We start from the raw sequence: 111471 nt of genomic DNA on the forward strand, positions 1-111471 counted from the left end.
CGCTGTAAGGCGGCTTCTGGGGCCTCTACGGGGATGCTGTGCGCTGGGCTTGCGGATCGCGGGCAGAACATCGGGGTCACCCAATCCTGAAAGGTGCGGGCCTAAGGCTTGTCGATCATCACCACACGGTCACAAGGCGACGAAGCAAAAAAGCCCCAACGCCTGTGGAGGGCGCTGAGGCTAGGGCAGACAAGGATGGGAAGCTGACCAGTTCGACCAACAGGGACCGACTGACCACGACCACCAGCAACGGTGATTGGGGATGACCATCATCAAGGACAGAGCCTAGGAGCCATCATGTGCTTCTCCTCATGCTTCCCGTGGGAGAAGACACTGGAAGCATGAGGGGATCACATGGTCATCCTAGGTCATGACCTAAGAGTACTCTTATTGATGATGATTATGGTAGGTATGGCTTAGGGGAGGTCAGAGATCATCCAGATCATCCCCTGTGGTCATCACAGGTCATCATCTGATCATCCTCTGGGCCTCTCTCCCCCTATCAACTTATTGGGGGTAAATGTGGGTCTGGTCCGCACATGCCCGACCAAGGCTTTACACTGCTGGGCGCTGGGCATGGAAAAGGGGGGTACCAGATCAAACCTGACACCGCCCCATCTCACGCCCTGGGGCTTGCCTCAGGTGTGCTTTGTGACCTGCCAAGGATCGACCACAAGACCACACGCACGGGACAGGCAAAGCTCGCCAAGCAGGGGCAAGCGGACATAAAGCCCACCCTCCAGCGCCACCGTCACCCGATACCGACCACGACCGACATTCAACAGCATCCCTGTCCCTCCTGAGTTGGATGGAAGCAAAAGACACTATCCCGTCCATCAGGACAAATAACGAATAATTTCAATTACTTGTGGGTAAATTGCACATGTGGCGCTGGGCGGGCGAGTCGGCCTAAGGGCGATCAGTCTTGCCACACATTTTGCCACACATTTTGCCTTGAAACGTGACGGCGCTCGGAGGCTAAGGTATTGATTTCACGGTAAAAATAAATTGTGGTAGGCCCGGAGGGACTCGAACCCCCAACCAAGGCGTTATGAGCGCCCTGCTCTAACCGTTGAGCTACAGGCCCACGCAGGATTGGTTACGCAAGAGCGGCGGCAGGGTCAAGCCTCGTGCCCGCTTGCGAAGAGGGACGGATTGCGAAGAAGGGCGCAATGGTCTAAGCGGCCCCCCATCAGCGTGCATCCTGCAAGGAGTGATCCATGACGAACGGCCTTACCTATGCTCAGGCAGGTGTGGACATCGACGCAGGCAACGCGCTGGTCGAACGGATCAAACCGGCGGCCAAGCGCACGGCGCGGTCGGGCAGCATGTCGGGCCTTGGCGGGTTCGGCGCGCTTTTCGACCTTAGGGCCGCCGGCTACAGCGATCCGATCCTTGTCGCGGCAACCGACGGGGTGGGCACCAAACTGCGCATCGCCATAGACACCGGCAATGTCGACACGATCGGCATCGACCTTGTGGCGATGTGCGTGAACGATCTGGTCTGCCAAGGGGCCGAGCCGCTGCTCTTTCTCGACTATTTCGCCACCGGCAAGCTCGATGTCGATCAGGCCACCCGCATCATCAACGGCATCGCTGCGGGCTGCGAGGCATCGGGCTGCGCCTTGATCGGCGGCGAGACCGCCGAAATGCCGGGCATGTATCACAAGGGCGACTTCGACCTTGCCGGTTTCGCCGTCGGCGCGATGGAGCGCGGCGCCGACCTGCCTGCAGGGGTTGTCGAAGGTGACGTGCTGCTGGGCCTTGCTTCGGACGGGGTGCATTCCAACGGTTACAGCTTCGTCCGCAAGGTCGTCGAACTGTCGGGCCTGTCATGGGATGCGGCATCCCCCTTTGGTGACGGCACCCTGGGCGAGGCACTGCTTGCCCCGACCCGCCTTTACGTCAAACAGGCGCTTGCCGCGATCAGGGCAGGCGGCGTGCATGCGCTGGCCCATATCACCGGCGGCGGGCTGACCGAAAACCCGCCCCGCGTGCTGCCTGATGGCCTCGCCTGCGAGATCGACCTGACGGCTTGGACCCTGCCGCCTGTGTTCCGCTGGCTCGCTACCACTGCGAATATCGCGGAATCAGAGATGCTCAAATCCTTCAACTGCGGCATCGGCATGATGCTGGTGGTTTCTGCCGACCGCGCCGAAGACCTGACCGCGCTGCTGCGTGACGCGGGCGAGACCGTCGTCACCCTCGGTCGCGTGGTCGAAGGCGAAGGCGTGATTTACAAAGGCCAGCTGGTGTGAAAGCCCGCGTCGCCATCCTGATTTCCGGTGGCGGCTCGAACATGCTGGCGCTGCTGGCCGACATGGCGCAGGGCGACCATCCCGCCACGCCGGTTCTGGTGGCCTCGAACGACCCGCTGGCGGGCGGTCTGGCAAAGGCTGCAAGCCTCGGCGTGCCGACCGCCGCTGTCAGCCACCGCGGGCTTGCGCGTGATGCGTTCGAGGCGTCCCTGCTTGAGCCGATCCTCGCCGCCAAACCCGACATCCTGCTGCTCGCCGGTTTCATGCGCGTCCTGACCCCCGGTTTCGTTCACCGCTTCGCAGGCCGGATGCTGAACATCCACCCCTCGCTCTTGCCGAAATACCCCGGCTTGCACACCCATCAACGCGCCATCGATGCAGGTGACACCCAAGCGGGCTGCACCGTGCACCTCGTCACCCCCGTGCTCGACGATGGCCCGATCCTCGGTCAGGCCTGCGTCCCCATCCTTGCGGGCGACACCGCAGGCACCCTCGCCGCCCGCGTTCTGGTGCAGGAACACCGCCTTTACCCCGCCGTCCTGCGCCGCTTTGCCACGGGCGACCGGACCCCGCTCCTTGCCTGAGCCCCGTTCACCCTTGGCTGAAATACTCCACGGGGGTGCGGGGGTGTGAAACCCCCGCTTCGCGCGATCAGCCTTCGGCCCGACCCCGCACAGACCAAACCCTTTTAATTTCCCCACGAATCGTTATAGCGGAACCTGCGGGATGACCCCGTGCCCCCTTTGGCCCGATCGGAAGGCATATGCGCACCATCACCACGACCGAAGACCTCGCCGCCTTCTGCGAAGCTGCGAAGACGCAGCCCTACGTCACCATCGACACAGAGTTCCTGCGCGAGCGGACCTATTGGTCCAAGCTGTGCCTGATCCAGATGGCGCTTCCGGGCAAGGACGGCGATGCCGTGCTGGTCGACCCGATCGAGGGCGACAAGATGTCGATGGAACCGCTTTACGACCTGTTTCGTCACCGCGCGACGGTCAAGGTGTTCCACGCCGCACGGCAAGACCTCGAAATCTTCTTCGTCGAAGGCAATGTCTTTCCCGAACCGCTGTTCGACACGCAGGTCGCTGCGATGGTCTGCGGTTTCGGCGAACAGGTCGGCTACGAGACCTTGGTTAAGAAAATCGCCCGCGAAAACCTCGACAAGACCTCGCGCTTTACCGATTGGTCGCGCCGCCCGCTGACCACGGCGCAGGCAGAATATGCGCTGGCCGACGTGACCCACCTGCGCGAAATCTACGAATGGCTTTCCGCCCAGTTGGCCAAGAACGGCCGCACCAAATGGGTCGACGAGGAATTGGGCATCCTGACCGATCCCGCCACCTATACCGTCCACCCCGAAGAGGCATGGCTGCGCGTGAAAACCCGCACCACCTCGGGCCGCTTCCTTGCCATCGTCAAGGCGCTTGCCCGTTTCCGCGAGGATTACGCCCAGAAACACAACGTCCCGCGCAGCCGCGTGATGAAGGATGACGCGCTTCTGGAACTCGCCTCGACCCGGCCCACGACAACCGAAGAACTCGGCCGCTCGCGGCTTTTGCTGCGCGAAGGCAGGAAGCCCGAAATCGCCGACGGTATACTTGCCGCCGTGAAAGAGGGACTCGAGATGAAGCCCGAAGACATGCCCAAACCAGATCTCAGCCGCGACCAGTTGCAGGTCAATCCCGCTTTGGCCGACCTGTTGCGCGTGCTTTTGAAGGCGAAATCCGAACAGCTTGGCGTCGCGGCAAAGCTGATCGCCAACGCGTCGGACCTCGATGCCATTGCGGCGGGCGAACGTCAGGTCGAAGCGCTTTCGGGCTGGCGGGCCGAGGCGTTCGGCGATGACGCGATGCGACTTTGCCGTGGTGAAATCGCACTGTCTGCCAAAGGCACCGAAGTCAGGGTCGTCCGGCTTTAGCGCCGTGACGACCGCGCATTCGTGGCACCTTGCACCACGATCTCGCGCACGCCGTCCAGTTTTTGCGGTGAAATCGACACAGCAACGGTCACTTCGCGTGATTGCGGCGTGCCGACCGGCGTGTCGGTGACCGGCGCGAAGACGCGGAAATCATAGACCAGAACCCCGTTCTCGTCCAAAGGCCGCGCCACCAGTTCCGCGTTCCACCAGCCTTGGGTCGGCATCCGCCCCGTGGCGCGGATCAAGGCCCCCGCCGAATAGGGCAAAACCTGCATATCGATCACTTCCGCCGCCAGATCGCGGGTTTCGGCCTTTTCGGCCGTCAGCACGATGGATTCGCGCGGTTCCGACTTTGTGAACCAGTTGAACGGGTTCAACTTCGATTTCGCGACAAAGCCGCATCCGGTCAGCGAAAGCGCCAGCATCGCGGCAAGCAAAACTCGTGTCATCGCGCATCCCCTGTTCGTTGCCCATTGGGTAGCCCATTGGCGGCGCTTTGAAAAGCACCTCAAGCGGCCTTGCCCAAAAGCAGAACGACAGGGCAGGGCGCAGGGCTGGACCTTTGCCCCCCCGAAGACTAGGTAAAGCGCCGTATCAAAGGGATCTGCCATGGCAACCGAAGCCTTCAACGACCTTGCCGAAACCTTCGAATTCCTCGACGACTGGGAAGACCGTTACCGCCATGTCATCGAACTGGGCAAAGCCTTTCCCCCGATGGAAGACGCGCTGAAGGTGCCCGCAACCAAGGTGCAGGGCTGCGCCAGCCAAGTCTGGATCCAGCCGATGATCGACGGCGGTCGCTACGATTTTCAGGGCGACAGCGACGCGATGATTGTCAAGGGCCTGATCGCGGTGCTTCACACCCTTTATGCAGGCGTTCCGGTGGCCGATATCGCCCGCATCGACGCCCCCGCCGAACTCGCCCGACTGGGGCTGACCGACCATCTGTCGGCGCAACGCTCGAACGGCCTGCGGTCGATGGTCGAACGCATCCAGAAAACCGCCGCCGAAGCGCAGGCCCGCTAGACCCGCTGCACCATCACATCGGGATAAAAGGCGAGATATCCCTTTATCCCCTCGGCCCCGGGTTTGGGGTTTTCGTAAGACCAGACCACGTCTTGCAGCCGCCCCTCGGGGGTTGCGACCGAATAATAGCTGGCCACCCCCTTGTGCGGGCAAGTGGTCTGCCGGTCGCTCGGGTCCAGAAAGGCCATCGCCATATCCTCGCGCGGGACATAGATCACCGGCGCGCGGCCGCCTTCGAGCAATTCGACCGCCCGCGACGTCTCGCCAAGGATCGCACCCTTGGCCCGTATCGTATAGCTGCCCGCTGCCGGACGGATCGTGATCGTGGTCATGGCAGGCCCCCCCGTTGGCCACCCCGTTGGCCCAAGCCACCAGTCTGCGGACGCATCCCCCGTCTGGCAAGCCCTAGATCGGCGCGCAGGCTGCCTTGAGCCACTCCAGCGCGGCTGGACTTACCCTCGGCCCGATTTTGGCCAGAACCTCGGCGTGATAGGCGTTCAGCCAGTCACGGTCGCCCCGCGACAATTCGCCCACCACGATCAACCGCCGGTCCAGCGGCGCAAAGGTCAGCGTCTCGAAGCACAACTGATCGCGCATGTCGCCGAAAGGCGGCGCCGTGTCGACCACCACCAGGTTCTCCAGCCGGATGCCGAAAGCCCCCTCGCGGTAATAGCCCGGCTCGTTCGACAGGATCATGCCCACTTCAAGCGGCACCTCGGAAATCCGGCTCAGGCGCTGCGGGCCTTCATGCACCGACAGGAACGCGCCCACACCATGCCCCGTGCCATGGTCGAAATCCTGCCCGGCCAGCCACAGGTGATAGCGCGCGAACCCGTCCAGATCGCGCCCCGCCAGCCCCTTGGGCCAACGCGCCCGCGAAATCGCGATCATCCCCTGCAAGACGCGGGTATAGCACTCCTGCGCCTCGGCTCCCGGGTCGCCCACCGCAACCGTGCGGGTGATGTCGGTCGTTCCGTCGGGGAATTGCGCGCCCGAATCGACCAGCAGCAACTCGTCGCGCCTGACCGGACGGTTGGTCTCGGAGGTCACGCGGTAATGCATGATCGCGCCGTTCGGCCCCGCCCCGCAGATCGTGTCGAAGCTGATGTCATGCAGCGCGTTTGTCGCGCGGCGATAGCCTTCGAGCGCGGTCACGACGTCGATCTCGGTCAGCCGGCCCTTTGGCGCCTCATGGTCGAGCCAGGCCAGAAACTCGACCACCGCTGCCCCGTCGCGCAGATGCGCCTCGCGCATTCCCGAAATCTCGGCGGCGTTCTTGCGCGCCTTTGGCCAGCGGCAGGGATCGTCGCCCCAGACCACCCGCGCCCCCGTCAAAAGCTGCGACACCGCCAAGGGGGCGGTCGCCTTGTCCACCCGCACCGCGCCTGTCAGATCGGCCAGCGTCGCTTTGAACGCTTCGGGCGGCAGGATCGTCACCGCCGCATCCAGCGCCGCCGCTGCCGCCGGGGTGATCTTGGCCGGATCGGTGAACAGCCGCACCCCGCCATCCGCATCCAGAAGCGCAAATCCCTGCAGCACCGGATTGCGCGGCACATCCGCGCCCCGCAGGTTCAACAGCCAGCAAATCGAGTCCGGCAGCGTGATCACCGCAAAATCCTGCCCCGCCTCGCGCAGCATCGCCCCGAGCCGCGCGCGCTTGGCAACACTTGTCTCGCCCGCCAGACCTATCGGATGGGCAAAGGCCTTGCCGACCGGTGCTGCGGGTTGGTCAGGCCAGATCGCATCGACGAAATTCGCGACAGGACGCAGGGTTACGCCATGATCCTGCAATGCTGTCTCAAGCCGCTCCACCTCGTCGGCGGTATGCAGCCACGGGTCGAACCCGATCACGCCAGATGCCAGATGCGCCTTGATCCAGTCGCCGGGCTTCACCTCGGGCCATGGCACAGGAGTGAACACCGACACATCCACCTGCGCCTTGACCTGCACGCGGTACCGCCCGTCGATGAACACCCCCGCCACGTCGGGCAGCACCACGGCAAAGCCCGCAGATCCGGTAAACCCCGTCAGCCAAGACAATCGCTCGTCCCGCGGCGCTACATATTCGCCCTGATGCGCGTCGGCCCGTGGCACCAGAAACCCCGCCACCCCGGCCTCGGCCAGCACATCGCGCAAAGCCGCCAGCCGCGCCAGGCCCTTCGACGGGTCAGAGGTCGTCTCGAAGCTCTGGAACATCCCGTACCCTCATTTTCTGTCTGAAAAATATCCTCAGGGGGTGAGCCGAAGGCGAGGGGGCGGAACGCCCCCTATCCCGCCCGCCGCTGCGGCGCGTTGCCCGCCTTGGCGCGCTTTTTCGGGTCGCTCTCGAACAGGCTGGCAAGCTGCTCGGTCATCGCGCCTGCCAATTGCTCGACATCGGTGATCGTCACCGCCCGCTGGTAATAGCGCGTCACGTCATGCCCGATGCCGATGGCGATCAACTCCACCTGCCGCCGCCGTTCCACCATCGCGATCACGTCACGCAGGTGCTTTTCCAGAAAATTCGCGGCATTGACCGACAGCGTGCTGTCATCGACCGGCGCGCCGTCGGAAATCACCATCAGGATCTTGCGCGCCTCGGGCCGGTTCGCCATGCGGCGATGCGCCCATTCCAGCGCCTCGCCGTCGATGTTCTCTTTCAGCAGCCCCTCTTTCATCATCAGCCCGAGGTTCGGCCTTGCCCGCCGCCACGGCGCATCGGCGCTCTTGTAGATGATATGGCGCAGATCGTTCAGCCGCCCCGGCCCCTGCGGCCGCCCCTGCGCCAGCCACCGCTCGCGCGACTGCCCGCCCTTCCACGCCCGCGTGGTGAAGCCGAGGATTTCCACCTTGACCGAACACCGCTCAAGCGTGCGTGCCAGCACATCGGCACAGATCGCGGCAATGCTGATCGGCCGCCCGCGCATCGAGCCGGAATTGTCCAGAAGCAGCGTCACGCAAGTGTCGCGGAATTCGGTATCCTTTTCCTGCTTGAAGCTCAGCGGCGTCGTCGGGTTCGCCACCACCCGCGCCAGACGCCCGGCATCCAGCGTGCCCTCTTCCAGATCGAACAACCAAGACCGATTCTGCTGGGCCTGCAAACGGCGCTGCAACTTGTTGGCCAAGCGCGAAACCGCGCCCTTCAAAGGCTCCAACTGCTGGTCAAGATAGGCCCGCAACCGTTCAAGCTCCGCCGGTTCCGCCAATTCCTCGGCGCGGATTTCCTCATCGAAATCTGTAGTATAGACGCTGTAGTTCGGGTCGGCATCGGAATAGGGCGCAGGCGGTGGTGGCTCGAGCGGGGCTTCGCCTTCGGGCAATTCCGCCTCGTCGCCTTGTTCCATATCGGCGCTGTCTTCCATCGTGACTTGCGCTTGGCTTTGGTCCTGCTGCTCTTCCTGCGACCGCTCGGGCGCGGCCTCGGACTCGTCGCTTTCCTGCTCTTCCTCACCCGCCGAGTCCGGCGCGTCCTGATCCTCTTCGGCCTCGCCTTCCTGATCGTCGGGATCGTTTTGATCGGGGTCGTCGCCCAACTGGTCTCCATAGCCGAGGTCGGAGATCACCTGCCGCGCCAGCCGCGCAAAGGCCGCCTGATCGTTCAGCACATGGTCGATGTTCTCCAGCGTGCCGCTTGCCTGTTCCTCGATGAAGCCACGCCACAGGTCCATCACATTGGACGCACCCTTGGGCAGGTCGCGCCCCGTCGCCAGATGCCGCACCAGATAGCCCGCAGCAACGGGCAAGGGCGCATCCTGTGCCGATGTGATCTGTGAATACCCCTTGCGATCCGCCTCGTGTGCGATCTTGGCGTCGATGTTCACCGCCGTGCCGGGCATGGCCCGCGCGCCCACTGCCTCGCAGCGCGCCGTCTCCATCGCGTCGTAGATTTCGCGCGCAAGGTTCCCTGTCGGCGCGTAGCGGTTCGACACCGCGTCGTTGTGATATTTCCGGCGCAGCGCAAATGCATCGGCGGTGCCCCGCGCAAGCATCACCTCGTCACGGGTCATCCGGCGGCTCACCTGCGGCAGGCGCACGCCTTCGGCGTTCATCCCCGGAGGGTCGACCGAGTAGCTGACCGTCATGTCGGGATCATCCGCCATGGTCTTGGTCGCCTCGGCCAAGGCTTTTTTGAACGGATCGGCGGGGTTGTTGTCTTGCGGCTTCATGGGTTCACATTTGCACCGCGACAGGGTGGCGGCAAGAGGGACAGGGGCGTCATCCCCGCGTCAGCGGGGATCTCCTCGGGCGCAGTCGAACGGTCCCCGCCTGCGCGGGAAGGCCGCCTTACTTCATCGCCATGCTGGCCGCACTCTCGGGCAATTCCTCGCCAAAGCAGCGCTGGAAGAATTCGGCCACGGTCTGGCGCTCAAGCTCGTCGCATTTGTTCAGGAACGAAAGCCGGAAGGCATAGCCCACATTGCGGAAGATCTCGGCGTTCTGCGCCCAGTTCAGCACCGTGCGCGGGCTCATCACCGTGGACAGATCGCCGTTCATAAAGGCCGTGCGCGTCAGGTCGGCCACCGTGACCATCTGGTTTATGATCTTGCGGCCCTTGTCGGTGTTGTAATGCGCGTTCTTGGCCAGCACGATCGCGGCTTCGGCATCATGGCTCAGATAGTTCAGCGTGGCGACCAAGGACCAGCGGTCCATCTGCGCCTGGTTGATCTGCTGGGTGCCATGGTAAAGCCCCGTGGTATCGCCCAAGCCAACCGTGTTCGCCGTCGCAAACAGCCGGAACGACGGATGCGGTGTGATGATCTCGTTCTGGTCCAGAAGCGTCAGCTTGCCATCATGTTCCAGCACGCGCTGGATCACGAACATCACATCCGCGCGGCCCGCATCATATTCGTCGAACACGATGGCCACGGGGTTACGCAGCGCCCAGGGCAAGATGCCTTCGTGGAATTCCGTCACCTGCTTGCCGTCGCGCAGCTTGATCGCATCCTTGCCGATCAGGTCGATGCGGCTGATATGGCTGTCGAGGTTGACCCGCACGCAGGGCCAGTTCAGCCGCGCCGCGACCTGTTCGATATGGGTCGATTTGCCCGTGCCGTGATAGCCCTGGATCATCACGCGGCGGTTGTAGGCAAAACCCGCAAGGATCGCCAACGTCGTATCCGGATCGAATTTATAGGTCGTGTCGATTTCCGGCACACGGTCGGTGCGGTCGGCAAAGCCCTTCACCTTCATATCGGTGTCGATGCCGAACACATCGCGGACAGAGATTTCTTCGGTGGGTCTAAGCACAGTGTCGAGCATTCCGTCCGCCATCACATCCATTGGGAAACCCCGTCGGGGCCTTTCGACTTGTGTGGAACATAAAGCGGGGGCTGCAAGGGGAAGGGCGTCCTGCAAATCGACGCAAGCGACATGTGGCAAAGCCGCAGGCGCCGCGCTATCACCCGAGGATGGACCTGAAACACCGCCTGATTTCCGCATTTCTACTGGCAGCCCTTGTCGCTTCGGCCTTCGGTCGGGCCGAACTGGGGGCCGATACCGAGGCGTCGGTGCTGTGGTCGCCCGCCTTTCGCGCGGCGTTTCTGCCTGCGCTGGCGCTTGGCTGGCTGGCAGCACCCTGGTTCGGGCGGGCAGGGGCCATGGGCTGGGCGGTCGCGGGGGCGCTGGTGCTGGGCATCACCCTTGGGACGGGGGGCGTGCTTGCGCTGTTGCCGGGGATGGGGCTTTTGCCCGACCTGCCGCGCCAGCCCCTTTCCCTTGCGGCGCTGGCTTTCGCGGCGGGCGCGGTGCAGGTGCTGGGGCTTCGCCGTCAGTCGCGGAAGTAGCGGCTGTCCTTGATCTGGTCCCAGGCCCAGACCACCTCTTGCAAACGGTCCTCGTCGCTGCGGTCGCCGCCGTTCATATCTGGGTGAAGGTCTTTCACCAGGCTCTTGTATTGCTTGCGGATGTCCGCCTTGGTCCAGGTATCCCGCGCGTCGAGGATCTCGATCGCTTTCCGTTCGGTCGCGGGCAGTTTGCGGGTCGCGTTGCTGGTGGCCTTGGGCGGGTTGATCGTGGACTTGTCGCCGAGGATGGCCATCGGGTCGTCTACCCCCAGACGCTGCCACGCCCGCCCCTCGTCGGGCCGCTTGGCAAAGGGCTGGGTCTCGCGCCCCCAAAGCCGGTCTTTGTCGAGGAATTTCTGGAACTCCTCATCCGTGGTTCCCTGAAAGAAATTCCACTTCAGATTGTATTCGCGCACATGGTCTTTGCAGAACCAGAAGAACTCGTCCAGCAGATCGGGCGATTTCGGGGCGCGGTAGGCGCCCTGTTCCTTGCAATCGGGAAACTCGCACATCTTCTGCGACGTCTCGAAGGCGCCCGACATGCCGCGCCGCGTCGTCTTGCGCCGCTTCTTGTCGGACGAGACGCGGATATCGAATTCAAAGGGGGGACGCGTGGTCATCTGTCTGGCTGGCCTTTCCGACTCGGAGGCGAGAGTTTAAGGCTTTACGCGCCGGATTGAAGGGGGGCGGGGCGGAAAAACCCCGCTATGACGTAAATGACAGCCAGAGACGAGATTACTGCCCGCCTGACACAGGCATTTTCGCCAAGCCTGCTTGACGTGGTGAACGAAAGCCACCGCCATGCGGGACATTCCGGCGATGATGGCAGCGGGGAAAGCCACTTCAAGGTGACGATCCGCGCCGCCGCATTGGCCGCGATGGGCCGGGTTGACCGGCACCGCGCCGTGCAGCGCGCCTTGGGCGATCTGAACACCCGCGTGCACGCTATCGCCCTCGACATCGGCTAGGGTCTTGCGGCGCGCCCTTGCAGGCGCGCCGTGGCGGGGTGTTACTCGATATATTCCTCGCCACCGTCGCCGCCGCCCGTATCTTCATAGGCCGGCTCTTCGACCGCGGGCTCCTCGTAAGCCGGTTCTTCGTAAGCCGGTTCTTCGTAAGCCGGTTCTTCGTAAGCGGGTTCTTCGACGGCTGCTTCGGTGCAGGAGCCATCGACAATCTCGCCCGCGCAGTATTCTTCGGCAGGGGCTTCTTCCTCGATGGCCGGTTCTTCGGCAGGGGCCTCGTCGGTATAGCCTTCGTCGGTTGTCGCCTCGTCGGTGGCTTCGCCGTCCGTCGCTGTCTCGTCGGTGTAGCCTTCGTCGGTGGTCGCCTCGTCGGTGGCTTCGCCGTCCGTCGCTGTCTCGTCGGTATAGCCTTCGTCGGTGTAGCCTTCGTCGGTGGTCGCCTCGTCGGTTGTCGCTCCGTCGGTGGCTTCGCCGTCCGTCGCTGTCTCGTCGCTATAGCCTTCGTCGGTTGTCGCCTCGTCGGTGGCTTCGCCGTCTGTCGCTGTCTCGTCGGCATAGCCTTCGTCGGTGGCCGCGCCGTCCGCAACCGTCCCGTCAGAGGAGACTTCGTCAACGCCGGACGCGTCCTCGTTGTCACTCTCTGCCGGAGCGTCTTCGACAAAGGCGGTGTCTTCGGGGGCGTCGGCAAAGGCAGGCTCGGCCGGGTCGTCGGCCGCGCTATAGGCGACCACGCCTTCGTTTCCACTCCAGACTTCGCCGGTCCCGCCCGAAACATAGCTTCCCTCGACGATCTCCTCGTCATAGGACATGGAGCTTTCCTCGACCGTGGTTTCCATCGACGACACGAAGCTGGTCTCGCTGATCCGTTCCTCGATCAGTGTCTCGGAATACTCGTAGCTCGAGATGATCGTCTCGGAATAATACGAATAATATTCGGTGTAGCTGTAGCTGGAATAGCTGAAGCTCGTCCATTCATAGACCGAATAGACATCGATCGGCAGGTAATAGTAATCCCATGTGATCGGCGTCACGGCGCGGTAGGTCCGCCCGTTCTTGCGTGCGCCGACCAGCGCGTAATCGGTCACGCCATTGGTCAGGTAATAGGCGATGATCGTGTCGACATCGATCGGCTGACGCACCTTGTAGCCAAGGATCGAGCTGATCACATCGCCGGGTTTCAGCCCTGCCATCTTGGCGATGCCGTCGGGCTGGACCGAGACGACCATCACCCCCTTCGCGCCTTTGGCAAGGCGGAACTTCTTGGCCACCGATTTCGTCACCGGCATCAGCACGGCTTTCAGCGCACGGCTGACATAGGGCTTGGGCAGGGTCGATTTCTTGACGGTCTTCGCCTCGACCTGCGTCGGGTATACCGTAACGGCCAGGCCCATGGGCGCTGCAAGGGACAGGGTCACGCACAGGCTGCGCAAGACCGGCTTGAGGAAGATATTCACGCGCGTAATTCCTTACTGGTAAACGGGCAGCACCATCGCCACCCACACTGGGAAAAAACGGCCACCCCATCGGGCGACCGCATCAGACCGGATTATTCGACGATCTCTTCTTCGCCGCCCTCGTCGCCCCCGGCGTCGCCGCTGTCGTCGCCTGCGCCGTCGTCAGCCGCGCCTTCGTCAGCCGCGCTTTCGTCGCCAGCATCAGCCGCGCCTTCGTCGGCTGCTGCATCGGCGCAGTCGGGGTTGACCGCCGGATCGCAAACCTCGTCTTCGGCTACAGCCTCGTCGCCCGCCATGTCCCCGTCGACGGCCTCGCCCTCGACCTCGGCATAGCCTTCGTCTTCGGCCTGCATGTCGGTCTCGAACTCTTCCGACGTGACCGATTCCTCGATCATTGTCTCGGAGGCTTCGTAGCTTTCGGTGATTTCTTCGGAATACTCGGCGTAATATTCGCTGTAGCTGAAACTTTCATAGGAATAGCTCGACCAGCTCGACACGGTGGTGATGTCGATCACGCTTTCCCACGATTCCAGCGTGATCGTCGTCGTGGCCTTGTAAGGCTTGCCCCCGCGCAGCGCGTTCATTTCGAAATCGAAGGCACCCTGCAGGATCCAGTAATAGACCACCTCGTCCAGATCGGCGGGGCTCAGGATCGCCTCGCCCTTCACGAAATCGATCACGTCGCCCGGTTCGATGCCAGCGGCATCGGCCAGACCGTCGGGTTCGGTCGCAAGGACCAGAACGCCTGTAGAGCCAGCCGCCAGACCGAATGCCGACACCACCGAGGCATCGACCGGCATCAGCACCGCATCGAGCGCGCGCGAAACAGAGGGTGCCGGCAGGGTGCCGGCCGCCAGCGCAGGCACCGGTGCAAGCAGCACGTAGCCCGCTGCCGGAACCGTTACGGTCAAAGCGAGAGCAGCCATTTTCAGGAAGGTCGTCTTGGGTCGCGACATGGATATACACCGTTAACGAATACAGAAGACGACACCCCGCCGCCCCCTTGTCCATACATGGGACGGCTTTTCTTACCCGCTCCTTATCCCTGATGCAGCGAAAATCTACACCAGATGCAAACGATCCTTCGCCTTGCGCTCAAGCCTGCGGCGATGCAGCACCGGCTCGGTATATCCCGAAGGCTGTTCGCGCCCGCGCAGGACCAGATCGCAGGCCGCCTTGAAGGCGATACCGTCGAACCCCGGCGCCATGGGCCGGTAAGCCGGATCGCCTGCGTTCTGCCGGTCGACCACGGCCGCCATCTTGCGAAGAGCGGCCATCACCCGCGCCTCGTCGATCACGCCGTGATGCAGCCAGTTTGCCAGCGCCTGACTGGAAATCCGGCAGGTGGCGCGGTCCTCCATCAGGCCGACATCATGAATGTCGGGCACCTTGGAACAGCCCACGCCCTGATCGATCCAGCGCACCACATAGCCAAGGATGCCTTGCGCGTTGTTCTCGACCTCGGCCTGCACCTCGGCCTCGGACCAGTTCACGCCCGCAGCCAGCGGCAGGGTCAGCAAATCGTCCAGCCGACCGCGTGGCCCGCCTGCGGCAATCTCGTCCTGCCGCGCCAGCACATCGACGCGGTGGTAATGCGTGGCATGCAGCGTGGCCGCGGTGGGCGATGGTACCCAGGCGCAGGTCGCCCCCGCGCGCGGATGGGCGATCTTTTGCTCCAGCATCGCGGCCATCAGGTCGGGCATCGCCCACATCCCCTTGCCGATCTGCGCCCGCCCCTTTAGCCCGCAGCCAAGGCCGATATCGACGTTGCGATCTTCATACGCCCTGATCCAGGCGGCGTTCTTCATTTCGCCCTTCCGGACCATCGGCCCCGCTTCCATGCCGGTGTGGATCTCGTCCCCCGTCCGGTCGAGGAAGCCGGTATTGATGAACGCCACCCGCGATTTCGCCGCGCGGATACATTCCTTGAGGTTGGCCGATGTGCGCCGCTCCTCGTCCATGATCCCCAGCTTGACGGTGTGGCGGGGCAGGCCAAGCGTATCTTCCACCGCGTCAAAGATGCGGCAGGCAAAAGCCACCTCGTCCGGCCCGTGCATCTTGGGTTTGACCACATAGACCGACCCGTGCAGCGAATTGCGCGGCCCTTCGGTCTTTCCCAGATCATGCAGCGCGCAAAGCGTGGTCACGAAAGCATCCATGATCCCTTCGCCCACCTCGCGCCCCCCGGCATCGAGGATGGCGGGGTTGGTCATCAGGTGCCCCACATTCCGCACCAGCATCAGCGCGCGGCCCTTAAGCGTCAGGGGTGTGCTGTCGGGGGCAGTAAAGGCGTAATCGTCGCGCAGACGCCGCTCGATGGTCTGCCCACCCTTGGCCACCATCTCGACCAGATCGCCCCGCATCAGGCCCAGCCAGTTGGCATAGGCCAGAACCTTGTCCTCGGCATCGACGGCGGCGACCGAATCCTCGCAATCCATGATTGCCGACATCGCCGATTCCATCCGCAGATCGGCCATGCCCGCCTTGTCGACCGCCCCGATCCGGTGCAGGGGATCGATGCGAAGAACCAGATGCAAGCCGTTGTTCTTGAGCAATATCGCCGAAGGCGCACCCGCCTCGCCGCGATAGCCCGCGAATTGTGCGGGGTCTTTCAGCGCAGGCAAAAGCGCCCCGCCCACGACACGATAGGTCGTTACATCGGCATGGCTTCCCTTGGCCAGCGGGGCGACATCGTCCAGAAACGCCTTGGCCCAGGCGATCACCCGGCTTCCCCGCGCCGGATCATAATCCTTGCCCTGCGGCGCATCCCCCAGCGCGTCGGTCCCGTAAAGCGCGTCGTATAGCGACCCCCAGCGCGCATTGGCGGCGTTGAGCGCATAGCGCGCATTCATCACCGGCACGACCAGCTGCGGCCCCGGAACCAGCGACATCTCGGGGTCGACGCCCGCGGTCTCGATTTGGAAATCCGGCCCCTCGGGCACCAGATAGCCGATCTCTGCCAGAAACGCACGGTAAGCCACCGCGTCGAACGCCTGACCGCGCCGCGCCACATGCCATGCGTCGATTTCGGCCTGCATCCGCGCCCGCACCGCCAGCAGGTCGCGGTTCACCGGCCCCAGTTCGGCAATCGCCGCCGCAAATCCGGCCCAGAACCGCCCCGCATCGACCCCGCTGCCGGGCAGCGCCGCCCCTTCGACAAAGTCGACCAGACGACGGTCCACCGAAAGCCCCTGTCTCTCGATCCGCTCCATGCCTCGTCTCCTCCGTTCCGGTATGCCACGGCACACAATACACGGGGCGCAACGCCATCACAATCAAACCGCCCGCAGTATTTCCCTGCAAAGCCGAACATCACCTTTCGGGAATTCCTGCCAATCGCCCGCCTTCCGACCACGCAAAACCTCGCCTCGCGGCAAGGTTTTGCGCCCGCTCGCCTGCGTCGCGCAGCCCTTCCATTCACGCTGGTGCAAATATCCTCGGGTGAGGTCCGGAGAGGGCAGACAGCCCTCTCCGGGGCCAGCCGCGGGCACGACACCAGACCGAAGGGCGCGATTTTTCGCAGAAAAATCGGGGCAGGGACAAGGCGCGCTAACCGTCCTTGCGCTTGGCCCTGTCCATGCGGCAGCGGTCCGAGCAGTATTTCACCTCGTCCCAGACCTTCTCCCATGCCTTGCGCCACACAAAGGGCCGCCCGCAGGTGGCGCAGGTCTTCGACGGCAGGTCGGACTTTTTACGCATCTTCGCCATCAGAGGTCAAAGCTCATCTGTGCCACATCCCCCTTGCGCCGCGCCATGCGGCTGCGGTCATTGACGAAGCGGCGGTCATTGCCGGGGCTGGCGTGGCGTTCGACCACCTCGAAGGCTGCGGCGCGGAACCCCGGCTCTTTGCGTAATCCCCAGCACAGCTCGCGCGCCGCCCGCGCGCTTGCGGCCACATCCACCACGGGTTCGGGATACATCCGACCCAAGAGCGACCCCGCCCCGCTCCACTTCCACGGCTCTTGCAAATACGCATCGGGCACGGCGGCGAGTTCGGGCACCCAGCGGCGGGTAAAAGCGCCGCTTGGGTCCTGGTCCTGCCCCTGTTTGACGGGGTTATAGATCCGCAACGTGTTTATCCCCGTCACCCCGGCCTGCATCTGCATCTGCGGCCAATGTATGCCGGGTTCGTAATCGGTAAAGCGCCGCGCCAGAACCGCCCCCGTCGCCCGCCAATCAAGCCACAGGTGATAGGACGCCACCGAAACCACCATGCCCCGCATGCGGAAATTCAGCCAGCCCGTCGCCCGCAGATAGCGCATGCAGGCATCCAGAAACGGCAGCCCCGTCTCGCCCTTTTCCCATGCCGCCAGCCGCAGGGCATCGGGTTCGCGCGGCCGCAGGGCATCGGCGGCGCGGTGCAGGGCGCGCATCTCGATCGCGGGTTCGGTTTCCAGCTTTTGCATGAAATGGTCGCGCCACGCGATGCGCGACTGGAACGACGACAGCGACCCGCCCCAGCGCCCGCCCGCCCGTTCGGCCCGCACCTCGGCCTGCCGCGCCGCCGTGGCCTGCACCACCTCGCGCGGCGAGATCGACCCAAGCGCCAGATGCGGTGACAGCCGCGAACAGGCCCGCTCGCCGGTCAGGGGCGAGGACATGGCGGCACGGTAAGTCTCGCCCCGCTGGCCAAGGAACGTGTCGAGCATGAGCAACCCCTGCGCCCGCCCGCCCGCCTGACGGTGCGCGCAGGGGTCATCGGCCAGCCGCAGGGCGCGGGCGGGCGGGATCGCCCCCGGTTCCACCCCCGCGATGGCCCGCAGGGCAGGGGGCGCGTCAATTACCGCCTCGCGCAGCACCGCATCCCTGCGCCCGGCCCAGCCGTCACGCCGGGCAAGGCGCCGGATAACGCCCTGCTGTGGCAGCTCGCGCCATTCCACCCCCGCGCCCCGTGCCCATTCCGCAACCCGACGGTCGCGGCCATAGGTCCACAGGTTCCCCGTCTCCTCATGGCTGATCACGCGGGCCACATCGTTCTGGCGGCACAGCCGGTCGAGCACCTCGACCGCCTCGCCCACCCGCACGATCAGCGGCGCACCAAGCCGCGCCAGATCCTCGCGCAGACCGGCCAGCGCCTCGGCGGTAAAGGCCCATTGCCGCGCCGATGTGTCGGGCAGGCGCCAATAGTCAGGCTCGACGATGTACAGCGGCAAGACCGCGCCCATCGCGGCGGCCTGCACCAGCGCGGGGTTGTCTTCGATGCGCAGATCGCGCTTGAACCAAACGAGAACATTCATGGAACATTTATCTAACCATGCCCGCAGATTCGTAAAGTCCCCATCTTGCCATCGTCGCGCTTTGCTGGCCCTATCCGGCCATGATCGATGCCAACCCCGCCGCCTTCTTGCGAAGCCTGTTCGACCGCGCCGTCGCCGTGGCCGATCCGATGCAATCGCTTGCCGGTTTCCTGCCACCCAGACCCGCAGGCCGCGTGGTCGTCGTCGGCGCAGGCAAAGCCAGCGCCCGCATGGCCGAAGCGGTCGAGGCGGTCTGGGGCCAGTGCGAGGGACTGGTCATCACGCGCTACGGCTATGCCCGCCCCTGTGCAGGGATAGAGATAATCGAAGCCGCGCATCCCGTGCCCGACCAATCGGGCGCAAAGGCCACAGCGCGCATGCTCTCGCTGCTCGAAAGCCTCGGTGAGGGCGATTTCGTCCTCGCCCTGATCTCGGGCGGGGCCTCCGCGCTGCTGGTCGCGCCAAGCGAAGGCGTGACGCTGGCCCAAAAGCAACAGGTCAATGCGGCCCTTCTTGCCAGCGGCGCGCCGATCGACCGGATGAACACGGTCCGCAAACACCTGAGCCGCGTCAAGGGCGGCCAACTCGCCGCCGCCGCCTATCCGGCGCGGATGCTTGCGCTGATGATTTCCGATGTGCCCCGCGACGATCCGGCCTTCATCGGCTCTGGCCCCACCGTGGGCGATGCCTCGACCCCCGCCAATGCCTTGGCCATCTTGCGCGACTGGTCCGTGCCCGCGCCTGCATCCGTCACCGCCGCCCTGTCGCGGCCTTCGGGCGTGGTCGTGCCCGACGACCCGCGCCTGTCGCGCACCACCAACATCATATATGCCGCCCCCGCCCAATCGCTGCATGCCGCAGCCGAACTTGCACGGGCAGGGGGGGCCGAAGTCCGCATCCTCGGTGATGCAATCGAAGGCGAAGCCCGCGACGTGGCGGCATCGATGGCGGCCGAGGCGCTCCGCCTGCAAAGCGTCCGCAAGCCTGCCGATCCGCCGCTTGTTCTGCTGTCGGGCGGCGAACTTACCGTCACCCGCCGTGGCGCAGGCATCGGCGGGCCGAATGCCGAATTCTGCCTTGGGCTGGTCCTCGCGCTGAAAGGCGCAGCCGGTATCCACGCCATCGCCTGCGACACGGACGGAATCGATGGCGCGGCGGAGGTGGCGGGCGCGATCATCGGCCCCGACACGCTGGCAAAAGCCGCAGCCCTTGGGCTCGACCCCGCCGCAGCCCTTGCCGCCAATGATGCCCACAGCTTTTTCGGCAAGATCGGCGCGCAGGTCGTCACCGGCCCCACCCTGACCAATGTCAACGATTTCCGCGCAATCCTGATCGTCTGATCACTGCGTCAATCGCCGGAACGCCTGTTCCCCCTCGACCACGAAGCGCAGCATCCGGTCGGAGGCCCCCACCACATCGCCCGCGGCAAAGGCCGCCAGCAACTCGCGCTGGCCTGCAATCACAACGGCATGCGACACCGGATCGCGCATCGTCGTCAGCCGCACGCGCTGCACCTGCGCCATGTAGCGGCGGATCGTGTCCAGAAGTGCGCGGTTCGGCACCATCGACAGCCAGCCGCTGCGAAACCGTTCCGACGCGCGGAAGAACAGCGGAATATCGCCGCTGAGCAGCGTGCTTTGCACCTGTTCCACCGCCTCGGCCAGCAGGGCAATCTGCGCCCCGGTCATCGCTTGCGCCGCCATCGCCGCCGCCCGCGGTTCGAGCAGACGCCGCAGTTCGAACACCTCCAGCACCTCGGCATCGGTCAGGTTGGGCAGGGTAAAGCCCCGCGTGGTGGGCACCAGATAGCCCTCTGCCGCCAGTTGCAGCAACGCATCGCGCACCGGCATGCGCGACACGCCCATATCGCTGGCCAGCGTGGTGTCGACCAGACGGTCCTGCCAGCCCAGCTCGCCATTCTGGATGCGGGTCAGCAGCAGGTCGTAAATGCGGTCACGGTGGCTTTGACGGGACATGAATTGAATACTCTTTGCACGCCCTTTCTGCCCCGGCATAGCGGAAAAAGCAACCTTCTGCGGCTCAAGATTAATTTCAAGCCTAAAACATCACTTGAAATGGATACGGAATCTGCAAGGCTTTCTTGAGGTCCGGCCCGACGCGAATCCTTCGTGCCCGAGGATCGCCAGCAACACCGCAGCCCAACAAGGAGGAACCCATGACCATCACCAGACGCCGGACATTCACCCTCGCAGCCGTTTTCGCCTTTGGCCTCGGCATCGGAGCGCAAGCGCAAGAGGCGCTGAAAGTCGGTTCCTACCCCGCCAATCCGCCGTGGGAGAACAAGACCGAAGCTGGCACCTTCGAAGGCTTCGAAGTCGACATCGTGAATGAAATCGCCAAGCGCATGGGCACCACCGCCGAAATCGCGGGCCTCGATTTCAAGGCGCTTTTCGTCGCCACCGCGTCGAACCGCGTCGACATGGTGATCTCGTCGCTGACCATCACCAACGAGCGTCTGGAAAGCCAGTCCTTCACCCAGCCTTACGTCGAAGGCGCGCTTGGCATCGGCGTCAAGGAAGGGTCGGACATCACATCCACAGCCGACCTCGAGGGCAAGATCGTCGGCTCCATCGCCACCTCCTTCCCCGAAAGCTGGCTGAAAGAGCGCGAGGCCGAACTGGGTTACGCCGAATACAAATCGTATGACACCACGTCGAACATGCTGTCCGATCTTGCCAATGGCCGGATCGACGCTGCGGTGAACGATGTCGTGGGCCTGCGCTATGCTTTCGCCCAGATGACCGGCCTTGCCGTGGCCGAAGAGATCACTACGGGCGAGAAGTTTGCGATCATGATGCCCAAAGGGTCCGACAAGCTGGAAGCGGTCAACCAGATCATTTCCGACATGAAGACCGATGGCACCATGGCCGCGATCTATGAAAAATGGCTTGGCGTGGCGCCTGCTGCGGGCAGCTTTACCGTCACCCCGATGCCGGTCCCGACCTCGGCCGACTGACCCCTGCACCACGGGGGGCCACGGCCCCCCGAACCCCCCAAGGCCCGCTAAATGACAGCCCATCTCGCATCCGTCCGCATCGATGCGCCCTTCGACACCGTCTTCGACGCGCTTGCCGACGGGCATCGCCTTGGCCGCTGGGCGCTTGGCTCTATGGACCTGCAGCCTTTGGCCGAAGCCGGTCTGTGGCGCGGCACCTCGCTTTTCGACGGCACCACGGCCGAGGTCGAAATCCGGCCGCACCGCGCGCTTGGCCTGATCGATTTCCACCTTGGCCCCGCAGGCGCCCGCGTTCCACGCGTGTCGATCCGCGTGACGCGCGGCGCCGACTGGGGCCAGCCCGAAGGCACCGCCATGGTGGCCATGACAACATGGCGGGCTGCGTGGATGGATGACGCCCGCTGGGCCCGCACCTGCAAGACGCACGAGCTGGAGGTATTGCTCTTCAAGGCCCAGATCGAAACGGCTTTCAGCGCCGCGCGGACCAAGCCATGATCGATTTGGGCGATACGCCCGCCGCATGGCGCGCCCGCTTCCGCGATGGCGAGGTGCGCCAGACCTCGGCCCTGTGCGACGGTTACGGGCAAGCCAATCTTGCCGTCATTCCCGAAGCCTGGGCCGACGATTTCGAGTGCTTCCTGCGCGCCAACCCCGCCGCCTGCCCGCTGCTGGCGCGGGGCAGGGCGGGGGAATGGGGCCTGCCCGCGCTTGGCGATTTCGACCTGCGCCGCGACCTGCCGCTGTACCGGCTGTTCCGCCATGGCAAGGCCGCTGCCCACACCGCCGATGTCTCGGGCTACTGGACGCCCGACCTCGTGGCCTTTGCCATCGGCTGCTCGCTCAGCTTCGAGGCCGATCTGGTCGCGGCCGGCGTGACCCTGCGCTGCCACGGGGCAGGGCGCAGCTGTTCGGCCTTTGACACCACGATCCCCAACCGCGCTGCGGGCGGGTTCGGCGGCAATCTGGTGGTGTCGATGCGGGCGATCCCTGCCGATCAGGTGGGCCTTGCCACAAGTGTCACCAGACAGCACCCCCGGTCGCACGGCGCGCCTGTCCACATCGGCGACCCCAAAGCCATCGGAGTCGATCTGGCCAAACCCGTCGACGGCATCGGCCTGACCGACATAGGCCCCGGCGAGGTGCCGGTGTTCTGGGCCTGCGGTGTCACGATGGAGCGCGCCATCGCCTCGGCCCGCGTCCCCTTTGCGATCACCCATGCCCCCGGTCATATGCTGATCACCGACACCCGCGTGAAAGGCCAGCCATGAGCGCCGTAGACATCTTCTTCAACACCGACGTGCTGTGGCGATCGATCCCCATCCTGATGCGGGGGCTTGCCAACACCGTCCTTCTGGGCCTGACCGCCATCATCCTCGGCACGCTGGCAGGCCTTGGTGTCGCCATGGTCCGGCTTTACGCGCCGCGCCCGCTGCAACTGCTGGCCATCGGCTATACCGACCTGATGCGCGCCATGCCGGTGCTGGTGGTGCTGATACTGATCTATTACGCGCTGCCCTTTGCGGGCATCGTGCTTTCGTCCTTCACCGCCGCCGCCGTGGCCCTGTCGATGGTCTTTGCCGCCTATGCCGCCGAGGTGATGCGCGCAGGCATCCAGTCGGTGCCAAAGGGCCAATTCGAAGCGGCCTCGGCGCTTGGCCTCGGCTTCTGGCTGACCATGCGAAAGGTGGTCTACCCGCAGGCGATGCGGATCGTCATCCCGCCCCATGCCTCGAACTGCGTGTCGATCATCAAGGACACCTCGCTCGCCTCGGTGGTCGCCATGTCGGACCTCTTGAAACAGGCCACCGACGCGCAGGCGCTTTTCGCCAACCCGACCCCGCTGATCGGGGCCGCGATCCTTTATGTCGCCATGCTCTGGCCGCTGGTGCGGCTGACAGGATGGCTCGAACACCGTTTCCAGCGCGCCTACGTCCGCTGACACGCAAGACCCCAAGGAATACCATGGAAGACGCCTATTTCCTCTACCACTCGATCGGCCAATACCCCGGCAAGGCCGATGATCTTGCCCGCGCTATGGCCGAATTCGCAGGCGTCTGGGGGGCCGCCAATGACGCGCAATGGGGCTATCTGCTCGGCGGTCGCGCCCGTTTCATCGACCGTTGGCGCAGCATCATAGGCGCCCCCGAGGCCACGCTGACCACATCAGAGTCGGTCACCCAAAGCCTGCACATGCTGGTGACAGCGCTGCCGCCCGAAACCCTGCGCGGCAAGCGCGTGCTGGTGGGGGCCGATTGCTTCCCGTCGAACCATTTCCTCTTGACGAAACTGGCCGACCGCATGGGCTTCACCCTCCACACCGTGCCTTTCCACCAAGGGGCCGCTCATGTCGAGGATGAAGACTTTACCGCCGCATGGGGCCCTGACGTGGGCCTCGCCCTGCTCACATGGGTGTCATCGACCACCTCGCACCGCATCGATCTGGACGCGCTCGTCACCCATGGCCGCCAGATGGGCAGCCTGATCGGCGTCGACATCACCCAAGCCGCGGGATTGCTGCCCTTTGACGTCACCGCTCCGGCGGTCGATTTCACCGTCTCGACCAGTCTGAAATGGATGTGCGGCACGCCGGGGGCAGGCATCCTGCACGTTGCGCCTGAACTCATCGCCCGATGCCAGCCCGAACTCCGCGGCTGGTTCAGCCAGGACAACCCCTTCAACTGGGGCTTGGACACCTTCGAATACGCCCCCGACATCCGCCGCTTCGACAATGGCACACCGGGATGCATGGCCGCACTGGCCTCGCTTCCCGCGCTTGACTGGCACGCGCAGGCCGACCGCCCCGCCATCGCGGCGCAAAACCGCCGCCAGACCGCCCGCATCATCGAGGCTGCGGACGAGATGGGCCTGACACTCGTCACCCCCCGAGCAGAGGCGAAACGCGGCGGCTCGGTCATGCTGAGGATCGATCCGCCCGCCGCACAGGTCGTGGCGGCCTTGCGCGAAGAGGGCATCGCAACCGACGCACGCGGCCAGACCTTGCGCCTGTCGCCCGGAATCGTGACCACCGACGATGGCGTGGAACGGTTGATCACGGCGCTTGGCCATCTTTTGCGCGCCTGACCGCAGCACCCTGCATCCTGCCCGGAAAGAGGGGGGCTTTCCGCCCCCCTCGGCACGTCCCGTGCCTCACCCCCCGAGGATATTTGTCGCCGAGAAGAAACGGACCGCATCCTTGCCCTTCTTCTCGGCCCAAATATCCTCGGGGGGAGGCGAGGCTGGCCGAGCCACGGGGGGCAGAAGGCCCCCCGCCTTGATGCCCCCGATGCGCCTTGCCGGAAAGCCTCTTGACGCCCCCGCCGCCCGCGTCCCCAATGCGGGACGGAGGGACCCGTCATGACCAGCTTCACCACCGACCGCATGCTCAACTTCGGCGATTGCGATATTTCCGGCACCGCCTATTACCCCGCCTACCTCAACATCCTGAACGGCGTGGTCGAGGAATTCTGGACCCATATCGGCTATCCGTGGCACGAGATCATCTGGAAGGAACGCTGGGGCACCCCCACCGTCCACCTGTCGTGCGACTTCTCGCGCCCTTCGTTTTTCGGCGACAGGCTGACCTTCCGCTTAAGCGTGCTCAAGGTCGGCAAATCCTCGGTCCGCATCCGCCACACCGTCCATTGCGGGGCCGAAGACCGCTGGTCGGGCGAACAGGTGCTTGCGGCAAGCTGGCTTGACAAACACACCTCGATGCCATGGCCTGACGATGTGAAAGCCAAGCTCGAAAGCTTCCTTGCCCCCGCCGACCCCGTCCCGCACATTCCGGTTCAGGCCCAGACGTAAGCTAGGCCCAAACCTGATCGGGGTCGGGCAGGGGGATCGCATCCAGCAATTCGCGCGTATAGGCGGCCTGCGGGTCTGCGAACAAATCCGCCGTAATGCGGTCTTCCACGATAACGCCCTGATGCAACACGATGGTCCGCTGGCACAGCCTGCGGATCACGCTCAGATCATGGCTGATAAAGGCCAGCGTCAGCCCCAGATCGGCCACCAGCCGTTCCAGCAGGTTCAACACCTGCGCCTGTGACGACACGTCCAGCCCCGACACGATTTCATCGGCCAGAATGAAGTCCGGCTCCAGCGCAATCGCCCGCGCGATCCCCACCCGCTGCCGCTGCCCGCCCGAAAGTTCATGCGGATAGCGCGCAGCAAACCCCTGCGGCAGCCCCACATGGTCCAACGCCCGCGCAACGCGGCCCGCCACATCGTCGAACTGATGCAGCCGCAACGGCTCGGCGATGATCGTGCCGACCCCGTGGCGCGGGTTCAAACTGCTCATCGGGTCTTGGAATATCATCTGGAACCGCCGCCGCAGCGGGCGCAAAGCCGACTCGTCCAGATGGGTAATATCCACCCCGTCGAACGAAACCCGCCCGCCCGAAGGCTCCAAAAGCCTGACCAGCACCCGCCCCAGCGTCGATTTCCCCGACCCCGACCCGCCGACGATCCCGACCACGGCACCCTTCGGGATCGTGAAACTCAACCCCTTCAGAATCTCCAAGCGCGGCGCTGCCCCCAGCAAGGGCTTGCGCGTCATATCCGCCAGCGACAGACGCAGGTTCTCGACCGTGTAAAGATCAGCCATGCGACCCCCCGTCAAAATCGGCCACTTCCGCCCGCACCGCCGCGATGACCGCGTCAGGCACCGGCGTCAGGCTCGCCAAGGGATCGGTATATTTCGGTGTCGCAGCCAGCAGCGCCGCCGAATAGGCATGGCGCGGGGCGGCAAAGAAATCGCGCACCCTTGCGTCCTCGACGACCATCCCGCCGTAAAGCACGCTCAAGCTCTGGCACACCTTGCTCACCACCCCCAGATCATGCGTCACGAACAACAGCGCCGTGCCGTGCCGCGCCTGCATCCCCGCGATCAGCTTCAGGATCTGCTTTTGCACCGTCACATCCAGCGCGGTGGTGGGTTCATCCGCCACTATCAGCTTCGGCTCGGCCGCAAATGCGCTCGCGATCAAGATCCGCTGCCGCATTCCGCCCGAAAGCTCGTGCGGATAGCACCGCAACACCCGCTCCGGCTCGGCAATCTGCACCTCGGCCAGCAACTCCAGCGCCCGCGCCTCGGCCCGCCCGCGCTCCCAGCCCAGAATATCCACCAGCCGGTCGGTGATCTGCCCCCCGATCCGGCGCGAAGGGTTCAGCGCGGTCAACGGGTCTTGCGGGATCAGCGCCGCCGTCGCCCCGATCCGCCGCCGCCGTTCCGCGACCGGCAGCGCCAGCAAATCCACCCCGTCGAGCCAGATTTCCCCGCCCGTCACCTGTACCGACTGCGGCAATATCCCCAAGACCGCCTTGCCGATCATCGACTTGCCGGCCCCGCTTTCGCCCACCAGCCCCCGCACCTCGCCCGCCGCAACGTCGAGTGACACCGCCCGCAACAGCGCAGGCCCGCCCTTGACCCGCGCCGACAACCCGCGCACCGAAAGAAAGCTCATCGCAGCACCGGATCGAAGCGGTCCTTCAACCCCTCGCCTAGTTGGGAAAACGCCAGCACCGTCAGGAACAAGGCGACCAGCGGGAACACCAGCACCCACCATGCCTGATAGACCGATGTGCGCCCTTCGGAAATCATCCCCCCCCAGGTCGGGAAATCGGTGGAAATCGACAGGTTCACAAAGGACAGAATGGCCTCGACGATCACGGCAATCCCCATCTCCAGCGTCAGCAGAACCACCACAGTCGGCAGCACATTGGGCACGATCTCGCGCCACATCACACCCAGCCGCCCCCGCCCCGCCACACGCGCCGAGGCCACATAATCCATCGCCCCTTGCGTCATCGCCTCGGCCCGCACCACCCGCGCAAAGCGCGTCCAGTCGATCACCACGATGGCAAGGATGATCGACCAAAGCCCCGGCCCCAGCACCGCAATCAGCAGGATCGAAAACAGCACCGGCGGAAAGGCCATCCAGATGTCGATCAGACGCGAAATCACCAGATCCACCCAGCCGCGCAGAAAACCCGCCATGACCCCCAGCACAGCCCCGATCAGACACGTCACCGTTCCTGCCACCAGCGCCACCCCCAGCGCAATCCGCGCGCCAAAGATGATGCGCGACAGCACATCGCGCCCCAGACTGTCGGTTCCCAGCAGGTACCCCGGTTCCGCCCCCGCCGCCCAGAACGGCGGCAAGCGGCCCAGAAACAGATCCTGCGCCAAGGGGTCTTTCGGTGCCACCCATGGCGCAAAGACCGCCACCAGCACCAAAAGCCCCAGCCACCCCGCCGAAAGCCACAGGCGAACCCCCGCCCGCCGCTTCACCGCGCCCTTCCCGTCAAGCATGGCGCAACCTCGGGTTCAGTGCGGCATAAAGCAGGTCGACCACCAGATTGACGCCGGTAAAGATCACCGCAAACAGGATGACGATCCCCTGTATCAACGGCAAATCGCGGTTGATCACGGCATCGATCGCCATATTCCCCAACCCTTCATAGGAAAACAGCCGCTCGATGATCACAGTGCCCCCGATCAGAAAGGTGAACTGCACCCCCACCAGCGTCAGCGTGGGCAGCACGGCGTTGCGTAGCGCCTCGCGCAAGATGACATGGGTCTCGCCATAGCCCTTTGTGCGCGCAAGCGTCACGTAATCCAGATGCATCGTCTCTTTCAGGCTTTGCTTGAGCAATTGCCCGATGATCGCAGCCAGCGGAATGGCCAGCGCCAAAGCGGGCATCAACATATGGCTCACGATATCCAGCCACAGATCGAAGCGCAGCCGCAGCAGACTCTCGAACAGGTAGAAGTTGGTGCTGAACGGCAATTCCAGCGAAGGCGTCACCCGGCCCGAAATATGAAACACCGGCACCAGCACGCCAAACAGCAAGATCAGAACCAGCCCCCACAGGAAATCCGGCACCGATAGCGCCATGCCATTGGCGACATCGATCGCCCCCTCCACCCGCGTCCCGCGCCGCTTGGTCCCCACCAGCGCCGCAAAACCGCCAATGATCACCGCCATCACCAGCGCCATGATCGAAAGCTCCAGCGTCGCAGGCAACCGCCCGAGAACCAGCCCCAGCACCGGCTGCCGCGTGGTGATCGAGGTGCCGAAATCCCCCTGCACCACCCCCGAAACCCAGATCAGGAATTGCTGCCAGATCGGCTTGTCCAACCCGTAAAGCGCGGTCAGTTGTGCTATATCCGCCTCCGTCGCCCCCGGAGGCAGCATCATGGCAATCGGATTGCCCGGCACCACGCGGATCACGAAGAACACGATGACCGCCACCCCCGCCAGCGTCACCGCCGTCGTCGCCAGCCGCAAAAGAAGAACCCGAAAGACCTGCATCCACCCCATCCCCCCGCGCCAAGGCACAGGGCAGGGGCCTCGCCCCCTCATTTTCTGTCCTACAAATATCCCACGGGGGTGCGGGGGTGTGAAACCCCCGCTCCGCCGCCGACACAGGGCACCCCGCGTCACCCACGTTTCGGTCCCCATCGGGGGGTCCGGGGGGACGCAAGTCCCCCGGACGTCTGCAAAAGGAACCGACCCGTCAGGCCCGCTTCATCAGATGCGGCAACAGGGCCCCGCTTGCATGGGGCGTCACCACAACCCCCGGCGCGTGCAGGATCGGCTGGACGTATTGCAGCAGCGGAATGACCAGCGCGTTCTCGGCGATGAACTTGTCCACGGCCTTCCAGCCCTCGATCCGCTTGGCCTCGTCGGCCTCGCCCCACAAAGGCCCGATCATGCCGATCAGATCCTCGCCGTCCCAGACCGAATGGGGCGACGGCCCGAACATCGCAAAGCCGGTCGAAGTGGTCGGATCGCCCACCGAATTGCCCCAGTTGTAGAACGCCGCAGGCGCCAACTGGTCCGCCGCGCGCAGCTCGTAGTGCTTGGCGATCTCGTAAACCTCGATCTCCGCCTCGATCCCGACCTTGCGCCACAGGCCCACAATGGCCTGCACCATCTCGTAATCCTTGGGCTTGAAACCCTTGGTGGTCTGGATCTTGAACTTTACCGGCTTGTCGACGCTGTAGCCCGAAGCCGCCAGCAACTCGACCGCCTTCTCGGGGGAATATTCCACAGTGATCGACGCATCATAGGCGTCGTATTCCGGCGTCTCGAGAGTGTCGATCTTGACGCCATAGCCCGACAGCAGCCGGTCGATGATCGTCTGCTTGTCCACCGCATGGGCTGCGGCTTTCCGGACGTTCGGGTCCAGCATCACGTCGATATCGTTCAGGAAAATCATCCCGATATCGGAAATGGGTGCTGCCACACCGGCCAAGGGGCCGCCCTTCAGGCGGTCATATTCCTCATAGGGCATTTCCAGCGTGACATGGCTGTTGCCGCTTTCCACCTCGGCCACGCGCGCCGCCGCATCGGGCACGAACTTGATCGTCACCGTGTCGAAATCGGGCTTGCCACCCCAGTAATTCGCGTTCGCCTTCAACCGCACGAATGCGTTGCGCTCGAACTTTTCCACCATATAGGGGCCGGTCCCGATGGGGGCAGCCTCGAAGCCCTCGGCCCCGACCTTTTCGTAATAGGCTTTGGGCAGAACGTATCCGGTCAGGAAATACATCCACTTGAAGATGGTGGGATCGAACTGCTTCACATCGGCCGTGACCGTGTTGCCTTCGACCACGAAATTGGTCAGCGATCCCCAGACAAAGTTGATCGGGTTCCCCGTTTCGGGGTTCGCCGCCCGTTCCAGCGACCAAGCCACATCTTCCGCCGTAAAGGGCGACCCGTCGTGCCAGGTCACGCCTTCGCGCACGGTCATCTTCACCTTGGTCCGGTCCTCGTTCCAGCCCCATTCGGTCAGCAACCCCGGCGCAGGCTTGAGGTCAGGCTGCTGCAAGATGAACTGGTCGAACACCGACTGGTAAAGCCCTTGGATCGTCGGGTTCACCGCACTCGGCCCCACGGTCGGGTCCCATGACGGGAGCGTAACGTTATAGGCGATCACCAATTCCTCGATGGCCTGCGCGCTTGCGGGCAGGCCAACCGCCCCCGCGGCCACACCCGCCGCCGAGATCTTGATCAGGCTTCTTCTGCTGAGTTTCATCGTTGTTTTCCCTGTTGTCGTCTTTGTTGTTGGTCTTGGTATATCACGCACCGGCCAGACGTTGCGCCAAAAGATAACCCGGATTGGCCCCGGTTCCGGCCCCCGGCCAGACGGCGGCCCCCGTCATGTGCAGTCCCGCCAGCGGGGTCGATCCATCGGCATGGCCGCGCATCGGGCGAAACAGGAAATGCTGGCCCAGATGGTGGCTGCCGCAAACCTGATCGCCACCGACAAGGTTCGGGTTCTCGGCCTGCAATTGCACAGGGGTAACAACACTTTGCCCGATGATCTTCGCGCGGGTTCCGGGCGCATGGGCTTCCAGAATATCCAAGACCCGCTCCGCAAACGGCCCCGCCGCCCCGTCCCAATCGCGCGCCCCGATCTGACCCTTGGCATCGCCCGCGATCACGCCCGGCGCCATCCGCACCTGCACCCACAGCGTGTGCTTGCCCGCAGGCGCACGGGTGGCATCGACCACCGTCGGCTGCCCGACCACCAGTATCGGCTCGTCCGGCAACAGCCCCGCGCTGGCTTGGCTGTAGGTCCGCGCCATCTTGTCCAAACTCGGCGCGATATGCACGTAAGCATAGCCCCGCAGTGCCGCCCCGGCCCGCCATTCCGGCAGGTCCGACAGCGCAAGATGGATCATCATCGTCCCCGGCGCATGCCGGAACGCCGCCAACCCCTTGTCGAAAGCGGGCGTCACCGCCCCCGTCAGCCGCGACAGGTTCTGCGGCGCGACCCCTGCGATCACGGCGCGTCCTGCCATCACCCGCCGCCCGTCCGCCAGTTCCACACCCGTGACCCGATCCCCCTCGCGCAGCACCCGTGCCACCGGCGCATCGCACTCGACCACGCCGCCCCGCGCCCGGATCGCCGCCACCAGCGCGTTGATGATCGTATCCGCGCCGCCCTGGCCCAGCACCATGCCGAAGGCCTGACCCGCCATGCCTTCCAGATAGGGAAAAATCGCACCCCCCGCGATGTCGGGCGCATAATCCAGATGCATCCCCCATGCGCCCAGCATCGCCTTGGTGCGGGGGGAGGCAAAGGTTTCGTCCAGCCATGCCCGGGGCGAGGCGAGCAGGAAGCGGCCCATGTCCAGCGTTCCCGCCACACCCTTGGCGCGAAGCATTTTGAATATGAAATATCCAAGCGCACGCATCCGCATCGGGCTTCCGAGCAGGCCGAACAGATGCGGCGCCTCGTCCCCGAACCCGTCGCAAAGCCGCGCCCAGGTCGCCGCGTCATCCTGCGAAAGGCGGGCAAGGTTGGCCATCGTCTCGGCGCGGTCGGTCGAAACCCCGCACCACGACCCGTCCGGAAAACTCGACGCAAAGGGCCGCGCCACCGGCACGAAGGCGCAGCCGTGCCGCTGCAATTCGGCCCCGTATTGCTTGAAAAACGCGCTTCCTGCGAACAGTGACAGGTTCATCGCCGCCCAGTCGTGGCGAAAGCCGGGCAGGGTGTATTCGCCGGTCTTGACCGCACCGCCCGCCGTTGCCGCCCCCTCGAACACGCCCACGCGCCAGCCTTTGGCCGACAGGTGCAGGGCAGCGGCCAACGTGTTGTGGCCCGCCCCGATCATCACCGCGTCAAAGCTCGATTTCATGCAGCGCCTCGTCTGGTTGCCGAAGGATATTTGCAAATGCATTTAAATCTGTCTAGCATGATTCATCAGCCCCGAACGCAGCGGCCCGCAGTCTAAGCCGGCAGCCAAACCCGTCAGGGCGCGATGCATAACAGAATGCACGGGTGATGCAGACAGATGCCTCACACCGCGACCTAGAGGGAGATGGAAATGACTTCTGCAAACGTGCTGACCCAGTTGGCGGGCCTGCTCGCCTCGGGCGGGATCGAGGTGGTGGATTGCTCGGGCACGCTCGGCCCCGAAACGCCGCTTCTCAAACTGCCGCCGGATTTCGCCAAGGACACGCCGCCGATCAAGATCCACCGCATCAGCGAATACGATCAGAACGGCCCGTTCTGGGCGTGGAACTGGCTTGAACTGGGCGAACATTCCGGCACCCATTTCGACGCCCCGCACCACTGGATCACCGGCAAGGATTACCCCGACGGCTATACCGACACGCTGAACGTCCAACGCCTTGTCGCCCCCGTCAACGTTCTGGACTTCAGTGCCGAATGCAACGCCAACCCCGATTTCCTGCTGACCATCGATCATGTGAAGGCGTGGGAGGCCAAGCACGGCGCCATCAACGCGGGTGAATGGGTGGTGCTGCGGTCGGACTGGGACGCCCGCGCCCATGACGAGAACCTGTTCCTGAACGCCGATGCCACCGGCCCCCACACGCCGGGCCCGACCGCCGAGGTGATCGAATACCTCATCGCCAAGGGCATCGTCGGCTGGGGCAGCCAGTGCATCGGCACCGATGCAGGCCAAGCGGGCGGCATGACCCCGCCATTCCCGGCGCATAACCTTTTGCACAAGAACAACTGCTTCGGTCTGGCCTCGCTTGCCAACCTGTCGAAACTGCCGGCCAAGGGCGCGATCCTGATCGCGGCACCCTTGAAGATCAAGGAAGGCACGGGTTCCCCGATCCGCGCCTTGGCACTGGTTCCCAAGGGCTGAACGATGCAGTCCCCCGACCACATCATCATCGGCTCCGGCATCAACGCGCTTGTGGCGGGGGCTTTGCTCTCGCTCAAGGGAAAGCGCGTCTTGATGCTGGAACGCAGCGATGTGGCGGGGGGCTGCCTGCGAACCGAGGAAATCACCCTGCCGGGCTTCCACCATGATGTGATGGCCGCCACCTGGGTGCTGTTCATGACCTCGCCCGCAGGCGCGGCACTCAGCCCGCATCTGGCGAAACACGGGTTCGACTATTGCCACACCGTCCATCCCACCGCCGTGCTGCGCCCTGACGGGTCGTCGCTGGTGCTTACCACCGACCGCGCCAAGAACGTTGCCACCTTCGACGCCCTCGCAACGGGCGATGGCACCCAGCACGCCGCCGACGTGGGCGGGATCGAAGCCGACGCGCCTTTCCTCTTCTCGCTGCTCGGCGGCGACCTCTGGTCTTGGCCCACGCTGAAACTGCTGATCGGACAGGCCCGCAAACGCGGCCCGCGCGGGCTTGCCGCATGGTTCGGAACTGCCCTTACCCCCGCACGCGGCTGGCTCGAGTCGGGCTACCAAAGCCCGCTCGTCCAAGCCCTTTTCGCCCCGTGGGTGCTGCATTGCGGGTTGACCCCCGAAAGCACCTATTCCGGCAAGATGGGCCAGGTCGTCGCCTTTGCTCTCGAAGCCGCAGGCGCGCCCGTGGTCAAGGGCGGCTCGGGTCAAGCCGTCAAAGCCTTCTGCGCCCTGATCGAGGCGAACGGCGGCGCACTCCGCACCAATGCCGATGTCGCCGAAATCCTGACCGCGAACGACCGCACCACAGGCGTGCGCCTTGCCACCGGCGAAACCATCGCCTGCGCTTCCGTCCTCGCCTCGGTCACGCCAAGCCAACTGACCACCCGCCTTTTGCCCAACGCCGTCCCCGCCACGCAAGCGGCGGCGAAATCCTTCCGCCACGGGCGCGGCAATTTCCAACTGCACTACGCGCTCGACCGCCCGCCCGAATGGCTGGCCAAGGGCCTTGACGATGTCGCGCTGATCCATCTGACCGACGGCATCGACGCCGTCTCGAAATCCGCGAACGAGGCGGAACGCGGCCTTCTGCCCGCCACCCCCACGATCTGCGTGGGCCAACCCCACCGGCTCGACCCCACGCGCTGCCCTGACGGCAAGGCCATCCTCTGGCTGCAAATCCCCGACGCGCCGCGCCACGTCAAAGGGGATGCCGCAGGCGAGATCGCCACGAACGGCTGGGACGAGGCCACCCGCGAAGCCTTTGCCGACCGCATCGAAGCGATCCTTTCCCGCCACATCAAGGATTTCGCCGCAATCAAACTGGCCCGCACCGCCCATTCCCCCGCCGACCTGAACGCGCTCAACATCAACCTCGTCGGCGGCGACCCTTACGGCGGGCTGTGCTCGATCGACCAGTTCTTCCTGTTCCGCCCCTTTGCCGCAGCCCCCGACCTGCCAAAGGGCCTGACGCTCATCGGCGCCTCCACCCATCCCGGCCCCGGCCTTGGCGGCGGGTCCGGCTTCATCGCGGCCAACCGGCTTGCCAAACGGGGGCGCGCATGAACGACGAAGCGCCCCGCAAACCCCGCCTTGGTGAAATCGGCCTGTCGAATTACGCGCCTTACCTGATGAACCGCATCATGGGCCGCTACAACGCGTCCTTGCGCGACGAAATGGCCGACCTTGGCCTGACCACGCCAAAGATGCGTGTCCTTGCCGTGCTGTCGGTGATCGAGGCCCCGCTGATCCGCGATCTTGCGGTCCTGACCGTCATCGAACAATCCACGCTTTCGCGCGCGCTCGACCAGCTTGCCACTGATGGCATGGTCCGGCGCGAGGCTGATCCCGCCGACAGCCGCGCCACCCGCATCCATCTGACGAAAGCGGGCCGCACCACCTTCGAATCGCTCTGGCCCCGCATGGCCGATGCCCACGCCCGCATGTTCAAAGGCATAGACGAAGCCGAGCGCCGCGCCTTTGTCGGCACCTTGCAAAAGATGCTGGCCAATATCCGCAAGCACGAGATCTAGGGAAAAGCCCATGGCCGAACGGTCGTTCAAAGCCGAAGTCGAAGACCTGCGGTTGGGGCAGGGCGAAACCTTCACGGGCGAGGGGATTCTTGCGATCACCAAGGCGCTTCTGGAAAACGGCGTCGGGTACGTCGGCGGCTATCAGGGTGCCCCGATTTCCCACCTGATGGACGTGTTGGCCGATGCCGAAGACCTGCTCACCGAACTTGGCGTGCGGTACGAGGCCAACGCGAACGAGGCCGCCGCCGCCGCCATGCTTGCCGCTTCCGTCCATTACCCGATCCGCGGCGCCGTCACCTTCAAAGGGTCGGTCGGTGTCAACGTGGCCAGTGACGCGCTGGCCAACCTCGCCTCTTCGGGCGTGAACGGCGGCGCGCTTATCATCGTGGGCGAAGATTACGGCGAAGGCTCCAGCATCATGCAGGAACGCAGCCACGCCTTTGCGATGAAATCGCAGTTCTGGCTGCTAGATCCGCGCCCGAACCTGCCCTGCATCACCAAGGCGGTCAAGGACGGGTTCGAGCTTTCGGAAGCCTCCAACACCCCCGTCATGCTGATGGTCCGCATCCGGTCGTGCCATGTCACAGGGTCGTTCACCACCCGCGACAACCAGCGCCCGCCGCTGACCGTGCGCGACGCGCTGTCGAACCCGCAATCCGATTTCGCCCGCGTCGTGCTGCCGCCGATGTCGTTCTCCCATGAACAGGACAAGATCAAGAACCGCTGGCCCGCCGCCGAACGCTTTGTCGTCGACAACGGCCTGAACGAGGTTTTCGGCCCCGCAAACGCCCCTGTCGGCATCGTCCTGCAAGGCGGCATGTACAACGGAGTCATCCGCGCCCTGCAACGCCTCGGCCTCGCTGACCTTTACGGCAACTCCCAAGTCCCGCTCTACGTCCTCAACGTCACCTATCCCCTTGTATCGGAAGAATTCCACCGCTTCTGCGAAGACAAGCGCCACATCCTCGTGGTCGAGGAAGGCCAGCCCGAATTCATCGAACAGCAGCTTTCCACCTTCCTCTACCGCAAGGGCAGCAGCGTCATGCTGCATGGGAAAGACATCTTCCCCATGGCGGGCGAATACACCGGCCAAGTCATGCTCGACAGCCTCTCTGCCTTCCTCAAACAGGCCGCCCCCGACATGCTGCCCGCCCTCGTCCGCGCCCCGAACGAGGAACGCCCCGAAATCCCCGACCTCACGAAAACCGTCCCCATCCGCCCGCCCGGTTTCTGCACCGGCTGCCCCGAACGCCCGATCTTCGCCGCGATGAAGCTGGTGCAGCAGGAAACCGGCAAGTTGCAGATCACCGCCGATATCGGCTGCCACCTCTTCGGCTCGCTGCCGCCGTTCGAGGTGGGGGGCGCCACCATGGGTTACGGCCTCGGCCCCGCCGCCAACGCCGCCTTCGACGGCGGCGGCGAGCGCCGCGCCATCTCGATCATCGGCGACGGCGGCTTTTGGCACAACGGGCTGTCGTCCTCCTTCACCAACATGGCCTTCAACAAATCCGATAGCGTCGCGGTGATCGTCGACAACTACTATTCCGCCGCCACCGGCGGGCAAGACATCATGTCGTCACGTGCCGACAATCCCACCAAAGCGACCAAACACCCCATCTCCAAGGCCTTGCGCGGCATCGGCATCGACTATGTGGTCGAGGTCGACCGCACCTATGACGTGGGCCGCATGCGCGACGTGCTGCGCGAGGCGCTGACGACCGACACGCCGGGGCCAAAGGTCATCGTCGCCTCGTCCGAATGCATGCTGAACAAACAGCGCCGCGAAAAACCCCTCGCCGCGAAAGCCATCCGCGAAGGCCGCCGCGTCGAAGCCCCCCGCTTCGGCATCGACGAAGACATCTGCACCGGCGACCACGCCTGCATCCGCCTGTCGGGCTGCCCCTCGCTGTCCCTGAAACGCCTTGACGACCCCTTGCGCGACGACCCCGTCGCTTCCATCGACCAATCCTGCGTCGGCTGCGGCAACTGCGGCGAGGTGGCTGATGCCGCCGTCCTCTGCCCCAGTTTCTACCGCGCCGATGTGGTGCATAACCCGACGAAACGGGAGGCCCGCCTTGCCGCCTTTTCCGCCCGCGTCACCACATGGCTGCAAGCCCGCCGCGCCGCCAAACGGCTGACATTCGAGGTGCCAGCATGACCCTGCAAGACAGCTTTACCCCGAAACCCGACCCCGCCTTGGGCGGCATCATCAAACTTGCCATCCTCGCCGTCGGCGGGCAGGGCGGGGGCGTGCTGACCGGCTGGATCGAAGCCGTCGCCCGCTCTTCCGGCTACGCGGCGCAGGCCACCTCCGTCGCGGGTGTGTCGCAGCGCACGGGGGCCACGGTCTATTACGTCGAAATGGCGCCGATGCTCGCCACCGGAGCCATGCCCGTCTTCTCGCTGCAACCCGCCGCAGGCGACGTCGACATCATGATCACCGCCGAAATGATGGAGGCGGGGCGTTCGATCATCCGCGGCTTCGTCACTCCCGACCGCACCACGCTCATCACCTCGACCCACCGCGCCCTCGCGGTCTCGGAAAAGATGGTCCCCGGCGACGGCATCGCCGACAGCGCCGAAGTCCTCGCCGCCGCCGAAATCGCCGCCCGCCGCGTCATCGCCGCCGATTTCGACGCGCTTGCCATCGCCCAAGGCTCCGTCATCTCCGCCTCCCTCCTCGGCGCACTCGCCGCCTCCGCAACGCTGCCCTTCCCGCGCGGGGCCTTCGAGGCCGCGATCCGCGCAGGCGGCAAAGGCCTTGAGGCCTCGCTCCGCGCCTTTGCCGCAGGCTTTGACGCCGCCACCACACCGCAGGCCCAAAACGCCGAAGCCGCCGCCAAACCCGCTCCCGAACCCCGAGGCCCCGCAAACCTTCTGGCCGAATGGCAACGGCTCGAGTCCCGCGCCAAAGCCATGCCCGCCCCCGTCGCCGAACTCGCCCTTCCGGGCCTGCAAAAGGTCGTGGGCTTCCAATCCCTCGCATATGGCGCCGACTACCTGACGCGGCTGGAAACGGTCCTCGCCACCGACACCCCCGCCAAATCCTTCGCCCTGTCGCGTGAAGCCGCCAAATACATCGCCAACGCCATGGCTTACGACGATGTGATCCGCGTGGCCGACCTGAAAACACGTGGCACCCGTTTCGACCGCATCACCCGCGAGATGGGCGTCAAGGACCGGAACGTCATGCACCTTACCGAATTCTTCCACCCTAGGGCCGAGGAAATCGCCGGAATGCTTCCCGCCCGCCTTGGTGCCCGAATCCAGTCCAGCCCCAAAGCCATGGCCCGCCTGACAAGGTGGTTCGACAAGGGCCGTCGCCTGCGTACCGACAGCCTGCCCGCCTTCCTGACGCTCTACCTGATCGGCGGCTTGCGCTTCTGGCGCCCCCGCACGCTGCGCCACGCGCAGGAAATGGCCCATCTCGAAAACTGGCTCGCCCTCGCCCTGACCACGGCCGCCCGAAACTACGACCTTGCCGTCGAAATCGTCAAATGCCGCCGCCTTGTGAAAGGCTACTCCGACACCCACGCGCGCGGCCTGTCGAAATTCGACCGCGTGCTCGATGCCATCGCCCTGATCGCCCACCGCGACGACGCCCCCGACTGGGCCCGCCGCCTGCGCGAAGCCGCCCTGAAAGACGAAGAAGGCAAGGCCCTGAACGGCGCAATCGCAACGATCAAATCCTTCGCCTGACGGGCGTTCCGGCTTCATCCTTGCCCAAATACTCGCCAGGGTGAGCCGCAAAGCGGCGAGGGGGCGGCAGCCCCCTTTCCCCCGCCATCCCCCGCGACTGCCTGTCACGGAATAAATTTTAAACTTGAAATTGTTTTCCGCCAATGCCAGCCTAAAACCAGCACAGCAGCCATTCCGCTGCCCGCAAAAGGATACAGGGCCATGAAGATTCTCTGCCTCGGCGGCGGCCCCGCCGGACTTTACTTCGCCATCTCGATGAAACTGCGCGATCCCTCGCATCAGATCACCGTTCTGGAACGCAACCGCGCCAACGACACCTTCGGCTGGGGCGTGGTGCTGTCGGACGATGCCTTGGGCCGGATGCAAAAGAACGATCCCGTTTCCACCCAGTCCATCCGCGACCACTTCGCCTATTGGGACGACATCGCCGTTGTGCATGACGGCGTGCGCAACGTCTCGGGCGGGCATGGCTTTGCGGGCATCGGGCGCAAGCAAATGCTGATCCTGTTGCAAGCCCGCGCCCGCGAACTCGGCGTCGATCTGCAATTCGAGACCGAATTCAAGACCGCCGAGGAATACCGCCGCGTCTATGACATCGTGGTCGCCTGCGACGGCATCAACTCTGCCGTCCGCCGCGAATATGAAAGCACCTTCCAGCCCGACATCGACATGCGCCTGTGCAAATTCGTCTGGCTCGGCACGCAAGCGAAATTCGACGACGCCTTCACCTTCATCTTCGAGAACACCGAACACGGCTGGGTCTGGGCGCACGCCTACCAGTTCGACGCCACCACTGCGACCTTCATCGTCGAATGCACGCAGGAAACGTGGGATCGCTGGGGCTTCGACGCCATGTCCAAGGAAGACACGGTCGAGACCTGCCGCAAGATCTTCGCCAGCCACCTTGGCGGGCATGACCTCATTTCGAACGCCGCCCACCTGCGCGGATCGGCGGTCTGGATGAACTTCCCCCGCGTTGTCTGCAACACGTGGTTCCATGAAAACGTCGTCCTGATGGGTGACGCCGCCGCAACGGGCCACTTCTCGATCGGTTCCGGCACCCGCCTCGCGCTCGACAGTGCCATCGCACTTGCCGAATACCTCCACTCCGAACCGACGATCCAAACCGCCTTCCGGCGCTATCAGGACGAACGCCGTGTCGAAGTGCTGCGCCTGCAATCGGCCGCCCGCAATTCGCTCGAATGGTTCGAACAGGTCGAACGCTACCTCGACATGCCGCCCACGCAATTCGCCTATTCGCTGCTCACCCGCAGCCAGCGCATTTCCCACGAAAACCTGCGCCTGCGCGACCCTGCATGGCTGCGTCAGGCCGAGGATTGGTTCGCCGAGCAAGCGGGTGGCCCGAAAGGCCGCGCGCCGATGTTCGCGCCCTTCACCTTGCGCGACATGGCCTTGCAAAACCGCATCGTCGTCTCGCCCATGGCGCAATACAAGGCGGTCGACGGCTGCCCGACCGACTGGCACTTCGTCCATTACGCCGAACGCGCCAAGGGCGGTGCTGGCCTCGTCTATACCGAAATGACCTGCACCAGCGCGCAGGGCCGCATCACCCCCGGCTGCCCCGGCCTTTACGCGCCCGAACACGAAGCCGCATGGAAACGCCTGACCGATTTCGTCCATACTGAGACCCCTGCAAAAATCTGCTGCCAGATCGGCCACGCAGGCCGCAAGGCCAGCACCCAAGTGGGATGGGAGGAAGGCGACGCCCCCCTGACATCCGGCAACTGGGAGATCATCGCGCCGTCCGCGATTCCGTGGTCGCCCAAAAACGCCACCCCGCGCGAGATGACCCGTGCCGATATGGAGGCCGTCACGCTCGAATTCGTGGCCGCCACCGAAATGGCCAAGCGGGCAGGCTTTGACATGGTCGAGTTGCATGCCGCCCACGGTTACCTCGTGTCGTCCTTCATCTCGCCCGTCTCGAACCACCGCACCGACGCCTACGGCGGCAGCCTCGAGAACCGCATGCGCTGGCCGCTCGAAGTCCTTCGCGCAATGCGCTCGGCATGGGGAAGTGAAAAACCCCTGTCTGTCCGCATCTCGGCGACCGACTGGATGGGCGACGAAGGCGTCACCCCCGCCGAAGCCGTCGAAATCGCCAAGATGTTCGCCGCCAACGGTGCCGATATCATCGACGTCTCGGCTGGCCAGACCAGCACCGATGCCAAACCCGTCTACGGCCGCATGTTCCAGACCCCGTTTTCCGACCGCATCCGAAATGAGGCCGGCATCGCCACCATGGCCGTCGGCAACATCACCGAACCTGACCATGTGAACTCCATCCTCCTCGCAGGGCGGGCCGATCTGGTTTGCCTCGCGCGGCCCCATCTTGCCGATCCCTACTGGACGCTTCACGCCGCCGCCCGTATGGGCGATACCGGAACCGACTGGCCGCTGCCCTACCTTGCCGGGCGCGACCAGCTTTACCGGTTGCAGGCAAAAACGACCGAGGTGCTGCGGGCATGACCGATCTGGCAGGCAAACGCGTGTTGGTGACGGGCGGAGGCTCCGGTGTCGGGGCCGACCTCGCCCGTGGCTTCGCCGCAAAAGGGGCCGAAGTGGTGATCTGCGGCCGCCGCATGGCCGCGTTGGAAGCGGTAGCCACCAGCGTCGGCGGCATCCGCGCCTTGCCCTGTGATGTGACGGATGAGGCCTCGGTCAACGCCCTGTTCAAGGCAGCTGGCCCGCTCGACATCGTCATCGCCAATGCGGGCCAAGCCGACAGCGCCACGCTGGCCAAGACCACGCTCGACCAATGGAACGCCATGATCGCGGCCAACCTGACAGGGGTCTTCCTGACCTTCCGCGCCGGATTGCAGCAATTCAACGGTTGGGGGAGGCTCATTGCGGTCGCCTCGACCGCGGGCGTCAAGGGGTATGCGAAAGTCGCCCCCTATGCCGCCGCCAAACATGGCGTCATCGGCCTGACCCGCTCCGTCGCCCTCGAAATCGCCCGCAAACCGATCACTGCCAACGCGATCTGCCCCGGTTTCCTCGACACCGAAATGACCGACCACTCCATCCGCGTCATTTCCGAAAAGACCGGACGCACCGAAGCCGAGGCCCGCGCCGCCCTCGAATCGCTCAACCCGCAAAACCGCCTGTTCCGCCCTGACGAGGTCACCGCCACCGCGCTCTGGCTTTGCGGTGCAGGCTCGGACGGGGTGAACGGCCAAGCCATTACCCTGTCGGGGGGCGAGGTATGACCGCATCCGACCCCCAAGCGCATGACCCGCTGTCGAAACGCCGCCTGAAACTGTGGATCCGGCTTTTGGGTGTCACCCGCCAAGCCGAAGGGTCTTTGCGCGAGTTCCTCCGCCTGCGCCATGAGACGACCCTGCCGCGCTTCGATGTCATGGCCGCGCTCTACCGCCGCCGCGACGGGGTGACGATGTCCGAACTCAGCCGCATGCTTCTGGTGTCGAACGGCAATGCAACCACCGTGGTGGACCGGCTGGAAAAAGACGGCCTCGTGCGCCGCACGCAATCGGAAACCGACCGCCGCACCGTTTTTGTCGCCCTGACCCCGGAGGGGCTGGCGAGTTTCGAGACGCTGGCGACAGGCCACGAGGCCGAGGTGAACCAGCTTTTCGCCAGCCTGACCGAAAGCGACCTCGACACGCTGACCGATATCTTCAAACGCATGGGAAGCCCGAAATGACCGCGCTTGCGACCCTGAAACCGCAGCATTTCCTGTGGGAGGTGGCAGATCGCATCGGCACGGTGCGGCTGAACCGCCCCGACCGCAAGAATCCGCTGACCTTTGAATCCTACGCCGAACTGCGCGACCTGTTCCGCGATCTGGTCTATGCGTCCGATGTCGATGTGGTGGTCTTTGCCTCGAACGGGGGTAATTTCTGCTCGGGCGGCGATGTGCATGACATCATCGGCCCGCTGATCGGGCTGCCGATGAAGGAGTTGCTCGCCTTTACCCGCATGACCGGCGATCTGGTCAAAGCCATGATCGGCTGCGGCAAACCCATCATCGCCGCCGTCGACGGCGTGGCGGTGGGGGCAGGGGCGATCATCGCCATGGCATCCGACCTGCGCCTTGCCACGCCCGCCGCCAAATGCGCCTTCCTCTTCACCCGCGTCGGCCTTGCCGGTTGCGACATGGGCGCCTGTGCCATGCTCCCGCGCATCATCGGGCAGGGCAGGGCGGCCGAACTGCTCTACACCGGCCGCACGATGCGGGCCGAGGAAGGGGAACGCTGGGGCTTCTGGAACGCGCTGCACGCGCCCGAGGCGCTGGAGGCCGAAGCGATGGCGCTGGCGCGGTCCTTGGCGGCTGGCCCGACCTTTGCCCATTCCATGACCAAGACCCAGCTCAACCACGAATGGAACATGGGGCTGGAACAGGCGATCGAGGCCGAGGCGCAGGCGCAGGCGATCTGCATGCAGACCCGCGATTTCGAACGCGCCTACCGTGCCTTTGTCGCCAAGGAAAAACCGGTCTTTGCGGGCGACTGACCGACCAGATCCGGGTGGCTAAAGCCGGGTGGCTAAAGCCGGGGGGTCAAAGCCGGGGGCCAAAGCCGGGGGCCAACCGGCCCCCCGGACCCCCATTCGGATTTATTCTGTATCGTCACCCTGTTCCCCCGCCGTCGCATGGATATTTGTAGACAGAAAATGAATGATCAGACCTATCAGCACTGGCCGTTCTTCGAGCCGCAGCACCGCGATCTTGCCGCGGCCCTTGAGGCTTGGTGCGCGGCAAACCTGCCCGTTGAGCATGGCGATACCGATGCCGCCTGCCGCGCCTTGGTTGCCGCCTTGGGGCAGGGCGGCTGGCTGCGCCATTCGGGGGCGGGGATGGGCGAACGGCTGGATGTCCGCAGCCTGTGCCTCATCCGCGAGATTTTGGCCCGCCACGACCCCTTGGCCGATTTCGCCTTTGCCATGCAGGGCCTTGGCATGGGCCCCGTGTCGCTGTTCGGCACGACCGACCAGCGCGCATGGCTTGACCGCACCCGCACCGGCACCGCGATTTCGGCTTTTGCGCTGACCGAACCGGGGTCGGGGTCCGACGTGGCCGCCACCGCCAGCACCGCGCGCAAGGTGCAGGGCGGCTGGGTGCTCGACGGCGAGAAGACGTGGATTTCCAATGGCGGCATCGCCGATGTCTACGTCATCTTTGCCCGCACCGGCGAGGCGCCGGGCGCACGCGGCCTTTCCGCCTTTCTGCTGCCAGCCGACACCCCCGGCTTGCAGGTCGCCGAACGCCTGCACACCATCGCCCCCCATCCCCTCGCACGGCTTACCCTGTCCGGCGTCGAACTGCCCGACAGCGCCCTGATCGGCACGACAGGCGCAGGCTTCAAGATCGCCATGTCCACGCTCGACGTCTTCCGCCCCACCGTGGGTGCCGCCGCACTTGGCATGGCGCGGCGCGCGCTTGGCGAAAGCCTGACCCGCACCACCACCCGCAAGATCGGCGGCGAACCCCTCGCCTCGATGCAGATGGTACAAGGCCACCTTGCCGACATGGCGCTGAAAATCGACGCGGCCGCCCTTTTGGTCTATCGCGCCGCATGGACCAAGGACATGGGGGCGGACCGCATCACCCGCGAAGCCGCCATGGCGAAACTTTACGCCACCGAAGCCGCGCAAGAGGTGATCGACATGGCCGTGCAACTGCATGGCGGCGACGGCGTGCGGTCAGGCGCAACCGTCGAGTCGCTTTACCGCGACATCCGCGCGCTGCGTATCTACGAAGGTGCCTCGGACGTGCAACGCATCGTCATCGCGCGAAGCCTGATGCCATGACCTATTCCCGCCAGATCCGTGTCGAGTTCAACCACTGCGACCCCGCGGGTATCGTCTTTTACCCGCGCTATTACGAAATGACCAACTCGACCGTCGAAAACTTCTTCCGCGACCAGATCGGCTGGCCCTTCGAGGCGATGATGGCGCAAGGCATCGGCGTGCCCACCGTGCGGATCGAAACCGATTTCCGCGCCCCCTCGCGCCTTGGCGACCTGCTGGACTGGACGCTGGACCTGACCCGCCTTGGCCATGCCTCGGCCACGCTGCGTCTGACCGCCACCTGCGGCGGGCAAGAGCGGCTTGTCGTCACGCTTACGCTCGTCTGGCTTGGCCCCGACCACCGCCCCGCCCCTTGGCCCGAAACCGTCCGCCCCCGCCTTGCCGCGCATCTTCAGGAGACGCCATGACCCTCTCTCCGCATCAGGTCTTGCACCCCGCCCATTGGAAAGCTGCCCGCGGCTACGCCAACGGCATGGCGGCGACGGGGCGCATGGTCTTTACCGGCGGCATCATCGGCTGGAACGCCGCGCAGGAATTCGAGACCGACGATTTCGCGCAGCAGGCGGGCCAAGCCCTGCGCTCTATCGTCGAGGTGCTGGCCGAAGCGGGTGCACGCCCCGAACATCTGGTGCGGCTGACATGGTATGTCACCGACAAGGCCGAATACCTCGCTTCGCTCAAGGCGCTTGGCCAGCAGTACCGCACCCATATCGGCGCGCATTACCCCGCCATGGCGCTGGTGCAGGTCGTGGCGCTGGTGGAAGACCGCGCCAAGGTAGAGATCGAGGCGACGGCGGTGATTCCGTAACCCCCTTTCCGTGTCGCTGCGCCAAATCCCCCGAACCCCCGCGCACCGTGCGAAATCCTGTCGGTAGCGCCATAGGGCTGTGTGGCTGCCCATCCGCACGGGGCCAAACGGCGGGCTTTCGACAAATCCTGTTCACAGCGCCCCCTAGGCGTGATTGAAAAGGGTCAAGGCCAGCGTTTGGCGTGTCCCTGTCACAAAGCCCGGTTTGCAGGAAAGATGGAACAACCCGCCACTCCCCGAAAGCCCGTGCCGCTTCGCAAATGGCTGTGGAATTCCTATGTCCGGGCCGCGCTCGTACCGCTTTTGCTGATCGAGCTTGGCTTTGTCGGGCTTTACTGGGGCACCAGCCGCGTCGTCTATGACCGCGGCGCCGTGGCCGTTACCAAACTCGCCACCGACGCCCTGACCGATGCCGCACAGCGCGAAGGCCAGGTCATAGCGCGGCGTCTGGAAAAGATTGCCGCCCTCACCGGCGTTTTCGCCGAGGAAACCGCCCGCGCCCTGACAACACCCGCCGATGCCACACCCGGCGAAAAGGCGCGCTACGCGCTGTCACCCGATGGCAGCTTTTACACCACAAGCGACACGGGCGGCGCTGCGGTCTTTTATTCCGGCGTGGTTCCGGTGGGCGAGGCCGAACGGCAAAAGGTCTGGCGCACGGTCAGGCTCGATCCGCTGATGAAATCGATCACCGCGACCGATCCGCTGATCCAGCAGATCTATTTCAACACCCATGACAGCTATAACCGCATCTATCCCTATTTCGACGTGCTGGGCATCTACCCGCCCAAAATGGATATCCCGAGCTACAATTTCTATTACGAGGCCGATGCCATCCATAACCCCGACCGCAAGGTGGTGTGGACCGATTCTTACGTCGATCCTGCGGGTTCGGGCTGGATGGTTTCGGCCATCGCGCCCGCTTACGGGCCCGACCGGCTCGAAGCGGTTGCGGGTATCGATGTCACAATCAGTTCCATCGTCGATCAGGTCCTGAACCTGAATCTGCAAGGCGACGGTTACGCCATCCTCGTCAGCCGCGATGGCACCATCCTTGCCCTGCCGCCACAGGGCGAGCGCGATTTCGGGCTGAGCGAGCTTTTGACCCACAGCTACGAGCAGGCGATCAAGGAAGACACGTTCAAGCCGGGCGAATTCAACATCTTCCGCCGCGCCGACCTTTCGGTGATCGCAAACGCGCTGCAATCCTCGGACAGCGGCAACCAGAGGGTCGACCTCGGCCAGCCGATGATCGCCGCTTGGTCGACAGTCGCCGGTCCCGACTGGAAGCTTGTCGTGCTGGCAAGCGAGGCAAGCATCCTGACCGAAGCCACCTCGCTGCGCGAACAACTGGCGCTGGTCAGCAAGCTGATGCTCGGCGGGCTGGTGCTGTTCTACCTTCTGTTCTTCGCCTTCCTCTGGCGCCGTTCTGCCGCCATGAGCGAACGCGTCGCCCGCCCGCTTGCGGAAATCGAGGCGAACATGCAGCGCATCTCCGAGGGTGGCCGCATGTCGGATCGTCCGGCCTACGGGGTCGCAGAACTTCAGGCCGTGGGCGACCATCTGGTCAGCATGGGCAGCAAGCTCGACGCGGCAAACCGTGCCAAGGCCAATTTCCTGTCGGCCATGAGCCATGAATTGCGCACCCCGCTCAACGCGATCCTCGGCTTTTCCGAGCTTCTGGAGATGTCGAAGGGCGACAGGCTGGACGAGACGAACATGCGGCAGGTCAAGGCCATCTCGCGCGCGGGCTGGCATCTTTTGCAACTGGTCGAAGGTGTGATCGACCTGAGCCGCATCGAACAGGACGAAATCCGCCTGACGATGGGACCGCTCGATCCGATGCCCGTCTTGCGCGATGCGCGCGACACCGTGCTTCCCGCCATCGGCGACCGCAAGATCACCGTCACCATCGCCAAACCCGCAAGCCCCCTACCGCAGGTCCGGGCCGACCGCGAGGTTCTTGGCCGCATCGTCACCCATCTTCTGTCCAACGCGGTCAAGTACAACCGCGACGGCGGTTCGGTCAGCATCGGATACGACACCTCCGATCCCGCCACGCTGGCCTTTACCGTGACCGACAGCGGCGTCGGCATCGACCCCGAATTGCATGGGCGGGTGTTTATCCCGTTCGACCGCCTCGGCCATGAGAACGGCACGATCAGCGGCACCGGAATCGGCCTTGCGATCTGCAAGCGGCTTGCCGACCTGACGGGATGCACGCTGTCCTTCACCAGCGAAAGCGGCAAGGGTACGGTGTTCATCCTGCGGGTCCCCCGCGCCTGAGCAGCCGCCCCGCATCCCGCGACACAGCCCCCCGCATGCGCCCCGCCTTGCATCCCCCGCGTCGCCTGCCTAGCCTTCCCTCAACAGGAGAGCCAAATGACGCACCAGAGCCGCACCGTCCATCTGTCGGATTACCAGCCCTTCACCCATCTCGTCACCCGCGTCGCCCTGACCTTCCGCCTTGCGCCACGCGCCACCGAAGTTGCGGCCACCCTGCACTTCGCCCCCAACCCCGCCCGCCCCGGCAGGCACGACCTGCGCCTCGACGGCGAGAACCTGACGCTGAAATCCCTGACCCTGAACGGCAAGCCGCTCGACATCATCCCCGATGCGACCGGCCTGACCATCCCCGCAAGCCTGCTTCCCGACGCGCCCTTCATTCTTGAAACGCTGGTCGAGATCAGCCCCGAAACCAACACCGCGCTCGAAGGGCTTTACATGTCGCGCGGCATGTATTGCACCCAATGCGAGGCCGAAGGTTTCCGCAAGATCACCTTCTATCCCGACCGCCCCGATGTGATGGCCCGCTTCCGCGTGCGCGTGGAATCCGACCTGCCGGTGCTGCTGTCCAACGGCAACCCCGCAGGGCAGGGCGCTGCTTGGGCCGAATGGGACGACCCATGGCCCAAACCCGCCTATCTTTTCGCGCTCGTCGCGGGCGATCTCAAGGCCCATTCCGCGCTCTTTACCACCGCCTCGGGCTCCCCCGTGCAACTGAACATCTGGGTCCGCCCCGGCGACGAAAACCGCTGCGCCTATGCGATGGACAGCCTGATCCGCTCGATGACTTGGGATGAACGGGTCTACGGGCGCGAATACGACCTGTCGGTGTTCAACATCGTCGCGGTCGACGATTTCAACATGGGCGCGATGGAGAACAAGGGACTGAACATCTTCAACTCCAAATTCGTCCTCGCCAGCCCCGAAACCGCGACCGACGATGATTTTGGCCGGATCGAGGCGATCATCGCCCATGAATATTTCCACAACTGGACCGGCAACCGCATCACCTGCCGCGACTGGTTCCAGCTTTGCCTGAAAGAGGGTCTCACCGTCTTCCGCGACCAGCAGTTCTCCGGTGACATGCGGTCACACGCCGTCAAACGCATCGAAGACGTCCTGCTGCTGCGCGCCCGCCAGTTCCGCGAAGACGGCGGCCCGCTCGCCCATCCCGTCCGGCCAGACAGCTTTGTCGAGATCAACAATTTCTACACCGCCACGGTCTATGAAAAGGGTGCCGAGCTGATCGGCATGCTCAAACGCCTCGTCGGTGACGACAGCTATGCAAAGGCGCTCGACCTTTACTTCACCCGCCATGACGGCGAAGCCGCCACCATCGAAGACTGGCTCCGCGTCTTCGAAGACACCACCGGCCGCGATCTCGCGCAGTTCAAACGCTGGTATACCGAAGCCGGAACCCCCCGCGTAAGCGTGACCGAGGCTTGGGACGGCAAGACCTATGCCCTGACCCTGCGGCAGGAAAACCCGCCCACCCCCGGCCAGCCGGACAAACTGCCCAAGGTCATCCCCGTGGCTTTGGGCCTTTTGAACCCGAATGGCGACGAGATCCTGCCCACCACCGTGCTCGAATTGACCGAACCCGAACAAACATTCACATTCTCTGCCGCCACCCGCCCGATCCCGTCGCTCTTGCGCGGCTTTTCCGCCCCCGTGATCCTCGAACGCCAAGCCAGCCCCGAAGAACGCGCCTTTATGCTGGCCCATGACACCGACCCGTTCAACAAATGGGAGGCAGGCCGCGCGCTTGCCAAGGACGTGTTGGCGCGGATGATCGTGGACGGCGCATCGCCCGGCCCCGACTGGCTCGACGCGCTTGCCCGCGTGACGCTCGACGACACGCTCGACCCCGCCTTCCGCGCGCTGGCCCTGCGCCTTCCGGCCGAAGATGACATGGCCGCCACGCTCCACGCAGCGGGTATCACCCCGGATCCGGCCCGCATTCACGCCGAACGCCGCGGCATGGGCGATGCCTTGGCACGCCACCTTGCCCCGCAGCTGCCCGCGTTGATCGCAGCACTCGCCGAACCCGGCCCCTTCACGCCCGACGCCCGCGCCGCAGGCCGCCGTGCCCTGCGCCTTGCCTGCCTGTCGCTTCTGTCGCGCACCGATGGAGGTGCCGCCGCCCGCGCCGCCCATGTTCGCGCCGACAATATGACGGAAGACGCAGGCACCCTTGTCTGCCTGCTCGACATCGGCGAGGGGGCCGCTGAGGTGCAGCGTTTCGCCGCCCGCTGGGGAGATGACCGCAACGTCATGGACAAATGGTTCGCCCTGCAGATCGCCTTTGCAGCCCCCGACCGTGTGGCCGGCGTGGCCGGGGCGCTGACCCGACACCCGGCTTTCGACTGGAAAAATCCCAACCGCTTTCGCGCGGTTCTTGGCGCGCTTTCGGCCCATCACGCAGGCTTCCATCACGCCAGCGGATCGGGCTACCGGATTCTGGCCGACTGGCTGCTGCGGCTCGATCCCCTGAACCCGCAGACTGCCGCCCGCATGTCGACCGCATATGAGACATGGCCGCGCTACAACGCCGACCGCAGCAGCCTCGTGCAGGCGGAACTCGCCCGCATGGCCGCAGCGCCGGGCCTTAGCCGCGATCTGGCCGAGATGGTCGACCGGATGCGAAGCGCTGGTTGAGGGCACGATTTTTCTGCGAAAAATCTGGCGCCCTTCCGGTCAGGGACCGCGCCCTTGGCTGCCGCTTGCATGAGTATTTGAGCAAAGGTGAAACATGCAGGCCACGTTAACCCTGGCGGAACGGTGCAGGACGGGCTGATTTTTCGCAGAAAAATCGTTGCCCGGTTAGGCGTGGTGTGAGGCGTGGTTCAGATCGCGCAATAGGGCTGGCTACGGGTCCAGGCCGACATCGCGGCGCGTTTCGTGGCGTCGCGCATCGGCATCCAGTCGCGACCGGCGCCCTGACGGCCGGATCCCGCGACCACGCCGTCGCTTGCAACCGCAGAAGCCACGATCTTGGCCGCACAGGCAAGGTTTCCTGCCCCGTCCTTCAGCTCGGCCGAGGTATCTGCCTCGCAGCCGTGCAGGTCGGCGGTGCGCGGCGAGATCTGCATCACTCCGATATAGCGCCCGCCACCGCCCGCCGCTTGCGGGTTCCAGCTGCTTTCGTAGCGCGCAACAGCCGACATCATCCCTGCCCAGAAGGCGCGACGTTCGGTCATTGTGGCGCTCTCGTAGCCGGGACACCAGGTTTCGATATCGGCGGGCACCGCTCCGGCCAGCGCATCGTCTTGCTCTGCCAGTGCCGTCAGCGTCTTGCCGGTCCAGTCCTTGGCTTCGGGCCGCATATCCCATTGCATCGGCGGCACCATGCCGCTGGTCGAAAGCTGGGCGGTTCCGGGTGCTTCCATGCAGCCCGCCAGCGCGGTCAGGCCCAGAAACGATAGCGAAAGCAGGAACTGTCTTTGCGGCATTGGCCCGTCGTCGGTGGCGATGCGTCATTGCGCAACTCCGGAGTGATGCCAAGCGCGCGGCGGCGCTGTCCACCCTGACGCAGGCTGCCCGCCCGAGATCGGCGCGTTTCCGCCGCCATGCCGTCGCGGCTATTTATGCAACCTGCCGCGTTACCGCCCCGATGCTGCCACGTTTCCCCTTTACCGAAAGGGTCCTGTGCAGGTGCGAGACGGTTTTGCCCATGATGTCTTTTCGACCCATTCCCAAGCGGGCAAAGCCCCTCGCCAGTGCCCTTGGTGGTTTGGCCGAAGCGGTTTTGTTCATTTGCCTCATCCCCGCGATCCTGATTCTCGCGGCAATCGAGGCCCGGCGCAGCCCGCGCCCGTCGCAGCCCCTACTTGAAGACCGGCAGCATCGCGCCTAGACAGTCGGGCAAACGGCCAAAAGGACGGCACCGATGCTCGATCTTTCCTATCAGACCCCCAAACCCAAAGTGATCGCGGGCGCGACCGGCGATTGGGAACTGGTGATCGGCATGGAAATCCATGCTCAGGTCGCCTCGAACGCCAAGTTGTTCTCGGGCGCGTCCACGCAAGTGGGGTCTGAACCCAATTCGAACGTGGCCTTCGTCGACGCAGCCATGCCCGGCATGCTGCCCGTCATAAACGCATATTGCATCGAACAGGCGGTGCGCTCGGGTCTTGGCCTGAAAGCGCATATCAACCTGACGAGCGCCTTTGACCGCAAGAACTACTTCTACCCCGACCTGCCGCAGGGCTACCAGATCAGCCAGCTTTACCACCCCATCGTGGGCGAGGGCGAAGTGCTGGTCGACATGGGCGCGGGCATCGCGCGTCTGGTGCGGATCGAACGCATCCACCTTGAACAGGATGCGGGAAAATCGATTCATGACATGGACCCGACCATGTCCTTTGTCGATTTCAACCGTACCGGCGTGGCGTTGATGGAGATCGTCAGCCGCCCCGACATCCGCGGCCCCGAAGAAGCCGCGGCCTATGTGTCGAAACTGCGCCAGATCCTGCGTTACCTTGGCACCTGCGATGGCAACATGCAGAACGGCAACCTGCGAGCCGATGTGAACGTGTCGGTCTGCCGTCCGGGGCAGTATGAGAAATATCAGGCCACGCAAGACTTTGGCCACCTCGGCACGCGCTGCGAGATCAAGAACATGAACTCGCTGCGCTTCATCCAGCAGGCGATCGACCATGAGGCCCGCCGCCAGATCGCCATTCTGGAAGATGGCGGCAAGGTGATGCAGGAAACCCGGCTTTATGACCCCGACAAGGGCGAGACGCGGTCGATGCGGTCCAAGGAAGAAGCCCATGATTACCGCTACTTCCCCTGTCCCGACCTGCTGCCGCTGGAAATCGAACAGGCCTGGGTCGATGACATCGCGGCGTCGATGCCCGAACTGCCAGACGCCAAAAAGGCCCGCTTCATGGCTGATTTCGGCCTGACCGATTACGATGCCAACGTGCTGACCGCCGAACTCGAATCCGCCGGTTTCTTCGAGGCCGTGGCACAGGGGCGTGATGGCAAAACCTCGGCTAACTGGGTCATCAACGAGCTTTTCGGTCGCTTGAACAAAGAGGGCAAGGCAATCGCAGACAGCCCCGTGTCGGCAGCGCAGCTTGGCGGAATGCTCGATCTTCTGGCCAGTGGCGAGATCACCGGCAAGATGGCCAAGGACCTTTTCGAACTTATCTGGACGGAAGGCGGCGACCCCGCCGAAGTGGCCGCAAAGCATGGCATGAAGGCCGTGACCGATACCGGAGCGATCGAAGAGGCGCTGGACCAGCTGATCGAAGCCAACCCCGCGCAGGTGGAAAAGGCCAAGGTCAACGCCAAGCTGGCAGGCTGGTTCACCGGACAGGTGTTGAAGGCAACCGGCGGCAAGGCCGATCCGGCGGTCGTCAATGCCATGGTCGCGCAGAAATTGGGACTCTGATTACGATCCCCGCGCAAGCGGGGAGTTCGCCGCGCCTTGCCCTTCCTTATGCAATGGAACAAGATTGTCATGCAGCGCTTTGAATTCAAAGTCATTCCTGCCCCCGCCGTGGAGAAAAGGCGCGTGACGCCAAGACGAGCGAGGATCGTTTCGCCCTAGCCCTGACCACGCTGATGAACAAGATGGGTGCCGAGGGCTGGGATTACCTTCGCGCCGACACATTGCCGGTCGACGAGCGGAGCGGTCTGACCGGCACCAAGACGACGCTGCAAAATCTGCTCGTCTTTCGCCGGCCCTTGGGCGAAGGCGTGGATATGCCGCTGGTTGCACCCCTCGTCGCAACCGTGCCGCGCCTTGGCCCCGCGACCGAAGCGCCGCTTGGTCCTGCGCCGGCGGTAAAGCTGGACAAATAGCCCAGGGCCCAGCCGTTAGCCTGCCGCTAGCCCGCCGCAAGCAGCTCTGTCAGCACCTCGGGCAAGACAGCGGCCAGAACCTCCATCTCAGCCGGACCACCAACCGAAATGCGGATGCAGCGGTCCAGCGGGGCCACACCCGGCATCCGCACGAAAACGCCGCGCGTGACCAGACCCGCCAGCACGGCCCGCGCATGGTCACCGTCTTGCCCGCAATCCACCGTCACGAAATTGGTGGCCGAGGGCAGGGGCACCAGACCGTTTTCCGTCGCGATCCGAGCGATCGCCCCGCGCCCCGCCTCGACGTGCATCTTGACCGACCCGAGCCAGTCCTGATCGGCCAGCGCGGCCAAAGCTCCGGCCTGCGCCACGCGGCCCAGCCCGAAATGGTTTCGTACCTTGTCGAAGGCCCCGATCAATCCGGGCGCGCCGATGGCATAACCGACCCGCAGCCCCGCCAGCCCGTAGCCCTTGGAAAAGGTCCGCATGCGGATCACGCGGGGATCATCGGCCGCGATCACCGGAACCGTACCTGCGGGGGCGAGGTCGCAATAGGCCTCGTCGAGCAGCAAAACACAGCCCTCGGGCACCGCCGCAACCATCGCCTCGACCGCCGCCGCGCCGTGCCATGATCCCATCGGATTGTCCGGATTGGCGAAATAGACCAGCTTCGCCCCGACCTCTGCCGCCTTTGCAAGCAGAGCGTGCGGGTCTTCGTGGTCGCCCGCATAGGGCACGCGGAAAAGCGTGCCGCCAAAGCCTGCCACGTGGAAATTGAACGTCGGATATGCCCCGGCCGAGGTCACCACCGCATCACCCGGCCCGACCAGCAAGCGCAGCAGATAGCCGAGAAGCCCGTCGATCCCCTCGCCCACGACGATATGCGCGGGCGTCACGCCATGATGCGCGGCCAATGCGGCGCGCAGATTATGCACCTCGGGGTCGCCATACATCCATGCGTCTTTCGCCGCCCGCTCCATCGCCGCTATCGCCTTTGGCGACGGGCCGAACAGGCTTTCGTTGGCCCCCAGCCGGGCGCGAAAGGCACGACCGGTCAGGCGTTCCTGCGTCTCGGGGCCGACGAAGGGCACGGTTGCGGGAAGCGAGGCGGAGAGAGGGGTGAAACGCGGTCCGGTCATGCCCCGATTGGTCCCCAAAGCAACGTCGACCGCAAGGGTGGAAAAATCTTCGCCGAAGATTTTTCGCCGCCTATGGCATGCTGCCGGTTTCGGGCGGCAGGCCGTCGCGCCAAAGATTTTCGCCGAAAATCTTTGGCTGCCGTGCCGCATCCGTCGAAAAGCAAGGGGGGCTGCTCGCCCCCCTCGACCCTGCGGGTCTCACCCCCTCGGGATATTTGAAGGACAGAAAATGTCAGCCGATCTCGGCCAGACGTTTCAACGCCGCGTTGAGCTTTGCGGCTTCGTCCTCGCGCGCTTCGAGATTGCCGCGCGCCTCGATCACCACCTCTTCGGGGGCCGAGGCGACGAATGCGGGATTGTTCAGCCGCCCCTTCAGCCCGCCGATTTCCTTGGCCAGCTTGTCGAGCGTCTTTTGCAACCGCGCCTTTTCCTCGGCGATGTCGATGATCCCGTCGAGCGGGATGGCAAAGGTCGCCCCCTCCACCGCCAAGGTGATCGCGCCCTTGGGTGCCGCGGTCGCATCGGTCAGGCTTTCCAGACGGGCGAGCCGCTTGATCAGCGCCTCGTTCCTTGCCCATGCGCCGCGCGCCACGTCGTCCATCGCGGTCGCCAGCATGTCGAGCTTCAGCCCCACCGGAACATGCATCTGCGCGCGGGCAGAGCGCACCTCGTCGATCAGCCCCGTCACCCATGTCATCTCTCGGTCAGACGCAAGGTCGACCAGACCGGTGCCGTAAACCGGCCAGTCGGTATGGGCCAGCATCTTGGCGCGGGTGCCTGTCGTGGCCCAAAGCTCTTCGGTGATGAAGGGGGTAAAGGGGTGCAGCATAACCATCGACTGGTCGAGCACCCAAGCCATCGTCGCCCGCGTCTCGGCCGCGAGGTCGCCATCGAACAGCGGCTTGGCGAATTCGACATACCAATCGCAGACCTTGCCCCAGACGAATTTATACAGCGCATCCGCCGCCTGATCGAAACGGAAATCGGCCAGCGCCGCATCGACCTCGGCCCGCACCTTGGCGGTTTCGCCGATGATCCAGCGGTTGACGGTCGCGGTGGGGGCAGGGGGCGCGGCTTGCGTCGCGTGGCCCTCCCACACCCCGTTCATCTCGGCAAAGCGGCAGGCGTTCCACAGCTTGGTGCCGAAATTCCGGTATCCCGCGATCCGCTGGGTATCGAGTTTCAGCACCCCGCCAAGCGATGCCATCGCCGCATTGGCAAAGCGCAAGCTGTCGGCACCGTATTCGTCGATGATCTCCAACGGGTCGATCACATTGCCCAAGGATTTCGACATCTTCTTGCCCTTGGCATCGCGCACGAGGCCATGCAGATAAACCGTGTGGAACGGGATTTCGTCCACCACGGCCAGCTGCATCATCATCATGCGGGCGACCCAGAAAAACAGGATATCCTGCCCGGTCACGAGGACGGAGGTCGGGAAATACCGCGCCAGTTCCGGGGTTTGCTCGGGCCAACCCAAGGTGCCGATGGGCCAGAGGCCGGACGAGAACCATGTGTCGAGAACGTCGGGGTCGCGCGTCAGCTCCTTGCCGCCAGCCTTGGCAACCGCCTCGGCTTTGGTCGCAGCGCAGTAATGCTTTCCATCCGCATCATACCACACCGGTATCTGATGCCCCCACCACAACTGGCGGGAAATGCACCAAGGCTCGATATTCTCCAGCCAATGGTAATAGGTCTTCTCGCCGCTCTCGGGGATGATCTTGGTCTTTCCCGTCCGCACCGCCTCCAAAGCTGGCCCGACGATCTTGGCCGTGTCCACGAACCACTGGTCGGTCAGCATCGGTTCTATCACCACCTTGGACCGGTCGCCAAAGGGCTGCATGATCTTTTTCGCTTCGACCACCGGCTCCAGCGTCAGGTGTTCCGACCCCGTTTCCGGATCGGTCGATTTCACCAGCACCGTCACCGCCAGCCCTGCCGCGTTGATGTCGGTGACCACGGCCTTGCGGGCCTCGAACCGGTCAAGCCCGCGATACTTTTCGGGCACGAGGTTCAGCGCGTCCACCTCCGCCTCGGTCGTCGCAGACCCCGCCGCAATCTCGCGCGCACGGGCCACGGCCACCTCGTAAGGCGCGCCATCCGCCCGCATCGCGCCGCGTGTGTCGAGCAGGCGATAGCACGGCAGGCCCGCCCGCTTTGCCACCTGATAGTCGTTGAAATCATGCGCGCCGGTGATCTTGACCGCGCCCGACCCGAACGCCGGATCGGGGTATTCGTCGGCGATGATCGGGATCAGGCGGTCGCACAAAGGCAGATGCACCATCTTGCCCACGATGGGCGCATAGCGCGCGTCGCTGGGATGCACCGCCACCGCGCCATCGCCGAGCATGGTTTCCGGCCGCGTGGTCGCGATGGAAATGTAATCGCGCAGCTCGCGGAAGGTCACCGCACCATCCGCATCCGTTTCGACATATTCGTAGGTCTCGCCCCCCGCGAGGCGATACTTGAAATGCCACATATGCCCCGCCACCTCGAGGTTCTCGACCTCGAGATCCGAAATCGCCGTCTCGAAATGCGGGTCCCAGTTGACCAGCCGCTTGCCGCGATAGATCAGACCTTTGTCATACATGTCGACAAAGACCTTGATCACCGCGTCGTGGAAGTTCCCCTCCTCGCCCGCCGGTGCCTGGGGCGCGCCCGACATGGTGAATGCCTCGCGGTCCCAGTCGCAGCTTGCGCCGAGTCGCTGCAACTGCCCGATGATCGTGCCCCGCGACTTGCGCTTTTGCTCCCAGACGCGGGCCAGAAATGCCTCGCGCCCCATCTCGCGGCGCGTGGCTTCGCCGTTCTTGGCCATCTCGCGTTCTGTCACCATCTGGGTCGCGATCCCCGCATGGTCGGTGCCCACCTGCCACAGCGTGTCATGGCCCTGCATCCGGTGCCAGCGGACCAGAATATCCTGCAACGTGTTGTTGAACGCATGGCCCATGTGCAGACTGCCCGTCACGTTCGGCGGCGGGATCATGATGGAAAAGGCTTCCGCCCCCGCTTTCGCATTCGCCCCGGCGGCAAAGGCCTTGGCTTGCGTCCACTTGGCCGAAATGCGGGCTTCAGCCTCGGCTGCGTTAAAGTTCTTTTCCATCGGCATCGCTGTAATCCCTGACTTTGCGGGGGTTCTAGCGTGACGGCGGCCCAAGGGAAAGTGTCAGATGACCGGAACCCCCATCAGCGCCTGCACGAAAAGCCCGATGACCAGTGCCGCATAAACCCCCGCCGCCACCCAGACCGGACCCGTCCGCTGCGGCACCAGCCACCCCACCAACGGCAACCCGTGCAACGCATGGGTGGCAAAGAAATGCGCCACCCGCAAATCGCCCACCTCGCGCGACCATCCCAGCACGGGCAGCGTGGCCCCCGTCACGGGCATCCCCACGAAATGCCCCGGAAACTGCGCCATCGTCCCGGCCGTCACCAGCGTCAGCGCGAATGTCGAAACCATCCCGAGCACCAGCGACAGCCTGAACCCTGCGGGCAGATCGGCCCGCCGCATCGCCAACCCCATGACAAGGCTGGCCGAGGTCAGCGTGATCGCCAGCACCCCCATCACCGGATAGACCGCCGCCCATAGCCCGTCCTTGTTGAAATGCGACGCCGTCCCGACCGCCGCCGCAGCACCGATCCACACCAGCTCGGCCAGCACGGCAAATACCACCGCCCGCACATGCCAGCGCCAGAACCGCGTTTCCCTGCTGCCCGCAGGCATCCATCGGGCATAGAAAGCCAGCGTCGCCAGATAGATCGCCAGCGCGATATGGAACTTTAGCGGCTTCAACCAGACCGACTCGGCCTGAAACAGTCGCGCATCCAACCCCATCGCGGCCAGAACCGGCAGGGCGGTCAAGGCGACGAACAGCGTCAGCGCCGCATAGGCAGGCGCATCGCTCCAGAAGCGGTCAGGGCGGGCGGGCAGGGCTGCCGTTGCAAAGCTTGTCATCCCTTCATCCTTTCACGCGGGCCAGTCACGCGGGCCAGCGAAATCCGCACCATCGAGAACAGCAAGAATCCGACCGGCCCGAACAGGAAGGTCAGGGCAAGGCAGGGAACAACGAAGCCATGCGCCACCCCCTCGGCCAGCGCCCGCCGCACGATCCAGGCGCCGACAAGCAGATCGAAGCACAGGTAATGCAGCCACCCCGCGAGCAAGAGCCACGGATTTGCGAACAGCTTTGCCACATCGGCCAATGACCCGAAGCCGCCCTCGGCATCGGCCCAATGGCCAAGGATAAGCCCCGCATAGGCCACCGCCAGCAACAGCGGCACCACCGACCCCGCCACCACCAGCGCCCCCGCGGGGCCAGCGGTGCAAGCACCAGCGCCGCCCAGCCAAACAGGGCCAACGGGCCGGACAAAGCAAAAATCTGCTCGGGGTCATCTGCGGCACCTCTATCTTGACGCTGGCAAGATGCAGATCGCTCCGCCCTCGGTCAAGGGGGAATCTTTACACCGCCTAGATCGCCGCGTAACAAGATCGCCATGACCGAAAAGAGATACCATCACGGCGACCTGCGCGCCGCTCTCATTGCCGCAGCCGAGGCAGATCTGGCCGAACGCGGGGTCGAGGCGTTTTCGCTGCGTCAGGTCGCCAAAAGGGCAGGGGTCAGCCATGCCGCCCCGGCGCATCACTTCGGCGATGCAGACGGGCTTCTGACCGCACTCGCGGTCGAAGGCTTCCATCGCTTCCTTTCCGCCCAAGCCGCCCGCGAAGCCACGGCCGCCCCCGACCCAAGGTCGCAACTCGCCGCCGCTGGCCTCGGCTATATCGACTTCGCCCTTGCCAGTCCGGCGCTTTTCCGGTTGCTCTTCGGCTCGAACCGTCCCGATTTCGCCAATCCCGACCTTGCCGCTGCCTCGTCCGCCGCCTATGCCCATCTCGAAGCGCAAGTCACTGCTGCGGGTGGTAGTCTTGCCGATATCGCCGCCGTCTGGTCACTTGCCCATGGCTTGGCCGACCTCATCGCCGCAGGCCGCCTGACCAGCCTGCAAGGCTTGTCACCGCCCGAACGTGACACGGCACTTGCGGCCCTGCTGGCCCGTGCCTTTCCCGGCGTTTGATCGGCTGCCCTTTCCAAGCGGAACGACCCGCCCCATATCTCGATGACGCCAACCCGAACCGAGGATTGAATGGCCATCGACCTTCCCCCCACCCCCGACATCGCCGCGATCATCGCCCCGCATCAGGTCGAGCGCAAAAAGCGCAGCGGCGGTCGCACGACGGCAATCGTCGTTGGCACGGTGCTGATCCTGTCGGATGGCAGCGAATGCGTGGTCGCGGGGTTTGACGCGCAGGGCAACCCGCTTTGCCATCCGGTCCAGCCCTGACGGCGCGCGCGAACAGGTTAACCGCTCTTCACGCTTTTGGTGAAACCGTCTGCACACCCTGTGCATCGCTTGTGCATCGCCTTTGCCCTAAACGGCGCGGTCGATCCGTGTGCTCAGATGGATCAGGCTTTCGGACGACTTCACCCCCGTCATCTGTCCGATCTGGTCAAGCACCTGATCCAGCACCTGCGTATTGGCGCAGGCAATCTGCATAAGCAGGTCGAATCGGCCACTGGTGGTAAAGACCTTCTCCACCTCGGAAATCGACTTCAGCCGCTGCAGCACACCCGCCTGCGCCCGGGGCTCGATCGACAGCAACACAGACGCCCTAAGCCGCCCCTGTTTGGCCGATTCACCAAGTTTCAGCGTGTAACCGGCTATGATTCCGCTGGTTTCCAGCCGCTCCAGCCGCGCTTGGATGGTCGAACGCGCAACCTTTAGTCGCCGCGCCAGCGTCGCCACCGACATACGGGCATCGGCCCCGAGAAGCCCCAGAATGTTGCGATCCAGTTCATCCATGCATTTTGCCCGATCTTTTCGTCATTATAACGATCATTCGCTTCATTTATACAGTTTTGTCCGGTGAAGTTGTAGCGCATATGCACCATCCTACGTTGCAGGAAAAGGGCGGCTCATACGCACCTGGCCTGGTTGGAAAAAACCACGCAGGTGCTGCCGTCCCGTCATAAGCAACGGGGGAGGGCTTGCTTCTTGTTGGCAGAAAGGATCACGCCGATGGGACTGTCCAAAACGATCTGGACCAATCCGACCGAATTTCTCCGCAACCAGCAGCCGGAGAATCCGGTGCTGTTTTTCTCGCCTTCGGCGCTGCAGGCCGCAGCCCGCCGCTTCATCGACGGCTTCCCCGGCATGGTCACCTATGCCGTGAAGTCGAACCCCGGTGAGGAAGTGATCGAAAACCTGGCAGCCGCCGGCGTGCGCGGCTACGACTGCGCTTCGGGTTTCGAGATCGACCTGATCCGTCGCTTGGCGCCCGATGCCGCGATCCATTACAACAACCCCGTCCGCGCACGGGCCGAGATTTTGCATGCTGTCGCCAAGGGCGTAAAGTCCTACTCGATTGATTCCGCTTCGGAATTGCAAAAGCTGATCGAACTCGTCCCGGCAGCCGATACCGAAATCACCGTGCGCTTCAAGCTGCCGGTTTCGGGGGCTGCCTATAACTTCGGCGCGAAATTCGGCGCGACCGTGGAGCTTGCCGTCGAGCTTTTGAAGACCGTCGCCAAGGCCGGCTTCATCCCCTCGATCGCCTTCCACCCCGGCACGCAATGCACCGACCCCGCCGCGTGGGAGACCTATATCCGCGCCGCAGCCGACATCGCAAACCAGGCGGGCGTGACCATCGCACGGCTTAACGTCGGCGGCGGGTTCCCGTCGCACCGCCTGAACGCCGTGTCGCCTCAAATCGAAGCGACCTTCCAACTGATCGACCGCGTGACCACCGAAGCCTTCGGTGCAGACCGCCCGCTTCTGATCTGCGAACCCGGTCGCGCCCTGTGCGGTGATGCGTTCACCCTCGCCGCCCGCGTCAAGGCGGTGCGTGACGACACGCATGTGTTCCTGAACGATGGCGTCTACGGCTCGCTCACCGAACTGCCGTTGATCGGCGTGATCGACCGGATGGAAGTGCTGTCGTCGGAAGGAGACCGCCGCATCGGCCCGCTGCAAGGCCGCATCGTCTTTGGTCCCACCTGCGACTCGGTCGACCGTCTGCCCGGGGATGTGATGCTGCCTGCCGACATCAGCGAAGGCGATTTCGTCATCGTCCAAGGCATGGGTGCCTATTCGGTGGTCACCAACAGCCGCTTCAACGGTTTTGGCGAACTGCAAATGGCCACGGTTCTGTCGCTGCGCGTCTGACCTGACCAAAGCGTCCAATTACTTTGCGCCCCCGGCTGGACATTCCCTGCCGGGGGCGTAGTTTTTCGCAGGCAAAGCACAGGGAACATGCGATGAAATTCGGCTCCGCCCAACCGCTCCGCCGCCGCGAGGATCTGCGTTTTCTCACCGGAACGGGCGGTTATGTCGATGATATCGCGCCCGAAGATGCGCTTTACGCATATTTCGTCCGCGCCGATGTGGCCCATGCCGATATCTCCGCGGTTGACCTTTCCGCCGCGCGCGCAGCGCCCGGCATCCATCTCGTCCTTGCTGCCCCCGATCTTATCGCCGCTGGCGTCAAGATCGGCATGGAATTCGAAACCGTCACAAACCGCGATGGCAGCGAAGGCGCCGCGCCCCGGCGCCCCGTGCTGGCGAACGGGCGGGTCCGCTTTGTCGGCGAAGCCGTGGCCATGATCGTAGCCGACAGCATCGCCGCCGCCCGTGATGCCGCCGAGCTTATCGACATCTCGTCACGCGACCTGCCCGTGACGGTCTCGCTTGTGCCGGGCGGACCTGCCATCCACCCCGAAGCACCGGGCAACATCGCCTTTGATTGGGGCTTGGGGCAAGAGGCCGAAACCGAAGCCGCCTTTGCCGCCGCCGCCCATGTCGTGACGACCGAAGTGGTCCATAACCGGGTCATCGCCAATTCGCTGGAACCGCGCGGCGCTTGGGCCGAATGGAGCGGGGACCGCATCCATCTTTGCGTGAACGGGCAGGGGGTATGGGGCCAGAAGAAAGAGCTTGCCCGCACCCTCGGCCTGCCGCGCGATGCCGTGCGCGTCACCAACCCCGATGTGGGCGGCGGGTTTGGCATGAAATCCTTTGTCTACCCCGAATATGCCTGCATCGCGCAGGCCGCCCGCATGCTGGGCCGACCCGTGCGCTGGATGTCCGAACGCACCGAGGCGATGCTGACCGACAACGCCGGACGCGACCTGATCGCCACGGCCGAACTCGCCTTTGACGATGCGTTAAAGATTACTGCCTATCGTGTGCGTCTCGTCTCGAACCTCGGCGCTTACAATTCCGGCTACGCCCAAGCGATCCAATCCGAACTTTTCGCAAAAGTGTTAACAGGGGTTTACGATATCCCCCTCGCATGGCTGAACGCGGTGGGGGTTTACACCAACACCGCCCCCGTCGATGCCTATCGTGGCGCGGGACGGCCCGAGGCGATTCTGACCATCGAACGCGCCATGGATCAGGCCGCGCGGCAACTCGGGGTCGACCCGTTCGACCTGCGGCAGCGCAACTTTATCTGCAGCTTTCCCTATCGCTCGGCGACGGGGGAATTGATCGACGTGGGCGATTTCGACCGCGTGCTGGATCGCGCCAAGACCGAAGCCGATGTCGCAGGATTTGCAGGGCGCAGAAAGACAAGCGAAGGCAAGGGTTTGCTGCGCGGTCTTGGCCTTGCCACCTATATCGAATCCATCCTCGGCGATGCGCATGAAACCGCGCGTCTGGTGCTGGATGAAGACGGGGGCGCCACGCTTTACGTCGGAACGCAGTCGAACGGGCAGGGGCATGAAACGGTCTATGCCCGTATGGTCGCCGACCAGACCGGCATCGACGAAGCACTGGTCCGCATCGTCCAAGGCGACAGCGACCGCATCGCCAAGGGCGGCGGCACCGGTGGGTCGCGGTCTGTCACCGTGCAGGGCACCGCGATCCGTGGCACTGTCCTGCAGGTGGTCGCCCGTTTCAGCGCCTTCCTCGAAGAAACCCAGCAAGTCGAGGGCGTTGCCTTCGACGGCACGGTCTTTGGCGCGCCGGGAAGCAACCTGCGCCTCACCTTGGCCGAGGCCGCCGATCACGCCCGCCAAAAGGGCCGCGCCGAATTGTGCGACCAATCCGCCACCATCAAACTCGATGGCCGCTCCTTTCCGAACGGCGCGCATCTGGCCGAGGTCGAGATCGACCCCGAAACCGGCGCGCTGACGCTTGACCGTTACACCGTGGTCGATGATTTCGGCACGCTGATCCAACCCACCCTTGCTATCGGCCAAGTCCACGGCGGGGTGGCCCAAGGGTTCGGCCAAGCTGTCACCGAAAACGGTGTTTATGATGACACCGGCCAACTTTTAACCGCCAGCTTCATGGATTACGCCATGCCCCGTGCCTCCGACTTGCCCTTCATGGCCTTTACCAGCGAACCCACCCCTTCGATCATGAACCCGCTGGGCATGAAGGGCTGCGGCGAGGCGGGCACGGTGGGCGCGCTCGGCGCAATCTCGAACGCGGTGCGCGATGCGCTTGCCGGGCGGGGCGTCGAACGGGTCGACATGCCCTTTACCCCCTTGCGGATATGGACCTGGCTGCAAGAGGCGAGGGCATGACCATGCGCGAGGTTACCGTTGCCGCCACGCAATTCGCCTGCACATGGGATTTGCCCGAAAACGCCGACAAGGCTGAACACCTGATCCGCAAGGCCGCAAAGAACGGCGCGCAAGTGGTTCTGATCCAAGAGCTTTTTGCAGCGCCCTACTTTTGCATCACCCAGCGCCCCGAGTATTTCGACCTGGCCCTGCCGTTCGAAAATCACCCGCTCATCACCCGCTTCTCGGCCTTGGCCAAAGAGCTCGGCGTGGTCCTGCCACTCTCGCTGTTCGAGAAGGCCGGTCAGGCGCATTACAATTCGGTCGCAATGATCGACGCCGATGGCACGGTTCTGGGCCGCTACCGCAAAAGCCACATCCCGCAAGGGCCGGGATATGAGGAGAAATTCTACTTCTCGCCCGGCGATACCGGCTTTCGTGTCTGGAACACCGCCGTGGGCAAGATTGGCGTCGGCATCTGCTGGGACCAATGGTTCCCCGAAGCCGCCCGCGCCATGGCCTTGGCGGGGGCCGAGATGCTGCTTTATCCCACTGCCATCGGGTCGGAACCGCCCGCGCCCGGCTATGACAGCCAGCCGCATTGGGAAATGGTCATGCGCGGCCACGCCGCCGCCAATATCATGCCGGTTATCGCGTCCAACCGGATCGGCACGGAAACGGCACCCGAAGGCACCGCGGTTACCTTCTACGGCTCGTCCTTCATCGCCGACCACAGCGGCCAACTGCTGGCAAAGGCCAGCCGGACCGACGAGGAGGTTCTGACCGCCACGCTCGACCTTGCTGCCATCGCGCAGTTGCGGCGCAGCTGGGGCCTGTTCCGCGACCGCCGGATCGATCTTTATGGAGCGGTCACCACACTCGACGGTGCGGTGACCCGATAGCAGAACGGCGGCCCCGCAAGGCCGCCGTTTTTGGCAGATTGCAAAGCTGCGCCGTCAAGGCGCAACCTTTGCCCTCAGCGCTGCGAGATATCCACGTAATCGCGCTGCGTTTCGCCCACGTAAAGCTGACGCGGACGGCCGATCTTCTGGTTCGTCTCGCCGATCATCTCTTTCCATTGGGCAATCCAGCCCACGGTGCGCGAAATCGCGAAGATCGGGGTGAACATCGAGGTCGGGAAACCCATCGCTTCCAGAATGATGCCCGAATAGAAATCGACGTTCGGATACAGCTTCTTCGAGATGAAATATTCATCCGACAGCGCAATCCGCTCCAATTCCTTGGCAACCTGCAACAGCGGGTTGTCGTGCACGCCCAAGAGGTCCAGCACCTCGTCGGCGCTTTCCTTCATCACAGTCGCGCGCGGGTCGAAGTTCTTGTAGACGCGGTGGCCAAAGCCCATCAGCCGGAAGCCCGAATTCTTGTCCTTGGCCTTGGCGACAAATTCCGGGATCCGGTCAACCGTGCCGATTTCCTTGAGCATTTCGAGGCAAGCCTGATTGGCCCCGCCATGCGCCGGCCCCCAAAGGCAGGCGATACCAGCCGCGATACAGGCAAAGGGATTGGCACCCGACGATCCGGCCAGACGCACCGTGCTGGTCGATGCGTTCTGTTCGTGGTCGGCATGAAGCATCATGATCCGGTCCATGGCCTTTTCCAGCACCGGGTTGACCACATAATCCTCGGCCGGAACCGCAAAGCACATATGCAGGAAGTTGCCCGCGTAGCTAAGCGCGTTCTTCGGGTAAACGAAGGGCTGGCCGACCGAATATTTGTAGGCCATCGCCGCGATGGTCGGCAGTTTTGCCACCATCCGGATCGCCGCTACCTCGCGCTGCCACGGGTCGTTGATGTCCAGGCTGTCATGGTAGAAGGCCGACATCGCACCGACCACGCCAACCATCGTCGCCATCGGGTGGCTGTCACGGCGGAAGCCACGGAAAAAGTTGTGCATCTGTTCATGCACCATCGTGTGGCGTGTCACGCGACCCTTGAAATCGGACAGTTGCGCGCTGTTCGGCAACTCTCCGTAAAGGAGAAGATAGCACAGTTCGAGATAGGACGACTGCGCCGCCAACTGCTCGATCGGATAGCCACGATGCAACAATTCGCCCTTGTCACCATCGATATAGGTGATCGCGCTTTCGCAAGCGGCGGTCGAGGTAAAGCCGGGGTCAAAGGTGAAAACATCGGCTTCGGCGTAAAGCTTGCGGATATCCAGCACATCGGGGCCGAGGGTGGGCGAATGGACCGGCAGGTCATAGGACTTTCCGTCCAAAGTCAGCGTTGCGGTTCTTTTGGCGTCAGCCATCTCTCAATTCCCCTATAGTGCCGTGGCCAGAGCAGACCGGCGCGGCGTTGGCAGCGGTGCGACTGCAAGACGGATGCCGGTCAGCCGGCGGCATCCTTTAGCCGCGAAATCGTTTCGTCCCGACCGATGACAAGCATCATGTCGTAAACGCTAGGTGTCGCAGTCCGACCGGCAAGGGCGGCCCGCAGAGGGGCGGCGAGTTTCCCGAAACCGATGCCGTGGGCCGCGGCTATTTCGGTCAGGATCGGCTCGAGTTCCTCTTTCGTCCAGCTAACAGTTTGCAGGCGCGGCGTCAATGTTTTCAGTATACCACGGGATACCGTATCCAGCGCAGCCTCTGCTGCGGCATCGGCTGAAACAGGCCTCGAAACCAGCGCAAACCTAGCCTTTTCAATAAGTTCCAGAAAAGTCTTGGCGCGGTCTTTCACGCAGTACATGGCACGTGACAGCAGGTCGCGCTGTGCATCCGTCAACAGCTCCATGTGCGCGGCGGCCAGAAAAGCCTCGATTTCATGCAGCAGTGCAGCATCCTCTGCGGCGGCGATATGTTGCCCGCACAGGTTTTCCAGTTTCTTGAAATCGAGCCGCGCCGGAGAACGTCCGATTCCCCCCAAATCAAACCATTCCATCGCCTGCTGGCTGGTGAAAAATTCGTCATTGCCATGCGCCCAACCAAGCCGCGTGAGGTAATTCCGCATCCCCGCAGCCGGATAGCCCTGCACCTGATAATCCCCGACCGCTGTCGCGCCATGGCGCTTGGACAGCTTTTTGCCATCGGGTCCATGAATAAGCGGTATATGCGCCCAGACCGGAATGTCCCAACCCATCGCATCATAGACCATCTGCTGGCGTGCCGCGTTGTTCAGGTGGTCGTCGCCGCGGATCACATGGGTCACGCCCATGTCATGGTCATCGACCACCACGGCCAGCATATAGGTCGGCGTTCCATCCGAGCGCAGCACGATCATGTCGTCGAGCGTTGCGTTCTGGATCACCACACGGCCCTGCACCTGATCGTCAATCACCGTTTCGCCGTCTCGCGGCGCTTTCATGCGGATGACGTAAGGAAGATCGGGATAACTGGCCGGATCGGCGTCGCGCCACGGGCTTTGGAACACCGCATAGCTTGCGCCCGCCGCTTCCTGCGCGGCGCGAAAGGTGGCGATGTCTTCCTGCGTGGAAAAGCATTTGTAGGCCGTGCCACGTGCGAGCATCTGATGCGCGACCTCGGCGTGCCGGTCCTTTTGCTCGAACTGGCTTACCGCCTCGCCATCCCAGTCGAGGCCAAGCCAGCGCAAGCCTTGCAAGATCGCCTCGGTCGCCTCGGGGGTCGACCGTTCACGGTCGGTATCCTCGATCCGCAGCAGGAACTTGCCACCACGGCCACGGGCGTAAAGCCAGTTGAACAGCGCGGTCCGTCCGCCGCCGATATGCAGGTAGCCGGTGGGCGAGGGCGCAAAGCGGGTGACGACGGGTTTGGCCTCGGCGGCGCACATGTGGGATTAACCTTTCGGAAACCATGACCGGAATAGGATCGCGCCTGTCTAGGCAATCGCGGGGCGCAAAACAAGGTGGGCAGGGCTTGGGTCTTATGGCCACTGGAACGGCTGCTGGCGGCACGGGGGCGGCTTTTCCCGTTTGTCCCGGTCGGCGTCGGCTGCGGCGTGGGCCTTTGGTTCGCCCTGAACTTCGAGCCGGGCATTCCGCTTTACGCGCTCTGTGCCCTTGGCGTTCTTGTCATGGCCGGACTTGCCCGCCTCGATCTGTGGCACGCCCCTGCGATCTTGGTCGCCGCCGTCCTGTGCGGTTTTCTTGCGGCAGGCCTCAGGGTGCATCTGGTTCAGGGGCCGATGCTCGATTTCCGCTACTACGGCCCCGTCACCGGCCGCGTGATCGAGGTGGACCGATCGCAATCGGACGCTTTGCGTATCACGCTTGACCGGGTGCAACTGGACCGTGTCGCCCCCGAACGCACGCCGCACCGTGTGAGGGTGTCGCTGCATGGCGATCAACGCTGGCTGCGGCCTTCGCCCGGACAGACGGTGATCTTGACGGCAATGCTGTCCGCACCGGAAGGACCGGTCGAGCCGAATAGCTTCGATTTCAGGCAGATGGCGTTTTTCGAAGGGCTGGGCGCGGTCGGTTACACCCGGACGCCTGTGCTGTTGTGGCAGGAACCGGAACCGGGCGAGCAATGGATCGGACAACTGCGCGACCGGCTGACAGCGGGGATACAAGCCAGAGTTCCCGGTGATGCAGGGGCCTTTGCGGCAGGTGCCATGACGGGCGACAGGTCGGGTCTGTCGCTCGCTTCGGTGCAGGCCCTGCGCGATTCGAGCCTAGCGCATCTTTTGGCGATCTCGGGGATGAACCTTGCCTTTCTGATCGGCTTCGTCTTTTCCCTTTTGCGATACGGGCTTTCGCTTGTCCCCTTTGTCGCGCTGAGGGTGGATACGCGCAAACTGGCGGCTGTGGCTTCATTGGGCGTGGCGGGCTTTTACCTGATGCTTTCGGGGTCGAATGTCGCCACCGAGCGTGCCTTTGTCATGGTCGTGGTCACGCTTGGCGCGGTGCTTCTCGACCGGCGGGCCCTGACGCTGCGTGCGGTGTCGCTGGCGGGTCTGATCCTGCTTCTTTGGCAACCCGAGGCGCTATTGAGCCCCGGTTTCCAGATGAGCTTTGCCGCGACCGTTGCCCTTATTGCCGGGTTCGAGGCGATCAATGCCCGTCTGCCAGCGGGTCTGTCGAGGATCAAACGCGCCGCGCTGGTTCTGGTCGCCTCGTCGCTGATCGGCGGTCTGGCAACCGCGCCCTATGCCGGCGCGCACTTCAACCGCTTTACCGATTACGGCTTTCTGGCCAACCTTTTGACGGTTCCGGTCATGGGTGCCGTGGTCATGCCGGCGGGGGCCATGGCTGCACTGCTTGCTCCGTTCGGCCTTGCCGACCCCGCACTTTGGGTGATGGGTCGCGGGGCAGAGTGGATTCTTTATGTCGCACATCGCATCGCAAATATTGAAGGCGCGGTGACGGGGATTGCCGCTCCGCCGTGGTTCGTGCTGCCGGTCGTTACGCTTGGTTTGCTTTGGGCCGTCCTGTGGCGCGGATACGGCCGGATTGCCGGAGTAGCGGTTGCCGCCTTGGGGGTGTTTTTCTGGGTCGAAGCCGAACGCCCCGCTCTTCTGGTGGCATCCGATGGCAAACTGATCGGTCTGCTCGGGCCAGAGGGCAGGGCCATTTCGAAGCCCAAGGGCGGCGGTTTCGCTGCGCGGACTTGGCTCGAGAATGACGGTGATCTTGGAGTGCAGGAACAGGCTGCCGGACGATCGGGATTCGTGGATGACGCTTTGGGACAAAGGTTTGAAATCGGCGGCAAGAGCGGCCTGTTTCTTGCGACCAAGGCTGAGGTCGGTGGTTTGGATGTCTGCCGACTGGCCGAGGTCGTCATCACAACAAATGAGGCCCGCGGCACTGGCTGCCTGATCGTGGATAGCGCCCTATTGGCCAAAAGCGGGGCCTTGGCGATCTATGATGATCTTCGCGTCGTTCCAACAAAGTCGGCGCAACGAATCTGGTCGACGCCTCAGTAAGTGCGGATCAACCCGACAAGCCGCCCTTGAACGCGCACGGCATGGTCGGGAAAAAGCCGCGTCTCGTAGGCGGGGTTTGCCGCTTCCAGCGCGATCATCCCGCCCTTGCGACGAAAGCGCTTGAGCGTTGCTTCCTGCTCTTCGACGAGTGCGACTACGATGTCGCCATTGTCCGCGGTCGACTGTTCCCGGATCACGACGATGTCGCCATCGTTGATCCCCGCCTCGATCATCGAGTCACCTTTGACTTCAAGCGCATAATGATGACCACGGCCCGACAGCATCGATCCGGGCACTGCGATGTGGTGCGAGACCTCGGCAATCGCTTCGATCGGAACACCGGCAGCGATCCGGCCCATGACCGGCAGTTCCATCGCATCGACCAAGGCCTGAACCGGCAAGGCCGCCTTTGGTGCATCAACCTTCGAGCCTGCGATGACGCGCGGGGTAAAGCCCGGTTTTTCCATCGCTTCGGGCAGTTTGACGATTTCCAGAGCGCGGGCGCGATGGGCCAGCCTGCGGATAAAGCCACGCTCTTCCAACGCGGTGATCAGGCGGTGGATGCCCGATTTGGATTTCAGGTCCAACGCTTCTTTCATCTCGTCGAACGAGGGCGGGACACCGTCGCGATCCATCCGCGTCTTGATGAAATCGAGCAGTTCAAGCTGTTTGCGCGTCAACATGGGGCCGCCCCTGTTCAGGATGTTTTCGCTATGTTCTGCCAGCGTTCTTGTTTTGTGTCAAGCCGCAAGCGGCCTGTGCCGATCACAGCGGGATAAACGCGACCTCGGAACCTGCCGGAACCGCACCGTCGGATGCGGGCCGGACCAGAAGAGCGTCCGCCTCGGTCAGGATGGTGATAAGGGCCGAGTCCTGTCGTTCGAATGGAGTGATCCGGTCGCCTGCGAGGCGCGCGCGCATGTAATGGGTGCGCGGACCGTTTGCCGGAACGCCAACCGCCAGCACCGCGCGCCGCGTTTCGGGTGGGGTTTGACCAAGGCCGAGCATCGCGCGCAGCATCGGCAAAAGGAAAAGATGGCCGCAGACGATGGACGATACCGGATTGCCGGGCAGGCCCAACATCGGCACACCGCGCAAGCGCCCTGCCATCAGCGGCTTTCCGGGCCGCATGGCGATCTTGTAGAAAGCCCGCTCGAGCCCCATGCTTTCTGCGACGCGGCCGACAAGATCATGGTCGCCGACCGATGCTCCACCGATGGTAACGATGAGGTCGCAAGCTTCGGTCATCGAGAGCACGGTGAAAAGTTCGGCCTCGGTGTCGCGGGCGATCGGCAAAATCCGCGCCTCGCCCCCGGCCGCTTCGACCATGGCGGCAAGGGCAAAGGTGTTCGAGGCGATGATCTGGTCAGGGCGCGGTTCCTCGCCGGGCATCACCAACTCATCTCCGGTGGCGATCAGGGCCACGACGGGGCGGCGGGTGACAGGCACTGCGGCGATGTTCATCGCGGCCAGAAGTGCCAGGTCGTTTGGCCGCAACAGGCGGGGCGACAGGGTGTCACCGGCCCGAAAATCCTGTCCGGCGGGGCGGATGTTGGTGCCGCTGTCGGCATTCGGGTTCACGGTGATGGTCGCGCCCGATCGGGCGACGTCTTCCTGGATGATCACGCGGGTGGCGCCCTGTGGCACGGGTGCGCCGGTGAAGATCCGTACCGTCTGACGCGGCCCGACTGCGCCAGCGAATGCATGGCCCGCTCCGGCCTCGCCGATCACGGTAAAGCGGTCGCCAGCCACCGCATCGCCCTGAACCGCATAGCCATCCATAGCCGAGGCCGCAAAGGGCGGTTGGTCGCGCCGCGCCGTGGCGGCTTGCGGCATCGCCCGACCTGCCGCGTGACGCAGTGACACAACCTCGGGCGGCAAGACCGGAACCAGTGCGAAACAGCGCGAAAGCGCTTCGTCCACGGTGATCATGTCGCCTCGTAACGGCCTGATTTGCCGCCATCTTTCAGCACCAGCCGGATGCCTTCGATCCGCATCGATTTCTCGACAGCTTTGACCATGTCGTAGATCGTCAGGCAGGCGACCGAAACGGCGGTCAAAGCTTCCATCTCGACGCCGGTCTGCCCTCCGGTCTTTACAGTCGCTTCCACCACGATGCCGGGAAGCGATGCGTCAGGCGTCAGGTCCAGCGCAACCTTGGTGATGGGCAGCGGATGGCAGAGCGGGATGAGATCGGCGGTTTTCTTTGCCGCCATGATCCCGGCCAGCCGTGCCACAGCCAGAACGTCACCCTTTTTCGCGCGACCTTCGGTTATCATCGCCAGCGTTTCCGGCGACATCACGACCGATCCCCGCGCCACGGCGACGCGGTCGGTCACCGGCTTGCCCGACACATCGACCATATGCGCGTGACCCTGTTCGTCGAAATGCGTCAGGCTCATATGCCACCTTGGGATTTCAGCGGAGCAGACAGGATCGTGCGGGTTGCCGCTTCGACATCCTTTTGCCGCATCAGGCTTTCCCCGATCAGGAAGCAGCGGGCGCCGTAACGGGCCATATCGGCAAGGTCCGCGGGTGTGTAAAGGCCGCTTTCGGAGACGATCATGCGGTCTTCGGGTACGCGGCGGGCCAAATCGCGGGTCGTCTCGAGCGTCACTTCAAACGTGTGAAGGTTGCGGTTGTTGATGCCGATCAACTCGCTTTTCAGCTTGGCTGCACGGTCGAGTTCGGCGCGGTCGTGCACCTCGATCAGGACATCCATCTTCCACTCCAGCGCCACGGCTTCCAACTCTGCCGCTTGCGCGTCGGAAAGTGAGGCCATGATCAGCAGGATGCAATCGGCGTGCAGGCCCCGCGCCTCGACGATCTGGTAGGGATCGTAGATGAAATCCTTTCGCAGGCAGGGCAGGGCCGTCGCCTCGCTGCACTGGGTCAGGAATTCGTCGGCGCCCTGAAACGAAGGTCCGTCCGTCAGCACGGAAAGACAGGTCGCCCCGCCTGCCTCGTAGGCGCGGGCGATGGCTGGCGGGTCGAAATCGGGCCGGATCAGGCCTTTGGAGGGCGAGGCTTTCTTGACCTCGGCGATCAGCCCGTAGCCGGTGGTGCTGGCCTCGTGCAGGGCGCGCGCGAACCCGCGGGGCGCAGGAGCGGCGTTCGCGGCTTCCTCGAGGTCCTGCACCGAGCGTTGCGCCTTGCGGGTCGCGACTTCTTCCAGCTTGTAGGATTTGATGCGGTCCAGAATCGTGGGCATTGGTGTCTATCCGGCCATTCGGCGTTATGTGAGGGTTCAGGCCGTTTGCGTGATACGCGCAAGGGCCGCGACTTTGGCCTGGGCCGCCTTGGAGTCGATGGCATGACGGGCGAGTTCAACGCCTTCGGTCAGCGATTTGGTCTTTTCTGCCACGACCAGCGCCGCCGCGGCGTTCAGCAGCACGGCGTCGCGGTAGGCCCCGGTTGCACCGTCAAGCAGGGCGCGGAAGGCCACGGCGTTTTCGGCTGGCGTGCCGCCGAGGATGGATTCGAACGGGTGATAGGGAAGGCCAGCATCTTCGGGGCCGATCTCGAATTCCTTGATGAATCCTCCCTCGACCGCGCAGACCTTGGTGCGGGCGGCGATGGAGATTTCGTCGGTGCCATCCCCGCCATGCACCAGCCAAGCCTTTTCCGAGCCGAGTTTCAGCAGCGTTTCGGCCATGGGCCGGATCAACCGGTCTGAAAACGTGCCGGTCAGTTGCCGTGTCGCCCCTGCGGGGTTGGTCAGCGGGCCAAGGATGTTGAAGATGGTGCGCGTGCCAAGTTCGGCGCGAACGGGGCCGACATGGCGCATGGCGGGATGGTGCATCGGCGCCATCATGAAGCCGATCCCGACTTCGGCCAGACAACGCTCGACCAGTTCGGGGCCGATCATCACGTTCAGCCCCATTTCCGTCAGCGCATCGGCCGAGCCGGATTTGGACGACAGGTTGCGGTTGCCGTGCTTGGCCACGGCCACACCGCAGGCCGCCACGACAAAGGCGGTTGCTGTCGAGATGTTCAGCGTACCCTTGCCGTCGCCTCCGGTGCCGACGATGTCCATCGCCCCGGCAGGGGCTGTAACCTTGTGGCATTTGGACCGCATGACGCTGGCGGCGGCGGTGTATTCGTCGACCGTCTCGCCCCGCGTTCGCAAGGCCATGAGGAACCCGCCCATCTGCGCGGGCGTGCCCTCGCCGTTAAACAAGGCTTCAAAGGCGCGCTCGGCCTCGGCACGGGTCAGCGGGCGTTCGGCGGCAAGGCCAATCAGCGGGCGCAGCACATCGCTCATGCGGGCACCCCTTGAAGTGCGCCTGCCTCGGTCAGGAAGTTCCGCAGCAATTGATGCCCGTGTTCCGAAGCGATGCTTTCCGGATGAAACTGCACCCCTTCGATCAGCGCGGTCTTGTGGCGCAGGCCCATGATCGTGCCATCGTCAAGCCATGCCGTCACTTCGAGGCAATCGGGCAGGGTGGCGCGGTCCACGATCAGCGAATGGTAGCGCGTGGCCTGAAACGGCGAGGGCAGGTCGCGGAACACGCCTTTGCCTGTGTGGTGCATGGTGCCCATCTTGCCATGCACGATTTCATGGCAGCGCACGACATCTCCGCCAAAAGCCTGCCCGATGGTCTGATGCCCGAGGCAAACGCCCAGAAGGGGGATTCGCGCTTCGTATGCAGCGAGTGTCAGAGGCAGGCAAATCCCGGCCTGCGCAGGGTCGCATGGGCCTGGCGATAGCACGATTGCCTGCGGTTTCATTGCCATGAGCGCCTGCACGTCTAGCGCATCGTTGCGCTTTACGACGATATCGGCCCCCAACTCGCCCAGATAATGCACGAGATTGTAGGTGAAACTGTCGTAGTTATCGATCAGGAGCAGCATCTTGCGGGCCTTGCCGGATTGGGGGTGAAGCCTGGAACGGGTCGGGCTATACATGGGCAGAGCTAAGGCGGGGCGTCAAGGTGACGAAGCCGCCCAAGACGGCGAATAGGGCTGGCAAGACGGGGGAACGGCGTGATCCGTGGGTTTGGGACAGGGTTGGTCTGGGGTGGCATTGTCGCGGGCGCAGGCCTTGCGGTGATATCGCAGGTGGCGCCTTTGCCTCGTCCGGTAGAGCCGGAGGTCGCGGCCACTTCCGCACCGCAAGTGCAGGATGCACCGGTGATCGTCGGCGAACCGCCTGCGGTGGCGATTGCCGAAGATCCGGGTGGCCTGCCCGATGCCGTGAATGACGCCCTGCCCGATGCCCTGCCGGAAACTGCGATTCAATCGCCGGACGCGGAGCCTGCACCGGCGGGCGATAGTGTCGCCGAACCGCCCCTGGTGGCGCAGGATGTTGCCCCTGACCGTGTGGCGACGCCTGACGTGTCCTTGACTGCCCCCGAGGCGCCCGTGCCACAGACCGGCGATCTGCCGAGTATCCTTCCTTTGCCGTCGGTTCCGCCTTTGTCGGGTGACAGCGCGCCCGAAACGGTCGAACCGCCGCCCGTCATCGCCGATGCGCCGTCTGAACCTTTGCTCGAAAAAGCGCCGGAACTGCCAGAGCCGCCTGCCGCAACCGGCGGGGCCGCGATCATTGCGCTCGACCCGGTGCCGACATTGCCAGAAGCGCCAAGTTTGATCGTACCCGACAGCCGACCGTTGACCGAGCGTCAGCAACCCCCGACCGCAGATGCGCTTCCCCGCATCGGTGATGGGACCGAGGAGGTTGTGGCACTGCCCGCTGCGACCACTCCGCTTGATCTCTTCTCGCGTCCTTTCGACAATGCGGATGGAAAGCCCCTGTTTGCGCTGGTTCTGATCGATGACGGTGCGCCGGACCTCGACCGCGAGACGCTTGCAGCGCTGCCATTCCCGGTTACCTTTGTCGTCGATCCGCTTTTGCCGGATGTCGCAGCGATTGCCGCAGTCTACCGGAACGCGGGGCAAGAGGTGATGATCCAGACGACCGGTGTGCCCAAGGGGGCAAAGCCGGCGGATATCGAGCAGAGCTATCAGGCGATGGACATCGCGGTGCCCGAGGCGGTTGCCGTTCTGGGCGCTGCGGGACTGGAAGAAGACAACCGCGCTTTGGCGGCTGCGGTGGCGCCGATTCTCGTGGCACAGGGCAGGGGTATCCTGACGATGGAACGCGGTTTGAACGCCGTCGATCAGGCCGCGCGCCGCGAGGGTGTACCACAAGCGACCGCCTTCAGGATGCTTGACGCTGCGGGTGAATCGGTGCCCGTGATCCGCCGTTATCTGGACCGTGCGGCCTTCCGTGCGGCGCAGGAAGGGTCGGTCGTGGTGCTGGGCAGCACGCGCCCCGATACGATTGCCGCGATTCTGCAGTGGAACGTCGAAGGGCGCGCCGCTTCCGTTGCGCTGGCCCCGATCAGCGCGGTGCTGCGTAAGGAAAACTGAGCGTTGCCGGTTGTCGGTGCCTTAGCCGTTCGAGCGTCGGGCGAACATGCCTGCGTCTTCCGCCGCGCGGCGCAGGGCGCGGGATTTGTTGACGGTTTCCTGATATTCGGCCTCGGGGTCGCTGTCATAGACAACGCCGCCGCCCGCCTGAATATAAAGCGTCTCGTCCTTGAGCACGGCCGTTCGCAACGCGATGCAGAAATCCATTTCCCCATTCGCTGCGAAATAGCCCAAGCCCCCGCCATAGATGCCGCGCTTTTCGGGTTCCAGCTCGTCGATGATCTCCATCGCGCGCACCTTTGGCGCACCCGAAACCGTGCCGGCAGGCAGGCCCGCCAACAGTGCCGATAGCGCATCTTCGCCGTCAGCGATTTCGCCCACGACGTTCGACACGATATGCATCACATGGCTGTAGCGTTCGATGATGAACTGTTCGGTCGGACGCACGGTGCCGAGTTTTGCGACCCGTCCCACATCGTTGCGCCCCAGATCGAGCAGCATCAGATGCTCGGCCAGTTCCTTCTGGTCGGCCAGAAGATCAAGCTCTAGCGCCTTGTCCTCTTCCGCCGTTGCGCCGCGTTTGCGGGTTCCGGCAATGGGGCGCACCGTCACCTCGCCGTCGCGCAGACGGACAAGGATTTCGGGGCTGGCGCCGATGACCTGAAAGCCGCCGAAGTTGAAGAAGAACATGAAGGGCGAAGGGTTGGTGCGACGAAGCGAGCGGTACAGTGCAAAGGGCGGCAGCTCGAATCGCTGCGCCCAACGCTGGCTGGGAACGACCTGAAAGATGTCGCCCGCGCGGATATAATCCTTGGCCTTTTCGACGGCGGCCTTGTAGCCGTCATGCGTGAAATTCGACTGCGCTTCGCCCACGGGCCGTGCCTCGCCCAGATCACGCTGTGCCGGTGGTGCGCGGTCAAGGTCGCGCAGCGCGTCCATCACACGCTCGGCGGCTTGGGCATAGGCTGCGCGGGCGGTCAGGCCCGATGCGGTCCAGGCGGGGGCGACGAGCGTGACCTCTCCCTTGACGCCGTCAAGCACGGCCACGACCGAGGGGCGCATCAGCACCGCATCGGGAAGGCCCAGCGGATCGGGGTTCACGTCGGGCAGGTTCTCGACCAGCCGGATCATGTCGTAGCCGAGATAGCCGAACAGGCCCGCCGCGATGGGCGGCAGGCCATCGGGCAGGTCGATCCGGCTTTCCGCAATCAGCGCCCGCAGCGTATCGAGCGGCGCGCCATCGAGCGAGACAAAGGCCGCCGGATCGAAGCGGGCTTCGCGGTTTATGCGGCTTTGGGTGCCATGGCATTGCCAGATCAGATCGGGCTTCATGCCCACGACCGAATAACGTCCCCGAACCTCGCCGCCTGTCACGCTTTCCAGCATGAACGTGTCGGTCCGGGCTTCGGCCAGTTTCAGCATCAAGGACACCGGCGTGTCGAGATCGGCCGCGAGGCGTGCATGGACGACCTGATTGTGGCCGGCGTTCCAGCCGCGTTCGAACGCGTCAAAACCTGGGCTGAGTTTCATTTCGGGCCTTACTGCATCTGGGCGTTGATCGCATTGATCGCGGTCTGGTCGAGTTCGATCCCCGCTTCGAGCCCGAGAGCATCCGAGAATAGGGTGAATGCGTCCTCGGCGATGTCGCGGCGTGCGCGGATGGCGATGCTGTCATGCAGCGCGGCCGCATCCTCGCCCGTGGTGGTGGCGGGCGTTACCTCGTCAAGGCGTACGAGGCCGACGAATCCGTCAAGCGCCAGCACCTGCATGTCGCCCGATTTCATGCCGAACGCCGCTTTCAGAACGTCGGGCGGCAAACCTTCAAGCGTGCCGTCGCGCGTCATGTTGCGGCTGGCCGACACGATGCCGAAGCTGCCGAGCGATGCGCCGCCTTGGACCGCGGTCCTGATCTCGGCCGCACGGGCCGCAAGTGCCTTGGCCAGCGCGTCCTTTTTCCACGCCTCTGTCACCTGCGCTTTCGCATCGGCAAAGGGAATGGGGGTTGGCGGCACGGTTTCATCGAGCCGCAAGGCGACAATGGTACCATCGTCCAACTCGACCGCTTCGGGGAAATCACCCTCTTGCAGGGCATCGGCTGCGGTGCGGAAGCCTTGGAAAGCGGTGATGCCTTCGGAGGGGGTTTCGGCCGAATAATCGAGTGTCGCAAGCTCCATTCCCGCTTCCTTGGCGGCGTCTTCCAGATCTGCGCCAGAGGCGAGGATGTCGTTGATCTGCTCGAACTCGTCCGAGACGGCGGTACGGGCGGCGACGAGTTGCAATTCCGCCTTGAGGTCGTCCTTGGCCTGATCGAAGGTGGTTTCCTGCGCTGCCATGACCGCGTTCATACGAAACAGGGCGGGGCCGAAATCGGTGGCGACGGGGCCTGCAACGCCCGGTTCGGTCAGCGCGAAGACAGCATCGGCGGCGGCCCCGAGATCGTCGCGGCTGACATCGCCAAGGTCGATGTCGGTCAGGGCGAGTTTGCGTTCCCCGACCAGTTGTTCAAATGTCGCCTCTCCTGCATCAAGACGGGCCTTGGCGGCTTTCGCCTCATCCTCGGTCGGGTAAACGAGGCGTTCGACCAGACGGCGTTCTGGCACCATGAATTCCGCGATCCGGGCGTCATAAGCCGCTTTAACCGCGGCGTCGTCGACTGGCATCGTGGGGGCCAACGTTTCGGGGTGAAGGGCTGCATAGGTGATGCGCTTGGCTTCGGGCCTGGTGAAGGTTGCGATCTGCGCGTCATAGACGGCCTGAAGCTCTGCATCGGTGGGGGCTGCAAGCGGTGCGGCAAGATCGGCCTCGGACAGGGGCAGAACCGAAAAGGAGCGCGTCTCGCCCTGCCACGCGGCGAGGGTGTCGGTGTAGGCGGCAGGTGCGGTGAAACCGCCCACTATGGCGCCTTGCAAGACGGAACGGGCGATGTCGGCGCGCATGCCTTCTTCGAACTTGGCTTCGGTCAGGTTGTTGCGTTCCAGCGCGAAGCGGTAGGTTTCGCGGTCGAAGGCGCCCGATGTGCCCTTGAAGGCGTCCATCTTCTGGATTTCGGCGGCAAGGGTGGCGTCGCCGGCCGAGATGCCGATCCGGGCGGTTTCGTTGTCGAGTGCGGCCTTTGAAACAAGGCCGCGCAGCACCTGCTGGTCGAGTCCGAAGGCGCGGGCCTGTTCCAGCGTCAATCGCATGCCGAATTGCTGCGACATCTGGTCGACCTGCTGGCGCAGCGCGCGGGAGTATTCGTTCACGTCGATCTCGCGGTCGCCGACGCGGCCGATGCTGGTGATGCCGCCGCCGAAGTTGGTGACGCCGAACCCGCCGAGGCCAAGCATGATCAGGACCAGAAGGCCCCATACCAGCGTCGAGCCGGTCTTGCGCTTCTTGGGGGTATCGGTGCTGTCTTGCTTTGCCATCGTCACGCCTTTTGACCGCGCTGAACTGTTGTGGTCGCCTGTCTATGCGGTCAGGGCGCAGGGGGCAAGCGGGCTAGAGCCGGACCGAGGCGAGGCGGCGGAACATCTCGGCTATTCCGGCGCCGTCGACGTTGGCGAAGGCGATACGCAACTGGCGCTTGCCGTCGGGGTTACCGTGCGGTTGGAACATGGTGCCGGGCAGCATGAGGAGCGAGGCATCATGCACCAGACGCTTGGCCAAGGCGTCGGAATCCATCGGGTAGGGGTGTTCGACATAGGCGAAATAAGCGCCACATCCCAATAGCTTCCAGTCCGGCAGGGCGGCGAAACCGCCGACCATCGCGGTGCGACGGTTCAAGATTTCGACCCGCTCACCAGCGACCCATTTGCCAAGGTTCTGCATGCCCCAGAGCGCGCCGATCTGGCCGAGCTGGCTGGGGCAGATGGCGACGCAGTCGAGGAATTTCTCGACCTCGGCCAGACGGGCCGGGCTGGCCACAACTGCGCCGACGCGGTGGCCTGTCAGCCTGTAAGCCTTTGAAAACGAATAGAGCTGGATCAGCGTGTCGTCCCAGTCTGGGTCGGCAAAAAGGTCATGCGGGCGACCTGTGCGGCTGTCGAAATCGCGGTAGGTTTCATCCACGATCAGCGCGATGCCCTTGGCGCGGCAGAGGTCGCGGAAGGCGGCAAGGGTTTCGGCGGGGTATTCGGAACCGCCCGGATTGTTGGGGCTGACCAGCACGATCGCGCGGGTTTTGGGCGTGATCAGGCGGGCTGCGGCATCGGCTTCGGGGATCAGGCCTACGCCTGCCGGCAGCGGCACGGCGGTGACGCCTGCCATGTCGAGCCACATTTTATGATTGAAATACCAAGGGGTTGGAAGGATTACTTCATCCCCGTTTCCCGCCAGCGTGGCGGTGATTGCGGTGAATGCCTGATTGCAACCTTGGGTGATTGCGACCTGATCTTCGCGCACTGTGCCCCCGTAGGAGTCGGTCCATTGCGCGGCGATTTCGGCGCGGAGTTCGGGCAGCCCCAGGACGGGGCCGTAGAGGTGCGCCGCATCATTCGTCAGCGCCGCTTCGGCCAGCGCCTGCCGCAGGCCGAGCGGCGGGGGGTCGACCGGAGCGGCCTGGCTTACGTTGATCAGCGGGCGGTCAGCGGGGAAAACCGCGCCCTGCAACCAGCGCCGCGCCTCCATCACCGGGGGCGGATCGGTGGCGGCCATGGCGGGGTTCAAGAGCAGGGTCATCGGGGTCTCCGTCGGCAATTCATTGTGAATAGAGCGGTTGGCGATACCGAGCGCAAGGGGAAGCAACGGGGATGCACAAGCGATGCAGACGCGAAGTGCAAAAGCGTTAAGATGCGTTCATCTATTGCCCGTTTCGCCCGTGCCGGTAGGTCACTCGGCGAAACGGCGAGGCCGATGCAGAACGCGTGCACAGGCGATGCACGCATCTGGCACGCGGGATTTATGCCTTGTTCACGCTTTGCCGGGCGACAGCCGCGTCAATCGGTGCCGCGGAAGGGCTGGACGTATTGCAGTGCCATGTCCCACGGAAAGAAGATCCAGGTGTCCTGGCTGACCTCGGTCACGTAGGTGTCGACCTGCGGCTTGCCGTGGGGTTTGGCGTAGACGGTGGCGAACTGCGCCTTGGGGTAGAGGCGGCGGACGAGTTCGAGGGTTTTGCCGGAATCGACCAGATCGTCGACGATCAGGATGCCGGTGCCATCGCCCATCAGGTCTTCCTGCGGGGATTTGGTCACGCGGGATTCGGTCTGGGTCTGGTGGTTGTAGGATTTGACGCTGATCGTATCGACCACGCGGATGTCGAGTTCGCGGCTGACGATCATGGCGGGGACCAGACCGCCGCGCGTGATGCCGACGACGGCCTTCCACGCGCCGTTCTCGCCGGGGCCTTTGCCGTCGAGGCGCCATGCCAGCGCACGGGCGTCGCGGTGGAGTTGATCCCAGCTGACGTGGAAGCCTTTTTCGTGCGGAAGGCGGTCATTCATGGTGGCGGTCCCCTGTGGCCGATGGAGAAGCGGGGGCCAGCCCCCGCACCCCCGGGATATTTATGGACAGAAAATGCGGGTCATGTCAGCGCGATCTTGATGCCGAGCAGGGCGAGAAGCCCGCCGAAGCTGCGGTCGATCACGGTCTTGAGGCTGATGTAGCGGGCGCGGGTGCGGTCGAGCGAGAAGACGCGGGCGACGAGAGTGTTCCAGATGGTTTCCGACAGGAAGATGATGGCCAGCAGAACGCCGAGCACCCAGTAGGGCGTGCCTGCCTGAAGCGTGCCGAGGAAGATCGACGAGAACATCACCGCGGCCTTGGGATTGGACAGGTTGGTCCAGAGGCCGAGGCGGAAGGCGGCGAAGGGCGTTCGGGGCAGCGGCCGCGTGTCGGCGGTCTGGAACGGGGTTTTCGCGTCGCGCCAGAGGTGGAAGGCCATCCAGAGCAGATAGGCCGCGCCGCAGAGTTTGAGCGCCCAGAGGAGCGAGGGCGCGGCCTGGAACACAAGTGTCAGGCCGAAGACGGCGGCGAGCGCCCATGTGACAGCACCCGCGCCGATGCCCATGGCCAGCATGAAGCCTGTGCGGAAACCTTCGGTCAGGCCGGTGCGCGCCGACATCAGCACGGCGGGGCCGGGGCTGACGGCGGCAAAGACCACGAGGCCTGCAAAGGCGGCAAAGGCGGCGGGGGTCATGGTGGTTATTCTTTGCCGTTACGACCCGTGACCGCGTCGATGTCGGGGGCGTCGACGGCCTTCATGCCGACGACGTGGTAGCCTGCGTCGACATGCAGGTTTTCCCCCGTGGTGCCCGAGCCGAGATCGGAGAGCAGGTAAAGCGCGGCTTTGCCGACCTCTTCTTGCGTGACGTTGCGGCGCAGCGGCGAGTTCAGCTCGTTCCACTTCATGATGTAGCGGAAATCGCCGATGCCCGAGGCGGCCAGCGTTTTGATCGGGCCTGCCGAGATGGCGTTGACGCGGATGCCGTCCTTGCCGAGGTCTTCGGCGATGTATTTGACCGAGGCTTCGAGTGCTGCCTTGGCCAGACCCATCACGTTGTAATGCGGCATGACCTTTTCGGCGCCGTAATAGGTGAGGGTCAGGAGCGAGCCGCCTGCAGGCATCATGGCGGCGGCGCGTTTGCAGATGGCGGTGAAGGAATAGACCGAGATGTCCATCGTCATCAGGAAGTTGTCGCGGCCCGTGTCGACGTAGCGGCCGCGCAATTCGTTCTTGTCGGAAAAGCCGATGGCATGGACCACGAAGTCGAGCGTGCCCCAGTGTTCCTGCAAGCCGGCAAACAGCGCGTCCATCGAGGCTTCGTTGGCCACGTCGCATTCGAACAGAAGCGGCGTGCCGATCGAGGCCGCCAGCGGTTCGACGCGCTTTTTCAGCGCCTCACCCTGATAGGAGAAGGCCATTTCGGCGCCGTGGTCGGCCAGCGCCTTGGCGATGCCCCAGGCGATGGATTTGTCATTGGCAAGGCCCATGATGAGCCCGCGTTTTCCTGCCATAAGTCCGGTTGACATTGCCTGTCCCTCGCCCACCCTTGTTCGTTGCTGCCGAGGTGTAGGCGATCCCTTCGTTTGCATCAAGGCGGGGCAGGCAGGAAACTGGCGGGCGGCAGGGACGCCCGGAAGGAAGTGACATGGACAGGACTGGTATCTTCGAAGGGAGCGACCCCTTTGCCATCGCGCGGCGCTGGATGGCGCAAGCCGAACCTTTGGAGCCGAACGATCCGAATGCGATCGCACTTTCGACGGTCGATCAATTCGGGATGCCGAATGCGCGGATGGTGCTGCTGAAAGATATAGAGGCCGATGCCTTTGTGTTTTATACCAATTACAACAGCCAGAAGGCGCAAGAGATTAACGCAGCGGGCAAGGCGGCCTTTGTGCTGCACTGGAAATCGCTGCGCCGCCAAATCCGGGTGCGCGGCCTGACCGAACGCGAGGAGGGGCGGCAGGCGGACGAATACTACGCCAGCCGCAGCCTGAAGAGCCGTCTGGGCGCCTGGGCGTCCCAGCAATCGCAGCCATTGGCCTCGCGGGCGGCCCTGATGGCGGAAGTTGCAAAAATTACCGCAACCAAGGGAACCAATCCGGCGCGACCTGCGTTCTGGGGCGGGATACGTATCCGGCCGGTTGAAATCGAGTTCTGGGCCGACGGGGCGTTCCGGTTGCATGACCGCTTCAAGTGGACCCGAAACAGTGTCGATGACGATTGGACAATTCAAAGGCTCAACCCCTGATGGAGCGCATTTTGCGCCCCTTTGGGTAACAAGCATTAACGAATTGGCCTTGATATTGCGGCGCAATTCACTGCATGGTTCTTGGCGATGGGGCTAACTCTGGGGAAACGGCTCTCGATATGACAGAAGAAGAAAAGACCATGCATATCGTGCATGGTCGGGTAAAATGGTTTGATCCTGGAAAAGGTTTCGGGTTCATTGTAGCAGACGAGGGTGGCGCGGATATTCTGCTTCACGCCAACGTGCTTCGTAACTACGGACAGAATTCGGTTGCCGACGGTGCTGGTATTTCGGTGAATGTGCAGATGACGCAACGTGGCGTTCAGGCGGTGGAAGTGCTTTCGATCGAGCCTCCGCAAGGGGTCGCGTTTCCGCTCGGGGATGAGGCCGCACCTGCGTCGCTGGAAGAAATCGCCTCTTTGCCGATGGAGCCTGCCCGGGTGAAGTGGTTCGACAAGGCCAAGGGGTTCGGCTTTGCCAATGTCTTCGGCCGACCGGAAGACGTTTTCATCCATATCGAAGTATTGCGGATTTCCGGCTTCGCCGATCTGCAGGCGGGCGAGGCGATCTGCCTTCGCATCGTCGAGGGCAAGCGCGGACGCATGGCTATGCAGGTGTTGTCATGGGAAGCCGCTACCCGAAACGGGGGCTGATAGCCGGCGCGGTTCTGGCCCTGTACGGGGGGGGCGCTGCGGCGTCCGGCCTTTGTTCGCCCGATCATGTCGATGTGCGCGGATCGGGCGGGGTTGCCCGGTTCAGCGTCGAGGTTGCAGACAGCGGCGCAGAGCGGGCGCAGGGGCTGATGTTTCGCAAAGAGATGGCCTCTATGGCGGGGATGCTGTTTGTCTATGACAGTCCCGGTCCGGTTGCCTTCTGGATGAAGAACACGTTGATCCCGCTGGATATGGTGTTTGCCGATTCCTCGGGGACGGTGACGCGCATCCATGAAAACGCAAAGCCCGGCAATCTGGTGCCGATTGACGGCGGCAAGGATGTGCAATTCGTGCTCGAAGTCAACGCAGGCATGACGCGCAAGCTGGGACTGACCGAAGGGGCGGTGCTGCGGCATACCGCGATCGGGCAGGGATCGGCGGCATGGCCGTGCAAGTGATCTTGCGCGCGTCGATTTGGGTTGAAGTGCCGCGCCTGCCGGATTATGTCGGGCAACAGTCGGGGTGTAGCGCAGTCTGGTAGCGCATCTGCTTTGGGTGCAGAGGGTCGTGAGTTCGAATCCCACCGCCCCGACCATTTTTTTCATGAACGATGCAAAGACGGGGGCTTTCCGCCCCCACGGCGCGTTTAGCGGCTCCCCCGAGGATATTTGAGCGAATGTGAATGAAGCGGGGCTTTCCCCTTCATCCTTGCCGCAAATACTCTCGGGGGGTAGGCCTGAAAGGCCGAAGGGGGGCGGAAAGCCCCCCTTGGAATTTTCGCAGAAAATTCCTGCGCTGGTCAGATATCGAACGTGTTTTCGTGTTCCCAGCGCGAGAAGTGGGCGACGAAGCTGTCCCATTCCTTGTGCTTGAGCTTGATGTAGGCCGACGAGAATTCCTCGCCCATCATGGCTTTCAGCGTCTTGTCCTTGTCGTATTCGCGCAGGGCGTCGAGCAGGTTCAGCGGCAGTTTCGGCGCGCCTTTGACGGTGTGGCCTTGGCTATACATGTCGATGTCGTAGCGGCGGCCCGGATCGGCGTTGGTGCGGACACCATCGAGGCCCGCGGCGATGATGACGGCTTGCAACAGGTAGGGGTTGGCCGCGCCATCGGGCAGGCGCAGTTCGAACCGGCCGGGGCCGGGGACCCGCACCATATGGGTGCGGTTGTTGCCGGTCCATGTCACGGTATTGGGGGCCCAAGTCGCGCCCGATGATGTGCGCGGCGCGTTTATGCGCTTGTAGCTGTTCACGGTCGGGTTGCAGATCGCCGCCAGCGCCGAGGCGTGTTTCATGATGCCGCCAAGGAAGCTGCGGCCACGGTCCGACAGCGACAGTTCCTTGGACGGATCGGAGAAGGCGTTGGTCTTGCCGTCCATCGACCAGACCGAGATATGGGCGTGGCAGCCCGACCCCGTGAGGCCCTTGAAGGGTTTGGGCATGAAGGTCGCGCGGAAGCCATGCTTTTCCGAGATCGACTTGACCATGAATTTGAAGAAGCTGTGCTTGTCTGCGGTTTGCAGGGCGTCGTCGTATTTCCAGTTCATCTCGAACTGGCCGATCGCGTCTTCGTGGTCGTTCTGGTACGCCTCCCAGCCGAGTTCGAGCATGTAGTCGCAGATTTCCGAGATCACATCGTAGCGGCGCATGATCGCCTGCTGGTCATAGCAGGGCTTTTCTGCGGTGTCGTAGATGTCCGAGCAGGCATCGCCATCGGCGTTGAGGATGAAGAATTCGGGTTCCACCCCCGTCTTGACGCGCAGGCCTTCCTTGGCGGCTTCGTCCACCAGTTTTTCCAGCACGTTGCGTGGGGCCTGGGCGAGGCGCTTGCCCTCCATCACGCAGCGGGCTGCGACCCATGCGACTTCTTTCTTCCATGGCAGCTGGATGACCGAGGTGGGATCGGGAACCGCCATCATGTCGGGGTGGGCGGGGGTCAGGTCAAGCCATGTGGCGAAACCTGCGAAACCGGCGCCATCCTCGGACATGTCGTTGATCGCCTGCGTGGGCACCAGTTTCGCCCGCTGGCCACCGAAGAGGTCGGTGTAGGAGATCATGAAGTATTTGACGCCCCGTTCGGCGGCCCAAGCGGCAAGATCGATTGCCATAGTGAAAACTCCCTGTCCTGTCTTTGTGTCCGACTTTCGTGTCGGTGTATGTAACGTGTCGGGTCAGAAGCCGTTGCGGCCCGGTATCCAGCTGGTGCCTGCGAGCGGGACGCCCGCCATTGCCGCGCCTTCGATGGTCAGGGCGCAGAGGTCTTCGGGCTCGAGGTTGTGCAGGTGGTTCTTGCCGCAGGCGCGCGCGATGGTTTGCGCTTCGAGGGTCATTACCTTGAGGTAGTTCTTCAGGCGGCGGCCGCCGAGGATGGGGTCGAAGCGGCTGTAAAGTTCGGGGTCCTGCGTCGTGATGCCCGCGGGATCTTTGCCTTCGTGCCAGTCGTCATAGGCGCCTGCGGTGGTGCCGAGTTTGTTGTATTCAGCCTCCAAGGCCGGGTCGTTGTCGCCAAGGGCGATCAGGGCTGCGGTGCCGATGGCGACGGCGTCTGCGCCGAGTGCCATGGCCTTTGCCACGTCAGCGCCCGAGCGGATGCCGCCCGAGACGATGAGTTGCACCTTGCGGTGCATGCCGAGGTCTTGCAGGGCTTTGACCGCAAGCGGGATGCAGGCGAGGATGGGCATGCCGACGTTTTCGATGAAGACATCCTGCGTGGCCGCCGTGCCGCCCTGCATGCCGTCGAGCACTACCACGTCAGCGCCGGCTTTGACGGCAAGGGCGGTGTCGTAATAGGGGCGTGCGCCGCCGATTTTCACGTAGATCGGCTTTTCCCAATCGGTGATCTCGCGGATTTCGAGGATCTTGATTTCCAGATCGTCCGGGCCGGTCCAGTCGGGGTGGCGGCAGGCGGAGCGTTGGTCGATGCCTTTGGGAAGGTTCCGCATCATGGCGACGCGGTCACTGATCTTCTGGCCCAGAAGCATGCCGCCGCCGCCGGGTTTTGCGCCTTGGCCCACGACCACTTCGATGGCATCGGCGCGGCGCAAATCGTCTGGGTTCATGCCGTAGCGGCTGGGCAGGTATTGGTAGACGAGGGTTTTGGAATGGCCGCGTTCTTCTTCGGTCATGCCGCCATCGCCGGTGGTGGTCGATGTGCCAGCCGCCGATGCTCCACGGCCCAAAGCCTCTTTCGCGGGGCCGGAGAGGGCACCGAAGGACATGCCTGCGATGGTGACGGGGATGTCGAGGTGGATGGGTTTTTTGGCGTAGCGCGTGCCGAGCCAGACGTCTGTGGCGCATTTCTCGCGGTAGCCTTCGAGCGGGTAGCGGCTGATCGAGGCACCGAGGAACAGGAGGTCATCGAAATGCGGCAGCTTCCGCTTCGATCCGCCACCGCGGATGTCATAGATGCCTGTGGCTGCGGCGCGGCGGATTTCGGCGTTGACGTCGTTGTTGTAGGTCCACGACATCTTGGGCGGGGTATGGGGGAAATCGGTCATTTGGAAATGTGCCCTTAGTACGATGACGCGTTGTCGATATTGAATGTGTAGAGTTTGCGGGCCGAGCCGTAGCGCTTGAACTCTTCGGGTTTGGCCAGATGGTCGGCCTCGCCGCGCTTCAGAAGGTCGGCGAGGATCGCGATGTGTTCGGGGCGCATCTCTTTTTCGATGCAGTCGGCGCCGAGCGATTTGACCGAGCCGCGCACGAAAAGGCGGGCCTCGTAGAGCGAGTCGCCCAAGGCTTCGCCTGCGTCGCCAAGGACGACCATGTTGCCCGATTGTGCCATGAAGGCCGACATGTGGCCGATGTTGCCGTGCACGACGATGTCGATGCCCTTCATCGAGATGCCGCAGCGTGACGATGCGTTGCCTTTGATCACCAGAAGGCCGCCGCGACCGGTGGCACCGGCGTATTGGCTGGCGTCACCGTCGATGATGACGGTGCCCGACATCATGTTTTCGGCCACACCCGGACCGGCCGAGCCTTTGACGCGGACGGTGGCCTGTTTGTTCATGCCCGCGCAGTAATAGCCGGTCGAGCCGCGCACGGTGACGTCGATGGGGGCATCGAGGCCGACGGCTATGGCGTGCGAGCCTTTGGGGTTGACGATTTCCCACGCGGTTTCGTTGGTCTGGCCGCGCAGGGCGTGAAGGGCCGAGTTCAGTTGGCGCAGGCCATGCGCTTCAAGGTCGAATGTCTGCATAATCAGCGTTCCCAGAAATAGACGGTTGCCGGTTCCGGCTCCCACACGCGGGCGGATAAGATGCCCGGCAGGTTGACCATGGCGCGGTATTCCGAGCCGAAGGCGACATATTGGTCGGTTTCGGCCATGACGGCGGGTTTGCAGGCGATGGGGTCGCGGACCACGCCGAAGCCGTTTTTTGTACCGACGACGAAGGTAAAGAAACCGTCAAGGTCGGTGAGGGTGGCTTCCATCGCCTCGCCAAGCTTGGCGCCTTCTTGCAGTTTGTGGCTGATGAAGGCGGCGGCGACTTCGGTGTCGTTTTCGGTCTCGAACGTCATGCCGGCCTGTTTCAGCACGCGGCGGACCGAGTTGTGGTTGGAAAGCGAGCCGTTGTGCACGAGGCACTGGTCGGAGCCGGTCGAGAACGGGTGCGCGCCCATCGTGGTGACGGCGGATTCGGTGGCCATGCGGGTGTGGCCAATGCCGTGGGTGCCGGACATGTGCGCGATATCGAAGCGGGCGGCGACGTCTTTGGGAAGGCCGACTTCCTTATAGATTTCAATGCCTTCTCCGGCGCTCATCACCTTGGCGTTCGGGCGCAGCGACCGCAGGGCGTGGCGGGCGGCGTCGAGCCGGTCATCGGGGAGTTCGAGGACCATGTGGGTGTCTTTGGCCGTGCCGGTGACTTTGGCGGCGATGGCTTTGCCGAGGTCGGCGGCCAGCGTTTCGAAATCGGCATCGGGGGTGGCCGATTGCACGGTGAGCTTGGCGCGGCCCTTTTCGGGGCGGCCATAGATCGCGATGCCCGCACTGTCGGGGCCGCGGTCGGTCATGGTGATCAGCATGTCAGTGAGCATCGCGCCGAGGTTCGGTTCGAGCTTTGGGTCTTTCAGGAACAGACCGACGATTCCGCACATGGCGCAGGCTCCTTTGTTCGTCTCTGGGCGTCACGCTAGCAAACCTGATTTCGCGTTTCAACTGGGAAGAAACTTTTTTAACCACGGGTAAGCCGAAGCGGGCCTTAGGGCGAAGTTTTCATTTCGCAAGATTTTTAGGCAAAAGTTTTGACAGAAGGAAAGGGGTGTGTTTCCCTGAGGAAAATAAAGTTCACGCAGAGGGAAGGGCCGCCCAAAGGCACACCCCGAGGAACACCCCCGCGCTTCGGCCCGACGCGGAGGGCAAAAGAAAGGGCCATAGGGAGGAAACTGTGAACGATCTGAATGCAAGGATAACGTCCATGCACCGGCGCGACGTCACTGTCGCCTGGGCTTTCATCGTCGGGCTATGGCTTGCGATGTTCTTCGTCGCCTATGCCACCTGGGGAATCGCCCCGAACGGCGGGGCGCGTGTGCTTTTGCTGATCGCGGGGGGCACGGTGCTGGTCTTCAACACCGCCGCCATCATGGCGATGCTGGCGCATTACCGCGAGGACCGCGATTTCATCTATGGGCTGGACATCAAGTTTCTTGATGAAGCCCGCGCCGCGAAGGGGAGATAGCGATGGCCCGTTACATTCCCCCGCCGCAGGGCAAGCTGGGGCAGGTGATCGACGTGATCGTGCTGCTTATCCTGTCGATCGGCGCGCTTTACATCCCGCTCTGGCTGGGTCTGGCCGGATCGAGCAAGGTTCCGGTGACTGCGGATCAGCCGACATGGGAGAGCCTTGGGCAGAACCCGACGATGGTCGAACGCTGGCAACAGCTTGGCTTTGCCGATCCGGCGGCGGCGCATGACATGATCACGGCGCGGTTCGACTATTCCTTTACCTGGGGCGCCATGGCGCTGATGGTCGTGGTGATCGTGGGGTATTTCTTCATGATGCTGCGCCTGTCGGAACAGGAATACCGCGAGGTCATCGACGAGAAGTTCGGCGGTGAGAACATCAAGGGCAGGAGGATGTGACCATGTGGACGATGATCGAATACGTGGCATGGGCGCTGTCGGCGGTGTTTGCGCTGCACATGATCTATGACTGGTGGAAGACCGATACGACCTATTCCGAAGAGGTGCTGACATCCTCGCGCGAGGGCGAGATCGAGGCCATGACCGAGCAACACCAGATCGGGGGGCGGGGATGAGCGATTTCGACATCACATCAAAGACCATGGACGGGATCGCGTCACATGGCACCAAGGTGGGTCTGGCCCGCGTGCTGGGGCCTGCCCATGTCTGGGCGCTTGGCGTGGGGATCGTTCTGGTCGGCGAATACATGGGCTGGAACTTTGCGGTGGGCAAAGGCGGGGCTTACGCCGCGCTGGTGGCCTGCTGGTTCGCGGGGATCCTGTATTCCTGCGTGGCCATGATCGATTCGGAGGTGACATCGACGGTGGCGGCGGCGGGCGGGCAGTATACGCAGGCCAAGCATATCGTCGGGCCGTTGATGGCGTTCAACGTGGGGCTTTATCTGGTCTTTGCCTATACGATGCTCGAGGCGGGCAATGCGATTACGCTGGGCTATCTGATGTCGGTCGCCGCCGATATGACGGGGGCGACGGAAGCGTTGGACCAGCGGCCGTTCATCATTCTGGCGATCGTGTTTCTGGCATGGCTGAACTATCGGGGCGTGCTGGCCACGCTGAACTTCAACCTTGTGATCACCGCCTTTGCGTTCTGCGCCATTCTGGTGCTGTTCGTGGCTTCGGCCCCTTGGTCGGCGGATAGCCCGCTGGCCCATGCCGAGCTGATGTCGGGGCAGGCGGCTTTGCCCTATGGCTGGCTGGGGGTGCTGGCGGCGATGCATTTCGGCTTGTGGTTCTATCTGGGGATCGAGGGCACGACGCAGGCGGCGGAAGAAGTGAGATCCCCGGCGCGGTCGCTGCCGTTCGGCACGCTTGCCGGGATCATGACGCTGCTGATTGCGGCGACGCTGACGTGGTATATCTGCGTGGGTTTCCTGCCGTGGGAATACCTGGGTGACGGTGTGAACGGGGCGGTGGCGCCGTTGTTCAGCGCGGCGCAGATGACCGGATCGAACGCGCTGATCATCGTGCTGGGCTTCGGGACGCTGTTTGCCACGCTGGCCTCGGCCAATGGCTGCATCAACGATGCCTCTAGGGCGTGGTTTTCGATGGGGCGCGACCATTACCTGCCGCAATGGTTCGGGGCGGTGCATCCGACGTATCGGACGCCCTATCGGTCGATCATCTTTCTGGTGCCGATTGCGCTGATTTTCGCGCTGGGGGCACCGCTCGATCAGGTGATCACCTTCTCGATCCTGTCGGGGCTGCTTGGTTACACGTTCATGCCGATCAACATCATCCTGTTCCGGCGCAAATGGCCGCTCGATACGATCAAGCGCGGCTATGTGCATCCGTTCCACCCGATCCCGGCGCTGGTGCTGCTGGCGCTTTGTTCGATGACCTATTTCGCGGTGTTCCTCGGCTATGGGACGCAGCTTATCGCGATGGTCAGTTTCTATATCGTGGTGTCCTTGTGGTTCCACTTCTGGCGCTACCGCTTCGTGAAGCGGGCGGACCAGTTCACCATGCCCTGGCCGAAACCCAAGGGCTATTGACGATGCGTCCGGCCCGCCTGAACGGCGGGCCGGAGTTTTTCGGGGGGTGCCGATGCTGGCCGAAGCCATGGTTCTGCTTGTTCTGGCTGCCCTTGGCGGGGGGGTCGTCCTGCTGTCGTCGCGGCGGCGCAGGAGGGTGATGGCGCGGCGGGGGGCGTTGCTTGACGGGTGTTCGGGGCTGTTTTCGGACCGGCTGGTGAAGGTTTCGCCGCTGGGTTTTCCGCGCATGGCGGGAACGGCTGACGGGCTGCGCTGGGATGTGCAGCTGGTGCCCGATGCGCTGGGGGTGCGAAAGCTGCCCGCGCTGTGGCTGATGGTCAGCCTGCCCGCGCCGATGCCGGTGGCGGGGACGGTGCATCTGATGCTGCGGCCCACGGGGGGCGAGGGGTTTTCGCGGTTTCGCGATCTGCCCGATCAGGTGGCCTTGCCTGCGGGGTATCCCGCCGATGCGGCTTTGCGGACCGATGACGCGGGCGCGATGCCGGACCCTGCGCTGCTGCTGGTCGTGCTGGCGCTGGGGCACGAGCGGGTGAAAGAGGTGATCGTCTCGCCCAAGGGGCTGCGCGTGACGCTGCTGGCGGATGAGGCGGACCGGAAGAATTACCTGATCATGCGCCAGACCGATCTGGGGCAGCATCCGGTCGATGCGAGGCTGCTGCGCGAGGCGATGGACCGCTTGCTGGCGCTGCGCGGGGCGTTGATGGACCAAACGACAAGGAAGATCGCATGAAAGCGCCGATGCACCCTTATGCCGTGGCTGCGCTGGCGGTGGTTTTGCCCGGCATGGGGCAGGTTGCCAACCGCCAACCGCTGCGGGGGCTGGTGTTCTTGTTCTTCATGCTCTTGCTCGGGGCGCTGACGGCCAAGACGGCGGCGCCCGAGGTTTCGGTGATCGGGCGCTATGCGGGCGGGTTGTTCGTTTACGCCATCTCGCTGTTCGATGCCTATCGCCTTGCCCGGTTGCGATTCGAGGTATGGAAGCGCGCCTAGGCCTGCGGGTAGGAAATGATCGAGAGATAGCGCGCGGGCAGTTTGAGAAGCTGTTCGGGGCCGTGCTGGGCGTCGGCGTCGAAGAGGAGGCTATCGCCCGGTTCAAGATGGAACAGCTTGTCGCCGTGGCGATACTGCACCTCTCCCTCCAGCATATAGAGCAGTTCGATGCCGTCATGCTGGAAGGTGGGGAAGATGTCGGATGAGGCGGTCAGGGTGATCAGGTAGGGTTCGACGACCACGCCGGAATTGTTCGACCCGATATGGCCGAGCAGGTGATACTGGTGCCCCGCGCGCGTGCCGCGACGTTCGATTTCAAGGTGTTGGCCGGATTTGACGTGCTGCACCTCGCGCCGTTCCTCGAACCCGCGGAAGAAGGAGGTGATGGGCGTGGAAAAGGCGTGGCTCAGGATTTGCAGGGTGGTGAGCGAGGGCGAGGTGATGCCGTTTTCGATCTTGGACAGCATCCCGATCGACAGGCCGGTGACGGCGGCAAGGTCGGCCACGGTCATGCCCTGCTGGCGGCGGAAGGCGCGGACCGAGCGGCCTATGGCAAGTTCGAGATTGCGTTCCGAAAGCTCGCGCACACGGTGCGGGTCTTGGTCGAAGGCGGGCTTGGAACGGGGCAGGACGGAGTCGTCAAAATCTTCCATGGCGCGTTTCTTCGTTGCTTTTCACCAATAGGAATAGCAATTATTTTACCACGAGGAAAGAAGGGTTGGCATGATGCTGGAAACGGGCAAAGCCGAGGTGACGTTGGGGTTCTTGCTGTTCCCCGGCTTTCCGATGGCCTGTCTGACCTCGGCCATCGAACCGTTGCGGGCGGCCAATGAAATCACGGGGCGCAAGGTGTTCGGCTGGAAGCTGATCGGTGAGGACAAAGCGCCGGTGCAGTCGAGTGCCGAGGTGCGGTTCGACCCCGATCTGGCGCTGGCCGATGCGGCGGGGCTGGACTGTCTTTTCCTGCTTTCCATGCCGCAATCGACCTTTGCCAAGCCCAAGGCGTCGATGGCGCAGATCAGGTGGATGGATCGCTGCGGGGTGATCTTGGGCGGGTTTTCCGGCGGGGTGTTCCCGCTGGTGCGGGCGGGGGTGATGGGCGGACGGACAGTTTCGGTGCATTGGTGCTACGAGGCTGCGTTCCGGTCGGAGTTTTCCGATGTCGAGGCGTCACAATCGGTGATCGTGCGGGAACGGCGGCGGCATACGGCGAGTGGTGCCGGGGCGGTTTTCGACATGATGCTGCATATGATCGAGGAAAGGCTGGGCCGCGAGACGATGACCGAGGTGGCCTGCTGGTTCCAGCATCCCTTTGTGCGGTCGGATGACACGAGCCAGAAGGTTCCGGCGCAAAAGGTGGGCGGGACGGATGACATGCTGCCCGAACCGGTGCGCGTGGCGGTGCAGGTCTTTGCCGACCATATCGAAGACCCCGTCCGGATCGCCGATGTGGCTGATGCGGTGGGGATGTCGGAACGGCATCTGGAGCGGGTGTTCAAACTGGCGACGGGCCAAAGCCCCCTGCAGTATTACCGCCTGATGCGGCTGAAGAAGGCGCGGCAGAAGGTGCTTTATTCCACCCAGACCATCACCCAGATCGCGATTTCGGTGGGCTACGCCAGTTCCACGCCCATGACGCGGCATTATGCCGAGGCCTTTGGCGTCTATCCCGCCGACGAGCGGCGGCGGCTGGTGGGGATGCGGGGGCTTGCGGGGGCGATGTCGCCGAGCGAGTAGAAGAATTTTCTGCGAAAATTCTTCGCGGGCGTGCGCACGGCTGGCGCTGCGTCTGCAAGACGGGACGGACCTGCGGGCTTGGCCCAAGAATTTTCGCCGAAAATTCTTTTGCGCGTGAAGAAGGGGGCTTTCAGCCCCCTCGGCGCGTGCCGCGCCTCACCCCCCGAGGATATTTGAGCCAGCGTGAAGGGGTCAGAAGGCGCTTTTGGCGGCTGTGGCGAGGGCGTGGTGGAGGCTGGCCGCCGAAGAGCGGGGGCCGAGGACGCTGATGTGGTTCGGGGCGCGGACAACGATGTAGACGCCGAGGTGTTCCATCATGGTGCGGGTGGCGGCCCCTGCGCTTTGTGTGGCGATGTCGAAGTTGCACATGCGTTCGAACATTGCGGCGAGGCGGTCGCCGTTTACGTCGAAGCGGGCCCATGCGTCGGTCTGTTCGGTAAGGCTGGCGGTCTCGGCGAAGACGGGTTTCAGGATCGCGGTGATGTCTTCGTGGGTGTCGTAGGGGGCCTCGACCATCCACTGGTCGGGGCCGAGCCAGAATGCTGCGTAGGTTGCCGCCTGTTCGGCGCGGCCGGGGGCGGGGAGGGGGATGCCTGCGGCTTTGGCTGCATCGGCTATGGTCTGGCCCCTGCGGGCGGCGAGGGAGGCCAGCGCCGTATTGGTCACTTCGGTGATGGTGACGGGGCCTATGGTGATGCTGGCGGGGGTGTCGGACCCGAGCGGGGTGAGGGGTTTGAGGATGAGGTCAGCCACGGAGGCGGTCTCCTTCGGGATCGACGAAATGGGGCGAGACGATTTCGACCTCGACCTCGGTCTTCGCAAGCAGGTTCACGGCGCGCAGGCGTTCGCCGATGCGGGCCGAGCCGTTCTTGAGGTAGCCGAGCGCGATGGACGAGCCGACGTGGGGGGAATAGACCACCGAGGTGAGCCAGCCGTCGTCGTTGGCCGCGATGGCGGCCTTGCCTTGGCCGAGGAAGTGCGAGCCTGCGGTGAGGGGTTGGGTGGGGTCGACCGGTTTGACGCCGACGATGCGCAGGCCGTCCTCGGCCGTTAGCCCTTCGCGCTGCGACAGGATCATGCCGATGGCGTCTTTCTTCTTCGACACCATCTTGCCCAGCCCCATGTTGAGCGCGGTGGTCTGGCCGTTGAGTTCGTTGCCTGCCACGTGGCCCTTTTCGACGCGCATGACGCCGAGGGATTCGGTGCCGTAGGCGACCGCGTCGAATTCGCGACCCGCCTCCATCAGTGCGCGGATCATCGCATCGCCGTAGCGGGTGGGGACGGCGATTTCATAGGCGAGTTCGCCCGAGAAGGAGATGCGGAAGAGCCGCGCGCGGGTGCCTTTGACGGTGATATTGCCGCAGGCCATGTAGGGGAAGGCGGCGTCGGAGATGTCTTGATCGACCAGCTTTTGCAGGAGTTTGCGGGCGTTGGGGCCTGCTACGGAGTATTGCGCCCAAGCCTCGGTCGTCGAGATCAGTTGCACGTCCATGTCGGGGTAGAGGCATTGGCGGACGTATTCCATGTGCCGGAACACCGGGACCGCGTTGGCGGTGGTGGTGGTGGTGACGTATTCGTTTTGGCCCAGACGGGCGGTGGTGCCGTCATCCATCACGATGCCGTCTTCGCGCAGCATTAGGCCGTAGCGGACCTTGCCCACGGCGAGGGTCGAGAACGTGTTGGCGTAAACTTTGTCGAGGAAGGCGCCTGCATCGGTGCCCTGAATGTCGATCTTGCCGAGGGTGGTGACGTCGCAGATGCCGACCGATTGCCGCGTGGCCAGCACTTCGCGGTCGACGGATTGGCGCCATGTGGTTTCGCCCGGTTTGGGGAACCATTGGGCGCGGAGCCACATGCCGACCTCGACGAAGATCGCGCCCTGTTCGCTGGCCCATTTGTGGCTGGGGGTCAGGCGGGTGGGTTTGAAGTCGTGGCCGCGCGAGCGTCCGCCCAAAGCGCCCAAGGCGACGGGGGTGTAGGGCGGGCGGTAGATTGTGGTGCCGGTTTCGGGGATGGATTTTCCGGTGAGTTCGGCCATGACCGCAAGGCCGAGGATGTTGCCGGTCTTGCCCTGATCGGTCGCCATGCCAAGGGTGGTGTAGCGTTTGAGGTGCTCGACCGAGACGAAGTTTTCTTGGTGCGCCAGTTTGACGTCTTTTACGGTGACGTCGTTTTGCTGGTCGACCCATGCGCGGCCTTTGCCCTGCACATACCATTTGGGTGACAGGTTCAGGGGGGCGTCTTCGGCGGTGGGAAGGTCGGGCTTGGTTGCCGTGCGGCCGAGGTCGGAGAGGGCGGCGATGGCGGCATCGGCCCCGCTGTGCAGGGCGGCGTGGGTGGACATTTGGCCTGTGGCGGCTCCGGCAGCGGTCAGGCCAACGGGGCCGGTCGGGCCGGGGGTGAAGGCGGCGAGCGTGTCGTTCCAGACGGGGCGGCCGCGGTGGTGGCTGGAGATGTTGAGGTTGGGGTTCCAGCCGCCCGAGACGCCGAGGGCGGAGACGTTCAGGGTTTCCGAACGACCGTTCGCATGGCGGATGGTGATGGCGGACAGGCCAAGGCGTCCGGCGCTGCCGGTGACTTCGGCCCCTTGCAGGTGGCGGATGCCGGGCAGGAGCGGGCCGCCGGTGCGGGTGTCGATCACGGCGGCGATGTCGATGCCTTTGGCTTGCAGGTCGGTGGCGGTGCGAAGGCCGTCGTCGTTGTTGGTGAAGACGGCGACGCGGTCGCCTGCGGCGGCAGCCCAACGGTTGGAATAGGCGCGCAGCGCCCCTGCCAGCATGATGCCGGGGCGGTCGTTGTTTTCAAACGCGATGGGGCGTTCTATGGCACCTGCGGTGAGCAGGGCGCGGGCGGAGTAGATGCGCCAGAGGGTCTGGCGCGGTTTTCCGGCGGCGGGGATGGCGAGGTGGTCGGAGACACGCTCGACCGCCGAATAGATGCCGTGGTCCATCGCGCCCAGCGTGGTGGTGCGGGGCATGAGCCGGACGTTGGGCATTTGCGCCAGTTCGGTAACGGTCGCAGCGGCCCAGTCTGCGCCGGACTGGTCGCCCAAGGCGAAGGTTTCGGCGTTGAGGCGGCCGCCCATGCGGAAGTCTTCATCGGTGAGGATGACGCGGGCACCGGCGCGGCCAGCGGTCAGGGCGGCTGACAGGCCTGCGGGGCCTGCGCCGATGATCAGGAGGTCGCAGTGCAAGAAGCCCTTGTCGTAGTCGTCGGGGTCGTCTTGTTTCGAGAGCGACCCAAGGCCTGCGGCGTGGCGGATGATCGGCTCATAAACCTTTTCCCAGAATTTCGCGGGCCACATGAAGGTTTTGTAGTAAAAGCCCGCCGCGAAGAAGGGCGACAAAAGGTCGTTGACGCCCATCAGGTCGAAGGCGAGCGACGGAAAGCGGTTCTGGCTGGTGGCGGTGAGGCCATCGAAAAGCTCGGCCACGGTGGCGCGGGTGTTGGGTTCTTGCCGTGCGCCGCTGCGAAGCTGCACGATGGCGTTGGGTTCCTCGGACCCTGCCGAGAGGGGGCCGCGCGGGCGGTGGTATTTGAAGCTGCGGCCCATCAGGCGGACGCCGTTGGCAAGGAGCGCCGAGGCCAGCGTGTCGCCGGGGTGGCCGGCGTAACTTTTGCCGTCAAAGGTGAAGCTAAGCGTGCGCGAGCGGTCGATCTGGCCGCCGGGGATGCGGTTCTTTTGGGTCATTTGCTGCGCCCCTGTGCGCGGGCCACATCGCGGGCGAGGTCTACGGCGGTGATTTCATGGGTGACGGTGTTGCGCGTGACGACAAGCCACGAGCGGTCGCCCTGTTCGTGATACCACAACTCGCGGTGTTCGCCTGCGGGGTTGGCGCGTTGGTAGAGGTAGTCGTGGAATGCATCCTGCGCGGCGTCAGGGGTCGGATAGGCCATGCCATCGGGGCGGTCTATCAGGGCAGCGTCACCGAGGTAGGTGAATTCCTGCGCGTCGCGGGGGCCGAGGAGGGGGTGGTTGATGATCATCTGATGGCCCTTTTAGTGCAGGTTCGGCTGGGCGCCCTGGCCCTTTTCGTCGATCATCAACCCCTTGCGGAAGCGGTCGAAGCGGTAGGCGGTGGCGGTGGGGTGGGGTCGGTCGGTGGCGAGCAGGTGCGCGAAGCACCATCCCGAGGCGGGGGTGGCCTTGAAGCCGCCGTAACACCAGCCGCCGTTGAAATAGAGCCCGTCGATGTCGGTCTTGTCGATGATCGGCGATCCGTCCATCGACATATCCATGATCCCGCCCCACGAACGCAAGAGGCGGGCGCGGCCGATCATCGGCATCAGGGACATGCCGCCTTCGGCCACGTCTTCGACCACGGGCATGTTGCCGCGTTGGGCGTAGGAATTGTAGCCGTCGATATCGCCGCCGAACACCAGACCGCCCTTGTCGGACTGGCTGACGTAGAAATGGCCTGCGCCATAGGTCATCACGCCGTCGATCACGGGTTTGAGGCCCTCGGACACGAAGGCTTGCAGCACATGGCTTTCGATGGGCAGGCGCATGTCGGCCTTTGCCATGACGGTCGAGGAATTGCCCGCGACGGCGACGCCGACCTTTTTGGCGCCGATGAAGCCGCGCGTGGTGTCGATGCCGGTGACGCGGCCGTTTTCGCGGCGGATGCCGGTGACTTCGCAGTTCTGGATGATGTCGACGCCACGGTCGGACGCGCCGCGCGCATAGCCCCAAGCGACCGCATCGTGCCGGACGGTGCCGCCGCGACGTTGTGCCAATGCGCCCTTGATCGGGAAGCGGGCGTTGTCGAAGTTGAGGAAGGGGTAAAGCGCGCGGACCTGATCGCGGTTGAGAAGCTCGGCATCGGCGCCGTGCATGATCATGGCATTGCCGCGACGGGTATAAGCGTCGCGCTGTGCATCGGTGTGGAACAGGTTGATGATGCCGCGCTGGCTGACCATGGCGTTGTAGTTGAAGTCCTGCTCCAGCCCCTCCCATAGTTTGAGCGAGAATTCGTAGAAGGGTTCGTTGCCGTCGAGCAGATAGTTGGAGCGGATGATCGTGGTGTTGCGGCCAACGTTGCCGCCGCCGATCCAGCCCTTTTCGACCACGGCGATGCGCGACTGGCGGAATTCCTTGGCGAGGTAATAGGCGGTCGCAAGGCCGTGGCCGCCGCCGCCGACGATGATGTAGTCATACGATGCCTGCGGGGTGGCGTCGCGCCATGCATGGCCCCAGCCCTTGTGTCCGGTAAGCGCCTCGCGGATCACGCGGAAGCCTGAATATCGCATGGGGTGTCCTGCCCGTTTGGCACCCCATGGGGGCGCGCTTCTTACGGAGCAATATGGGGCAGGGCGGTTCCGGCCATGCCATCCGTTTCCGACATGGGGGCTTTCGTTTCAGCCATGCCCGCCATGACCCGACAGGCCAAGGACGACGATGCCGGAAAAGACCAGAAGGCAGCCGAGCCACTGGACGGGGCCGAGCCTTTCGCCAAGGAAGCGCCATGCGAGCAGGATGGTGACAACCCCGAAGATCGAGGCCGCGACCGAGGCGTATTCGGAATTGGCCATGCCGCCTGCGAGGGTGACGAGGGTGAGCGCGCCGACATCGAGCACGCCCATCAGCAGCATGGGCCGCCATGCACGCAGGGTGGGGGTGATGGCGGGGCGGAAAAAGGCGATTGCCGCGAGGGCTGTGAGGCTTGCCGTGATGCGGGCGGTCAGCGTGACGGGCAGGTGTGCGCCGCTTTCGGACGCCCATTGCGACAGCGCGAAGGTGAAGGCAAAGCCGAAGCAGCCGAGCACAGCCCAGCCGATTGCTTCGTTCCGGCTGCCTGCCATGTCTCCATGGTCTGCGCTGCGGGCGACAAGCGCGATGCCGCCGAGGATGACCACGGCGCCCGCCCATGTGGCAAGGCCCGCGCTGCCGCCACGTGCGAGTTCGAGGCCGACCGAGATCAGCGGGAATGCGCCGCAGATCGGGGCGACCAGATAGACCGGACCGATGGCGAAGGCGCGGTAAAGCCCGTAGCCCGCGCCGGTGTAGGCGACCCCTGCAAGCAGGGCGAGGGCGAGGCTGGTTCCGCGCAGGCTGGCCCAATCGCTGCCCGAGGTGAAGGGGGCAAGCACGACCACGCCGGTCAGGAATACCCCTGCCAGCAGGACGAGCGGATTGATCCGCGCGCCGATGATGCGGACGGTGAAATCGTGAAAGCCCCACAGAAGGGCGGCCCCGAGGCCAAGCAGCAGCGCGTCCATGTCGTCTCCTTACCAAGGCTGCCTTTTGATACAGGCTTTGCCGCGGGGGGCAATCGCAAGGTCGGGGGGCGGCCTGCGCGGGCGGGCATATCTGGTTAAACTTGATTAACTACAGTGAACATGAAACAGTTTGCCACCAAGCGGCACTGTGCGTCCGATGACGCCTGCAAGGACACTCACGGATGCCAGTTTCGAAAAGACTTCTGCACGTCGAGGATGACGAGGATATCCAGATGATCGCCCGCTTGGTGCTGGTCGATCTGGGTGGGTTCGAGGTGCTGCAATGCGCTTCGGGGGCGGAAGCGGTCGACAAGGCTGCGGCGTTCGGGCCGGATTTGCTGCTTTTGGATTTCATGATGCCCGGGATGAACGGCATGGCGACACTGAAGGCGCTGCGCGGTATTCCGGGGCTGGGCGGGGTGCCTGCTGTGTTCATGACTGCAAAGACGCTTGCCGTGAGCGATGAGGATATGGCGGCGAACGGGGTCGTGGGCGTGATCGGCAAGCCGTTCGATCCGGTCAGCCTGCCCGCCGAGATCAGCAGGTATCTTGGGCTTTAGGCGTCAATCGAGGGCTTCGCGCATGGCGTGATGCAGCGCCCGAAGGCAGGACTGCAGGTCGTCGGGCATGCGCGGGGGGGCGAAGGACGCGTTCAGCCAGGCTTCGAGCCGGTCTTCGGCATCGGCCGCCAGAGCGCCCAACCGCGCCATCCCGAGCATCGGGGCCACGCCGCGGATCTTGTGGATATCGTCGAGAAGAACCGCGGGTTCGCCCGTGCTTGCCGTCGCCACGGCATGCTGGACACGGGATTCGCGGTCGCGCAGGGCGACAAGGAAACGGTCACGGATCGGGGCGAGAGCTTCGGGTGGCAATGTATTGAACTGCATGTGGAATCTCGTCACTGTACGTCTTGTGGAAAGTCTATGGTGAAGGTCGTGCCTTTGCCGATCTGGCTGGTGTAATCGATGCTTCCGCCATGGGCTTGCATGATCTCTTGCGCGATGGCGAGGCCAAGGCCGGTTCCGCCATGGGCGCGGCGGTCGGAGCTGTCGACCTGACTGAATTTGCCGAACACCTTTTCGCGTGCGCCTTCGGGGATGCCCGTGCCGTGGTCGCGCACATGGAGCCGCGTTCCGTTGGCAGTGGTTTCGAGGCGTATCTCGACCGTGCCGCCGCGATGCGAGAATTTTACCGCGTTGGACAGAAGATTGTCGAGCACCTGCTGGATGCGGGCGCGGTCTGCGCTGATGAAAACCGCGGTCGGGGGGGCGGTGAATTCGAGTTTCACCCCGTAGGTTTCGGCAAAGCCCGAGATGCTTTCGATGGATTCCTCGACCAGATCGGGCAGGTCGATGCGGTCGAAGCTGTAGGACATGTGCCCCGCTTCCAGCTTTTGCAGGTCGAGAAGATCGTTGATCAGCGCCGAGAGCCGCATCGAATTCTTATGCGCCACCTCGAGGATGCTGCGGGCCTTTTCGGGGTCGCCCGCATAGGCGCCGGTCCGCAAGAGGCCAAGGGCGCCGTTGATCGAGGTGAGGGGGGTGCGGAGTTCGTGGCTGACCACCGAGACGAATTGCGATTTCACGTCGTAGGCGGCCTGCACGCGGTCACGTTCGAGGCGCAGCGCGTCGAGCTGGTCAAGACCGCGGCGGTAAAAGCCGAGGAAGATGGTGGAACATTCGACGACGAAGAACAGGACATAGATGCAGGTGGCCAGTTGCAACCACAAGACCGAGGTCAGTGGCGGGTTGACGACCCACAGGTCCTTGATCGGAATATAAAGGAAGACGGCGATATACATCGCCAGACGCAGATACAGGATCTGGGGGATCTGGTGGTTGTTGACCGCGGCGAACAGTCCGGCGGCGAAGAGGAAGAAGAGCGGCATGAAGTGGTTGCCCACCCCTTCCATCCTTGCCACGAGCGAGATGAAGACGCAGATCGCGGTCGATGAGAAGACCGAGCTGAGCAAGAGGAGGTTGCGGTAGCGGCGGGCCTGCCGGAGGCTGCCGCCCTTCCAGGTGCGGATGCGGAGCGACAGGCCGGTGTCGTAGAATTCGGTGATCTGGATGAAGAGGTAGCAGAGCACCGAAATCTGGAAGCTGTAGTAGTAGCTGCACAGGAAGGCCGCACCGGCATAGATGCCCTGCCGTTTCCAGAAGAGCGCGAGCCCCCCGCCGGAATAGTCGCGCACCTGCTTTTCGAGGCGGGTCGATCCGGCCTCGAAGCGCAGGGTGTGGCGTCCGACGCGGCGCATCCAGAGCGCAAGCGTCATCCGCAGGCCCCGATGGGTGCTGCCGTCGCCTTGCGCGACCGTCACCGATGGGTGCCCCGCGTCCATCTTTCAGTGCAGCAGGGCCGGGGCCGCAAGGCGCTGTGCTGCGGGCGGTTCGGTTTGGGGGATGGACCGCGCGGGTTCGGTTTCCTTGCGCCGCGAGAGTCGTTTGAAGGCGGTGACGGTGAAGACCGTATCGATGCAGGTGGTCCGGTGCGGGATGTAATCGCCCTGACGGAAGGTGCCTTCGGCCTCGGCCAGATCGCCGGGTTTCACCTCGTGCAGGAAGCGGCGGATGAGTTCGGGGTCGGTCAGGGTAAAGGTGGCGCGCGGGGTGTGGCGGCGCGGGCCGTGGTCGTCGGTCAACGGTTCGGTCGAGAGATCGACGAGAAGGCGCGGTTCCTCGCCGCCGATCAGCAGCAGGTCGGCCACCTCGCCACGGGCGCGGAACGTGAGGCTATAGGTCATGGCACACCTTTGGGCAGCTTGGGGTTTCGGGCGCGGGACGCAGGGTCGCGGCCCCAATTTTCATATGTGTTAATCGTTCCCCACTTGGGCTGATCTGTGGCCCATGGAAGGTGATTTGCGGTCAAGTGCGGCGGGGATGGGGCATACTTTTGTCTGTGACCGCCACAGACTGCCGGATATGGGCTGCGACTGCCCGGACCAGCCCAAAGGACGAAGCGCCTGATTTGTGGGCGATGCTGTCGGGCAAGCTTCGGTGGGTTGGACAGGAACAGGCCACATCATGTTGTGCGCTATGGATAATTCCTATGCGCTTTTGCCACAGTCCTGCCGCATTTCCCGCGACGGTTGCTTTTTTCCTGTAGATTTCCGAACGGATTGGTTCATCTTCGCTAAAGTTAATAAACGTTAAAAAAAGATCCGAGGCAGGACGAAACAGGACGATGAAGCTGTCGAGGGGGCGGCGGATTCGGTTCGACCGAAGGCGGGGGCTGCGCCGTGTAGGTGGCGGGCCCCTGTCTGTGCCGATTGCCGGTGCCTGTGTGCCGGTGTCCCATACGCGCAAGCGAGCAGACCGATGCTGACGACCACGCTGTCATTCACCAATATCCACCATCACGGCGATCTTTTCGTCAATCTTCTCAAGGCCCGGCGCGAGTGTTTCATTTTGCGCCACAACTGGAATCTGCCTCAGGTCGAGGGGATGGAGTTCGACCAGTACGACACCCCCGCAAGCCGCTGGATCGCGGTGCATGAAGGGGGCGAGGTTCTGGCGGGTGTGCGGCTGACGCCGACCACCGCCCGTGTGGGCATGTATACCTATATGATCCGCGACGCGCAGCGCGGGATGCTGGAATCGATCCCTTCGAACCTGCTCGATTTCGAGGCGCCGGTCGATCCCTTGGTCTGGGAGGGAAGCCGCGTCTTCGTCTCGCAGCGGGTGCCCGCCCAACTGCGGATCAAGGTGCAGACGGATCTGATGTACGAGATGGTCAGATCGGCCCGCGAGTTGGGGGCGCAGACCATGCTGGGGCTGGTGCCGGCGGTCTGGCCGCGCTGGATATCGCGTCTGCACCTGCGGGCCGAACCGGCGGGGCCACCGCTGATGATCGACGGGGTGCAAGTGCAGGTCGCGATGATGAAACTGGGTCAGGCGATGCATTAGGCCAGTTCATCAGGCCAGTTCATCAGGCCAGTTCATCAGGCCAGTTCATCAGGCGCGTGTATCAAGCCCGTCTACCAAGCCCGTCTATCAGGCCTGATGGCGCAGGTAGGAGACTTCTTCGGTCAGGACGTCGCGCAGCATGGCCTCGTAGGGGTTGCGGTCAGGTTCGACCGACGAGCGGCGGAACAGGCGGCGCACGGTCGAAGGCGTGTTGAGCGCCTTTTCCGCCCGTTTCAGACCGGCCGCATCGCCTGCGGAAACCACCGCGCGGTGCACGGCCTGCACGGCGCCGAAGCGGGTGAAGGAGCCGAGCGAATGGCGCTGGCCAGCGACGAGCCGCAGCATCATGCCCTGATCGGACAGGTCGGGCAGGGCGGCGTTGACCGCCGTCTCGATGTCGTCGAGGCTTTGCGTCGCGCGGCCCTGTGCCAGCATGAGGAAGGTGCCGTCGCCGCGATAGCTGAGGATCGGGGCATCGTGTTCCGTCGCGGCCGAGAGCGATTCTGCCACCAGTCCGAGGCGGGCGACGAAATCGGCGGGGCGCGAGCGTTCGAAGAGCCTGTTGACCTCGAGCAGTTGGAAGGCTGTCACCGAACTGGTGAACATCCGGGCGCGGCCCAGCGAGAGGACGAAGTTTTCGAAGGCGATGTAGCCGATCATCCGCTCGAGCCCCGAGATTTCCACGGGATCGGGCAGTTTCAGGCGCGGCGCGGTCTTGATCGTGCGCTTTAGCCCTTCGATCGTGGCGCGGCTTTCGGCGACGAGGCATTGTTCGTCGACCAGACGCCGAGCGACCGACAGGCGGGTGCCGAGTTCGAGGAAATCGAAGGGTTTGGTGATGTAATCGGTGGCGCCGGCCTGAAAGGCGCGCTCGAAATAATCGCGCTGCGACATGGCGGTCAGCATCAGGATCGGCGCGCGGGCATAAGCGGGCATCGACCGGATCGTGGTGCATAGGGTGATGCCGTCGATGCCGGGCATCTGGATGTCGAGCAGCACGCAATCGAAGGGCGTGGTGGCATTGGCCATGATGTCGAGCGCCTTGCGGCCCGAAGATGCCTTGGTCAGGGAACCATGCCCGCCGACGCGCATTGCTTCCGCCAGAAGGTCAAGGATCGTCTCGTCGTCGTCTACCGCGAGAATACGCATGTGCAGCCCCAGGTCTGGCGAAGGTCTTCAACGTTCGCACTCGGTACTTGCACTGCGGGCGGCTTCGCGTGGCAAGCGGAGCGGACACCCGGTTCGGCAGTGATGCGCGGGATTTGCGGGCAATTTGTGCCCGATACACGGCGCGATTGCGGCGGACAGCTTTTGGTTGTGCAACACTGCGGCCTTGCGGCGCGCATTGTTTCGGCATGGCGCACAGTGGCGGGTGCAAGTGCCTGACTTTGGTCTGTGGGAGATGCACCCGAAGAGAATCACCTGTGGCCGGACTGTGGCGGACTGTGGCGGACTGTGGCGGTATGTGGCGACGAGGCCGGTTTCGCCCGCCGATTGCCCGAAACCGCGCCATCGGGTGGCGCCGGTTGCCAAAGCGCGGGCTTGTGCCGCGTCTGTCGGAGGCGGGGCGCAAATCCGTATTGACGCAACGGCTTTTCCTGTCACGAATGCATCACCAAAGCGGACGACAATAAGGGCCGCTTGGCGCGTATCCGAGGGACGGGTGGCGCAACAACAGGGGAGCTGCAATGACGATCAAAGCGAAAATGGACCGCCGCACGGTCCTTAAGGGTACGGCACTTGGCCTTGGGGCCATGGCTGCGCCGTCGATCATCTCGAGCAAGGCCTTGGCCTCGTCGGGCGAGCTGAATTTCATGGGCTGGGCGGGCTATCCCGCACTGGCCGAAACCGTGTTCCCGAAGTTCGAGGCCGCGACCGGCATCAAGATCAACTTCACCGAACAGCCCGGTCAGGACGACATGATGACCGCCGCCAAGCTGGCGCTGGAAGCCGGTGGCGTGGACATGATCGAACCGACGGTCGACCGCGTGGGCGCATGGGCGTCGAACGGCCTGATCCAGGGCTGGGATATGTCGAAGCTGAACGTCGACAACTATCTGCCCGGTCTGGCAGATGGCGCGATGGGCGACATGGCGACCATCGACGGCCAGCGCATGATCGTGCTGTCGGTCTGGGGCACCGAGGCCCTGGTTTACAACAAGGACACGATGCCGCTGGAATACGGCACTGCCTCGCTGGGCGACATGTTCAACCCTGCCAATACCGGCAAGGTCGTGGGGCGCCCGCATTCGACGCTGGCTGCGATGGGCCGCTGGCTGGATGCCGAGGGCAAGCTGCCCAAGCCGTGGCTTGACGGCTACAAGGACGAGGCCACGATGGTCGAGCTGTGGGACATCGCCCTGGCCGAAGCCATCAAGGTGAAGTCGAACTTCGTCCAGTGGTGGACGGGCGAGAACGAGGCGCAGGCCGGTTTCCTTGTGAACGGCGGCGAGATCGGGCTGTGCTGGGATTCGACCGGCTACAACCTCGGGAAAGAGGGCAACTACGGCTACATGCCGCCGAAGGAAGGTGCCTTTGCGTGGAACCAGGGCTTCGTTCTGATGAAGAACGCCGCCAACACCGAACAGGCGCATGCCTTTGCCAAGTGGGTTTCCGAACCCGAAGGCTCGGCTGCATGGGCGACCGCCTTCTCGGCGAACCCCGTGGGCAAGGGCGCGGTCGATCTGCTCGATCCGGCGGTTGCGGCTTACTACACCAGCGCGTTCAACGACGATGCGCTGTCGAAGCTGTGGTGGTGGCCGGCGCAGGACGCATGGTTCATCGCCAAGCGCGGCGAATACGCCGACAAGTTCAAGAGCGCCTGATCGCCTGAACGGGACGACGGCTCGCCGGGGGTTTCCTCCGGCGGGCTGCTTTTTATTGCCAAGGCACCGCCGCAAGACGCGGGCCGAAAAACCACGACAGGGGAGTTTGCACCAATGAGTGCAGGAATCGATCTTGACGATGTATGCTGTGATTTCGGGTCATTCAGGGCTGTGGATCATGTCAACGTCTCTATCCAGCCGGGCGAGTTCTTTTCGTTCCTCGGGCCATCGGGCTGCGGCAAGACGACGATCCTGCGGATGATTTCGGGGTTCACCGAGCCGTCGTCGGGCGTGGTGCGGATCGGCGGCAAGGATATGCGCGGGCAGCGGCCGAACCAGCGGCCCACGGCGCTGATTTTCCAGAATCTGGCGCTGTTTCCGTTGATGAGCGTGGCCGATAACATCGCCTTCGGGCTGGAAGTGCGCGGCGTGGATCGCGCCAAGCGGCGCGCGCGGGCAGAGGAATTGCTGCGGCTGGTCGATCTGCCGGGCGCGGGCGACAAGATGGTAAGCCAGCTTTCGGGCGGGCAGAAGCAGCGCGTGGCGATTGCGCGGGCGCTGGCGGTAGAGCCGGCGGTGATGCTGCTCGACGAGCCGTTGTCGGCGCTGGATCTGAAGCTGCGCCAGCATATGCGGGCGGAATTGCGGGCGATCCAGAAGCGGACAGGGGTGACGTTCATCTACATCACCCACGATCAGGGCGAGGCGCTTGCCATGTCGGACCGCGTGGGCGTGATGAGCCACGGGCGCTTGCAGCAGGTGGCGAACCCGCGGGATATCTATGACACTCCGGTCAACGGGTTCGTTGCGTCTTTCGTGGGCGAAAACAACATATTGACCGGCACGGTGGGCAATATCGGGCAGGGGCTGGCGACGTTCGAGACCGCTCTGGGCGTGTTCCGTGCGCGGATGCCTGCGACATCGATGGGGCCGGTGAAACTGTATGTGCGGCCCGAACATATGCGGTTTTCGACCACGCCGGGCGAGGTGAATTCGGTTCCCGTGACGGTGGGTGACGTGGCGTTCGAGGGCAATTTCATCTCGGTCCATGCCACCACGGCGAACGGGACGGTGCTGGTGGCGGAACTGAGGAATGACGGGACCGGCGCGATGCCGGAACCGGGGGCTGCGATGCACATGTCGTTCGATCCGGCGCGGGCGGCGATCTTGCCCGACGAAACCGCGGCGGAGGCGTGAGGGATGCATGATCTTTTGCGTCGCTACGGGTCGGGGCTGACGGGGGCATTCGTGCTGCTGACGGCATTCTGGCTGCTTGTGCTGATCGTGCTGCCGAACCTGTACCTGTTGGAAAACTCGTTCCGGCCCTATCTGCCGAAGGTCGATATGGGCGGGCCGCTCGATACCTATTCGCTGAACAACTATGCCAAGATCCTGACCGGAGAGTCGCCCACCCAAGTGTTCGGGATCACCATCACCCTGCCGGTGCATGTGAAATCCTTTTTGCTTACAGTGGGTTATTCGGCGTTCGTTACCTTGATCTCTTTCGCGCTGGCCTATCCCTTGGCCTATTATCTGGCCAAGATCGTGCAGCCGAAATCGCTGCCCACGCTGTTTTTGCTGCTGTTCGTGCCGCTTTGGGTTTCCGAAGTGCTGCGGTCTTTCGCGTGGTTCATCATCCTGTCGCTGAAGGGGCCGCTGAACTTTTCGCTGTTGGGGCTGGGGATCATCGAGACGCCGATCCGCTGGATCGCGGGGTATCAGTCGATCATCGTCGGTCTGGTCTATACTTACGTGCTTTTCATGCTGTTTCCGATCTACAACGCGATCCAGTCCTTGGATACGAACCAGATCGAGGCGGCGGAAGATCTGGGAAGCCCGTGGTGGCGGACGCATTGGCGGGTGATCTTGCCGCATGCCAAACCGGGCATCGCATCGGGCGCGGTGATGGTCTTCATGCTGTCGGCGGGGTCGCTGCTGGTGCCTGTGCTGCTGGGATCGACCGATTCCAACTGGTTTACCCAAGTCATCCAGCAATGGATGTTCGAGGCGGCGGATTGGAATACCGGGTCGGCCTATGCCTTTATCCTGCTGGTGCTGTGCACCGTTTTCGTCAGCCTTGTGATGCGGGTGTTCCGCGTCAAGCTGTCCGACATCGCGAAATAGGGGGGCGGGACCATGCACAAGACACGCAATTTTCTGTTCCATCTTTATATGGCGATGTTCCTGTTCTATCTGCTTGCGCCCTTGGTGGTGATGGGCGGGGCGGCGTTCAACGACAGCCGTTTTCCGTCGATCCTGCCGTGGAAGGGGTTCACGCTGGAATGGTTCAGCCAACTGGCCTCTGACGGGCGCATGTGGCTGGCGTTCCGCAATACGGTGATCGTGGCTTTGGCTGTGGTGGCGCTGGCGGTTCCCATCGGGACGGCGGCGGCGATCCTGATCAATTCGGTCACGGGGCGGGTGCGGACGGTGCTTTACGGGATGATGGTGGCGCCGATCCTTGCGCCCGGCGCTGTGATCGGGATTTCGACGCTGCTGTTCTGGAACCAGTTTTCGGTGCCTGCGGGCCTGCATCTGTCGGTCTTGGGGCAGGTCAGCTACATCGCGGCTTTCGTGATGCTGCTGGTTCTGGCGCGGTTGCAAAGTTTCGATGTGGCTTTGGAGGAGGCGGCTTTGGACCTCGGGGCGGGGCACGGGATGGTGCTGCGGCGCATCCTGTTGCCGCATCTTTATCCGGCCATCGGGGCGGGGGCTGCGATCGCGTTTTTCCAGTCGATCGAGAACTTCAACGTGACGCTGTTCACGCGCGGCAATGCCGATACGCTGACGGTTTACGTTTTCTCGAAGGTGCGGACCGGCATCACGCCCACGATCAACGCTTTGGCCTTGGTGATGATTTCGGTCACGCTCGCGGGGGCGATCTTTTACGAACTGCGGCGCAGGCGGCTGGAGCGGCGCTTTCGCGATTGACCTGATCGGCCCGCCCGTTGTGGCGGGCCTTTTCTTTTCTTCCGTCGCGGTGTTCTGTGCGGCAGGATAACGGAGGCTGCGATGGACGCTTCATCGATCTGGCAGGACAGTCTGCCCGTCACCTCGGACGCGCTGATCGCGGGGCTTGATGCGCTGGGGATCGGGTACAGGCGGTATGACCATGTGCCCTTGCGGACGGTGGCCGATGCCAAGCTGGTGCAGGATGCGATGG

The 111471-nt window shown here is 64.0% G+C and carries 106 protein-coding genes and 2 tRNA genes (1 of these 108 cut by a window edge); 54 read left to right on the plus strand and 54 right to left on the minus strand.

Translation table 11 applies throughout. The annotated features are described in order from the left end of the window. Positions 1-638 precede the first annotated feature (638 nt). Positions 639-788: a hypothetical protein gene (locus tag HYN69_RS20525; protein ID WP_159082393.1), complete on the minus strand. Its 150-nt coding sequence runs from the start codon at positions 786-788 to the stop codon at positions 639-641. Between the two features lie 223 nt (positions 789-1011). Beyond that, positions 1012-1087: transfer RNA gene (locus HYN69_RS07015), tRNA-Ile, on the minus strand. A gap of 133 nt (positions 1088-1220) precedes the next feature. On the opposite strand from HYN69_RS07015, the gene purM reads away from it, so the two are divergent. The 3 genes from purM (at position 1221) to rnd (ending at position 4179) form a co-directional block, all read left to right on the plus strand. After that, complete coding sequence (gene purM, locus HYN69_RS07020; protein WP_108435114.1) at positions 1221-2258, plus strand: phosphoribosylformylglycinamidine cyclo-ligase; 1038 nt, start codon at positions 1221-1223, stop codon at positions 2256-2258. A gap of 41 nt (positions 2259-2299) precedes the next feature. After that, complete coding sequence (gene purN / locus HYN69_RS07025) at positions 2300-2842, plus strand: phosphoribosylglycinamide formyltransferase (RefSeq protein ID WP_230426556.1); 543 nt, start codon at positions 2300-2302, stop codon at positions 2840-2842. A gap of 179 nt (positions 2843-3021) precedes the next feature. Continuing rightward, on the plus strand, positions 3022-4179 hold the full coding sequence (gene rnd, locus HYN69_RS07030; protein ID WP_108435116.1) for a ribonuclease D: 1158 nt from the start codon (positions 3022-3024) through the stop codon (positions 4177-4179). Here rnd and HYN69_RS07035 read toward each other — a convergent pair. Further along, a complete protein-coding gene (locus tag HYN69_RS07035; RefSeq protein ID WP_108435117.1) occupies positions 4176-4628 on the minus strand; it encodes a hypothetical protein in 453 nt (150 codons plus the stop codon). The two genes, rnd and HYN69_RS07035, sit on opposite strands and share 4 nt — an antisense overlap. A 160-nt stretch (positions 4629-4788) precedes the next feature. On the opposite strand from HYN69_RS07035, the gene HYN69_RS07040 reads away from it, so the two are divergent. Next, on the plus strand, positions 4789-5205 hold the full coding sequence (locus HYN69_RS07040) for a SufE family protein (RefSeq protein WP_108435118.1): 417 nt from the start codon (positions 4789-4791) through the stop codon (positions 5203-5205). Here HYN69_RS07040 and HYN69_RS07045 read toward each other — a convergent pair. From HYN69_RS07045 to cobS, 4 genes are all read right to left on the minus strand, one after another. Further along, positions 5202-5537, minus strand: coding sequence for a DUF427 domain-containing protein (locus HYN69_RS07045; protein ID WP_108435119.1), 336 nt, complete (start codon positions 5535-5537; stop codon positions 5202-5204). The two genes, HYN69_RS07040 and HYN69_RS07045, sit on opposite strands and share 4 nt — an antisense overlap. A gap of 73 nt (positions 5538-5610) precedes the next feature. Then, positions 5611-7401: an aminopeptidase P family protein gene (locus HYN69_RS07050; RefSeq protein WP_108435120.1), complete on the minus strand. Its 1791-nt coding sequence runs from the start codon at positions 7399-7401 to the stop codon at positions 5611-5613. A gap of 71 nt (positions 7402-7472) precedes the next feature. Beyond that, positions 7473-9350: a cobaltochelatase subunit CobT gene (gene cobT / locus HYN69_RS07055; protein ID WP_108435121.1), complete on the minus strand. Its 1878-nt coding sequence runs from the start codon at positions 9348-9350 to the stop codon at positions 7473-7475. A gap of 118 nt (positions 9351-9468) precedes the next feature. Further along, positions 9469-10455 (minus strand): cobaltochelatase subunit CobS, encoded by a 987-nt coding sequence (gene cobS / locus HYN69_RS07060; protein ID WP_174213652.1) that lies wholly within the window; start codon positions 10453-10455, stop codon positions 9469-9471. 137 nt (positions 10456-10592) lie between these two features. Between cobS and HYN69_RS07065 the strand changes: the two genes are divergently transcribed. Beyond that, entirely contained in the window at positions 10593-10967 is a 375-nt protein-coding gene (locus HYN69_RS07065) for a hypothetical protein (protein WP_108435123.1), read from the plus strand. Here HYN69_RS07065 and HYN69_RS07070 read toward each other — a convergent pair. Continuing rightward, positions 10952-11587 (minus strand): J domain-containing protein, encoded by a 636-nt coding sequence (locus HYN69_RS07070; protein ID WP_108435124.1) that lies wholly within the window; start codon positions 11585-11587, stop codon positions 10952-10954. The two genes, HYN69_RS07065 and HYN69_RS07070, sit on opposite strands and share 16 nt — an antisense overlap. A gap of 96 nt (positions 11588-11683) precedes the next feature. Here HYN69_RS07070 and HYN69_RS07075 point away from each other — a divergent pair, with 96 nt between their 5' ends. Further along, on the plus strand, positions 11684-11935 hold the full coding sequence (locus tag HYN69_RS07075; RefSeq protein WP_108435125.1) for a BolA family protein: 252 nt from the start codon (positions 11684-11686) through the stop codon (positions 11933-11935). A 41-nt stretch (positions 11936-11976) separates the two neighbouring features. Here the strand turns inward: HYN69_RS07075 and HYN69_RS21165 are convergent, their stop codons facing one another. From HYN69_RS21165 to HYN69_RS07100, 5 genes are all read right to left on the minus strand, one after another. Next, on the minus strand, positions 11977-13386 hold the full coding sequence (locus HYN69_RS21165) for a PDZ domain-containing protein (RefSeq protein WP_216824665.1): 1410 nt from the start codon (positions 13384-13386) through the stop codon (positions 11977-11979). A gap of 92 nt (positions 13387-13478) precedes the next feature. Continuing rightward, complete coding sequence (locus HYN69_RS07085) at positions 13479-14342, minus strand: PDZ domain-containing protein (RefSeq protein ID WP_159082395.1); 864 nt, start codon at positions 14340-14342, stop codon at positions 13479-13481. Between the two features lie 105 nt (positions 14343-14447). After that, positions 14448-16598, minus strand: coding sequence for a malate synthase G (locus HYN69_RS07090; RefSeq protein WP_108435127.1), 2151 nt, complete (start codon positions 16596-16598; stop codon positions 14448-14450). Positions 16599-16935: 337 nt separating this feature from the next. Further along, positions 16936-17094 carry a DUF2256 domain-containing protein gene (locus HYN69_RS07095; RefSeq protein WP_108435128.1) on the minus strand — a complete coding sequence of 53 codons (159 nt, stop codon included), beginning with the start codon at positions 17092-17094 and terminating at the stop codon, positions 16936-16938. Next, positions 17094-18623, minus strand: a complete 1530-nt coding sequence (locus HYN69_RS07100; RefSeq protein WP_108435129.1) for an FAD-binding domain-containing protein — start codon at positions 18621-18623, stop codon at positions 17094-17096. Before HYN69_RS07100 ends, HYN69_RS07095 begins: the two co-directional genes overlap by 1 nt. A gap of 80 nt (positions 18624-18703) precedes the next feature. Here HYN69_RS07100 and HYN69_RS07105 point away from each other — a divergent pair, with 80 nt between their 5' ends. Next, complete coding sequence (locus HYN69_RS07105; RefSeq protein ID WP_108435130.1) at positions 18704-19963, plus strand: glycerate kinase type-2 family protein; 1260 nt, start codon at positions 18704-18706, stop codon at positions 19961-19963. Here HYN69_RS07105 and HYN69_RS07110 read toward each other — a convergent pair whose 3' ends face one another. After that, a complete protein-coding gene (locus tag HYN69_RS07110; RefSeq protein ID WP_108435131.1) occupies positions 19964-20599 on the minus strand; it encodes a GntR family transcriptional regulator in 636 nt (211 codons plus the stop codon). 200 nt (positions 20600-20799) lie between these two features. Here HYN69_RS07110 and HYN69_RS07115 point away from each other — a divergent pair, with 200 nt between their 5' ends. The 6 genes from HYN69_RS07115 to HYN69_RS07140 all read left to right on the plus strand — a co-directional run bounded on the left by HYN69_RS07115 (position 20800) and on the right by HYN69_RS07140 (position 25404). Next, positions 20800-21600, plus strand: a complete 801-nt coding sequence (locus tag HYN69_RS07115; protein WP_108435132.1) for an ABC transporter substrate-binding protein — start codon at positions 20800-20802, stop codon at positions 21598-21600. 51 nt (positions 21601-21651) lie between these two features. Next, complete coding sequence (locus HYN69_RS07120; RefSeq protein WP_108435133.1) at positions 21652-22095, plus strand: hypothetical protein; 444 nt, start codon at positions 21652-21654, stop codon at positions 22093-22095. Further along, complete coding sequence (locus HYN69_RS07125) at positions 22092-22868, plus strand: D-glutamate cyclase family protein (RefSeq protein ID WP_108435134.1); 777 nt, start codon at positions 22092-22094, stop codon at positions 22866-22868. The genes HYN69_RS07120 and HYN69_RS07125 overlap by 4 nt, the downstream gene beginning before the upstream one ends. After that, positions 22865-23539 (plus strand): amino acid ABC transporter permease, encoded by a 675-nt coding sequence (locus HYN69_RS07130; protein WP_108435135.1) that lies wholly within the window; start codon positions 22865-22867, stop codon positions 23537-23539. The genes HYN69_RS07125 and HYN69_RS07130 overlap by 4 nt, the downstream gene beginning before the upstream one ends. A gap of 23 nt (positions 23540-23562) precedes the next feature. After that, complete coding sequence (locus HYN69_RS07135; RefSeq protein WP_108435136.1) at positions 23563-24681, plus strand: aminotransferase class V-fold PLP-dependent enzyme; 1119 nt, start codon at positions 23563-23565, stop codon at positions 24679-24681. A gap of 273 nt (positions 24682-24954) precedes the next feature. Continuing rightward, on the plus strand, positions 24955-25404 hold the full coding sequence (locus tag HYN69_RS07140; protein WP_108435137.1) for an acyl-CoA thioesterase: 450 nt from the start codon (positions 24955-24957) through the stop codon (positions 25402-25404). A 1-nt stretch (position 25405) separates the two neighbouring features. Here the strand turns inward: HYN69_RS07140 and HYN69_RS07145 are convergent, their stop codons facing one another. The 6 genes from HYN69_RS07145 to HYN69_RS07170 all read right to left on the minus strand — a co-directional run bounded on the left by HYN69_RS07145 (position 25406) and on the right by HYN69_RS07170 (position 32257). Further along, positions 25406-26206 carry an ATP-binding cassette domain-containing protein gene (locus HYN69_RS07145; RefSeq protein ID WP_108435138.1) on the minus strand — a complete coding sequence of 267 codons (801 nt, stop codon included), beginning with the start codon at positions 26204-26206 and terminating at the stop codon, positions 25406-25408. After that, complete coding sequence (locus tag HYN69_RS07150; RefSeq protein WP_108435139.1) at positions 26199-27065, minus strand: ABC transporter ATP-binding protein; 867 nt, start codon at positions 27063-27065, stop codon at positions 26199-26201. Before HYN69_RS07150 ends, HYN69_RS07145 begins: the two co-directional genes overlap by 8 nt. Beyond that, complete coding sequence (locus HYN69_RS07155) at positions 27062-27913, minus strand: ABC transporter permease (RefSeq protein WP_108435140.1); 852 nt, start codon at positions 27911-27913, stop codon at positions 27062-27064. The genes HYN69_RS07150 and HYN69_RS07155 overlap by 4 nt, the downstream gene beginning before the upstream one ends. Continuing rightward, positions 27906-28916 (minus strand): ABC transporter permease, encoded by a 1011-nt coding sequence (locus HYN69_RS07160; RefSeq protein ID WP_108437076.1) that lies wholly within the window; start codon positions 28914-28916, stop codon positions 27906-27908. Before HYN69_RS07160 ends, HYN69_RS07155 begins: the two co-directional genes overlap by 8 nt. Before the next feature lie 205 nt (positions 28917-29121). Further along, positions 29122-30645 carry an ABC transporter substrate-binding protein gene (locus HYN69_RS07165; RefSeq protein WP_108435141.1) on the minus strand — a complete coding sequence of 508 codons (1524 nt, stop codon included), beginning with the start codon at positions 30643-30645 and terminating at the stop codon, positions 29122-29124. A gap of 43 nt (positions 30646-30688) precedes the next feature. Continuing rightward, positions 30689-32257: a phytoene desaturase family protein gene (locus HYN69_RS07170; protein ID WP_108435142.1), complete on the minus strand. Its 1569-nt coding sequence runs from the start codon at positions 32255-32257 to the stop codon at positions 30689-30691. A gap of 189 nt (positions 32258-32446) precedes the next feature. On the opposite strand from HYN69_RS07170, the gene HYN69_RS07175 reads away from it, so the two are divergent. The 14 genes from HYN69_RS07175 (at position 32447) to pepN (ending at position 50512) form a co-directional block, all read left to right on the plus strand. After that, complete coding sequence (locus tag HYN69_RS07175) at positions 32447-33238, plus strand: cyclase family protein (protein WP_108437077.1); 792 nt, start codon at positions 32447-32449, stop codon at positions 33236-33238. A gap of 3 nt (positions 33239-33241) precedes the next feature. Then, positions 33242-34807 carry a phytoene desaturase family protein gene (locus HYN69_RS07180; protein WP_108435143.1) on the plus strand — a complete coding sequence of 522 codons (1566 nt, stop codon included), beginning with the start codon at positions 33242-33244 and terminating at the stop codon, positions 34805-34807. Beyond that, a complete protein-coding gene (locus HYN69_RS07185) occupies positions 34804-35274 on the plus strand; it encodes a MarR family winged helix-turn-helix transcriptional regulator (protein ID WP_108435144.1) in 471 nt (156 codons plus the stop codon). The genes HYN69_RS07180 and HYN69_RS07185 overlap by 4 nt, the downstream gene beginning before the upstream one ends. Before the next feature lie 10 nt (positions 35275-35284). Beyond that, complete coding sequence (locus HYN69_RS07190; protein ID WP_108435145.1) at positions 35285-37432, plus strand: thiamine pyrophosphate-dependent enzyme; 2148 nt, start codon at positions 35285-35287, stop codon at positions 37430-37432. After that, positions 37429-38973 carry an indolepyruvate oxidoreductase subunit beta family protein gene (locus tag HYN69_RS07195; RefSeq protein WP_108435146.1) on the plus strand — a complete coding sequence of 515 codons (1545 nt, stop codon included), beginning with the start codon at positions 37429-37431 and terminating at the stop codon, positions 38971-38973. Before HYN69_RS07190 ends, HYN69_RS07195 begins: the two co-directional genes overlap by 4 nt. Positions 38974-39174: 201 nt before the next feature. Further along, positions 39175-41460 (plus strand): bifunctional salicylyl-CoA 5-hydroxylase/oxidoreductase, encoded by a 2286-nt coding sequence (locus HYN69_RS07200; protein WP_108435147.1) that lies wholly within the window; start codon positions 39175-39177, stop codon positions 41458-41460. Continuing rightward, positions 41457-42200 (plus strand): SDR family NAD(P)-dependent oxidoreductase, encoded by a 744-nt coding sequence (locus tag HYN69_RS07205; RefSeq protein ID WP_108435148.1) that lies wholly within the window; start codon positions 41457-41459, stop codon positions 42198-42200. Before HYN69_RS07200 ends, HYN69_RS07205 begins: the two co-directional genes overlap by 4 nt. Further along, positions 42197-42655 (plus strand): MarR family winged helix-turn-helix transcriptional regulator, encoded by a 459-nt coding sequence (locus HYN69_RS07210; protein ID WP_108435149.1) that lies wholly within the window; start codon positions 42197-42199, stop codon positions 42653-42655. Before HYN69_RS07205 ends, HYN69_RS07210 begins: the two co-directional genes overlap by 4 nt. Then, complete coding sequence (locus tag HYN69_RS07215; protein WP_108435150.1) at positions 42652-43464, plus strand: enoyl-CoA hydratase family protein; 813 nt, start codon at positions 42652-42654, stop codon at positions 43462-43464. The genes HYN69_RS07210 and HYN69_RS07215 overlap by 4 nt, the downstream gene beginning before the upstream one ends. Positions 43465-43623: 159 nt before the next feature. Then, entirely contained in the window at positions 43624-44760 is a 1137-nt protein-coding gene (locus tag HYN69_RS07220) for an acyl-CoA dehydrogenase family protein (RefSeq protein ID WP_108435151.1), read from the plus strand. Further along, the gene (locus HYN69_RS07225; RefSeq protein WP_108435152.1) at positions 44757-45167 is read left to right on the plus strand and encodes an acyl-CoA thioesterase; all 411 of its coding nucleotides are present in this window, start codon (positions 44757-44759) and stop codon (positions 45165-45167) included. The genes HYN69_RS07220 and HYN69_RS07225 overlap by 4 nt, the downstream gene beginning before the upstream one ends. Continuing rightward, positions 45164-45568 carry a RidA family protein gene (locus HYN69_RS07230; RefSeq protein ID WP_108435153.1) on the plus strand — a complete coding sequence of 135 codons (405 nt, stop codon included), beginning with the start codon at positions 45164-45166 and terminating at the stop codon, positions 45566-45568. The genes HYN69_RS07225 and HYN69_RS07230 overlap by 4 nt, the downstream gene beginning before the upstream one ends. 216 nt (positions 45569-45784) lie before the next feature. Beyond that, complete coding sequence (locus HYN69_RS07235) at positions 45785-47854, plus strand: sensor histidine kinase (protein WP_108435154.1); 2070 nt, start codon at positions 45785-45787, stop codon at positions 47852-47854. 96 nt (positions 47855-47950) lie between these two features. After that, positions 47951-50512: an aminopeptidase N gene (pepN, locus tag HYN69_RS07240; RefSeq protein WP_108435155.1), complete on the plus strand. Its 2562-nt coding sequence runs from the start codon at positions 47951-47953 to the stop codon at positions 50510-50512. A 188-nt stretch (positions 50513-50700) separates the two neighbouring features. Here the strand turns inward: pepN and HYN69_RS07245 are convergent, their stop codons facing one another. Further along, on the minus strand, positions 50701-51306 hold the full coding sequence (locus HYN69_RS07245) for a transglycosylase SLT domain-containing protein (protein WP_108435156.1): 606 nt from the start codon (positions 51304-51306) through the stop codon (positions 50701-50703). A 437-nt stretch (positions 51307-51743) separates the two neighbouring features. Between HYN69_RS07245 and gatB the strand changes: the two genes are divergently transcribed. Both gatB and HYN69_RS07260 read left to right on the plus strand, forming a co-directional pair. Then, complete coding sequence (gatB, locus tag HYN69_RS07255) at positions 51744-53255, plus strand: Asp-tRNA(Asn)/Glu-tRNA(Gln) amidotransferase subunit GatB (protein ID WP_108435158.1); 1512 nt, start codon at positions 51744-51746, stop codon at positions 53253-53255. A 173-nt stretch (positions 53256-53428) separates the two neighbouring features. Beyond that, positions 53429-53668: a hypothetical protein gene (locus tag HYN69_RS07260; RefSeq protein ID WP_230426519.1), complete on the plus strand. Its 240-nt coding sequence runs from the start codon at positions 53429-53431 to the stop codon at positions 53666-53668. 26 nt (positions 53669-53694) lie between these two features. Here HYN69_RS07260 and HYN69_RS07265 read toward each other — a convergent pair whose 3' ends face one another. From HYN69_RS07265 to HYN69_RS07280, 4 genes are all read right to left on the minus strand, one after another. After that, the gene (locus HYN69_RS07265) at positions 53695-54807 is read right to left on the minus strand and encodes a pyridoxal phosphate-dependent aminotransferase (RefSeq protein WP_108437078.1); all 1113 of its coding nucleotides are present in this window, start codon (positions 54805-54807) and stop codon (positions 53695-53697) included. Between the two features lie 232 nt (positions 54808-55039). Further along, positions 55040-57916: a valine--tRNA ligase gene (locus HYN69_RS07270; protein WP_108435159.1), complete on the minus strand. Its 2877-nt coding sequence runs from the start codon at positions 57914-57916 to the stop codon at positions 55040-55042. A 57-nt stretch (positions 57917-57973) separates the two neighbouring features. Then, complete coding sequence (locus HYN69_RS07275) at positions 57974-58762, minus strand: hypothetical protein (protein ID WP_108435160.1); 789 nt, start codon at positions 58760-58762, stop codon at positions 57974-57976. Continuing rightward, on the minus strand, positions 58759-59106 hold the full coding sequence (locus tag HYN69_RS07280; RefSeq protein WP_216824666.1) for an ABA4-like family protein: 348 nt from the start codon (positions 59104-59106) through the stop codon (positions 58759-58761). Before HYN69_RS07280 ends, HYN69_RS07275 begins: the two co-directional genes overlap by 4 nt. Positions 59107-59301: 195 nt before the next feature. Between HYN69_RS07280 and HYN69_RS07285 the strand changes: the two genes are divergently transcribed. Beyond that, positions 59302-59880, plus strand: a complete 579-nt coding sequence (locus tag HYN69_RS07285; protein WP_108435162.1) for a TetR/AcrR family transcriptional regulator — start codon at positions 59302-59304, stop codon at positions 59878-59880. Between the two features lie 69 nt (positions 59881-59949). Further along, positions 59950-60147, plus strand: a complete 198-nt coding sequence (locus HYN69_RS07290; RefSeq protein WP_108435163.1) for a hypothetical protein — start codon at positions 59950-59952, stop codon at positions 60145-60147. Positions 60148-60234: 87 nt separating this feature from the next. On the opposite strand, the gene HYN69_RS07295 is transcribed toward HYN69_RS07290, so the two are convergent. Beyond that, the gene (locus HYN69_RS07295; protein WP_108435164.1) at positions 60235-60666 is read right to left on the minus strand and encodes an Lrp/AsnC family transcriptional regulator; all 432 of its coding nucleotides are present in this window, start codon (positions 60664-60666) and stop codon (positions 60235-60237) included. Between the two features lie 216 nt (positions 60667-60882). Between HYN69_RS07295 and HYN69_RS07300 the strand changes: the two genes are divergently transcribed. From HYN69_RS07300 to aguB, 3 genes are all read left to right on the plus strand, one after another. Next, a complete protein-coding gene (locus HYN69_RS07300; protein WP_108435165.1) occupies positions 60883-62028 on the plus strand; it encodes a type III PLP-dependent enzyme in 1146 nt (381 codons plus the stop codon). A gap of 92 nt (positions 62029-62120) precedes the next feature. Continuing rightward, entirely contained in the window at positions 62121-64394 is a 2274-nt protein-coding gene (locus tag HYN69_RS07305; protein ID WP_108435166.1) for a xanthine dehydrogenase family protein molybdopterin-binding subunit, read from the plus strand. Beyond that, positions 64391-65275 (plus strand): N-carbamoylputrescine amidase, encoded by an 885-nt coding sequence (gene aguB / locus HYN69_RS07310; protein WP_230426520.1) that lies wholly within the window; start codon positions 64391-64393, stop codon positions 65273-65275. The genes HYN69_RS07305 and aguB overlap by 4 nt, the downstream gene beginning before the upstream one ends. 74 nt (positions 65276-65349) lie before the next feature. Here the strand turns inward: aguB and HYN69_RS07315 are convergent, their stop codons facing one another. Both HYN69_RS07315 and gltX read right to left on the minus strand, forming a co-directional pair. Next, positions 65350-66645: a citrate synthase gene (locus HYN69_RS07315; RefSeq protein ID WP_108435167.1), complete on the minus strand. Its 1296-nt coding sequence runs from the start codon at positions 66643-66645 to the stop codon at positions 65350-65352. Between the two features lie 80 nt (positions 66646-66725). Beyond that, positions 66726-68141: a glutamate--tRNA ligase gene (gene gltX, locus HYN69_RS07320; RefSeq protein WP_108435168.1), complete on the minus strand. Its 1416-nt coding sequence runs from the start codon at positions 68139-68141 to the stop codon at positions 66726-66728. Between the two features lie 168 nt (positions 68142-68309). Between gltX and HYN69_RS07325 the strand changes: the two genes are divergently transcribed. Then, a complete protein-coding gene (locus HYN69_RS07325) occupies positions 68310-70235 on the plus strand; it encodes a ComEC/Rec2 family competence protein (protein WP_230426521.1) in 1926 nt (641 codons plus the stop codon). Here the strand turns inward: HYN69_RS07325 and lexA are convergent. The 6 genes from lexA to HYN69_RS07355 all read right to left on the minus strand — a co-directional run bounded on the left by lexA (position 70229) and on the right by HYN69_RS07355 (position 75089). Further along, positions 70229-70918 carry a transcriptional repressor LexA gene (gene lexA / locus HYN69_RS07330; protein WP_108435170.1) on the minus strand — a complete coding sequence of 230 codons (690 nt, stop codon included), beginning with the start codon at positions 70916-70918 and terminating at the stop codon, positions 70229-70231. The genes HYN69_RS07325 and lexA overlap by 7 nt on opposite strands. 82 nt (positions 70919-71000) lie before the next feature. Continuing rightward, entirely contained in the window at positions 71001-72167 is a 1167-nt protein-coding gene (locus tag HYN69_RS07335) for a molybdopterin molybdotransferase MoeA (RefSeq protein WP_108435171.1), read from the minus strand. Continuing rightward, positions 72164-72637 carry a cyclic pyranopterin monophosphate synthase MoaC gene (moaC, locus tag HYN69_RS07340; protein ID WP_108435172.1) on the minus strand — a complete coding sequence of 158 codons (474 nt, stop codon included), beginning with the start codon at positions 72635-72637 and terminating at the stop codon, positions 72164-72166. Before moaC ends, HYN69_RS07335 begins: the two co-directional genes overlap by 4 nt. Next, positions 72634-73446, minus strand: coding sequence for an indole-3-glycerol phosphate synthase TrpC (gene trpC, locus HYN69_RS07345; protein WP_108435173.1), 813 nt, complete (start codon positions 73444-73446; stop codon positions 72634-72636). The genes moaC and trpC overlap by 4 nt, the downstream gene beginning before the upstream one ends. A 36-nt stretch (positions 73447-73482) precedes the next feature. Continuing rightward, positions 73483-74499, minus strand: a complete 1017-nt coding sequence (gene trpD, locus HYN69_RS07350) for an anthranilate phosphoribosyltransferase (protein WP_108435174.1) — start codon at positions 74497-74499, stop codon at positions 73483-73485. Further along, positions 74496-75089 (minus strand): anthranilate synthase component II, encoded by a 594-nt coding sequence (locus tag HYN69_RS07355; protein ID WP_108435175.1) that lies wholly within the window; start codon positions 75087-75089, stop codon positions 74496-74498. The genes trpD and HYN69_RS07355 overlap by 4 nt, the downstream gene beginning before the upstream one ends. 132 nt (positions 75090-75221) lie before the next feature. On the opposite strand from HYN69_RS07355, the gene HYN69_RS07360 reads away from it, so the two are divergent. Next, positions 75222-76610, plus strand: a complete 1389-nt coding sequence (locus HYN69_RS07360) for a divergent polysaccharide deacetylase family protein (protein ID WP_159082396.1) — start codon at positions 75222-75224, stop codon at positions 76608-76610. A gap of 21 nt (positions 76611-76631) precedes the next feature. Here the strand turns inward: HYN69_RS07360 and trpE are convergent, their stop codons facing one another. From trpE to fabI, 6 genes are all read right to left on the minus strand, one after another. After that, entirely contained in the window at positions 76632-78140 is a 1509-nt protein-coding gene (gene trpE, locus HYN69_RS07365) for an anthranilate synthase component I (protein ID WP_108435177.1), read from the minus strand. 8 nt (positions 78141-78148) lie between these two features. Continuing rightward, the gene (locus tag HYN69_RS07370) at positions 78149-80017 is read right to left on the minus strand and encodes a peptidylprolyl isomerase (RefSeq protein WP_108435178.1); all 1869 of its coding nucleotides are present in this window, start codon (positions 80015-80017) and stop codon (positions 78149-78151) included. Between the two features lie 73 nt (positions 80018-80090). Further along, positions 80091-81269 (minus strand): aminotransferase, encoded by a 1179-nt coding sequence (locus HYN69_RS07375; RefSeq protein WP_108435179.1) that lies wholly within the window; start codon positions 81267-81269, stop codon positions 80091-80093. A gap of 257 nt (positions 81270-81526) precedes the next feature. Next, on the minus strand, positions 81527-82033 hold the full coding sequence (gene gpt, locus HYN69_RS07380; RefSeq protein WP_108435180.1) for a xanthine phosphoribosyltransferase: 507 nt from the start codon (positions 82031-82033) through the stop codon (positions 81527-81529). A gap of 80 nt (positions 82034-82113) precedes the next feature. Next, entirely contained in the window at positions 82114-82728 is a 615-nt protein-coding gene (locus tag HYN69_RS07385; protein ID WP_108435181.1) for a LysE family translocator, read from the minus strand. Between the two features lie 5 nt (positions 82729-82733). Then, positions 82734-83561 carry an enoyl-ACP reductase FabI gene (fabI, locus tag HYN69_RS07390; RefSeq protein ID WP_108435182.1) on the minus strand — a complete coding sequence of 276 codons (828 nt, stop codon included), beginning with the start codon at positions 83559-83561 and terminating at the stop codon, positions 82734-82736. 119 nt (positions 83562-83680) lie between these two features. Here fabI and pdxH point away from each other — a divergent pair, with 119 nt between their 5' ends. From pdxH to HYN69_RS07410, 4 genes are all read left to right on the plus strand, one after another. After that, positions 83681-84283, plus strand: a complete 603-nt coding sequence (pdxH, locus tag HYN69_RS07395) for a pyridoxamine 5'-phosphate oxidase (RefSeq protein WP_108435183.1) — start codon at positions 83681-83683, stop codon at positions 84281-84283. Positions 84284-84402: 119 nt separating this feature from the next. Further along, a complete protein-coding gene (locus HYN69_RS07400; RefSeq protein WP_108435184.1) occupies positions 84403-84936 on the plus strand; it encodes a cold-shock protein in 534 nt (177 codons plus the stop codon). After that, entirely contained in the window at positions 84906-85394 is a 489-nt protein-coding gene (locus HYN69_RS07405) for a DUF192 domain-containing protein (protein ID WP_108435185.1), read from the plus strand. The genes HYN69_RS07400 and HYN69_RS07405 overlap by 31 nt, the downstream gene beginning before the upstream one ends. Before the next feature lie 60 nt (positions 85395-85454). Then, positions 85455-85531, plus strand: a tRNA-Pro gene (locus HYN69_RS07410). A 204-nt stretch (positions 85532-85735) separates the two neighbouring features. Here HYN69_RS07410 and glnT read toward each other — a convergent pair. The 4 genes from glnT to HYN69_RS07430 all read right to left on the minus strand — a co-directional run bounded on the left by glnT (position 85736) and on the right by HYN69_RS07430 (position 90035). Further along, a complete protein-coding gene (glnT, locus tag HYN69_RS07415) occupies positions 85736-87043 on the minus strand; it encodes a type III glutamate--ammonia ligase (RefSeq protein ID WP_108435186.1) in 1308 nt (435 codons plus the stop codon). Positions 87044-87106: 63 nt separating this feature from the next. Beyond that, positions 87107-88432 (minus strand): FMN-binding glutamate synthase family protein, encoded by a 1326-nt coding sequence (locus tag HYN69_RS07420; RefSeq protein ID WP_108435187.1) that lies wholly within the window; start codon positions 88430-88432, stop codon positions 87107-87109. A gap of 14 nt (positions 88433-88446) precedes the next feature. Next, complete coding sequence (locus HYN69_RS07425; RefSeq protein ID WP_108435188.1) at positions 88447-89136, minus strand: GltB/FmdC/FwdC-like GXGXG domain-containing protein; 690 nt, start codon at positions 89134-89136, stop codon at positions 88447-88449. Positions 89137-89138: 2 nt separating this feature from the next. Further along, positions 89139-90035, minus strand: coding sequence for a class II glutamine amidotransferase (locus HYN69_RS07430; RefSeq protein WP_108435189.1), 897 nt, complete (start codon positions 90033-90035; stop codon positions 89139-89141). A gap of 320 nt (positions 90036-90355) precedes the next feature. Between HYN69_RS07430 and HYN69_RS07435 the strand changes: the two genes are divergently transcribed. From HYN69_RS07435 to HYN69_RS07455, 6 genes are all read left to right on the plus strand, one after another. Then, the gene (locus HYN69_RS07435; protein WP_108435190.1) at positions 90356-90616 is read left to right on the plus strand and encodes a hypothetical protein; all 261 of its coding nucleotides are present in this window, start codon (positions 90356-90358) and stop codon (positions 90614-90616) included. A gap of 2 nt (positions 90617-90618) precedes the next feature. Next, positions 90619-91020, plus strand: coding sequence for a hypothetical protein (locus tag HYN69_RS07440; RefSeq protein WP_108435191.1), 402 nt, complete (start codon positions 90619-90621; stop codon positions 91018-91020). A gap of 2 nt (positions 91021-91022) precedes the next feature. Beyond that, complete coding sequence (locus HYN69_RS20965) at positions 91023-91196, plus strand: hypothetical protein (RefSeq protein WP_174213607.1); 174 nt, start codon at positions 91023-91025, stop codon at positions 91194-91196. Further along, positions 91193-92632 (plus strand): APC family permease, encoded by a 1440-nt coding sequence (locus tag HYN69_RS07445; RefSeq protein WP_230426522.1) that lies wholly within the window; start codon positions 91193-91195, stop codon positions 92630-92632. The genes HYN69_RS20965 and HYN69_RS07445 overlap by 4 nt, the downstream gene beginning before the upstream one ends. Positions 92633-92699: 67 nt before the next feature. Continuing rightward, the gene (locus HYN69_RS07450; RefSeq protein WP_216824668.1) at positions 92700-93362 is read left to right on the plus strand and encodes a hypothetical protein; all 663 of its coding nucleotides are present in this window, start codon (positions 92700-92702) and stop codon (positions 93360-93362) included. Next, positions 93359-93622, plus strand: coding sequence for a hypothetical protein (locus HYN69_RS07455; protein ID WP_108435193.1), 264 nt, complete (start codon positions 93359-93361; stop codon positions 93620-93622). Before HYN69_RS07450 ends, HYN69_RS07455 begins: the two co-directional genes overlap by 4 nt. On the opposite strand, the gene HYN69_RS07460 is transcribed toward HYN69_RS07455, so the two are convergent. Further along, positions 93619-94275, minus strand: coding sequence for a helix-turn-helix domain-containing protein (locus HYN69_RS07460; protein WP_108435194.1), 657 nt, complete (start codon positions 94273-94275; stop codon positions 93619-93621). The genes HYN69_RS07455 and HYN69_RS07460 overlap by 4 nt on opposite strands. Positions 94276-94345: 70 nt before the next feature. Between HYN69_RS07460 and HYN69_RS07465 the strand changes: the two genes are divergently transcribed. Continuing rightward, positions 94346-95359: a GlxA family transcriptional regulator gene (locus tag HYN69_RS07465; protein ID WP_329608634.1), complete on the plus strand. Its 1014-nt coding sequence runs from the start codon at positions 94346-94348 to the stop codon at positions 95357-95359. Positions 95360-95551: 192 nt separating this feature from the next. Here the strand turns inward: HYN69_RS07465 and HYN69_RS07470 are convergent, their stop codons facing one another. The 5 genes from HYN69_RS07470 to HYN69_RS07490 all read right to left on the minus strand — a co-directional run bounded on the left by HYN69_RS07470 (position 95552) and on the right by HYN69_RS07490 (position 101578). After that, positions 95552-96112 (minus strand): sarcosine oxidase subunit gamma, encoded by a 561-nt coding sequence (locus tag HYN69_RS07470; protein ID WP_108435195.1) that lies wholly within the window; start codon positions 96110-96112, stop codon positions 95552-95554. Beyond that, positions 96105-99050, minus strand: a complete 2946-nt coding sequence (locus HYN69_RS07475) for a sarcosine oxidase subunit alpha family protein (RefSeq protein WP_108435196.1) — start codon at positions 99048-99050, stop codon at positions 96105-96107. The genes HYN69_RS07470 and HYN69_RS07475 overlap by 8 nt, the downstream gene beginning before the upstream one ends. Then, positions 99047-99346, minus strand: a complete 300-nt coding sequence (locus HYN69_RS07480; RefSeq protein WP_108435197.1) for a sarcosine oxidase subunit delta — start codon at positions 99344-99346, stop codon at positions 99047-99049. Before HYN69_RS07480 ends, HYN69_RS07475 begins: the two co-directional genes overlap by 4 nt. Positions 99347-99358: 12 nt before the next feature. Further along, the gene (locus HYN69_RS07485) at positions 99359-100609 is read right to left on the minus strand and encodes a sarcosine oxidase subunit beta family protein (RefSeq protein WP_108435198.1); all 1251 of its coding nucleotides are present in this window, start codon (positions 100607-100609) and stop codon (positions 99359-99361) included. A 108-nt stretch (positions 100610-100717) separates the two neighbouring features. After that, positions 100718-101578, minus strand: a complete 861-nt coding sequence (locus HYN69_RS07490) for a DMT family transporter (protein WP_108435199.1) — start codon at positions 101576-101578, stop codon at positions 100718-100720. A 182-nt stretch (positions 101579-101760) separates the two neighbouring features. Between HYN69_RS07490 and HYN69_RS07495 the strand changes: the two genes are divergently transcribed. Continuing rightward, the gene (locus HYN69_RS07495) at positions 101761-102138 is read left to right on the plus strand and encodes a response regulator (RefSeq protein WP_108435200.1); all 378 of its coding nucleotides are present in this window, start codon (positions 101761-101763) and stop codon (positions 102136-102138) included. 3 nt (positions 102139-102141) lie between these two features. Here the strand turns inward: HYN69_RS07495 and HYN69_RS07500 are convergent, their stop codons facing one another. From HYN69_RS07500 to HYN69_RS07510, 3 genes are read right to left on the minus strand one after another with little or no spacing between them, the layout of a single operon-like run. Beyond that, on the minus strand, positions 102142-102465 hold the full coding sequence (locus HYN69_RS07500) for an Hpt domain-containing protein (protein WP_108435201.1): 324 nt from the start codon (positions 102463-102465) through the stop codon (positions 102142-102144). A gap of 11 nt (positions 102466-102476) precedes the next feature. Beyond that, positions 102477-103898, minus strand: coding sequence for a sensor histidine kinase (locus HYN69_RS07505; RefSeq protein WP_216824669.1), 1422 nt, complete (start codon positions 103896-103898; stop codon positions 102477-102479). Between the two features lie 24 nt (positions 103899-103922). Then, complete coding sequence (locus HYN69_RS07510) at positions 103923-104321, minus strand: hypothetical protein (RefSeq protein WP_108435203.1); 399 nt, start codon at positions 104319-104321, stop codon at positions 103923-103925. A 574-nt stretch (positions 104322-104895) separates the two neighbouring features. On the opposite strand from HYN69_RS07510, the gene HYN69_RS07515 reads away from it, so the two are divergent. Next, entirely contained in the window at positions 104896-105483 is a 588-nt protein-coding gene (locus tag HYN69_RS07515; RefSeq protein WP_108435204.1) for an acyl-homoserine-lactone synthase, read from the plus strand. A gap of 87 nt (positions 105484-105570) precedes the next feature. Here HYN69_RS07515 and HYN69_RS07520 read toward each other — a convergent pair whose 3' ends face one another. Next, the gene (locus tag HYN69_RS07520; protein ID WP_108435205.1) at positions 105571-106632 is read right to left on the minus strand and encodes a response regulator; all 1062 of its coding nucleotides are present in this window, start codon (positions 106630-106632) and stop codon (positions 105571-105573) included. 539 nt (positions 106633-107171) lie between these two features. On the opposite strand from HYN69_RS07520, the gene HYN69_RS07525 reads away from it, so the two are divergent. From HYN69_RS07525 to HYN69_RS07545, 5 genes are all read left to right on the plus strand, one after another. After that, on the plus strand, positions 107172-108308 hold the full coding sequence (locus HYN69_RS07525; protein ID WP_108435206.1) for an extracellular solute-binding protein: 1137 nt from the start codon (positions 107172-107174) through the stop codon (positions 108306-108308). A 114-nt stretch (positions 108309-108422) separates the two neighbouring features. Continuing rightward, entirely contained in the window at positions 108423-109505 is a 1083-nt protein-coding gene (locus HYN69_RS07530; RefSeq protein WP_108435207.1) for an ABC transporter ATP-binding protein, read from the plus strand. Between the two features lie 3 nt (positions 109506-109508). Continuing rightward, positions 109509-110432, plus strand: coding sequence for an ABC transporter permease (locus HYN69_RS07535; RefSeq protein WP_108435208.1), 924 nt, complete (start codon positions 109509-109511; stop codon positions 110430-110432). Positions 110433-110444: 12 nt separating this feature from the next. After that, positions 110445-111239 carry an ABC transporter permease gene (locus tag HYN69_RS07540; RefSeq protein ID WP_108435209.1) on the plus strand — a complete coding sequence of 265 codons (795 nt, stop codon included), beginning with the start codon at positions 110445-110447 and terminating at the stop codon, positions 111237-111239. Between the two features lie 81 nt (positions 111240-111320). Beyond that, on the plus strand, positions 111321-111471 hold the beginning of the coding sequence (locus tag HYN69_RS07545; RefSeq protein WP_108435210.1) for a prolyl-tRNA synthetase associated domain-containing protein. Its footprint extends 371 nt past the window's final position; 151 of the gene's 522 nt are visible here — the first part of the coding sequence; it begins with the start codon at positions 111321-111323; its stop codon lies beyond the right edge, outside the window.

The organism is Gemmobacter aquarius, from assembly GCF_003060865.1.
In the GTDB taxonomy this organism is placed as follows: domain Bacteria; phylum Pseudomonadota; class Alphaproteobacteria; order Rhodobacterales; family Rhodobacteraceae; genus Paragemmobacter; species Paragemmobacter aquarius.

What these genes read in the sequence shown, in the direction of transcription:
- pdxH (WP_108435183.1), top strand. Translation starts at nt 83,681, where the DNA reads ATGGACAGGACTGGTATCTTCGAAGGGAGCGACCCCTTTGCCATCGCG.
- HYN69_RS07445 (WP_230426522.1), top strand. Translation starts at nt 91,193, where the DNA reads ATGAGCGATTTCGACATCACATCAAAGACCATGGACGGGATCGCGTCA.
- HYN69_RS07490 (WP_108435199.1), bottom strand. Translation starts at nt 101,578, where the DNA reads ATGGACGCGCTGCTGCTTGGCCTCGGGGCCGCCCTTCTGTGGGGCTTT.
- HYN69_RS07105 (WP_108435130.1), top strand. Translation starts at nt 18,704, where the DNA reads ATGATCGATGCCAACCCCGCCGCCTTCTTGCGAAGCCTGTTCGACCGC.
- HYN69_RS07495 (WP_108435200.1), top strand. Translation starts at nt 101,761, where the DNA reads ATGCCAGTTTCGAAAAGACTTCTGCACGTCGAGGATGACGAGGATATC.
- HYN69_RS07110 (WP_108435131.1), bottom strand. Translation starts at nt 20,599, where the DNA reads ATGTCCCGTCAAAGCCACCGTGACCGCATTTACGACCTGCTGCTGACC.
- HYN69_RS07040 (WP_108435118.1), top strand. Translation starts at nt 4,789, where the DNA reads ATGGCAACCGAAGCCTTCAACGACCTTGCCGAAACCTTCGAATTCCTC.
- HYN69_RS07090 (WP_108435127.1), bottom strand. Translation starts at nt 16,598, where the DNA reads ATGGAGCGGATCGAGAGACAGGGGCTTTCGGTGGACCGTCGTCTGGTC.
- gatB (WP_108435158.1), top strand. Translation starts at nt 51,744, where the DNA reads ATGCTCGATCTTTCCTATCAGACCCCCAAACCCAAAGTGATCGCGGGC.
- aguB (WP_230426520.1), top strand. Translation starts at nt 64,391, where the DNA reads ATGACCATGCGCGAGGTTACCGTTGCCGCCACGCAATTCGCCTGCACA.
- HYN69_RS07335 (WP_108435171.1), bottom strand. Translation starts at nt 72,167, where the DNA reads ATGATCACCGTGGACGAAGCGCTTTCGCGCTGTTTCGCACTGGTTCCG.
- HYN69_RS07225 (WP_108435152.1), top strand. Translation starts at nt 44,757, where the DNA reads ATGACCTATTCCCGCCAGATCCGTGTCGAGTTCAACCACTGCGACCCC.
- HYN69_RS07180 (WP_108435143.1), top strand. Translation starts at nt 33,242, where the DNA reads ATGCAGTCCCCCGACCACATCATCATCGGCTCCGGCATCAACGCGCTT.
- gpt (WP_108435180.1), bottom strand. Translation starts at nt 82,033, where the DNA reads ATGAATGACCGCCTTCCGCACGAAAAAGGCTTCCACGTCAGCTGGGAT.
- HYN69_RS07465 (WP_329608634.1), top strand. Translation starts at nt 94,346, where the DNA reads ATGATGCTGGAAACGGGCAAAGCCGAGGTGACGTTGGGGTTCTTGCTG.
- HYN69_RS07475 (WP_108435196.1), bottom strand. Translation starts at nt 99,050, where the DNA reads ATGACCCAAAAGAACCGCATCCCCGGCGGCCAGATCGACCGCTCGCGC.
- HYN69_RS07515 (WP_108435204.1), top strand. Translation starts at nt 104,896, where the DNA reads ATGCTGACGACCACGCTGTCATTCACCAATATCCACCATCACGGCGAT.
- HYN69_RS07355 (WP_108435175.1), bottom strand. Translation starts at nt 75,089, where the DNA reads ATGCTGCTCCTGATCGATAACTACGACAGTTTCACCTACAATCTCGTG.
- HYN69_RS07245 (WP_108435156.1), bottom strand. Translation starts at nt 51,306, where the DNA reads ATGCCGCAAAGACAGTTCCTGCTTTCGCTATCGTTTCTGGGCCTGACC.
- HYN69_RS07065 (WP_108435123.1), top strand. Translation starts at nt 10,593, where the DNA reads ATGGACCTGAAACACCGCCTGATTTCCGCATTTCTACTGGCAGCCCTT.
- HYN69_RS07200 (WP_108435147.1), top strand. Translation starts at nt 39,175, where the DNA reads ATGAAGATTCTCTGCCTCGGCGGCGGCCCCGCCGGACTTTACTTCGCC.
- HYN69_RS07450 (WP_216824668.1), top strand. Translation starts at nt 92,700, where the DNA reads ATGGTTCTGCTTGTTCTGGCTGCCCTTGGCGGGGGGGTCGTCCTGCTG.
- HYN69_RS07070 (WP_108435124.1), bottom strand. Translation starts at nt 11,587, where the DNA reads ATGACCACGCGTCCCCCCTTTGAATTCGATATCCGCGTCTCGTCCGAC.
- HYN69_RS07270 (WP_108435159.1), bottom strand. Translation starts at nt 57,916, where the DNA reads ATGCCGATGGAAAAGAACTTTAACGCAGCCGAGGCTGAAGCCCGCATT.
- HYN69_RS07160 (WP_108437076.1), bottom strand. Translation starts at nt 28,916, where the DNA reads ATGCAGGTCTTTCGGGTTCTTCTTTTGCGGCTGGCGACGACGGCGGTG.
- HYN69_RS07220 (WP_108435151.1), top strand. Translation starts at nt 43,624, where the DNA reads ATGAATGATCAGACCTATCAGCACTGGCCGTTCTTCGAGCCGCAGCAC.
- HYN69_RS07430 (WP_108435189.1), bottom strand. Translation starts at nt 90,035, where the DNA reads ATGTGCGGAATCGTCGGTCTGTTCCTGAAAGACCCAAAGCTCGAACCG.
- HYN69_RS07075 (WP_108435125.1), top strand. Translation starts at nt 11,684, where the DNA reads ATGACAGCCAGAGACGAGATTACTGCCCGCCTGACACAGGCATTTTCG.
- HYN69_RS07520 (WP_108435205.1), bottom strand. Translation starts at nt 106,632, where the DNA reads ATGCGTATTCTCGCGGTAGACGACGACGAGACGATCCTTGACCTTCTG.
- HYN69_RS07525 (WP_108435206.1), top strand. Translation starts at nt 107,172, where the DNA reads ATGACGATCAAAGCGAAAATGGACCGCCGCACGGTCCTTAAGGGTACG.
- glnT (WP_108435186.1), bottom strand. Translation starts at nt 87,043, where the DNA reads ATGGCAATCGATCTTGCCGCTTGGGCCGCCGAACGGGGCGTCAAATAC.
- rnd (WP_108435116.1), top strand. Translation starts at nt 3,022, where the DNA reads ATGCGCACCATCACCACGACCGAAGACCTCGCCGCCTTCTGCGAAGCT.
- HYN69_RS07140 (WP_108435137.1), top strand. Translation starts at nt 24,955, where the DNA reads ATGACCAGCTTCACCACCGACCGCATGCTCAACTTCGGCGATTGCGAT.
- HYN69_RS07440 (WP_108435191.1), top strand. Translation starts at nt 90,619, where the DNA reads ATGGCCCGTTACATTCCCCCGCCGCAGGGCAAGCTGGGGCAGGTGATC.
- fabI (WP_108435182.1), bottom strand. Translation starts at nt 83,561, where the DNA reads ATGTCAACCGGACTTATGGCAGGAAAACGCGGGCTCATCATGGGCCTT.
- HYN69_RS07185 (WP_108435144.1), top strand. Translation starts at nt 34,804, where the DNA reads ATGAACGACGAAGCGCCCCGCAAACCCCGCCTTGGTGAAATCGGCCTG.
- HYN69_RS07425 (WP_108435188.1), bottom strand. Translation starts at nt 89,136, where the DNA reads ATGCAGACATTCGACCTTGAAGCGCATGGCCTGCGCCAACTGAACTCG.
- HYN69_RS07370 (WP_108435178.1), bottom strand. Translation starts at nt 80,017, where the DNA reads ATGGCAAAGCAAGACAGCACCGATACCCCCAAGAAGCGCAAGACCGGC.
- HYN69_RS07375 (WP_108435179.1), bottom strand. Translation starts at nt 81,269, where the DNA reads ATGACCCTGCTCTTGAACCCCGCCATGGCCGCCACCGATCCGCCCCCG.
- HYN69_RS07315 (WP_108435167.1), bottom strand. Translation starts at nt 66,645, where the DNA reads ATGGCTGACGCCAAAAGAACCGCAACGCTGACTTTGGACGGAAAGTCC.
- HYN69_RS07235 (WP_108435154.1), top strand. Translation starts at nt 45,785, where the DNA reads ATGGAACAACCCGCCACTCCCCGAAAGCCCGTGCCGCTTCGCAAATGG.
- cobT (WP_108435121.1), bottom strand. Translation starts at nt 9,350, where the DNA reads ATGAAGCCGCAAGACAACAACCCCGCCGATCCGTTCAAAAAAGCCTTG.
- HYN69_RS07120 (WP_108435133.1), top strand. Translation starts at nt 21,652, where the DNA reads ATGACAGCCCATCTCGCATCCGTCCGCATCGATGCGCCCTTCGACACC.
- HYN69_RS07460 (WP_108435194.1), bottom strand. Translation starts at nt 94,275, where the DNA reads ATGGAAGATTTTGACGACTCCGTCCTGCCCCGTTCCAAGCCCGCCTTC.
- HYN69_RS07125 (WP_108435134.1), top strand. Translation starts at nt 22,092, where the DNA reads ATGATCGATTTGGGCGATACGCCCGCCGCATGGCGCGCCCGCTTCCGC.
- HYN69_RS07050 (WP_108435120.1), bottom strand. Translation starts at nt 7,401, where the DNA reads ATGTTCCAGAGCTTCGAGACGACCTCTGACCCGTCGAAGGGCCTGGCG.
- HYN69_RS07210 (WP_108435149.1), top strand. Translation starts at nt 42,197, where the DNA reads ATGACCGCATCCGACCCCCAAGCGCATGACCCGCTGTCGAAACGCCGC.
- HYN69_RS07295 (WP_108435164.1), bottom strand. Translation starts at nt 60,666, where the DNA reads ATGGATGAACTGGATCGCAACATTCTGGGGCTTCTCGGGGCCGATGCC.
- HYN69_RS07085 (WP_159082395.1), bottom strand. Translation starts at nt 14,342, where the DNA reads ATGTCGCGACCCAAGACGACCTTCCTGAAAATGGCTGCTCTCGCTTTG.
- HYN69_RS07095 (WP_108435128.1), bottom strand. Translation starts at nt 17,094, where the DNA reads ATGGCGAAGATGCGTAAAAAGTCCGACCTGCCGTCGAAGACCTGCGCC.
- HYN69_RS07175 (WP_108437077.1), top strand. Translation starts at nt 32,447, where the DNA reads ATGACTTCTGCAAACGTGCTGACCCAGTTGGCGGGCCTGCTCGCCTCG.
- HYN69_RS07420 (WP_108435187.1), bottom strand. Translation starts at nt 88,432, where the DNA reads ATGACCGATTTCCCCCATACCCCGCCCAAGATGTCGTGGACCTACAAC.
- HYN69_RS20525 (WP_159082393.1), bottom strand. Translation starts at nt 788, where the DNA reads ATGCTGTTGAATGTCGGTCGTGGTCGGTATCGGGTGACGGTGGCGCTG.
- HYN69_RS07045 (WP_108435119.1), bottom strand. Translation starts at nt 5,537, where the DNA reads ATGACCACGATCACGATCCGTCCGGCAGCGGGCAGCTATACGATACGG.
- trpE (WP_108435177.1), bottom strand. Translation starts at nt 78,140, where the DNA reads ATGAAACTCAGCCCAGGTTTTGACGCGTTCGAACGCGGCTGGAACGCC.
- HYN69_RS07100 (WP_108435129.1), bottom strand. Translation starts at nt 18,623, where the DNA reads ATGAATGTTCTCGTTTGGTTCAAGCGCGATCTGCGCATCGAAGACAAC.
- HYN69_RS07510 (WP_108435203.1), bottom strand. Translation starts at nt 104,321, where the DNA reads ATGACCTATAGCCTCACGTTCCGCGCCCGTGGCGAGGTGGCCGACCTG.
- HYN69_RS07165 (WP_108435141.1), bottom strand. Translation starts at nt 30,645, where the DNA reads ATGAAACTCAGCAGAAGAAGCCTGATCAAGATCTCGGCGGCGGGTGTG.
- trpC (WP_108435173.1), bottom strand. Translation starts at nt 73,446, where the DNA reads ATGCCCACGATTCTGGACCGCATCAAATCCTACAAGCTGGAAGAAGTC.
- HYN69_RS07285 (WP_108435162.1), top strand. Translation starts at nt 59,302, where the DNA reads ATGACCGAAAAGAGATACCATCACGGCGACCTGCGCGCCGCTCTCATT.
- pepN (WP_108435155.1), top strand. Translation starts at nt 47,951, where the DNA reads ATGACGCACCAGAGCCGCACCGTCCATCTGTCGGATTACCAGCCCTTC.
- HYN69_RS07530 (WP_108435207.1), top strand. Translation starts at nt 108,423, where the DNA reads ATGAGTGCAGGAATCGATCTTGACGATGTATGCTGTGATTTCGGGTCA.
- HYN69_RS07275 (WP_108435160.1), bottom strand. Translation starts at nt 58,762, where the DNA reads ATGACAAGCTTTGCAACGGCAGCCCTGCCCGCCCGCCCTGACCGCTTC.
- HYN69_RS07150 (WP_108435139.1), bottom strand. Translation starts at nt 27,065, where the DNA reads ATGAGCTTTCTTTCGGTGCGCGGGTTGTCGGCGCGGGTCAAGGGCGGG.
- HYN69_RS07155 (WP_108435140.1), bottom strand. Translation starts at nt 27,913, where the DNA reads ATGCTTGACGGGAAGGGCGCGGTGAAGCGGCGGGCGGGGGTTCGCCTG.
- HYN69_RS07405 (WP_108435185.1), top strand. Translation starts at nt 84,906, where the DNA reads ATGGGAAGCCGCTACCCGAAACGGGGGCTGATAGCCGGCGCGGTTCTG.
- HYN69_RS07135 (WP_108435136.1), top strand. Translation starts at nt 23,563, where the DNA reads ATGGAAGACGCCTATTTCCTCTACCACTCGATCGGCCAATACCCCGGC.
- HYN69_RS07170 (WP_108435142.1), bottom strand. Translation starts at nt 32,257, where the DNA reads ATGAAATCGAGCTTTGACGCGGTGATGATCGGGGCGGGCCACAACACG.
- HYN69_RS07485 (WP_108435198.1), bottom strand. Translation starts at nt 100,609, where the DNA reads ATGCGATATTCAGGCTTCCGCGTGATCCGCGAGGCGCTTACCGGACAC.
- lexA (WP_108435170.1), bottom strand. Translation starts at nt 70,918, where the DNA reads ATGTTGACGCGCAAACAGCTTGAACTGCTCGATTTCATCAAGACGCGG.
- HYN69_RS07300 (WP_108435165.1), top strand. Translation starts at nt 60,883, where the DNA reads ATGGGACTGTCCAAAACGATCTGGACCAATCCGACCGAATTTCTCCGC.
- HYN69_RS07230 (WP_108435153.1), top strand. Translation starts at nt 45,164, where the DNA reads ATGACCCTCTCTCCGCATCAGGTCTTGCACCCCGCCCATTGGAAAGCT.
- HYN69_RS07215 (WP_108435150.1), top strand. Translation starts at nt 42,652, where the DNA reads ATGACCGCGCTTGCGACCCTGAAACCGCAGCATTTCCTGTGGGAGGTG.
- trpD (WP_108435174.1), bottom strand. Translation starts at nt 74,499, where the DNA reads ATGAGCGATGTGCTGCGCCCGCTGATTGGCCTTGCCGCCGAACGCCCG.
- HYN69_RS07535 (WP_108435208.1), top strand. Translation starts at nt 109,509, where the DNA reads ATGCATGATCTTTTGCGTCGCTACGGGTCGGGGCTGACGGGGGCATTC.
- HYN69_RS07130 (WP_108435135.1), top strand. Translation starts at nt 22,865, where the DNA reads ATGAGCGCCGTAGACATCTTCTTCAACACCGACGTGCTGTGGCGATCG.
- purM (WP_108435114.1), top strand. Translation starts at nt 1,221, where the DNA reads ATGACGAACGGCCTTACCTATGCTCAGGCAGGTGTGGACATCGACGCA.
- HYN69_RS07455 (WP_108435193.1), top strand. Translation starts at nt 93,359, where the DNA reads ATGAAAGCGCCGATGCACCCTTATGCCGTGGCTGCGCTGGCGGTGGTT.
- HYN69_RS07480 (WP_108435197.1), bottom strand. Translation starts at nt 99,346, where the DNA reads ATGATCATCAACCACCCCCTCCTCGGCCCCCGCGACGCGCAGGAATTC.
- gltX (WP_108435168.1), bottom strand. Translation starts at nt 68,141, where the DNA reads ATGTGCGCCGCCGAGGCCAAACCCGTCGTCACCCGCTTTGCGCCCTCG.
- HYN69_RS07205 (WP_108435148.1), top strand. Translation starts at nt 41,457, where the DNA reads ATGACCGATCTGGCAGGCAAACGCGTGTTGGTGACGGGCGGAGGCTCC.
- HYN69_RS20965 (WP_174213607.1), top strand. Translation starts at nt 91,023, where the DNA reads ATGTGGACGATGATCGAATACGTGGCATGGGCGCTGTCGGCGGTGTTT.
- HYN69_RS07265 (WP_108437078.1), bottom strand. Translation starts at nt 54,807, where the DNA reads ATGACCGGACCGCGTTTCACCCCTCTCTCCGCCTCGCTTCCCGCAACC.
- purN (WP_230426556.1), top strand. Translation starts at nt 2,300, where the DNA reads ATGCTGGCGCTGCTGGCCGACATGGCGCAGGGCGACCATCCCGCCACG.
- HYN69_RS07260 (WP_230426519.1), top strand. Translation starts at nt 53,429, where the DNA reads ATGAACAAGATGGGTGCCGAGGGCTGGGATTACCTTCGCGCCGACACA.
- HYN69_RS07190 (WP_108435145.1), top strand. Translation starts at nt 35,285, where the DNA reads ATGGCCGAACGGTCGTTCAAAGCCGAAGTCGAAGACCTGCGGTTGGGG.
- HYN69_RS07035 (WP_108435117.1), bottom strand. Translation starts at nt 4,628, where the DNA reads ATGACACGAGTTTTGCTTGCCGCGATGCTGGCGCTTTCGCTGACCGGA.
- HYN69_RS07115 (WP_108435132.1), top strand. Translation starts at nt 20,800, where the DNA reads ATGACCATCACCAGACGCCGGACATTCACCCTCGCAGCCGTTTTCGCC.
- HYN69_RS07305 (WP_108435166.1), top strand. Translation starts at nt 62,121, where the DNA reads ATGAAATTCGGCTCCGCCCAACCGCTCCGCCGCCGCGAGGATCTGCGT.
- HYN69_RS07290 (WP_108435163.1), top strand. Translation starts at nt 59,950, where the DNA reads ATGGCCATCGACCTTCCCCCCACCCCCGACATCGCCGCGATCATCGCC.
- cobS (WP_174213652.1), bottom strand. Translation starts at nt 10,455, where the DNA reads ATGGCGGACGGAATGCTCGACACTGTGCTTAGACCCACCGAAGAAATC.
- HYN69_RS07500 (WP_108435201.1), bottom strand. Translation starts at nt 102,465, where the DNA reads ATGCAGTTCAATACATTGCCACCCGAAGCTCTCGCCCCGATCCGTGAC.
- moaC (WP_108435172.1), bottom strand. Translation starts at nt 72,637, where the DNA reads ATGAGCCTGACGCATTTCGACGAACAGGGTCACGCGCATATGGTCGAT.
- HYN69_RS07540 (WP_108435209.1), top strand. Translation starts at nt 110,445, where the DNA reads ATGCACAAGACACGCAATTTTCTGTTCCATCTTTATATGGCGATGTTC.
- HYN69_RS07145 (WP_108435138.1), bottom strand. Translation starts at nt 26,206, where the DNA reads ATGGCTGATCTTTACACGGTCGAGAACCTGCGTCTGTCGCTGGCGGAT.
- HYN69_RS07195 (WP_108435146.1), top strand. Translation starts at nt 37,429, where the DNA reads ATGACCCTGCAAGACAGCTTTACCCCGAAACCCGACCCCGCCTTGGGC.
- HYN69_RS07400 (WP_108435184.1), top strand. Translation starts at nt 84,403, where the DNA reads ATGACAGAAGAAGAAAAGACCATGCATATCGTGCATGGTCGGGTAAAA.
- HYN69_RS07435 (WP_108435190.1), top strand. Translation starts at nt 90,356, where the DNA reads ATGCACCGGCGCGACGTCACTGTCGCCTGGGCTTTCATCGTCGGGCTA.
- HYN69_RS07385 (WP_108435181.1), bottom strand. Translation starts at nt 82,728, where the DNA reads ATGACCCCCGCCGCCTTTGCCGCCTTTGCAGGCCTCGTGGTCTTTGCC.